The following is a 96,850-nucleotide window of genomic DNA, read 5'->3' as shown; positions in this document are numbered from 1 at the left end:
GCCACAGAGACGAGCGTATTCAGTTACGGTGAAACGCGGTAACCTCCATCCGGAGCAAGACCAAATAGGCAGGCGATGATGTTGCTCGCAGAGCCTGCGGGTAGGTTGCTTGAGTGTACGGGTAACTGTACACCTAGAGGAATGACTGTCCACGACAGAACCCGGCTTACCGGCTGGCTTCAACCGAATTTTTAATCCGTTATATAATAAGAGCCGGATACTTTAACAATCGCAATGATCCGTAAATTTCTCCGCAAAGTATTCAGCCGCAAAGCGCCTGCTTCCGAATCGAACGCAAAGCTGAAGCTGAATCTGAGTATTATTCCTTTCAAACACCACGGCATCCGGCGCAACCAAATCACTCCCTGCGCGCTTAAAACTGCCACCACCCTTCAGCAGGCCGGGTTTTCAGCTTTTATCGTCGGAGGCGCCGTACGGGATTTGCTGTTGGGATTGACACCAAAAGATTTCGATGTGGCGACCAATGCGACGCCCGAGCAGGTATACCAGCTTTTTCGCCGATCGCGCATTATCGGGCGACGTTTTCGTTTGGTTCACGTGATGTGTGGCGCTGAAACGGTGGAGGTTTCAACTTTTCGCGGGAATTCTCCCGACGAAGAGAATAATCATGCATCGATCCAGCAGACCGACCAACACGGCCGTCTTTTACACGATAATGTTTTTGGCAGTCAGGAAGAAGATGCTGTTCGCCGTGATTTCACAGTCAATGCGCTGTTCTATGACCCTGCCAAGGAAGAGATTCTTGATTACCTGAATGGCTATGAAGATATCAAAGCCAAAAAAATGCGTATTATCGGGGATCCGATACAACGCTTCCGCGAAGATCCGGTACGCATGTTACGCGCCGTCCGTCTGGCATCTAAACTGGATATGCAAATAGAAGCGGAAACCGCCAAGCCCATTGGTGATCTGGCACCTTTACTACAAAACGTTCCGCCATCCCGTCTGTTTGATGAAATGTTGAAACTGTTATTGTCGGGGTATGCGTTGGCTTGTGTGGTTGAATTACGGGCACGCGGCTTGCATCACGGTCTTCTGCCGATGTTGGATGTCATACTCGAGCAACCCTTGGGCGAACGCTTCATCACCATTGCCCTTAAGAACACCGATGCGCGGATCAGACAAGATAAGCCCGTTTCTCCCGGATTTTTGTTTGCCATACTGCTATGGCACGAAGTGCTTTCCACCTGGGATTCCCTCCAGGCTGCCGGGGAGAAACCTTTACCTGCCTTATTTAAGGCAATGGACCAGATCCTTGCAATACAACATAAGAAACTCGCGATTCCTCGCCGCTTTGATGCAATCATCCAAGAAATTTGGGCCATGCAGCCCCGCTTTGAAGCTCGTAGCGGGCGTAAGCCGTTCCGATTAATCACTCATCCGCGTTTTCGCGCGGCTTATGATTTCATGCTGCTGCGTTGTGAAAGCGGTGAACTGAACATGGAACTCGGTGAATGGTGGAAATCATTTCTATCCGCGGATAATGAAGAGCGGGAAAAATTTCTGCTCAACCAAACTTCGCCTAAAAAACGCAAGAGAAAACGCAGCCGTAAAAAATCTTCGCCCAGCCTCGCTGATTCTCCGGAGGATTCGACCCAAAATGGAGAAGGGTAATCTGTATTCCCCATGAGAAAAACACCGAGTCACGCCTTTATTGCTTTAGGCAGTAATCTAGAAGATCCGATTTCCCAGATACAGCAAGCATTTGATGAATTAAAACTGCTTCCGGGTACACACTTAATAAGCCATTCTTCGCTGTATAAAAGTGCTCCCGTTGGGCGATTGGATCAACCCGATTTTATCAACGCGGCGGCATTGATTGAAACACATCTTTCACCGCATGCGCTACTCAATGCATTACTGGAGATTGAACTCCGGCATGGGCGCGTACGCGAATCTTTGAATGCGCCGCGTACGCTGGATCTCGATATTCTGCTGTATGATAATCTGGCATGTCGTGATGAAGTGCTTACTTTACCGCATCCGCGTATGTCGCAACGTGCATTTGTCCTGAAACCACTGATGGAAATCGCTCCGGATTGTACTATTCCAGGTCATGGCCACATTGCGATACTGCTTACAGCATGCAATGAACAAAGACTGGAGCAAATCAAGGCTTGAACTAATCCGATATGCATCTGGGCGCTTCTAAAAATTCAAAGTTCTAAAAATAATTGCTATCCCTATAAAGTATGAGAATTACACAAACCACTCTGCAAAAAATGGTTGAGAACAATGAAAAATTCACTGTTCTGACCTGTTACGATGCCACTTTTGCAACTATCCTGGAAAATACAGGCATTGATGTCTTGCTGGTGGGTGATTCTTTAGGCAATGTTTTGCACGGAGAAAACACCACCTTATCGGTCACGCTGAATGACATGATTTATCATACGCGTTGTGTTGTGCGCGGCGCCAGCAAAGCATTCATCATTACCGATATGCCCTTCGGCAGCTATCAAGTTTCATCCGAACAAGCTTTCGAGAATGCTTCTAAAATTCTTGCAGCGGGTGCACACATGGTTAAAATTGAAGGGGGTCAAATCATGGCGGATACAATCCAATTTTTGACTCAACGCGGTATTCCGGTTTGCGCCCATATTGGGCTGACACCGCAATCGATTCATCAACTGGGCGGATACAAATTACAAGGTAATTCGGAGAAATCAGCCAAGCAATTGCTGGATGATGCCAAAATCCTGGAAAAATCGGGAGCAAGCCTGCTGGTAATGGAAGTCGTGCCGGCGAAACTGGCGAAAAAAATCACCCAAGCATTATCCATTCCGACAATCGGCATCGGCGCAGGCGGCGATTGCTCCGGCCAGGTTTTGGTGCTGCATGATATGCTGGGATTGGTTCAAGGTAAAAAACCCCGTTTCGTAAAAGACTTTATGGCGGATGCAAAAAGCATCCAGGAAGCGATTGCAAATTATGTCACTGCTGTCAAAACCGGCCAGTTTCCAGGTAAAGAACATGAATTTTAATAGCTAAATCCAGCGTGAATCTATTTAATGACATTACCGCGCTACGTAATAGTCTCAAAAGTGAACAATCCATTGCTTTTGTTCCGACCATGGGAAATTTACACGCCGGTCACCTGGCGCTGATCAAGCAGGCTAAACAGTTAACCGATTGTGTTGTCGTCAGTATCTTTGTCAACCGGCTGCAATTCTTGCCACATGAAGATTTCGACCGGTATCCGCGGACTTTTGACAATGATTGCAGATTACTTTCCGAACTAAATGTCAAGACTGTTTTTGCACCCAATGAAAAAATTCTTTTCCCTACACCGCAAGAATTCTTGCTAGCATTACCCCCTGTAGCAGATACTTTGGAAGGTGCATTTCGTCCGGGTTTTTTTCGCGGCGTTGCAACGATAGTACTGAAATTATTCAATATTATCCAACCGGACCTAGCTGTATTTGGCAAAAAGGATTATCAGCAATTGCATATCGTGCGTGAAATGGTAAGACAGTTGAATTTACCCGTTGAAATTGTTGCAGGTGAAACTGTCCGGGCAGCGGATGGTTTAGCTCTAAGTTCACGCAATCAATATTTGAACGAAGCGCAGCGTATGGAGGCTTGCACTCTTTATCAAACGCTCCTTCAAATCAAACAAGAAATTATTTCCGGATGCAAAGATTTTCTGATATTGCAAGAAAATGCCACCAACAAGCTTGTTCAACGTGGCTGGAAAGTTGATTACATCAGTATTCATAAACGCAGCTCTCTGCTACCCGCACAGGTTAATGATGTAGATTTGGTAATCTTGGGCGCTGCTTGGTTGGATAAAACACGATTGATCGATAATCTGGAAATATAAGATCAGCTATTTATTAAATTAAAATTGCATTGTTATTGCTTTCTAAAACCAGACAGATAAAGAATAAAAAATTATGCAATCACTGAGCACTTTCTGGTTATCTTGTCTTGATCATTTCAAAAAAGAACTCAATGCACAGCAATTTAATACCTGGATCAAACCATTACAAATTGATTCTGCATTAAATAGCGACAATGAAGTCGTTCTGATTGCTCCCAATCGATTTGTTTCGCAATGGGTGAAGGATAACTTCATCATGCACATAGAGGTGATGGCACAGGCTTATTTTGCCAAAAAAATCCAATTCCATCTGAAACTAGCCGTTCAAACCGAAGCGAAAAATAATCTGCCGGATCCAGTACCCGTGCAAGTACAGCATGAACCCAAAGCAGAACCTAAAACTGCCTACCCGCCTGGCAAAAAAAATCCCAGTAACCTGAATCCCAATTTCACGTTTGAGAATTTCGTAACCGGAAAAGCCAATCAACTGGCACGAGCCGGCGCTATACAAGTGGCGGAATCACCCGGCATTGCCTATAACCCGCTTTTTATCTACGGCGGCGTAGGCTTGGGAAAAACCCATTTAATCCAAGCAATTGGCAATTACGTGCATGAAAATGACAAGAGCGCCAAAATCCGCTATGTACACGCTGAAAAATATGTATCCGACGTCGTCAGTGCCTATCAACATAAGGCATTTGATAAGTTTAAACTGTACTACCATTCGCTGGATCTCTTACTGGTCGACGATGTGCAATTTTTTGGCGGGAAAAACCGTACCCAAGAAGAGTTTTTTTACGCATTCAATGCACTCATCGAAACGCATAAACAAGTCATCATCACCTGTGATTCCTATCCCAAAGAAATTTCCGGATTGGAAGAACGGCTGGTATCCCGTTTTGGATGGGGATTAACTGTTGCCGTAGAACCACCCGAACTGGAAATGCGTGTCGCGATTCTGTTAAAAAAAGCCGAGCTGGAAAAAATCCGCTTAGATGAAAATGTGGCATTTTTTATCGCCAAACATATCCGTTCAAACGTACGTGAGCTGGAAGGCGCATTAAAACGCATATTGGCTTTCTCACGCTTTGTTGGTCTGGAAATAACGCTGGATCTGGCCAAAGAGGCATTAAAGGATTTACTGGCTGTACAGAGCCGCCAGATATCCATTGAAAACATCCAGAAAACTGTCGCCGATTATTACAAAATCAAAGTATCCGAGATGTATTCAAAGAAACGCACACGTATCGTCGCGCGCCCTCGGCAAATGGCGATGGCAATCGCTAAAGAACTGACTTCATTGAGCTTACCGGATATCGGCGAAGCATTTGGTGGAAGAGATCATACAACGGTATTACACGGCTACCGGAAAATTAATGAATTACGTGTTTCCGACCCGGTTGTGAGCCGGGATTTTAACGCGCTGATACTCATTTTAAGAGGTTGATAACTGTCTAACAGTTTGTGCATAACTACGCATTTTAAAGAATTACTATTTTTATCCACAAACCATCCAAACACTATACAGTTTTCATACAAACGAAAAATTTATGCTATCTTGTTGATATTCATTTGATGTTAGAAACGATACAGAAGTATTGAAGACATTATCTAATTACTATTATTCTTTTATATAAATGCTTTTAATAAAAACTAACAGAGACACATTACTAAAACCGCTGCAAACCGTCACCGGAATTGTAGAGCGACGTCAGACATTACCAATCCTATCAAATGTCCTGATTCAGCAAAACGAAGAAAAGACCTCCTTTTTGACCACTGATCTCGAAATACAAATCAAAACGGTAACGACAAAGGATCTTGCAGCCAAGCTGGATTTTGCTTTGACGGTTTCTGCTAAAAAATTTCAGGATATTCTGCGTTCGCTTTCAGCCGACGCAGAAATTACATTAACCCGGAAAGACGACCACCTGCAGGTTAAATCCGGGAAAAGTGCATTTAACCTGCAAATACTCCCGGCAGAAGATTTCCCCGAAGTTGTTGAAGCGTCAGAATCCGATGCCACTATCACGCTGAAACAAAATGAATTAAAAAATCTTTTGCATCAAGTGCAGTTTGCAGTAGCACAACAAGATATCCGCTACTACCTGAACGGACTTTTATTATTGACTGAAGATAAGCAGTTAATCAGTGTCGGTACCGATGGACATCGTTTGGCCTATATCGCAGCTGCTTTGGATACGGCACAGAAAAAGCAGGAAGTCATTTTGCCGCGCAAAGCGGTGTTTGAACTATCCAAATTGCTCGAAGATAATGAAGATCCGGTAAAAATAGAATATTTTCAGAATAAAGTCCGGTTTTCCTTCTCTGATATCATTCTCACATCGAAAATCATTGACGGTAAATTTCCCGATTACAACCGGGTTATTCCATTAAACAACAATAAGTTGTTTGAAATAGATCGTTTAACCTTTCTGCAAGCGCTGCAACGGGTATCAATACTTTCCAACCAAAGCGAGAAATTCCGTGGCGTGCGCTTGATCGTCAGCAAAGATACGCTACGTATTATCTGTAAAAACAACGAACAGGAAGAAGCGGAAGAAGAGCTTGAAATTAATTACAACGAAGAATTAGTGGATATCAGCCTTAATATCACCTATCTTTTGGATTTATTGAACAATGTGAATAGCGAAACGGTACAATGTGCCTTTGAAAATTCCAATAGCAGTGTTCTGATAACAATCCCTGGAAATAAAGAATTCAAATACATCGTCATGCCGATGAGAATTTAACAACATTTCTCAGCAGGGATGACCAAAATCCTCAAAAGTTGAAACATTCTTCTTAAACTTCATAACCATAAAGCGCCAAACTGATGAGTGATCCAAACACCAATGTACCCAATGAAAATCAGAATGACTACGATTCTGAAAGCATAAAAATACTAAAAGGCCTGGATGCGGTGCGCAAACGTCCTGGCATGTATATCGGCGATACCAGCGATGGCACCGGTTTACACCACATGGTTTTTGAAGTAGTCGATAATGCGATTGATGAAGCATTGGCAGGACATTGCGATGATATAACTGTAACGCTTCACCCGGATAACTCGGTCAGTGTATTGGATAATGGACGCGGTATCCCGACCGGGATCAAACATGACGACGACCTAAAACGTTCCGCCGCAGAAATTGTAATGACCGAATTACATGCCGGCGGAAAATTCGACGACAACTCGTATAAAGTTTCCGGCGGGCTGCACGGCGTGGGCGTATCGGTGGTTAATGCTTTATCCGAATGGTTAAAGTTGACCATCCGCCGCGACGGAAAAATGAACCAAATGGAGTTTCGCCTGGGGGTTCCGGTCAAGCCGCTGGAAATCACCGGAGAAAGCGAACGCCATGGCACCGAAGTACATTTCTTGGCGAGTAAGGAAATTTTTGGAAATATCGAATACCACTACGATATTTTCGCCAAACGCTTACGCGAACTGTCTTTTCTCAACAACGGCGTAAAAATTCACTTAATCGATCAACGTACCGGCAAGGATGAGAAATTCGCTTTTACCGGCGGAATCAAAAACTTTGTTGAATACATCAATCGGAGCAAATCGGTACTGCACCCTAATATTTTTTATGCGACCGGTACGAAAGACAACATTGCGGTGGAAGTTTCGATGCAGTGGAATGACAGTTACAGCGAACAGGTATTGTGTTTCACCAATAATATTCCGCAAAAAGATGGGGGTTCCCATCTGACGGGCTTACGTGCTGCCATGACACGTACGCTTAACAACTACATGGAAAAAAATGAGCTGACCAAAAAGGCCAAGATTGAAACAGCGGGTGATGACATGCGCGAAGGCTTGTCGTGTGTTCTGTCGGTAAAACTATTTGAACCGAAATTTTCGTCGCAAACCAAAGAAAAACTGGTGTCCTCGGAAGTGCGGCCGGTGGTGGAAGAAGTTGTGGCGCAAAAACTTTCCGAGTTTTTACTGGAAAATCCGGCTGACGCTAAAACTATCTGCAATAAAGTCATAGAAGCCGCCAGAGCGCGAGAAGCGGCGCGTAAAGCCCGCGAACTAACGCGCAGAAAAGGTGTGCTCGACGGCATGGGATTACCCGGAAAACTGGCGGATTGTCAGGAAAAAGACCCCGCATTATGCGAACTTTACCTGGTCGAGGGTGATTCTGCAGGCGGTTCCGCCAAACAAGGGCGCGATCGGAAATTTCAAGCCATCATGCCGCTCAAGGGAAAAATCCTGAACGTAGAAAAAGCCCGCTTTGATAAGTTGATCTCCTCCCAGGAAATTATTTCGCTGATTACCGCGCTGGGAACCGGCATCGGCAAGGATGAATACAACCCGGACAAGCTACGCTATCACCGCATCATTATCATGACCGACGCGGACGTAGACGGCTCGCATATCCGCACTTTGCTATTGACCTTTTTTTACCGGCAAATGCCAGAATTGATTGAACGCGGCCACATTTACATTGCGCAACCGCCGCTGTACAAAATCAAACACGGCAAAAAAGAACGTTATGTCAAAGATGACCATGAATTAAAACAACACATGCTGAGTCTGGCTTTAGCCGACGCTGAGCTGTATACCGGCGAAGAAAAACCGCCTTTGACCGGCGACACACTGGAAAAAATCGCCAATGAATATATTCTGTCAGAATCGGTGATCGAGCGTATGAGTCGAATGATCGACAGTAACGTCATGCATGCACTGCTGCGCCAGCCGGATGTTAACTTAAGCAGCGAGCAAGCGGCAATAGACAGCGCAGCCCGGCTGGCATCTCGGGTAAAAGACATAGAAATCGTCGCGGAATATGATGAAATCCATGAACGGTATCGCCTGAAAATCATGCGCATGTCGCACGGCAATGTGCTGACCAGCTACCTGGATAATGATTTTGTCGAAAGCGGCGATTATGCGCAGATTCAGAAAACCTCTCAGGTATTTGAAGGCTTGCTGAGTCAGGGTGCCTACATACAACGCGGCGAACGCAAGCAAAGCGTCAGTGAATTTAAACAAGCCCTTGAGTGGATGCTGGAAGAAGCGAAAAAAGGCGTGAATGTGCAACGTTATAAAGGCCTGGGTGAAATGAATCCCATCCAATTATGGGAAACCACCATGGACCCGGAAAACCGCCGCCTGCTGCGTGCGCAGATTGAAGACAGCATATTGACCGACGAGATTTTTACTACACTGATGGGCGATGTGGTTGAACCACGGCGGGCATTTATTGAGAAGAATGCGTTGAGGGCGACGAATATTGATATTTAGATGTAAAAATATAAATTTATCTAATAAGCTACGAAACAAATTTTATAATTTGTGAGATTTTCAATTTGCTCGATAACAGTCACGAGTGCTTTTTGCCCCCTTCCACAAACTGCAAGGTTTGGAGGTATACAGACTTCACAAAGTTGCTGAGCCTTCTTGAAACTCGGCAACTTTATTTTCCCCGCGCTGATCAATTCGAAGATCCATATGAAGGAACCTTGTCAAGAGCTGCTATAGCTCTCATGAAAGACCCTAAGTTGAACGGAGGTCTACCGCAATCCGCGGTTGATCAGTTGCTAGAACACATGGATGTTACGCGAAGAGAGATGTTTATCAGTTGTTGGTTTGCTAATGAGCATGAGTCAGCTGCAATGTGGAAGTTATATCTCCAGAGTTCGGAAGGTGTCGCGATCCGCAGTGATCATGATGCACTATGTGCAGCTTTAGCAGCTTCATCACTGAAAGTAAGAACATCTATGGTTAGCTATATCGACTACGATCGTACTCCAATACCTTACGGGAATCTCTTTTTCCCTTTTGTACACAAAAGGATAAGCTTTGCACACGAAAGCGAACTTAGAGCAATCATTTGGTCGAAGGAAGACATCAATACATCGCTAATATCTCCCGAAATGGTTTCAGTATTGGTTGATGTCATACCTCAAGATCTTATCAAAGCCGTCCATGTTTCACCAACGGCCCCTGTGTGGTTTGGTAAGCTCGTTGAAAAAGTTCTCAGTCGGTATGGTTTGATGTGTCCGGTAGAGCGATCCAGTTTGTATGATCGTCCTTCTTACTAATTTAGACTAATTGAGTAAAGTCTCGATCATAATTTCAGGTGATCGAGACTTTACTCATATTAAGCCGCTACCCGTGATGCACGTTTACGCTCGTGTTCCAGCAAGAAACGCTTACGAATACGGATCGTTTTAGGCGTAATTTCTACCAGCTCATCGTCCGCGATAAATTCAATCGCGGATTCCAAGGTGAGCTGAATTGGTGGGACTAAAGTGACTGCTTCGTCGGTTCCGGATGCGCGGATATTAGTTAATTGCTTGCCTTTGATCGGGTTGACTACCAGATCATTATCACGGGTGTGTATGCCAATCACCATGCCTTCGTACAGGCGGTCGCCGGGACTGACGAACATGCGGCCGCGATCTTGCAATTTCCATAGTGCATAAGCAACGGCTTCACCTTTTTCGGCAGAAATCAGCACACCATTTCTGCGCGGTGGAATTTCCTGCCGCATTGGGGCGAATTCATCAAACACGTGACTCATCAAACCGGTACCCCGTGTCATGGTCATGAATTCGGATTGGAAGCCGATCAAGCCGCGCGCCGGGATGCGATAATCAAGACGGACACGTCCTTTGGCATCCGATACCATGTCCAGTAAATCGCCGCGGCGTGCACCTAAGGCTTCCATCACCGCGCCTTGATTGGCTTCTTCCACGTCGACCGTGAGCATTTCAAATGGCTCACATTTAACTCCGTCGATTTCACGGATCACGACATGCGGGCGGGAGACGGCCAGTTCGTAGCCTTCGCGGCGCATATTTTCCAGCAAAATAGTGAGATGCAGTTCACCGCGTCCGGAGATCAGGAATGAATCGGTTTCGTTAGTTTCTTCCAGCCGCATTGCAACATTGATGAGCAATTCTTTTTCCAGGCGTTCGCGCAATTGACGGCTGGTGACGAATTTGCCTTCCTGTCCGGCAAAAGGCGAGGTATTGACCTGAAAGGTCATGGTGAGCGTCGGCTCATCCACCATATGGATAGGTAATGCTTCGGGATTGTCGATATCGGCCAGCGTGGTACCGATGCTCAGCTCGTCTACGCCATTGATCAGTACAATATCGCCCGCTAAGGCTTCTTTCATTTGTATCCGTTCCAAACCCTGGAAACCGAGAACCTGATTGACTTTTGCTTTTTTAGGCGGCTTGTCTCCCAGTAATATCATCACTTCCTGGCCGGGTCTCAGCTTGCCGCGACGAATACGTCCGATGCCAATGCGGCCGACAAAACTGGAGTAATCCAAGGCGCTGATTTGCAATTGCAAGGGTTCTTCCGGATTGCCTTCCGGGGCGGGAACGTGTTTGATGATGGTTTCAAACAACGGGCGCATGTCCGTGCTAGGTTTTTCCAGCTCCAATGAGGCAAAGCCATTTAATGCGGAAGCATAGACGACGGGAAAATCAAGTTGTTCATCGCTGGCGCCGAGTTTATCAAACAAATCAAACGTTTGATCGACGACCCATTCAGCACGGGCACCCGGCCGGTCAATTTTGTTAATCACGACAATGGGACGCAGTCCCAGTGCAAGAGCTTTTTTGGTGACAAAACGGGTTTGCGGCATCGGACCTTCGACTGCATCAACCAGCAACAATACACCATCCACCATCGACAAAACACGCTCTACCTCGCCACCAAAATCGGCATGGCCGGGGGTGTCGACGATATTTATATGGATGCCTTCATAATCTATGGCACAATTCTTGGCCAAGATGGTAATGCCGCGTTCACGCTCGATATCGTTGGAATCCATTACGCGCTCGGAAATCTGTTGGTGTGCGGCAAAGGTGCCGGCTTGATGTAAAAGTTTGTCGACCATTGTCGTTTTGCCATGGTCAACGTGCGCGATGATGGCGATATTGCGGATAGGGCGAGACATAATAATTCCTCAAAAATAAGCTGTTAGTTGTTGCGGTGGGGGCAGCATTATAGCACTGACTGTCAATATGACCAACTTTCGATTGACGCGATCAGTGACAACAAAAAACACGGTAAAGTTCTACATTATGAGTGTGTTAGTGACTTTACTTGAGAGCCGTGGTGGATTGCCGCTTGCGATAATCGACGGCAATAGGGCTACTGTGGTGAGGACTACCCGGATTAAGTGCGGATTTGGCGTGGCAAGATTGGCTTATCAGCGTGCTTGTGAAAGTTCACAGGGCACGCTGATTGATTAAACTCGCGATTCCCCGTGAACTTGTCACGGGGTTGTTTATTTCTCCGCTCATTATTTATTCTTTGTCCTTTTCTGCGCCAGTCATCAAAAATTTAACCAGCAGCGCGAAAATAAGCGGCACTGTACTGAGTCCTGTAACCATATAATGCTCGGCGGTAAATTGATCGCCTTCATCCATGATGATGTAACCAAAAAATATTGTTACCGGAGTAATAATAGATAGCGTTATTACCAAACCAAATAATCCTTTCATCTGTTCATATCCTTTCGATAAATTGTTTTTCTGAAGTATATGCTTGTTGGCAAGGTATGCCCAGTATGTCAAAGTGCGGTGTATCACCGGTGAATTTATACGATAAGCAGGGTAAAATTGATTTTTTTCGTATTTACCGATAATAAAAATTCCTTTTCATGGTGCTAGAACCAATCCTTGTTATGACCAATTTCCCCGATAAAAAGGGCGCGGTTGCATTGGCTGAAGCGTTGATCGCCCAGCATTTGGCGGCCTGTGTGAATGTGTTGAGTCCTTGTACCTCGATTTATCGCTGGCAAGGTACAGTTGAATCGGCGGATGAAATACCCGTTTTGATCAAAACCTTGCGGCAGCATTATGACCGGGTTGAACAGTTGATCAAGATGATGCATCCTTATGAACTTCCGGAAGTGATTATGGTTCCTATCCTAAACGGATTACCTGCTTATTTGCAGTGGATCGCCAATGAAACACAACCACTCGATTAAATAATACTGAATACCGATGCGATTATTCCAATTTTTGTTACTCATAGTATGTCTGGCTAGTACGCCTATTTCTGCGCAGGAAAGCGGCTCCTTTAGCTTGTTTTCAAAATTGCAGGAACTGGGTATCAATCTGGGCCAAAGCAATCCGCAAGAACTTTTGCCACCTGATGAAGCATTCAAGATTTCGGTGGAAGTGCGCGATGGCAATACGCTGATTGCCAATTTGACGCCGGCAAAGGATTATTATCTGTATCGCGATAAGATTACATTTGAGCCGAAACAACCCGGTATGGTGATTGAGAAAGTCACTTTACCGCCCGGCAAAATGAAGGAAGACCAGACTTTTGGTCAGACAGAAGTTTATTACAGCCCCATTCAGGCCATTATCTCGTTAAAACGCGAAGATCCCGCGAGCGAGCAACTGCTGACACTGGCGGCCACTTATCAGGGGTGCAATGAGCCGGTCGGAGTGTGTTATGCACCCATTCACAAAGCCATCGATCTGACATTACCGGCTGTGAAAGCGGCGATTGGTGCTGTAGCTGAAGCGGTGAGCGGCAAGGCGGCGGCAGCCGGAATCGATGCGACTGCTGAGTTGTTTCAAATGCCATCCCGAGCACCTGCCATCGAAACCGAAGCGTACAAAATTGATCAGATGTTTCAAACCGGTGATTTCTGGCTGATCTTAACCGGATTTTTCGGCATCGGTCTGCTGCTTGCGTTTACACCTTGTGTGTTTCCGATGTTTCCGATTTTGTCGGGAATTATTGCCAATCGTGGCAAGCATGTGACCAAAGGCCATGGATTTATCTTAGCGCTGGCTTATGTGCTGGGTATGGCAATCACTTATGCCATCGCTGGTGTAGCTGCCGGGCTGTCGGGTGCGATGCTGTCCGCCGCGCTGCAAAATGCCTGGGTGTTGGGCACGTTCGCGGTGATATTTGTATTGCTGTCGTTTTCGATGTTTGGTTTTTATGAATTGCAATTGCCCGGCTCACTGCAAACCAAATTGTCTGAGGAAGCCGGACACCTGAAAGGCGGACATTTAACCGGTGTATTCGGCATGGGAGCGCTGTCTGCATTGATAGTCGGCCCGTGTGTCGCAGCGCCACTGGCGGGTGCTTTGCTGTATATCAGCCAAACCCGTGATGTGATTTTGGGTGGTTCGACTTTGTTTGTCATGGCGCTGGGTATGGGTGTTCCGTTGTTGTTACTAGGCGCTTCAGCAGGTGCGTTATTACCAAGAGCCGGAGCATGGATGGAATCGATCAAGCAATTTTTTGGTGTATTGTTGCTTGCAGTTGCTATTTGGTTGATTTCTCCCGTCATCAACGAAGTGGTTCATATGTCATTGTGGGCCGCATTGTTGATCATTTCAGCGATTTATCTGCATGCGATTGACCCATTGCCGGAAAGAGCTTCGGGTCTGAAGAAATTTCTCAAAGGTATCGGTGTCATTGCGCTGTTGGTCGGCATCGCCTTGTTGATTGGTATCTTGTCGGGCAGCCGGGATGTATTGCAGCCGCTTTCAAAAATCAGTATGACAAGCGCGGATACCATGAATATGGGAGAGGCTGTCGCTTCCAATCATGCAGCGCTACCTTTCCAACGGGTAAAAACCATTACTGAACTGAATGAGCAGATCCAGCAATCCAGGGATAAGTATATTATGGTCAGATTTCATGCGGATTGGTGCGTTTCATGTAAGGAAATGGATCGCTTTACTTTTTCCGATAGTAAAGTGCAATCCCGCCTGAAAGATGTTGTTCTGCTGGAGATCGATGTGACCGATGGCACGCCGGATGATACGGATTTACTCAAACGATTTAAATTGTTTGGACCACCGGGTATTTTGTTTATTGATCGTCAGGGAAATGACATTTCAGATATCAAAGTAATCGGTTTTTTAAATAAAAATGATTTTCTGACCGTGCTGAATGCGGTGCTGATTTAAAAAGAAAATTAACTAAAAAAGCGAATCATCTCGTGTATCGCTTCATTTAAAGGAATCATGATGGCAAAATTGAGACAATTATTAATATATTTGGCTTTGGGAGCTTTGGCAATCACCACGGGTTTTATGTTGCGAGCCCAGCTCATGGGTGGTGGTCCGCAACCTGCTCTTTCCAGTGAAGCCAGTCAACAAGGTGCAAAAGCAATTCTTACTGCCAATTTGCCGGATATTCAGGGAGAAAATCAGGCCATTTCGCAATGGCTGGGTAATGTAATCGTGGTGAATTTTTGGGCCACCTGGTGTACGCCCTGTCGCGAGGAAATTCCTGAATTTATTGCGGCGCAGGAAAAATTCCGTGATCAAGGGCTGGTTTTTGTGGGAATCGCTATTGATCAAGCGGATAAGGTAAAGGCCTATAGTGAAGAATTTGCTATCAATTATCCGGTATTGGTCGGCAGTTTTCATACTTGGGCGTTGGCTGAAGCTGCGGGTAATCGACAATCCGCTTTACCCTACACTGTGGTTATTAATCGTTCCGGTGAAATTGTTGAAACCTATTTGGGCCGTGTCCATCTGAACACACTGGAAAAATTAGTAATTCCGTTGCTAAAGGAGAGTTCGCATGTTCAGCATCAAAGCGGGCTAGTTGATGATCTTGACTTAAGGAATCTTTGATGATCAATAGCAATCTAGCCATGCTCAACATGCTCATTTATTAAGCATAAGCTGTGTTTCTTCGCCTGTTTTTGCCTTGAATCGGTTGCCTCGAGTACGTTTTTCAACAGCCTGTTAGTTTTGTGCAACGCGATCGTGCCATTTTTTAGGGATCGTTAAGCAAAAAACTCATGAATTGAGCTAGTCTCTGTCAGCGATAATCATGTAATATAACTTCTAGGAATGGAATGCTTTGTACATCTGCGTACACATGAACTACTCTGTCCTTGCAATACAACATTCTGATTTTTGCGCATACTAACTAACCAGAGAATTCAATAAATTCGTAAATTTCAGATTTATAACGTATTGAAGGTAGCTTAAAGCAAGAGCCTTTAATCAAATGTAACGAGGGGTATTTTCCGTTAATCATTTGGGAGCGCTTAATCATGACACAATTGAATAGCCGTTTCATGGCATTCTTGTTAGTTTTTCAAATGGCTCTTTTCTCGGGCTGCGCAACAGCGCCGCAGTTTGAAGGCGCCAGAGAACAATACGAAGATATTGTTATTACTACGAAAGTTCACGAAGCAATTCTTGACGAGCTTTCCCTAAGACCTTTCGATATCAACGTCAGAACTACAAAAGGAGTCGTAGAATTGAGTGGTCTGGTCAATTCCCGCGACGATATGTACAAAGCGATTGCAATTGCGCGCAGTATCAGTGGTATAAAGTTTATCAAGAATGACCTGCGAATCCAGGGAACCGGCGATTATTAATCGTCCATGTAAGTTTATCAAGTTGAATATGCTGTTGGCTGATCTTGTACTAATTATCCACTTTTTCTATGTGTTGTTTGTTGTTGCCAGCTTGCCTGTCATCTGGTTGGGTGCGTGGTTTAAGCTGGCGTTTGTCAGAAACCCTTGGTTTCGTTATCTACATCTTGCCGCCATTTTATTCGTCGTGGTTGAATCCTTGATGGGTGTCGTTTGCCCGTTAACATTATGGGAAAATACATTGCGTCAGATCGAAACAAACAGTAGTTTTATTCAGCAATGGCTGCATAAAATCATGTTTTATACTGTACCTGAAGGCTTATTCACGGTAGTTTATGTCCTCTTTGCCGGCCTGGTTGCAGCAACTTTCAAATGGGTACCGCCGGAACCTCGTAGAAATCTTCCATGATTATCTTGAAGCAAGGCGGCTGTCATTCGTTTCTTCTGAATCGGATATCAGCATTTCTTCAATGGTGGGTTCAAATACTTCTTCATCAAATGCGGTGTCGCCGTCGATTACCGGTTCCCCCAGTGCTTTTAAGTTAAAAAAATCATACCGGGATGCATCGGCCAGATGCGATAACTGAATATTTTGAATGGAGCGGAACATCGTTTCCAGCCGTCCGGGAAATTTTTTATCCCATTGCTGCATCATTTCTTTGATGGCTTGACGCTGCAGGTTTTTTTGCGATCCGCACAGATTGCAGGGAATGATCGGAAAATTTTCTGCTATGGCGTAAGCGGCCAAATCTTTTTCTTTGCAGTAAGCCAGTGGTCGGATAACGATATGTTTTCCGTCATCGCTTACCAGTTTCGGTGGCATAGCTTTAAGTTTTCCGCCATAAAACATGTTAAGAAACAAGGTTTCAAGAATATCATCCCGATGATGACCGAGTGCTATCTTGGTGGCGCCCAATTCACTGGCAACGCGATATAGCACGCCGCGACGCAAGCGCGAGCAAAGACTACAAGTTGTTTTTCCCTCTGCAATAACCCGTTTTACGACACTGTAGGTATCTTGTTCAATGATACGATAAGGCATGCCAATATCCGTCAGATAGCCCGGCAGCACTTGTTCAGGAAAACCAGGTTGCTTTTGGTCCAGATTAACTGCTATCAGCTCAAATTCTAACGGCGCGTGAGCTTGTAAATTGCGCAGAATATCCAGCATGGCATAACTATCCTTACCGCCGGACAAGCACACCATGATCCGGTCACCGGCTTCGATCATATTGAAATCAGCAATCGCTGTTCCTACTTGCCGTCTTAAGCGTTTGTGGAGCTTATTGGTGTTATATTGTTGTTTTTTTTGCATGATTTTGGCAAGTTATGAGGGAGAAAAGAATGATTTTTTGACCGATCAGCGCTACGGGTCTTTTGGCAGAATATTAGACAAATGAGATGGAACAATTTAGCATAGCTAGATTCTAAACAAGATGGATAAACAAGTTCGGGAATTATTTTTCAGGAGAATTCTATGAACAGGATTATACCATTTGTAACCTTGGTCTTGTTTTCAACCCATTGTTACTCGAGTGCAAGCTATCCCAATAATGAGGTGGGTATTGGTAAATCTGGTAATTCAAGTATGGTGTCGCGGACCATTAAGTTGACGCAGGTGGATAATCTGTTTTTACCTTCTGAAATTAAGGTCAGTGAAGGCGAAACGATCCAATTTGTTATAAAAAATGGCGGCAACAGAAAGCATGAGATGTTGATGGGTTCAATGGCAGATCTGAAGAAAGCCGCTAATATGCGGCGCATGTTTCCGGAAAAGGATCACTCTGAAGCACATTTGGTACAACTTGAACCGGGTGAGTAAAAGGAATTTATCTGGCAGTTTACCAGTGCGGGAACCATTAATTTTGCCTGCCCGTTGCCGGGTCATTTTAAGAAGATGCGTGGAATAATAATTGTGGAGAAGAAATGAAAATACGAGTAAATACCCTAATAGCTGGATCAATCATTGCTGTTGGTTTGTTGAGTGTTGTTTCACAAGCGGCTGCCACAGCGACTGTTGACGTTTATAAAAGCCCGACCTGCGGGTGTTGCGATAAATGGGTCGATCATATGCGCGAGCATGGATTTACCATAAAAACGCATGATGTTGGCAATAAAGAAATAAGAAAAAAATCAGGTATTTCTGAAACTCTGGGTTCGTGCCATACGGCTTTGATTAATGGCTATGCGATCGAGGGGCATGTGCCAGCGCCTGACATCCTGCGCTTACTCAAAGAAAAACCTAAAGCAGTTGGACTGGCTGTACCGGATATGCCGCACGGAACCCCAGGTATGGAAGGTGCTCGTAGTGATCCTTACAATGTTTTATTGATCAAAGAGCGCGACGAGGTACGCAAGGATACGACCATTTATAACCGTTATGATCCTTATGCCAAGAAAGTAGAACAGTCACAGCCAGCCAATCCCGAGCCAGAGAAGAGCGGTTCGGTCATGCGTTTAAAGTAATCGTAACTTTTAATGGCAAAGCGAAATATACTGCTGTGCGGAATAGCGGCATTGCTACTGGGCTGTGGTGATTCTGCACCACTTCGCGCTTTATCCGGGCAATCTCAGATCGATAGTCAAACGGGTTTGGTCAAACGAAATTTTGACCAAACACAGATCAAACGGGGTGAAAGTGTTTATGCCGCAAATTGCGTTGGTTGTCATGGGCTCAATGGAGAAGCGACACCGGATTGGCGCAAACCGGGTCCGGATGGAAAATATCCGCCCCCCCCATTGGACAGCACCGCGCATGCTTGGCATCATTCAACAGAAGTTTTGAAGAAAACCATACTCAAAGGGACGCCTCCTGATATTGGCTCCATGCCGGCCTGGGAAGGCAAATTGACAGAACAGCAAGTCGATGATGTGATTGTCTGGATAAAGTCTTTATGGTCAGATGAGATTTATGATATCTGGTACAAAAATTTTGAAGGCAAGTAGTAAGTTGCGGTTTGTACTCAGAACCCTGCGATAGGGATGTAATCTTAAACAAGGATATGCAATTATCGAGCATATAGACTGCTCGTAAGAACCGTCGAAGATACCCTCATACAAACTTATTCTTCCGCCTTGTTCTCCAGTGAATTAATTCGATCAAAGATTTCTTTTTTTTCATTTTCCAGTTCAGTATAGCGTGCTTTTAGGCGATCCAAATCATCTGTATACTTTTTAATCCGTTCTTCTTTTTCCTGTTTTTCCTTAACTAATTCCTCATACTTCGGGATCGGTATGCTATTCGAAGATAGGCTGGGCGGTATTGTTATTGGTAGTGGCGCATCTATTTCATTACGGCGCAATTCTTGAATCATCAGAAATTGCTGATAAGTGGATTGTGATTCTTGTTGTATGCGGGTTAATGTCTTTTCTAACTGACTTATTTCTGCTGCCGTGTCAGCCCAAGCTGGAGTGGATAGAGACAGTAATAAGAATAAAAGAACTGATCGCATAGTGATTAGAGTTTATTGGTAAAAGTTAACACCCTTGGGCTTCCAGGGCAATACTAGAGTATCTACTTCTCACCTTCAAGAATCATTCTACACGCCATTGATCCAACGAGTTAATAATTCATCATAGTTTATACTGATCATCGTGATGACTGGTAATAGTATATTTAACAGCGAGTTTGTTTTGTGCGTTAGCGCACATACTAGTTGCGCTAACCCTGTAATACTTCAACTTTGATTCTTTTGAATACTTATTGGAGAACTTTACCATGACACAACTTAATAACCGTTTTTCCACTTTTTTCTTAATTGCTCTCATGATTTTTTTATTGGGTTGCGCATCAACGTCCAAACAAGAAGGAACTGGAGAATATTTTGATGATACCGTCGTGACCACGAAGGTTAAAGCGGCAATTCTCAATGAACCTTCGCTGAAATCCGCAGAAATCAATGTCGAAACTTTCAAGGGCGTCGTTCAACTCAGCGGCTTTGTCAATTCCCAGGCTGATATCAACAAAGCAGCCGAAGTGGTTCGTAAAGTCAATGGTGTGAAGTCTATCAAGAATGATATGCGGGTTAAGTAAACTGTAGATCGTTGTATTGATTAGTCATCCCTGTAGGCAAATTCCGAACAGAATGCCCGTATATTTTTATCATCGCACTTGGATTGTTATTCGTAGCGGGCTATCCAGTTGGGAGCGGCAAGAAGAAAGATTTTCCGTGCAATATTCAAATCCTTATAGCCGCTGCGGCTGAATTACTTTCCCGTTACCACACCACACTGGTGGGAAACTCTAAAGCTTTCCTAAGTCGTGTGCGTGTGGCTTTTGATCCGATATCACTGCAAGTGAGGCATTCTTTAGCTACTTAACGAGCGATTCTTTCTAGGATATTTGTGTATGAAAAAGATCAATAATTCACATTTTTCCAACAAGACTGTTCAGCTCCTTTTCATTTCTGAAATTAATTCTACTTGGATATACCGTGCTTCAAGTGACTTTAAGTTAGTTTCCTATCCATTAACTGATTGGTTTTATCGAGAGATATGCAGTGAAGTTCCTATCCAACGCAGAGCGCATTTCTAAATGGACACCAAAGACATTCGTTTCTTCCAGTATTTACGCCAGTTGAGGGCGAATTTGTGCGCTGGCGGCATTCCGCTAACGCACTCTTTTAATGAGCCGCCGCTTCGGTCGGAATTGTTCAGCGCCGATCAAATGGAACAGCATGGCAAGCATCTCGCAGCCATGCACAAATTAACCCAGAAACGCCCGCGAGACCGATTAATGGCGCGATTGGCGGTGAATGAAGTCGTTTTGACCGGCGTCTGCGGAAAACTCACTGCGGTGGTAAAAGCAAACCAGCAGATTACGCCGGCCAGCGAATGGCTGCTCGATAACTTCTATTTGATCGAAGAACAGATCCGCACTGCCAGGCGCCACATGCCTCAGGGATATAACCAGGAGTTGCCGCGTTTGCTGAACGGCCCTTCAGCCGGTTTGCCGCGTGTGTACGATATCGCGCTAGAGATTATTTCACACGGAGATGGACGGGTAGATTCGGAAAGTCTCAGTCGTTTCCTTGCGGCCTATCAAACAGTTAGCGTGCTCAAATTAGGCGAATTGTGGGCTATTCCCATTATGCTGCGGCTGGCATTAATTGAGAATCTGCGGCGTGTTGCAGTTCGCATTGCCGCCGACAGAGTCGATTGCGACCTGGCAAGCGCATGGGCGGAGCAAATGATGGCGGTAGCGGAGAAGGATCCGAAGAGCCTGGTGTTAATGATCGCAGACATGGCACGTTCGCAACCGCCAATGTCTAATCCATTCGTATCGGAATTTACGCGCCGTCTGCAAGGACAAAGCCTTGCTTTGGCACTGCCACTAACCTGGATAGAACAAGTGCTTGCCGAATCAGGGTTGACCATCGAGCAATTGGTGCATACTGGAAACCAACTTCAGGCCGCCGACCAGGTTTCTATCAGCAACAGCATTAACAGCTTGCGTTTTCTGGGTGGTATGGATTGGCGTGAATTCGTCGAAAGCATGAGCATCGTCGAGCAAACATTGCGCGAAGATCCGAATGGTGCCTACGCCAAAATGGATTTTTCCAGCCGTGACCGTTATCGTCATGCGATTGAAAAAATTGCGAAGCGAAGTTCCCTTACTGAAGCGGAAGTCGCTCGAAGTGCGATTCAGCTCGCGCAAGCGGCCCAAACGGCGCATCCGGATAGCGACGAACGCGTAACACATGTTGGTTTCTATCTGATCGACCGAGGTTTGCTTGAGCTAGAAGCCCGGACGCAGGTACGTCCTTCTGCTGCCGAAAAAATCATGAAAATGGGATCGCAACACGCATTGAGCGTATATCTTGGCGCCATCGCTTTGCTTACGCTGCTTTTCAGCGCCGGCTTGATAACCATTGCATATACTCAGGGTGCGCCCGGTGCGTTGCTGATACTGATCGGCATGCTCGGATTGCTGGCCACCAGTCAATTGGCGCTCGCTCTGGTGAATTGGCTAGCAACTTTATTCGTGCACCCACAACCACTGCCACGCATGGATTTTTCCACCGGTATACCAGTGCAATCGCGAACGTTGGTCGTCGTGCCAACGATGCTTACACATCCGGATAGCATCGATAACCTGGTCGAAGCATTGGAAGTACGTTTTCTGGCGAATCAGGACGACAATCTGTATTTTGCCCTCTTGACCGATTTTCGTGACGCGCCCGAAGAAATCCTCGACGAGGATGCCCCACTGTTGCAACTGGCTGAGGCAGGAATCGAGGCGCTGAATGCAAAATATGGCACGGCAGGAAAAAGTATTTTTTTCCTGTTTCATCGCCCGCGCTGCTGGAATCCGCAAGAACGCATGTGGATGGGTTACGAGCGTAAACGCGGTAAGCTTGCGGACTTGAATGCATTGCTGCGCGATGAAACGCATAGTAATGCCGGCAAACGTTTCTCAAGCATCGTTGGCAATACCGCTTGCCTGGCAAACGTGAAGTACGTCATCACTCTGGATACGGATACACAACTACCGCGTGACGTCGCGCGGGAGTTAGTTGGCGCCATGGCGCATCCATTGAATCGTCCGCGCTATGACGAACAGCAGCAGCGCGTGTGTGAAGGCTACGGAATTCTTCAACCGCGCGTCAGCGTAAGCTTAGAAGGCACCAACCGCTCACATTATGCTCGATTGCATGGTGGCGAAGTCGGCATTGACCCCTATACCCACGCCATCTCCGATGTTTACCAAGACGTGTTTGGCGAAGGCTCGTTTATCGGCAAAGGTATCTATGAAGTGGATACATTCGAACGCGCATTGAGTGCACGCTTTCCCGAAAATCAGATTCTCAGCCACGATTTGCTGGAGGGATGTTATACGCGCGCTGGCTTACTGAGCGATGTAAATTTGTATGAGGATTATCCTGCACATTACAACGTGGATGTGAATCGCCGTCATCGCTGGATACGCGGTGATTGGCAATTGCTGGGTTGGCTGTTGCCAAGCATTCCCGGCCCGGGTACGCTGCGGCTAAATAACGCACTCTCGCGGTTATCACAATGGAAATTGTTCGACAACTTGCGACGCAGTCTCGTGCCTATGACCCTGACAGTACTGCTGCTGTTAGGCTGGGCCATCCTGGCATCGCCCTGGCTTTGGACTTTGGCAGTGATCAGTATTATCCTGATTCCGCCCTTGATCACCTCAATTCTGGATCTATTTAACAAACCATGTGACGTGTTGTTAAGACAGCATCTTGCCGTCGCTCTCGACACGACCACTCAGCGCTTGACGCAAGCGGCCTTTAACCTAGCCTGCCTTCCCTACGAAGCCTACTTCAGTATCGATGCGATCGTTCGCACGATCGGACGCATGTCGTTCACACGCAGACGGCTGCTCGAATGGCATCCATCAGGCGAAGTGGCGCGTAGCAGTCGCACGGATTTTTCCGCCACGTTACGTACGATGTGGATTGCGCCGCTGATTGCCATGGCCGCAACAGCTTATCTGCTGCTGTTCAAATTTGCGGCGCTCGCGGTCGCGGCACCTATCCTGATGCTATGGTTGAGTTCGCCCGCGATTGCCTGGTGGATAGGTCAGCCGATTGCGCGCCGCAAAGCTCAGTTAACGCTTGAGCAAACCATTTTCCTGCGCAAAGTGTCACGCAAAACCTGGGCGTTTTTCGAAACTTTTGTCGGCCCGGAAGATAACTGGTTGCCGCCGGATAATTATCAGGAATATCGTGGTGCCGCAGTTGCACATCGCACATCGCCGACCAATATTGGGATGGCCCTCCTGGCGAACTTAACGGCTTATGATTTCGGCTATATTCCAGCCGGACACCTCCTCAAGCGCACTGCGCATACGCTTGACACCATGCAAATACTGGAGCGCCATCGCAGTCACTTCTACAATTGGTACGATACCCAATCGCTGAAACCGCTGCATCCGGCATATATTTCGACGGTGGATAGCGGTAACCTTGCAGGCCATTTATTAACTTTGCGACCGGGACTGATCGCGCTTGCCGATGACAAAATCCTGAACACACGCTGGTGCAATGGTCTCCGCGACACGCTGGGAATTTTGGCGGACGCGATGAGAAACATTCCATCAGAACTGCTCACCCAATTACAAACAGATATCGAATCGACCTGCAACTCTCCGCCAACCACGCTGGCACTAACGTGGCAATACCTTGACCGGCTGACGAGACGCGCAGCGGAGCTTGCTGATAGCCTTGATGCTACCTCGGCAGCGTTGTTTCAAACAGGAAGTGCACAAGCATCAGCCGAAGAACGGGAACGAAAACTGCATGCGGAAACAGGGGGATACCTAAAGGCAGATGAAGATTCCACGCACCACCCCACTCTGGACCATGCCAGTGCAGTCGTCTCTGAGATTACTTCCGAGAGTGATGCAAATTGGTGGGCACATACGCTGGTCCGGCAAATCCGTTTTGTTCTTGACGAACTGACGTTTCTTGCCCCTTGGCTAGCGTTACCGGCTTCACCAAGTGGATCTGCTGAGGGCCTCGGCATCACCACAATCCCAACATTGCGGGAATTGATCAGTATCGAGGAAAAATTGCTGCCGACCATCGAACAGCGAATTCTCAGCAGCGCAGTGTCCGCAGAACGTGAATGGCTGTATGCATTTAGAGAATGCATCATACAAGCCTATCAGCACGCCAATGAAAGGATTTCAGCGATCGAACGATTAGCCCTACAAACCGCAGATCTCTCGTACATGGCATATGATTTCCTGTATGACAAGGCATCGCGCCTGCTGGCGATCGGCTACAACGTGGACGAGTTACGCCGGGATACAAGTTGCTACGATCTGTTAGCTTCGGAAGCCCGATTAATCAATTTCGTCGCAATCGCGCAGGGACAAGTGCCGCAGGAGAGCTGGTTTGCCTTGGGGCGTCTGCTTACGACCGTTGGCGGCGAACCCGTTCTCTTATCCTGGAGCGGCTCGATGTTCGAATACCTTATGCCGCTCCTGGTGATGCCGAACTTTGATAACACGTTGCTTGACCAAACCTATAAAGCGGCGGTACGGCGGCAGATTGAATATGGGCGGCAGCGCGGCGTGCCTTGGGGTATGTCAGAATCAGGGTACAATCTCGTCGATGTCCATCTTAACTACCAGTATCGGGCATTTGGTGTGCCTGGTCTGGGATTAAAGCGCGGACTCGCCGATGATTTGGTCATTGCACCCTATGCCACAGTGTTGGCGCTGATGGTGGCACCCGAAGAAGCATGCCTGAATTTGCAACAACTCACCATGGAAGGTTTAGAAGGAAAGTTTGGCTTTTATGAAGCCATTGATTACACACCATCACGTCAACGACGCGGGGAATCGGGCACCGTGGTGCGATCTTATATGGCCCATCACCAGGGGATGAGTCTGCTCTCCCTGGCCTATCTGCTGCTGGATCGCCCGATGCAGAAGCGCTTCGAGTCGGATCCACTGTTCCAGGCAACCTTGTTGCTACTCCAGGAGCGGATTCCCAGGGCGATGGCATTCTTCCCGCGCACGGCGCAATTGTCTGACATTCGACCCACTTCCTCTGCGCCGGAAGCATCGATTCGTGTTTTTAACAGCGCCAATACACCAACACCGGAAGTACAATTGTTATCCAACGGCCGCTATCATGTGATGATCACCAACTCCGGCGGCGGTTATAGCCGTTGGAAGGATCTCGCCGTTACCCGCTGGCGCGAAGACACGACTTGCGATCACTGGGGATCGTTCTGTTATTTGCGTGACGAGAGCAGCGGAGAATTTTGGTCTACCGCGTATCAGCCGACATTGAAACAGCCGCAGCATTACGAAGTGATTTTTTCCGAAGGCCGCGCCGAATTTCGCCGGCGCGATAACGATTTCGAGACCCATACTGATATTGTGGTGTCGCCGGAAGATGATATCGAACTGCGCCGCTTGCGCATCACTAACCGCGCCAGTAGCCGTCGAACCATCACGGTAACGAGTTACGCCGAAGTGGTGCTGACCGAATCCATCGCCGATGAATTGCATCCCGCTTTCAGCAAACTATTTGTGCAGACCGAGATTGACGAGAAACACCACGCCATTCTCTGTACACGTCGTCCGCGTTCACGTAACGAGCAAACACCGTGGATGTTTCACCTGATGACGGCAAACGGAACCGACATTGATGATATTTCCTACGAGACGGATCGATCACAATTCATCGGTCGTGGCCACACTACTGCCGATCCACAGGCGCTGGGCGACGACGCTTTATCCCGGAAGCTCTCCGGTAGCCAGGGTTCGGTGCTGGATCCGGTTGCCGCCATCCGCTATGCCATCACGCTTGATCCGGATCAAACGCTCACTATCGATATGATAAGCGGCATGGCGGAAACGCGGGATGCCGCAGTAGGCCTGGTGAAAAAATATCAGGACCGGCGCTTCGCGGATCGTGTCTTTGATGTTGCTTGGACACATGCGCAAGTGGTATTGCGACAGCTCAACGCTAGTGAGGCCGATGCGCAGCTCTATGGGCGTTTAGCCAATTCTGTGCTTTATACCAACGCCTTGCTACGCGCCGATGCCGAGATTTTGCTGCAGAATCGCCGCGGACAATCCGGTTTGTGGGGTTATGCCATTTCCGGCGATCTGCCGATCGTACTGTTGCAGATCAGCGATGCAAGCAATATCGAATTAGTGCGGCAATTAGTGCAGGCTCACGCGTATTGGCGTTTGAAGGGACTGGCGGTAGATTTGGTGATCTGGAACGAAGATCGTGCCGGCTACCGGCAGCTGCTCCAGGATCAGATTATCGGCTTGATTGCAGCAGGTATTGAAGCGCATGTCATTGACAGACCGGGCGGTATCTTCGTGCGACACGCGGAACAAATATCAAACGAAGATCGTATTTTGTTCCAATCGGTCGCACGTGCCATCATAGCCGACAGCCGGGGAACGCTGGCGGAACAGATTAATCACCGTAGCATAAGGAATGTACAAATGCCGCGTTTCCGGCCAAGCCGAAGCCGCCGCGCCGATCTTCCAGCCGGTAGCGTGTTGCCGCGGCGAGATCTGATTCTGCACAATGGGCTGGGCGGTTTTACCGCGGACGGACACGAATACATCATTACTACCACAGCCGTACAAGTGACACCCGCACCGTGGGTGAATGTGCTGGCGAATCCACATTTTGGTACAGTCATTTCTGAAAGCGGCCAAGGTTATACCTGGAGCGACAACGCGCATGAGTTTCGTCTTACGCCTTGGCACAACGATCCGATATCCGATGCAAGCGGCGAAGCTTTTTACCTGCGCGATGAAGAGAGCGGTCATTTCTGGTCACCCACACCACTGCCCTGCCGCGGTTTGGATGCGTATGTCAGTCGACACGGATTCGGCTACAGTGTATTTGAACATACAGAAGGCGGTATCGTTTCCGAACTGTGGGTATACGTGGCCATGGATGCAGCCGTCAAATTCTCGGTATTGAAAGTACGCAATGCATCCGGCCGGTCACGACGGCTCTCCGCGACCGGCTACGTGGAATGGGTGCTGGGCGATTTGCGGCCGAAATCGGCCATGCACGTGACGACTGAAGTGGATTCCGTGAGCGGCGCGTTGTTCGCACGCAACCCTTACAACACAGAATTCTCCGACCGGATTGCTTTCTTCGATGTCGATGAGACCAATCGCTCAATCAGTTGCGATCGCGCTGAATTCATTGGACGTAACGGCTCGCTTAAAGATCCGGCGGCGATGGCGCGCACGCGGCTTTCCGGCAAGACAGGCGCGGCACTCGATCCCTGCGCCGCGATTCAGGTTAACTTCAATTTGGCGGAAGGGCAAGAACGCGAGATTATTTTCCGCTTAGGCCAAGCCGGAAATCACGATATTGATGGCGCGCGCGCACTGATACATCGTTTCCGTGGATCGGCAGCCGCAGACACCGCACTCAAATCGGTATGGCAGTATTGGAACCATACCCTTGGCGCAATCCAGGTGGAAACTCCAGATGCATCTCTCAATGTGCTGGCCAATGGCTGGCTCGTTTATCAAACGCTTGCCTGCCGCCTGTGGGCACGTAGCGGCTATTATCAATCGGGCGGCGCCTTCGGCTTCCGCGACCAGCTGCAGGATGTAATGGCACTGGTTCACGCCGAACCGCAACGCGTGCGTGAGCAAATCATGCTATGCGCAGCGCATCAGTTTGTGGAAGGAGATGTACAGCACTGGTGGCATCCTCCATCAAATCGCGGCGTACGAACCCGTTGTTCCGACGATTATCTCTGGTTACCGCTGGCGGTGTGCCGCTATGTGCTGTGCACCGGTGATACCAGTGTGCTCGATGAATCTATTTCTTTCCTCGAGGGCCGCCCAGTCAGTCCCGAGGATGATTCTTATTATGATCTGCCCGGATACTCCGCCGAATCGGCCAGTTTGTATCAGCACTGTGTCCGCGCCATCCGCCATAGCCTAACATTTGGCGAACATGGTCTGCCGCTGATTGGTTCCGGAGACTGGAACGATGGCATGAATCTTGTGGGCTTGCACGGCAAAGGCGAAAGCGTTTGGCTCGGCTTTTTCCTATATGAAGTGTTGATGCGCTTCGCTGAGTTGGCACAGCGGCAGGGCGATGTGACATTTGCCGAACAATGCCGGACCGAGGCCGCGCAACTGCGCCAGCGTATCGAGCAAACCGCCTGGGATGGCGCATGGTACCGCCGCGCATACTTTGATGACGGCACGCCGCTGGGGTCGGCAGCTAATACCGAATGTCAGATTGATTCGATTTCGCAGAGCTGGTCGGTACTCTCCGGTGCGGGTGAGTCTATGCGTTCGCGCATGGGTATGGATGCTGTATACGCCCGTCTGGTGCAGCACGATCATGCACTGATCCAGCTCCTGGATCCGCCGTTCGACACATCGGATCTGGATCCGGGCTACATCAAAGGGTATGTTCCCGGTGTGCGCGAAAACGGCGGGCAATACACGCATGCCGCTATCTGGACCGCAATGGCATTTGCAGCTTTGGGCGACAGTCAGCGCGCTTGGGAATTATTGACCATGATTAACCCGGTGAATCATGGAAAATCCGCAGCAGGTGTAGCGATCTACAAAGTCGAGCCCTATGTCGTTGCTGCCGATGTGTATGCGGTTTCACCGCATGCCGGCCGCGGCGGGTGGAGCTGGTATACAGGCTCCGCCGGCTGGATGTACCGGCTGATTGTGGAATCCCTGCTTGGCTTGAGGCTGGAAGGGGATAAACTGCACTTCGCGCCTTGCTTGCCTGCAACCTGGCAAACATTCAAGTTGCATTACCGCTATCACGAGACTGTCTACCATATTGCCGTATCGCAAATGGAAATGGATACGAGCGATGCGATGCAAAACAATACGATGCGTGTAACGGTGGATGGCATCGAATGCCCCGATAAAATAATTCCACTGGTCGATGATCGCCTGGAGCATACGGTCGACGTGAAAATATACAAAGCGCTCGAACCAAATCCAACCATTCATACGCTGAATAAGGAACATGATGAAAGCGACGCAACAACTGCATGATCTCGGCCAAAGTGTTTGGCTTGATAATATCACCCGCGAATTGCTGACGAGCGGCAAGCTACGCCATTACATTAGTGAACTCTCAGTGACTGGTTTGACTTCCAATCCGACGATCTTTGACAAAGCGATCAAGGGCGCGGATTTCTACGATGCCGCCATCGATCAAAAAACCGCTGAGGGCAAATCGGGTGAGGCGTTATTCTTCGAGCTAGCCTTGGAGGATTTGACACAGGCTGCCGATCTGTTACGTCCAATCCACGATACCACTGGTGGAATGGACGGTTGGGTATCGTTGGAGGTGTCTCCCTTGCTCGCGGATGATACGGGTGGCACCATCAAGGCCGCAGCGATGCTTTATGAACGAGCAAAGCGCCCTAATCTTTTTATCAAGATTCCAGGCACTCGTGCAGGAATTCCCGCGATCGAGGAAAGCATCTTCGCGGGGGTGCCGGTAAATGTGACGTTGTTGTTCTCGTGCGAGCACTACATGGCAGCTGCCAAAGCCTATATGCAAGGGATCGAGCGGCGAATCGCTGCCGGTCTTGATCCAAAAATCTATTCTGTTGCATCAATTTTCGTCAGCCGCTGGGATACGGCCATCAAGGACAAAGCCCCGCAGGTGCTGCATAACCGCCTCGGTATCGCCATCGCCAAGCGTGTCTACAAATCCTACCGGGAATTGTTGGCCTCACCCCGCTGGCAAAAACTGGCCAGCGCGGGTGCACGGCCGCAACGCCTGCTCTGGGGTAGCACGGGCAGCAAAGATCCCAATGTCTCGGATACCTTATACATCGAGGCACTCGTGGCGCCGGATACCATCAACACGATGCCCGATAAGACATTGCTTGCTTTTGCCGAGCACGGCAAAGTGCAAACGACTATGCCAAGCGATGGCGGTGATGCCGAAGCGGTGCTTGCCGCTTTTGCACGGGTTAATGTGGATGATGTGGTGCTCGCAGCTAAACTCCAGCGTGAAGGCGTGCAGTCTTTTGCAGAATCCTGGAAAGATCTAATGGATTGCATTGCAGCAAAAAATGTTGCCCGCAAACACTTTCAACCCGGTTGAATTAATCCCTAGCAGTTGCAGGAGGCGCCAAACAGTTTTGCGCAGCATCGCATGAACGGACTTGTGCAAGTGTACGCCTAGTAATTTGTTATTTTTTAAAGGATAAACGGTATGCTTTTAACATTCACAATCTTTTCAACCGATGTTTATGCCGGTATCACCATGTTTAAAGGCGATGGGCTTACCTTGCTGAAAATGATGGGATACAGTGCTGCCGAGACTGGTGGCATCGATTGAATCACAGTGTGACTGCGTTCGATAGCGCACAGACAGTCGTGGTTGATAATTTCATTATAAAAATAAGGCATGAAAAGCAGACTGGATCTTTATTCGTGTGCGAAACTGTTCTACGTTGCACTTTTGTTAAGAAGAAGTTGTTCCGTTCAGATTTTTTCTGAACGGAACAACTGATCGAATCCAGAAAATTACTGGATTTATGCGGTTTATTTTCAAATGTTCTGGGAGTCTGATGTTTAGATCTGAATCAATACAGGAGAGGATTGCATGCAACTGGGGATGATTGGTCTAGGACGCATGGGAGCCAACCTAGTGCGGCGTTTGACTAAAGACGGCCACTCGTGTGTGGTCTATGACGTCAATGCGGCTGCCGTCAAGACACTAACCGGCCAGGCTATTCAACAGGCCGATTCGTTGGATGATTTTGTCACCAAACTGTCCGCTCCGCGTGTGATCTGGGTGATGGTACCTGCCGGCGTTACCGGCAAGACAATTTCAGATCTGGCAGTATTGCTTGCGGCGAACGACATCATCATCGATGGCGGAAACAGCTATTATCGCGATGATCAAGTACGTGCTAAAGCCCTCAAGACACAAGGTATTCACTATGTTGATTGTGGAACCAGCGGCGGCGTATTCGGGCTCGAGCGAGGCTACTGCTTGATGATTGGCGGCGAGGAAGACGTAGTCCGGCATCTCGATCCGATCTTTAAAAGCATCTCACCAGGCGTTGCAGCAGCAGAACGGACTTCCGGGCGCGGCGGCGAACCGGGTCCCGAAGAACAGGGTTACTTGCACTGTGGCCCGGCCGGCGCGGGTCATTTTGTGAAGATGGTTCACAACGGCATTGAATACGGCCTGATGGCCGCATACGCGGAAGGACTCAATATTCTCAAACATGCAGATGTAGGTCTTCGTGCAAGAGCACAGGATGCCGAGACCACTCCGTTGCGTGACCCGGAAGCCTATCAATACCGCATCGACATCGGCAAAGTGGCCGAAGTATGGCGTCGAGGCAGCGTGATCTCATCCTGGCTGCTCGATTTAACCGCGGCCGCGCTTGCCGGGGATTCGGAGCTTAAGCAATTTTCAGGACACGTATCGGATTCAGGTGAAGGACGCTGGACCACACTCGCCGCCATCGACGAAGGTGTACCAGCGCCAGTCATCAGTGCAGCATTATTCGGACGTTTCGAATCCCAGGGAGAGGCAGATTACGCCGATCGCATTCTCTCGGCCATGCGCAAGCAGTTTGGCGGTCATGATGAAAAGCCAAAGGATGGTACATGACATGGACAAACCCGCCAGCGGCCTAACACCATCAGGCGCACTGGTACTTTTTGGCGCAACGGGCGATCTTGCACACAAGAAAATATTTCCATCGCTCTACGCGATGGTTAAACGAGGGTCATTAAAGATTCCGATCGTAGGCGTTGGTTTTTCGGGCTGGACGCTAGCGCAACTACACGATCGCGCAATAGACGGTATAAAAAATGCTATTAAGAACGTCGATTCGAACGTCTTAAATCAATTGCTTTCGCTGTTGCGTTATGTGGACGGCGATTATAAAAACCCGGAAACATTTCAAAAACTCAAAAAAACGCTTGACGGCGCACTGCATCCGGCCTTCTATCTCGCCATTCCGCCTGCCTTCTTCTCAGCCATCATCAAAGATCTTGGCTCTTCTGGCTTGGCGGAGAATGCCCGCGTCATTGTGGAAAAGCCTTTTGGGCGTGATTTGGCCTCGGCATGCGAGCTCAACCGCGCTGCACATTTGGTTTTTCCAGAAACTTCGATCTTTCGCATTGATCACTTCCTTGGCAAAGAAGCGATTGAAAACATCCTTTATTTCCGGTTCGCAAATTCGTTCTTGGAACCGATCTGGAATCGCAATTACGTGGCGAGTGTTCAGATCACGCTTTCGGAAGATTTTGGGGTGGAAGGCAGAGGCAGTTTCTATGACGGAGTCGGCTGCCTGCGCGACGTAATTCAGAACCATCTCTTTCAAATAGTTGCGCTTCTGGCCATGGAGCCTCCAGCCGGGCGAGATTTTGAAGCCCAGCGAAGCGAAAAAGCAAAGGTATTTCAAGCGATGCATGCACTAAAACCGGAAGATCTGGTAAGAGGTCAGTTTGAAGGCTATCTTCAGGAGACTGGTGTCGCTAAGGATTCTGACACGGAGACTTATTGTGCCCTGCGGCTATTTATTGATTCGTGGCGCTGGGCAGGCGTGCCGTGGTATCTGCGTTCAGGCAAATGCTTGGCCGAAACTGCTGCAGAAATTCTGGTTCAACTTAAGGCGCCTCCGCAGAAACTGTTTGAAGATACCGGGCCGGGGGCTTGCCGGGCTAATTATTTGCGCTTCCAATTATCACCGCATCCCGCCATTGCTTTGGCCGCGCGCGTCAAGCGAGCGGGAGAGGAATATGTCGGTGACCAGAAAGAACTTTACCTTCTCAACGCACAGCCAGATGAGCAAGCGCCTTACGAGCGGCTGCTGGGTGATGCATTGGCTGGTAACGGTGCGCTTTTCACCCGGCAGGATGCAGTTGAGTCGGCTTGGGCAGTGCTTGATAATGTTCTGACGGAGCATCAGCCAGTCAGATTCTATAAGCCCGGTAGCTGGGGACCGATGGAAGCTGATGTGCTCATCACGGCCGATGGCGGATGGTATAACCCAAAGCCCGATCTTATGACTAGAGCGGTGTCATTATGAAGAAATATCGAGCCAGTATGATTGGCAATGCCAGAGTAAAAATTTATTTTCTAGGAGGATAGTATGCTAGTGACATTTACAACGGATGTGCATGCCAATATCACTATGTTTGAAGGTGACGCACTGACCATGCTCAAAATGATGGGACACAGCGCGACCGTTCCTGGCGCTATTTTGGCGGCAGACGTTCCTGCGGCATTGAGCCGCTTAACAGCCGCTATTGATGCGGAAAAAATCTCGTCGCCAGTCGAGAATGAAAATGAGGATCCGGATGAACCTATGGTGAGCATGACAAATCGAGGATTACCGTTAATTGACTTATTGACTGCTGCAGCAAAAGCAGACTGTAACGTAATGTGGAATAAATAGTGAATCATCTACAGACTTACTAAGATGAGGATATTCTGAAAAGTAGACCAAATAGAATTGGATGCGTACAAGGTGAGCAAATTTTATGTAATCTTTGTGGCGATATGCTCAATACGCGTAGGTGCTAAAAAGGGAGATTTAAATTTCCCTTTGTTACAAGCTTCGAATGAACAGTGCACATGAGGTAGAAATGAAAATAAGTCCTTTGGCAGGAAAACCCGTCGAATCATCAATGTTGATCAACGTTCCAAAACTCGTCTCCGCCTACTACACCAATACTCCTGATCCATCAGTATCTGAACAAAGAATCGCCTTCGGCACCTCTGGGCATCGTGGTTCTTCACTCAAAAGTAGCTCAGGTGATCCCGCAATTTTCGAGCAGTCGCGCGGTGCGCGAATACACTGAGCTACTCTCTACCGGCTGCCTCCGCCAATCATGCGCGAACTGCACTTCGGTGAAGTGAAAATTGAAACTGATGGCGAGCAACATGTGGTTGAGGTTCAGGTCGAGCTCTATGCCGATAAAGTTGATGATGGCATTCCAGTGCGGCAAGAAATGAAGCGCGTGCACGTCTATCGCGCGCTTGTGATGGATGCCCGCCCGGTGACAGATTATACGGCGCGAATCGTTCCGTACCACGAAGGTGCGGCGATCCTTTAGAAGATAATCATATCTTGTGGTAGCGATGACCGAATCAAAGGAAAAATAAGCAATGAAGCAAGAGACTGCAATCAACAACGTGTTTGGGGATATGAGTGATTTCCCAATTCCGTCACAAGTTTTACGAAGCCAGTTACGGAGATGTCAGTGAGTTTGCTAGAAACCGCCATGAATCGGGCTCAACACCCAGATAATCTCAATGACAAAAACGGGAAGCATGCTTCAGAACAACTGCTGGAAACGGCGCGCGCCGGTACCGAAGCTGTCCTAAAAACACTGGACTCTCGATTGGGTGGCTTGAGCCAGGGAGAAGCCGATTCGCGCTTGCAGCAGTACGGGATGAACGAAATTGCCCGAGAGAAGCATCAATCCGCCTTAATGCGTCTGTTGAGTAACATCAAGAATCCATTGCTCCTTCTACTCACCGCACTCGGTGTGACTTCCTTTCTAACCGGCGATTTGCGCGCGGCGGTGATCATTTTCATCATGGTGGTTCTGGGTGTGGTTTTGCGTTTCTACCAGGAGATGCGGGCCGATAATGCTGCTGAAAAGCTCAGAGCGATGGTCAGCAATACCGCGACTCTGGTGCGCGCAGGCAAAGAAACCGAAGCACCGCTTAAGCTGTTGGTGCCGGGTGATATCATTCGGCTGTCTGCTGGTGATATGGTCCCAGCCGATGTTCGCGTGCTTTCCGCCAAGGATTTGTTTCTGAATCAGTCTGCATTGACTGGCGAATCCTTGCCCATCGAGAAAAAAGCCACCGCCACTTCCACTGATGTTCAAAACCCGTTGGAATTGGCCAATATCTGTTTCCTGGGCTCCAATGTGGAGAGCGGCTCCGCGACCGCCGTGGTCATCCACACCGGGGATCAGACCTACTTTGGTGCACTTGCCACCAGTATCGTTGGGCAGCGTCAGTTGACGAGCTTCGACAAGGGCATCAATAAATTCACCTGGCTAATGATCTACTTCATCGCCGTGATGGTTCCGGCGGTGTTTCTGATCAACGGATTGAGCAAGCACGATTGGTTGGAAGCTTTTCTGTTTGCAATGGCCGTGGCCGTCGGACTAACCCCCGAGATGCTGCCGATGATTGTGACAGTTAATCTTTCCAAGGGCGCCCTGGCGATGGCACGCAAGAAAGTGATCATCAAACGGCTGAACGCGATCCAGAACTTCGGGGCGATGGATGTGTTGTGCACCGCAAGACCGGTACGCTCACTCAAGGCAAAATCGTGCTTGAGAAACATCTGGACGCGCACGGCGATCCCAGTGAAAAGGCGCTCGAATACGGCTATTTGAATAGTTACCATCATACCGGGTTGAAAAATCTGCTCGACGAAGCCGTTCTCACCCATGAGGAGCTCGAGGAACACCTAAAAGCCAAAGAAAAGTACCGTAAGATAGATGAAATCCCTTTTGATTTCGTGCGGCGGCGGATGTCGGTGATCGTGGAGGACACGACCGGATTAAATACGCTGATCTGCAAGGGCGCCGTGGATGAAGTGCTGAGCTTATGCACCCGGGTAGAAATCAAGGGAGAGGTGATCGAGGCTCTGCCCGAGTATGATGCCAAGCGCCGGCAGATAGCGGACGATCTGAACAGTCAGGGCTTCCGCGTCATCGCATTGGCCTATAAACAAATGCCGGGGGCAACGGATGAACCGACCTATGCGATCAAGGATGAATCGGATCTGATTCTGTTGGGCTTTCTGGCTTTCCTTGATCCGCCCAAAGCCACCGCGACGGAAGCTTTAGAGCAACTGCGCCAGCTGAACGTGGACATCAAGATCCTGACCGGCGATAACGAAATCATTACGACCTATATTTGCAAGGAAGTCGGTGTTCCGGTAGAGCATCTCTTGCTCGGCCCACAAATTGAGGGGATGAATGAAGCAGAATTGGCCGAAGCGGTCAGTGCGACCAGTATTTTTGCCCGTCTTGCCCCGGTGCACAAGGAGCGTATCATCCGCGTGCTGCAAAGCAAGGGGCACGTGGTGGGTTTTATGGGCGATGGCATTAACGACGCGCCGGCTCTGAAAGCCGCCGATGTCGGTATTTCGGTGGATAGCTCCGTGGATATCGCTAAGGAATCATCTGATATTATCTTACTGGAAAACAGCCTGCTGGTGCTGCAGCAGGGCGTGCTGGAAGGGCGGCGGGTGTTCGGCAACATTGTCAAATACATCAAGATGGCGGCCAGCTCGAGCTTCGGCAACATGTTCAGCGTTGTAGGAGCCAGTGCGTTCTTGCCTTTCCTGCCTATGCTGCCGATCCAGGTGTTGATCAACAACCTTCTCTACGATTTCTCGCAGACCACTATTCCTACCGACGAAGTGGACGCCGAATGGCTAACCAAGCCGCGTAAATGGGAGATTGATGAAATTCTGCGTTTTATTCTATGTATCGGGCCGATCAGTTCGATTTTCGATTACCTGACATTCTTCATCATGCTGTATGTGTTCAATTGCTGGAACAACCCGACCTTGTTCCACACCGGCTGGTTCATCGAATCGTTCTTCACGCAAACGTTGATCATTCACGTTATCCGCACTAATAAGATCCCGTTTTTCCAGAGCCGGGCTAGTTGGCCGCTTATTCTCACTTCGATCGTCATCGTCGCGGTGGGTGCTTGGCTAACGGTTTCCCCCCTGGCCGATACGCTCGGGTTTGTCCCACTCCCTCCTTTGTACTGGGGGTTACTGGCGATCATTTTGGTGTGCTATGTGGTGCTGACCCAGTTGGTTAAGACTTGGTTTTACCGCAGGTATGGCGATTGATGGCAGTGACGGCGAGCGGACCTTTATGACAGATCCTGTGCATATCCTGACCATCAATGGCGGCTCGTCGAGTATCAAGTTCGCGCTGTATCAAATAGGTGAACCGCTGGTGCGAATGCTGCATGGTAAGATTGATCGTATCGGCCTGCCTGACACAAGTTTGGAATTCAACGATCGAATTAGGAACCAGCGGGGTATTAGCAGCTTTGTAGCTTCCGATCCCAAATCGGCGGCTAATTCCTTGATTGACTGGTTTGGAAGGCAGCATGGTTTTGCTTCGATCAGGGCTGTCGGACACCGCGTAGTCCACGGCATGAAGCACACCGAACCAGTGATTGCAACCCAAGAATTACTGGATGAACTGCATCGCATCGTGCCGTTTGATCCAGAGCATTTGCCGCGTGAAATTGAATTGATCGAGGCGTTCCGCGAGCGTCGTCCGAAACTGCCGCAAGTGGCCTGTTTTGATACGGCGTTTCACCACACCATGCCGCGCGTGGCGAAACTGTTGCCAATTCCACGCCGATACGATGCGCAGGGTTTTCAGCGTTACGGTTTTCACGGTTTGTCTTATGCTTACCTAATGCAGGAACTTGAACGTCTGGCAGGTACGCAAGCAGCGAACGGGCGTGTCATTCTCGCGCACCTGGGCAACGGCGCGAGTCTGGCTGCGGTGCGCGATGGACGCAGCACAGACACGACGATGGGGTTGACACCCGCTGCGGGCCTGATGATGAGCACCCGTTCCGGTGACATCGACCCCGGGCTGATTTCCTTTCTGGCGCGAAGCGAGCGGATGACTGCGGAGCAATTTGATCGAATGATCAATCGCGAATCCGGGTTGCTCGGAATATCCGAAACCAGTTCCGACATGCGCGATCTGCTCGCAAGGGAAGCCGAAGATGTTCGGGCGGCTGAAGCGGTGGCGCTGTTTTGCTATCAGACGAAGAAAGGGATCGGTGCGTATGCCGCTGCGCTGGGTGGAATCGATACTCTGGTTTTCGCCGGCGGCATTGGCGAAAACGCGCCGCCGGTTCGTTTACGGATTTGCGCAGATCTCAGCTTCCTCGGTATTGAGTTGGATGAATTACGCAATGCGGAGAACGCGCAAGTGATTTCCGCGGACACCAGCCGGGTCGTGGTTCGCGTTATTCGAACCGATGAAGAATTGATGATCGCAAGATCGGTGTGTCATGTGCTCGGATTCGATACATCAATAAAGGAAATTTAAATATGAAAAAAAATACCAAGTCACTCTCTCCGGAATTGCTGCACAAGATGGATGCGTATTGGCGCGCTGCAAACTACCTGTCAGTTGGACAGATTTATCTCTTCGATAATCCCTTACTGAAGCAGCCACTCACGCTGGCGCACATTAAACCACGCCTGTTGGGTCACTGGGGCACGACACCGGGGCTAAATTTCATCTATGTGCATCTGAATCGAATCATCAAAGAACACGATCTCAGTATCATCTACATCACCGGTCCGGGGCATGGTGGACCGGGACTGGTCGCCAACACTTATCTGGAAGGCACGTATAGCGAGGTTTATCCAAATATCTCGCAAGACGAGGATGGCATGCAGCGGCTATTCAAGCAGTTCTCCTTCCCCGGAGGGATTCCCAGCCATGTTGCACCGGAGACACCCGGCTCGATTCATGAAGGTGGAGAGTTGGGTTATTCGCTGTCGCACGCTTTTGGTGCAGCATTCGATAATCCCGACCTGCTGGTCGCGTGTGTGGTCGGCGATGGTGAAGCGGAAACCGGTCCGCTCGCCACGAGCTGGCACTCGAACAAATTTCTCAATCCGGTTCACGATGGCGCGGTATTGCCCATCTTGCACTTGAACGGCTACAAGATTGCCGGGCCAACGGTGCTGGCACGCATTCCCCGCGATGAGCTGGAAGCATTGTTCCGTGGTTACGGTTATACGCCGTATTTCGTCGAAGGCGATGATCCGTTGGAAATGCACCAGCGTATGGCGGCAACACTCGACACTGTGATCGCCAACATCCAGAGCATCCAGCGCGACGCCCGCACGCATGGCTTCACGAAGCGTCCGCATTGGCCGATGATCATCCTGCGCTCGCCGAAGGGCTGGACTGGTCCGAAAGTCGTGGATGGAAAACCAACCGAGGGGACTTTTCGTTCCCACCAGGTGCCGATGGGTGACATGAGCCAGCCGGGGCATGCGAAGATTCTGGAAAAATGGCTGAAGCGTTATCGCCCACAGGAATTATTCGACGAAACCGGGAAACTCCTTGCCGAACTCGCCGAATTAGCTCCGCAAGGCATCCGTCGTATGGGCGCCAATCCGCATGCTAACGGTGGTTTGCTGTTAAGTGATTTACGCCTGCCGGATTTTCGCGACTATGCAGTGAAAGTGACGAAGCCCGGTACCGTAACCGCTGAAGCGACACGTACCCAGGGCGAATTCATCCGTGACGTTGTAAAATTGAATGCCACCAATTTCCGTGTGTTCAGTCCGGATGAGACGGCTTCGAACCGCTGGGGTGCGGTATTTGAGGTGACGAACCGTTGTTCGACGGCAGAAATTGTTCCAGGTGATGACCACGTTGCACCCGACGGCCGGATCATGGAGATGTTAAGCGAACATCAGTGCGAAGGCTGGCTGGAAGGCTATTTGCTCACCGGCCGCCACGGCTTTTTTTCCTGCTATGAAGCCTTCATTCACATCATCGATTCGATGTTCAATCAGCACGCCAAGTGGCTCAAGGTGGCGAATGAAATTCCGTGGCGGCGGCCGATTGCATCGTTGAACTACCTGCTTTCCTCTCATGTGTGGCGGCAGGATCACAACGGTTTCAGTCATCAGGATCCCGGCTTCATCGACCACGTTATCAATAAGAAAGCGGAAATCATCCGCGTCTATCTGCCGCCCGACGCAAATACGCTGTTGTCTGTCACCGATCATTGCCTGCGGAGCCGTAATTACGTGAATGTGATCGTCGCCGGTAAGCAACCTCAGCCGCAGTGGCTTGACATGGATGCAGCCATCAAACATTGCACCGCGGGCATCGGCATCTGGGAATGGGCCAGTAATGACCAGGGTGAAGAACCGGATGTCGTCATGGCGTGCGCCGGTGATGCGCCGACGATAGAAACTCTGGCTGCCGTCGAGCTGCTGTGGAAACATTTTCCCAAACTGAAAATACGGGTCATCAACGTGGTCGACTTGATGAGTCTCCAGCCGCAAAGCGAACATCCGCATGGCTTGAGCGATAAAGATTTTGATGACCTGTTCACCAAAGATAAACCCATCATTTTCGCTTATCACGGTTATCCATGGTTAATTCACCGGCTTACTTATCGCCGTACCAACCACGATAACCTGCATGTGCGTGGCTACAAGGAAGAAGGTACGACTTCGACGCCGTTTGACATGGTAGTGATGAACGATCTGGACCGTTTTCACCTCGTCGCCGATGTTATTGACCGCGTGCCGCAACTCGGTTCACGCGCGGCTTACGTCAAACAAGCGATCCGCGACAAATTGATCGAGCACAAACAATATATTAATCAATACGGCGAGGACATGCCGGAAATCCTTAATTGGAAATGGGAAGGATAATTTCACGATTATTGCAATTTTTGCAGGATAAAACGGAGCACGCGTGTAGCCGTTGCACATAGGTGAGATTCGCTTGTGATAATACTTTTCCACGGATAATCTATTCAAAATATCATGACGTATAAGGCAAGTTGGCTATTTGTCTTGATGAGTTTAACGGGATGCAAAGCAGCGTTGCCAAATTATGTCATACCGGCCTAAGCCAGTTTTGTCGCCAGCGTTGCTCAGTTTACGCCGAAAACGGTAGAAACCGAGAGCGAACGACTCAAGTTGATGTTTCGTGTGCGTGCGAGAATCGATCCCCATTTGCTGAAACAGCATATCGATCAAGTGAAGACCGGTGTGCCGGGTATGGCCTATGTAAAACTTGACTCGGCCGCCGCATGGCCAACAAACCTCGAAATCAAATTGCCAAAATGAACCAGGAGGCGTTAACAGCTCTGGTAGTACGTATAAATGGGGTTAGTTTACGTTACGGCAATACGGTAGCACTTGACAACCTGAATCTGGAAATTCCTGCAAACCGCATGGTTGGCCTGATCGGACCAGATGGTGTTGGTAAATCCAGCCTGATGGCGTTGCTGACCGGCGCACGTAAACTACAAACCGGAAAAATCGAAACGCTGGGTGGAGATATCGCCGATGCCAATCATCGCATAACAGTATGTCCGCGTATTGCTTATATGCCGCAAGGATTAGGCAAGAATCTGTATCTGACCCTATCGGTATTTGAGAATATTGATTTTTTTGGTCGTTTATTTGGGCACCAGAAAACCGAGCGACTTCGCCGTATCGACGAACTGCTGGATAGTACTGGCTTGGCGCCGTTTAAGGAGCGCCCTGCTGGCAAATTATCCGGGGGCATGAAACAGAAACTCGCTCTGTGCTGAGCGCTGATTCACGATCCCGACTTGTTGGTATTGGATGAGCCGACCACTGGCGTCGATCCGCTATCGCGCGCTTTGTTCTGGGATCTAATCGCTCGGCTACGAAACCGGCGAGAGGGAATGAGTGTACTCGTTTCCACCGCTTACATGGATGAAGCGGAGCGTTTCGACTGGCTGGTGGCAATGGATGACGGCAAAGTATCATCGCTGGAATGGTGTCTATGATTGTCATCGTACAAGGGCTGCTCGAAGTGCCGCTACAAGGCTCGTTGACTCTATTTTTGGCCAGTATGACTCTCTTTCTTTTCACCACCACATCGCTAGGTATTCTCCTGGGCACCGTGGCACGGTCGATGCCGCAACTTGGTTTACTATTGTTGATTATTTTGCTGCCCCTAGAGATGCTGTCTGGCGGACTTACTCCACGCGAAAGTATGCCTGAGCTGGTTCAGAACATCATGCTGGTGGCACCGACCACTCATTTTGTCTCGCTTTCCCAAGCCATCTTGTATCGTGGGGCTGGATTTTTCATCATTTGGCCACAATTACTTGCGCTGTTAGCGATTGGCACGGTGTTTTTCATTCTGGCTCTTGCTCGCTTTCGCAAGACCATCAGTTCGATGGCATAAATAAATTTGCTCCGCGCGTCCTGTACCTATCCCCGTGGCAAGGCTACGGAGAATCACAAGTTCAACTTGCGATTCCCAAAGTCTCTATCTATGAGCTTTTTTGGTAAAAGACCGACAACCCGACGAATCACTACTACTCAGCAATCCCATACAGCACAAAAGGTGGTTCTGACAGGAGAACTTTAAGTTTTAATGGAGGCATATCTGGTAAAGGGTATCCATCGACACTAAGAATATACAAAGGAATTTTGTTTCTCCGCAAAACCTCCAAATCCGAATAGACAAGGGTTGTACAAAATACCAAAGGTTCCAATAGCGTTGGAACTCGCGCAGTACAAGGGATGGGTTTATCTTGGTTCGGAAGTTTTGTTAAAAAAATATCGGAATTTTCTGGATATTTTTTACCAAAATACCGGATTAGTCCTATGTAGCTTTCGAGTCCGAATAAATATCCGACATTGTAATCTGGCCATAATAAATAAGCTGGTCTTTCAGGAACATATAAATAATCTCCTAATACTCGTATTTTTGAATACTCAAAGGTTCGGCGCTCAGATATTGGACGAACGAGGAGACCCAGCCTTGAATCTTGATACGGTGAAGCAGGCCCGATAGTGGCATTTCTCACCAATGAAGGAAATAGGTGTCTGTGAATTTCAGATGGCAGATAGCTAATTACCAAGTTACGGGTTTCTTGCTGTATCAGGGAATTGGGAGCAAATGCGATGACCATCAGAATACCCGATGCTATTAACAAAGGGCGAATTATTCGCTGCTTGATAAAATTTTGCAGAATCGAACTCCAGCCCTCACCACAAAGAACCAGAAGTGGCAGTACTATATCAAAACTCATACGTGTTTGAACTGCGCGCCCATTCAAACTATCAACCACCATAGGAAGTAGTGCTAATACAAGCCATGCCATTGCAAAACGAACCAAAGGATCGCGCCACATCGGCACCGCCGCGCAAGCCCCTACCCACAGCAATCCGCCGGCAATTGCAATTTTAAATAAACTCATGACTGGTGCCCCAGAAAACAATTCCTTAGTTGCAGAGGAGAAGTTCGCTAAGGTTTGCAGATTGACTAGTGGGGAAAACCACCATGCATATATCACGTAAAGGCACAACGAAACCAAGCCAGCGGCGATGATGCTTGGAACAGCATCAAACTTTTTCGACATTATTAGTGCCGCTAACAATACCGTTGAGAAAATTATTCCCGGCAAAGTTGCATCAATTCGGATGAAAAAAACCAAGAAAAGCAAACAACCCGCAAAAGCTCCGATTGCTAGAGATCGGCGCTCAACAGCTCGCACTAACATCACAGCGAACAAAGCCAAGATTACGAACGCTGGGGGTTCGCTCAGTAAGTGTCCTTGAAGTCCACGATAACTATCTGAGGCAATATAGGACAATGCCCCAACGGAGTAACCTGCCCACCAAATAGAATCGGGTTTTTTAGATCGAAATAGGACGGCCAAGCGCGAACCAAGAACTACACAAAGGGTTACACCCAGTGCCATGAAGACTCGATACAACCATTGCATTGCTACAAGCGCAGTTTCAGTTGTACCAAATAGCCGACCAACTTCACCGAGTAAAAGAACATGCCCAATGCGTGTAAAGTGCCAAAGCAAACGGTTTGGTTGAAGCGGGATATCATGAGCATGTTGACGATAGTCGGCCAACATTGGTGTCTCTGCCGCTCTTTTGGAAATGTCCACGTAGATCACTGCATCCCAGTGAGTTTCTTCGAGAGGAGCCAGATCAGAATGGAACAACAATGCAGTAAAGAATACTATAAGCAACACACAGGCAATGCGTAAAGAGAACCAAGAAAAATTGTCAAGTTCATTGGCAGTGCGCGAGTACGACTTGGAATTCAAGGCTATCCTTACTTTAGTTGTCTCGTTGTCAAAGCCGAATAGATCTTTCTCATTCGGATTTGATAATTTTTTCCTGCCGCTTAACCCTGATTACTCGATGTAAACTTCAGGATCAGCAGGCTTTTCTGTATATTTAGCGAGAAATAATGATGGGAAGGAATGATTGCTGATTTTGATTTTTCCAGGACAATGTGTTGAGCATTGTTATGTTCCAATGCCGCCATGTTAGTCAATTGGGCCTAATTCTGATTCGCACTGGGAACTGCACTAGTAATCATTCAATCCCATCAGGTAATATTTTTTATTAGAACGGGAGTATTTTCAAGATCTCGTAGTGCAATAATCCAATCTCTGAAATCATAGATACTGTCAAGCACCAGATAATAAACGTATTTTCTTCGTGACTCTTATATCAACTCAATTGAGCTACACCACTCACTTTGACTTTCTCCAGAAATCCATACCTAATTCACTTCATCACTTTGTTTTGCCAAATTTAAATCATCCGATCTATTATACCTGACTGAGCAGTTCGTCAATGACCCTGTGTGCTAAACCAGCGGCACCATCCCAGGAAGTAACCACCGGGTAGACTTGCGTGGTCGTAGCTAAATATAATTTTCCCGGAAGCAAGGTTGTAGGTGGTTTGCGCCGTTGATAACCCGTGGTATAAATCGGCTCTACGAAAGGTGACCGAAACACAAACCGGTCAATCACATCTTCATCCACAAGGTCAGGAAAAAGCCGCTTCAGCCCGACCATGTAGGCATCCAAAATCTCAGCATCACTTTGGTGAAACCTTAAGTCCGTACGATGTACATAGTTCATCAAATAAATCAAATGCATGCCAGCGGTATCGGTTTTCTCAAGCAGTGTCGTACTCTCCACAATACCCTGAAACGGAATCTCTTCATCAATCGTAGCAACCCAATAATGCTTGGTAAATCCACGGCGCAACGTGAACACGGCATTAACCACGCCTTGCATATCGATTCCGGCGTCAATTTGTTCGGCAACGCTAGCTAATTGACCATCCGCCATTGCTTTGCGTAGCGCAAAAATAGGAGTTGTTACTACAACGCGATCATACACATGAGGATTTTCCTGTGCGACATGGACTGTCGGTCGTCCGTCTTCCGTAAGATCCAATTTCTCCATGGGCGTTTGTAATCTAATTGTGCCGCCCCGTGCTTCAATTGCTTCAACCAAAGCAGCTATGATGCGTCGGTAGCCACCACGGATGTATCCTTTGCATTCCTTTTTTCCACCGCCTTTTTCACGGTTGACGCGTGTCCAAAACCAGAGAGCGGGGACTTCATGATAACGATCACCGAATTTTGCTTGCAGCATTGGCTTCCAAAAGGTTTCAAAGGCACGATGCCCAGAAATCTTACTCAACCATTCAACACAAGTTACATCGTCTAGTCCATCTGATGAACAAACACTTCCCCACAAACCGGTCAGACCAACACGTATTCTATCAACGAAGGAAAGCGGACTGAATCGTAACAGTTCGAGCGGCGTATTGAGGCCATACAGCTGTCCATCGCGCATAAACCCAAAACTAGTTTCTTTCCAATAAATCTCATCCTCGAGACCGAGCTCGCGCAAAACGCCAAGGAGGTGTCGATCACTTGGCAACATGCAATGATAAAACCGTTCAAGATATACATTCCGATACTGGAAGAAAGTTCCCAGACCGCCAAGCTGATCAGAGGCTTCGTAGACAGTTACGCGTGCACCTGCCTTGGCGAGTAAATAAGCTGAGACCAGGCCACCGATTCCGCCACCCACCACGGCAATGTTCAATGATGTGCCGATGATGCCGGATATATTAGTAGTGCCAATATCGTTAGGATTTTTTATCAAGGTCATGTTTTTCTCGCTCTGATGCTACACGCCAGGAGACCGGCAACAATCCGCGAATCAATGTAATTAAGTAACGCCACATCGTAGGCAGGATGCGCATCTTACTGGCGCCTTCTTTAAGGTCGTATCGGAGTATAAGTGGTACTTCTGAGGCGCGAGCATGCAATGCGCGCAAGTTCAGCAGTAGCTCGAACATACAAGAAAAACCATTTTCGCGTATGAAGTTGTCACCAAACTTGTCGATCAGATTACGTAGCGTCTCGGCGCGGTAAGCACGAAATCCACAGGTGTAGTCACGCACGCCTGGATAACGGATCAATGTACGAATTCCAGCGCTTGAAAGATGACTCAGGAAAATACGAAACGGTGGCACACCGATTTCCTGTGCGCCAGGTTGAAATCGAGACGCAATGACTACGTCAAAACCTGTTTCGAGGCGCTCTACCATACTTTTGATCAATCCTGGGTCTTGCGAGTTGTCTGCGTCCAATGTAATCACAACATCACTTTCTTGCGCCGAGGCCTTGAGACCTGTGCGCATTGCTGCACCAAGGCCCATGTTTTTAGGATGCTGTACCAGCTCTACCGGCATTTGTGCCGCTGCGTCACGTACAATCTGTGCAGTCCGATCACGAGAACCATCGTCGACCACAAGAATTCGATAATCGGCCCATCCATCAAGGGCAAGTTTGATTCGGCTCAACAATGGGGGAAGATCTCTTTCCTCATTGTATGCGGGTAACATTACTGTAATTTTTTTATCTAGCATTTTTCCTCAGCACATTGTCATTGTAATAGGGGGATTATCAATCGTTCGGTTCGACTTCCATTAAGTTTTTTCGAGTGGCTACAACTGCAGCGTGTTCACCAACTGAACGTACATCGAATCGATGAACCATACTATCCAGACATCGTTCAACTATGGCAATCTTCTGTTGACTACTCATCCTCATGGAGGGAAAGAATTGCAGCCGGGGCACATCTTCACCACCCAGAAAGTCAAGCGGATGTAGCAATATCGATGGCTCTACGCCGAACAGTCGGCACGTCCATAGTGCTGTATTGAAATAGGTTTGAGCCAGCACTGTGGAGAATCCGGCTAAATACATCACATAGCTCAAATGGATCGGAATGCGGATGCCCGGGAAAGTCGTTACAGGCATTTCCAGCAAAGAAGTTTCATTGAGACGCCAGCGATATGGCTTGAGTGGCCGGAGTCCGTCTTTCCAGCTGCCAAATAGACGATTCAAGCGTTCGCGTTGTTCGGCATTAAATTGTCCGGTCGCAAAATAATAGGCGCGCGCAATCGGACCAATAAAACTAGGCAATGAACTGGCATCGTAGGCATAGCCACGTCGAGCGAGCACGCGCAGCATAGTTGATGATTGACTGTAGCCTGGGCCGCGAAAACCAATTGGCTTTTGACCGGTCGCGGCTTGGATGTGCCGCTCAGCTTCTGCCAGTTCCTGCTCGAGATCATGTTCAGAGAACAGGTGCAACCAAGGATCATGGCGCAGAGAGTGATTTCCTATTTCGTGCCCAGCACTTGCAATTTGTGCTAACGCTTCGTGGTTGTATTCGAGAGCCGCATCTTGGCCAACTACAAATACCGTGATTAGCAGCTTGCGATGTGCAAGTACGTGCAGCATTCGTGGAACAACGGTAGAGAGATATGAAGGATAGGATTCCCAAGCTGGGTTACCGTGTGTCTTCAGGTAGGCCCACTCGTTATCCAAATCCAACGACAGGCTAGCCAGTGGCTTGCCATTTTGAGGAGGTTGTGTTTGATTCATCATACGCCACCCTCTCCAGCAGTTAGAAATTGTGCGACGGCCGAAGCGATCTGTTCCCCGGCATTACCTTTACCAAATGGGTTTTCCGTAGTAATCGCTGTATCAAACCATGATTTGTCTAAAAGAGTCGCCTCAAGCATCTCTTCAAGACGCTCTCCTGAGTGACCGACAAGTCGCCCAATACCACAATCAATCACTTCGGGCCGTTCAGTCGTATCACGCAGGATTAACAGTGGCTTACCCAGTGAAGGCGCCTCTTCTTGAACACCCCCGGAATCAGAGATCACTAACCATGCGCGTGAGAGTAAGTGCAGAAAATCGTCATATTTGAGCGGGTCAACGCAGTGGATTCGCTCTGCACCGGTAAATTCAGCATCAACCACGGCACGCACCGATGGATTCGGGTGTACTGGAAAAACAAGTTCAACATCTTGATGTCGTCCTACAAATCGCCGGAGCGCTTTCAGGTGTGATGACATAACCTGTCCGAAATTCTCTCGACGATGTGTCGTCAGTACAATCAAACGCTTACCTGCAAAACTGTCAAGAAATTTAGAGAATGACGACGAAGCTGGAGAGCGTGCAAGAATGTGCTGGAGTGCGTCAACAACCGGGTTTCCAGTGAGTACAATAGATTTTTTCTGGACACCTTCAGACAGTAAAATCTCAACATTCTTTGGGGTGGCGGCGAAATGGAGATCCGCCAATTGAGTAATTAGCCGACGATTCATTTCTTCTGGGAATGGGCTATGGCGATTACCAGTGCGCAGGCCTGCTTCAACGTGAGCCACGGGTATCCGTGCATAAAAAGCTGCCAATGCACCGGCAATTGCTGTTGTCGTGTCACCCTGAACTAAAACTAGATCTGGCCGTTCCGCTTGAAGCAATGGTTCTAGCGCTTCAAGCACTCGCGCCAATACGGCATTAGGCGTTTGACCAGGCATCATAACCGCTAAGTCATGATCAATGCTTATGTCAAGTTCGTGTATAAAGGGTCGCAGTAAGTCTGTATGCTGCGAGGACGAAACATTAATGCTGCGCAAAGTGTCGTGACTTCGTTCAATAGCCCATATAACCGGTGCCAGCTTAATTATCTCTGGCCGGGTTCCAAAGAGTGTCAGAATTGTTTTCACATTGTTACGATTAACTCCTGATCTTGCGGTCATAATGACTTCTCCTCTACTGGCACTGTTACGGAATCTTGCTGTATTTTTTTTCCTCTTCTATCGATTTCGGCAGACCATTTTTTTGATGCAATTCGTCTGTCAATTTTGCCGACCTTTATCCAACAAATCATACCAATAAGCATATAGGGTAAATTCAAGCAGACTGTGTAGATAACTGAGGCTGCAAAGGGAATCTGTGTTTCATGAAGTGCCATCGAAAGACCTAATGTAAAAGCTAACTGTGTCGTACCCAATTGGGCTGGAGAGGACGGTAATGTGAGGCCAATCACCAGAAGGACCCATACTGAAATTGCCATCGCGATTGTCAGTGTATAACCAGCCGAATATACACATAACCAGATTGCGCCGATAATGCAAGCCCATTGTAATACAGATAGCAAGAAGACATTGATTACTATAGCAGGATTGCTCAATGCTGAAAAACCCACAAGACCACGCTTGAGTTGACTTTTACTTAGTTCCAGAAACTTCTCTGGGAGGAGACTAATTACCAACAATCTTAAATGATATCGGACTTTCGAAGGCGTCGAAAGCACCGCAATGGTTAGCAAACCTACCCCAACCATAAATAGGGCGATAAATCCAGCGATAGCAACATACTCCGGCAACTGCGGGTCAATAATTAAAAGGACGCCGAACAGTGCCACTACCACCATAAAATCAAAAAGTCGTTCGACCCCTATCGATGCAAGGATCGCGGTCGTTGCAATGTGTGATCTCCGCCCAATCAGCACAGCCCTGACGATCTCCCCGGAATGAGCGATACTTAGATTGGCTGCAGTACCGATATAAGTTGCAGAATGTAAAGTAGAAATCCCTACGTGGGCCACTGGCCCTAAAATAACTGCCCAGCGCCAAGCCTTAATCAGCATGAATAACATCCCAGCCGGTAAAACCAGTAAAGCTGGCATCAACTCAGCAGCCCGGAGACTCTCTAACGCAGAATGCGTATCGATTTCACGCATTGAGAACCAGAAAAAGAAGGCTCCTATCACAATGCCATACATTGTCCATTTATACTTATTTTTTATTGTCATTAGGTTGTTGTATATCTGTATAGTACATAAGAATATATATTATATAGGAAATGCTATTCCGCGATTAACTGTTGAATGAAATTTCCAAAACCAAAAATAAAAGCGCTATATTTTATTTCTTGTATTCTCCAGCGAAATTATAAGAAACAATACTACTAAGTCGTTACATAATCCATTGTGTGAGACGGCGGTCATAGGCATTGGCACAATTCAACGACACATTGCAAAATAGCTTTAGACATCTGCTCCAGCAAAGGCTTCATTACATTTCTCACATTCCGAATACGGTACTCTCGAATCGATTGCGATACTATGAGACCTAGTGTAATGACTACGAGACACCTTAGATAATGAAAATAGAAAGGGAATATCCCTACAATTTATCTCTAAGGGTTCGGTTTACCGCCCCTTGGGGCGGAGAGCTGGTTGAAAACCAGCAGATTAAAGAGCGCAGGTAGCACTCCTCTGCTTGCGGTGGGGTGCTTTATTTGAAACGGAAATGACTTACAATTGTGAACCCCTTTTTAGGGGGCGCAAATAATTTTGCGTAATGACCATCTAACACAAATTTTCCCCGAGCAGTTTCCGATGATCCTGCCACCAAATCAGGCTGCCTGAGATTTATTAACCAATCTTGTCAGTAAGATAGCTGCTTTAGAATTACAAATTTTTAAACTTTGAAGTAGGAAGGAATCCAGCTTTTTTCGATAATGTAATCAGGCAAGTGATTAAAATCAAACGCTTCACCGTCTTTAATCATTTGTTTGATGTCAAATAGCTTGGTCACTTCCGGAATATCGTTAAAGAACAGGGTGTAAAATGGCTTTACTAACCATTTGGAAATTCGTATTCCGATAGGGCCTATGAAATTTCTTCGTGCCTGACATGGGCGACTTCATCTTTCATTACCCGTCGGCTCAACAGGCTTGACAGCGTTTATGCTGCGCCTGAGATTGGCAGTGGATGTGTAAACCACTTTGCGGATTCGATTGACCCCGCCGAGCGGACGATGTTCGATTACTGAGTGCCAGGGCGTGTACGAAAGATTCTCACAGAATTTGTGCTGCTCCGGCTTATCAAAGTCCTGTTTGGGGATCGTGATCGTGGCGACTTTGAAAAAAGGCGCTGCGCTCTCTTCCCATTCGTTTGTAGCCATCTCGACGCTGAGTGCTGTGCCTGCCGCTGTGCGAGTATCTCGCGTCTGAATCAGGAAATCGAAACAAGCGGCATCTGTGTCGAGATGATTCTTCATTGCTGTGCGCAGGTAATTGGGATCTTCGAGTTGATCTGATTGGGGAGTGTTGTCCAATTGCCTGCAAGGTTTTGCAGAAAATTTCATAGCGCGGCGGCTTGAGCCGGCGCCAAGCTGATAAGGCACCATCGACCAGTAGCGCGCGTAAAGCGGGCTTCTGATTTTCTTACCATTGATTTTTGCCGCAATGATTGATCCTTCGATTCCGAGCGAAAGGGGTGCGGACAATCGAGCCAGCAGATTGGAACTGCTGAGCGACTCGATCAGACTCAGATATTTCTGTGGATCGTTGATGAAGAATACAGGGTGATTGATCATCACGAAATCCTGAGTATGGCTCTCGTCGGGCAAGAGTTTTTCCCCGGGAACACCCATCAGTTTGATTGCCATGCCGCGCCCGTCACCTTCTTTATCTTCGCGTGTTGCATCACTGTCGCCGTTTGAAAAGCGAATCCAAGCCTTATAGCTCGCACCAGACTGGAAGATGCCGTGCTGATGCTCATCCTGCAGTGTCTGATTAACCTGAAAATCTGCCAGTACACAGCCATGTGCTTTAGAGTGAACATGGCGAAGCGCGGGAAGATCGTTTGCATAGCGTGACTTGATCGTTTGCTGAATACTTTCCGTGATGGCCAACGTTGTTGCTCCCTCTTTCGGCCACGGTGATTCGCCGAGTTCTGCGTCAAATTCGATGTTACTGGCTAGCACCGATTGACTGTCAGATAGTTTTGTATTCGCGATCGTGCTGTCTTGCGGGGTACTGCAAGAGGTTACAAGCACTAAGCTTGACAAAAGTATTGCAAGAATTGGCAAAGTTGGGTAGGGGACTAATGGGTGCATGATAGTGGTCTCATAGCAAAAGGAATGGGATTCAAGCCGGGCTAATAATGGTAATGTAGCCCGAGGCCGATGTATTCGACTTTCTCCCTAAAAAACTGACCAGTAGGAGAATTGCCATTGAAATATTCGGCCAACACTTGAAATTTTCTGTTGAAGGTCTGAAAATTATCGAATTGCACGCCAGCCCGGGCGGATATATCGGCGTTCCAATTGTTTTGCTCATGATTCTTGACGTCAACCGCCATAATTGGACGCATTGCTGCGCTTTCTATGCGCCATGGACTTCTAAATTCCATCCCATATTGCACTGACCAAGGCTTGATAGTCGATGGTTCTTTGTGAAAAATACCACCGCCTCCGCCATAGACTCTTACCCCATAGGGAAGCTCATAAGAAAGTTTGAGATCGATGCCTTCGTAGCTAAGGTTGACGCGTTCCAGGCTGGTTTGTGATCTCAGTAAAAATTCATCGCCAAGATGAGAGCTTTGATGATAGATACGGGCAAACGCCGATGCGTCTTTCGCGCGCATACTGGAATAGGCTGACGCAATAAAATCCGTGTTGATGAGATCTTTTGAAGAAGCACCCAGATTAAAGTCACTAAAGACGGCGGCCTGAATACCTGTTTCCCATTGCACAATGGATCGCCCGATATTAGCGCGATAAAACGGTATCGTTTCACCGAAACTAACTGAGCCATTGTTATTTCCATCAATCTCGTTGCCTACATAATTGCGATAAGCGGCTGAGAAATGAGCCCACCGTGGATCGGCGAGTAACGGCTTAAACAAATGGCCTTCTGGCAGAAAACCCGTAGCTAGCAGTGTTGAGCCTATTACAGGTGCGCTTTTTTTTGGGGTGATTTCTTTATCCGGCACGGAAGCGGTTGCGACAGATCGCTGAACGGCGTGTTCTCCCACTTCCACTCGGGTGACGCCTGGAATCTCGGAAAGTATCTGCACAACTTTGGCGCGATCTCCTGCTGATACTTTATCGGCTGGTATCGTAATAGTACCGTTACGTACAATTACTGCAGGCGCATCAATTAGGAACTGATGTTTGAGAATTCCTGCAGCGTAACCAGCGATATAGGAATCATCAGGCGTTGCAGCATTCACAATGGATGACCCAAATAGCATGAATGCGATGATTGGCAGAAGGTGCATAGTATTCCTTATTTTTTAAAAATTTAACTTGAATAACGTTTAACCACGAGGGCATTTTTTTGTCATCCATCTATTCCCCAACTGACTATTTCTTATAGGAACAGGAATTATTAATTTGCGATCATCCGGTCTAGCAGACGGTTATCAGGAAGCGGAGAAAAAAACATTTACCCAATCAAATTATTGCAGGGATCGTATATTGAGTATGTGCGACAGCGCACGGATGTTCATGGGTGTTGAGAATAATATTAAAAACATAAGAATTTCCTTTTATCCATATGTTTAATAAAGAGGTGTCCAATGAAAACAATACGAAGATTTTCAATCACTACGTTAGTTGTCGCTGTGATACTCAGCTTAAATGGTTGTGCCGGGATGTCAGCGCGGGATAGGAACACTGCGATCGGCGCTGGCGTTGGCGCTGTCGGTGGTGCTGCCCTTACCGGTGGAAGCGCTCTCGGAACGGTTGGCGGCGCAGCGGTTGGTGGCGTCGTCGGTCACGAAGTCGGCAAAGGTAAAAAGTAGCGGCAATAGCTACACGAAGCTCCACCTGAAGATTAAATTCCGCTTATCTTTCAATTGCGTGCCGTTGCAACAAAATGGGCGGGCGAGAGCTAGCTTAACCAAGCCTATGAGTCACTTACCCTTACTTTGAGAAAAGATCGCATGGCGAATCGAATTCTGATTATCACGCGCGATGCCACTGACGCCGAGTCGCTGATGATTGTGCTTGGCGAAGCAGAAGATGGCGCATTCGACACTGAATGGGTCACATGCCTCTCCGATGGACTTGAGCGGCTGCAGGTAGGTGATATCGACGCTATTCTAGTGGATTTGTTTCTGCCCGACAGTCAAGGCATTGCAACATTTGATCAGCTGTTCGCGGCCGTGCCTCAAACACCGATCTTAACGCTCCATGCGACAGATAATAAAATGCTTGCGAAGGAAACAATGCTGCGCGGCGCGCAAGGTCATCTGTCGAAAGATTACTTTAGCAACACTCTGGTACCGCACTCGCTTCGTAATATCATCCAGCGCAAGGCCATCGAGGAGTCTCTCTTCATAGAGAGAACCCGCGCTGAAATCACGCTCAACTCCATCAGCGATGCAGTCATCAGCACGGATATGGAGGGCAATATCGATTATTTAAATATTGCAGCGGAGAATATGACCGGATGGTTGAAAGAAGAAGCACGCGGGCATCCAATTCGCGAAGTGATGCGAATTAGTAATGGCAAGACTTACAACCCAGTGACAAATCCGGTCGAGGTGGTGTTGCAGCAAGACAAGCCGATGACATTGGCTGCGGATACGATTTTGATCCAGCGTGACGGAAGCGAAGTGGTGATTGAAGATTCCGCCGCACCGATCCACGATTCAAGCGGGCGGATACGTGGCGCAGTGATTGTGTTCCACGATGTCACGCCAGCGCGGGCGATAGTCGCGAAAATGGCCTATCTGGCGCAGCACGATTCGCTGACTAATTTGCCGAACCGCGCATTGCTGCATGATCGTATCACTCAAGCCATAGAGTTGGCAAAACGGCGTGGTACTAGCCTTGCCCTGCTATTTCTAGATCTGGATAATTTCAAGCACATTAATGATTCGCTCGGACATGCAACCGGCGATCAGCTCCTGCAATCCATAGCACAAGACCTGAGCACCTGTGTGCGTAGTTCCGATACGGTTAGCCGGCTGGGCGGGGACGAATTCGTGATTCTGCTGACACAGGACAAGCACGCACAAGATGCTGCCTTGACTGCTGACAAGATACTGGCTGTGCTGGCAAAGCCACACGCTATTGCTGAACATGTTCTATATGTAACGACCAGCATCGGAATCAGTGTTTATCCCGTAGATGGTCAGGACCCGGAAACATTGATCAAGAATGCGGATATCGCGATGTATCACGCGAAGGAAAGAGGCCGGAACAATTACCAGTTTTTCAAGAATGACATGAACCTCCGTGCGTTTGAGCGATTAGCCATTGAGACGCATCTCCGGTATGCGCTGACGCGCCAGGAATTCGTCTTGTATTACCAGCCCAAGGTCAACCTGGATAGCGGGAAGATCACCGGTACCGAGGCATTGTTGCGTTGGCAGCATCCGGAATGGGGTTTAGTGCTGCCGGATCGGTTTGTGCAAATTGCAGAAGATTGCGGCTTGATCGTGCCGATTGGCCGCTGGGTGTTACGTGAAGCCTGCGCGCAGGCTATGCGCTGGGAAGCAGCGGGACTGAAACTGGGATCAATCGCCGTGAATATCTCGGCGCTGGAATTTCGCTTCAAAGATTTCGTTGCGGGCGTGCAATTAATTTTGAACGAAACTGGGTTTGATCCCCGTCGCCTGCAACTGGAAATTACCGAAAGCGTGTTGATGCGCGATGTCGAATCCAGCAACCTGATACTTCAGCAACTTAAGAATATGGGGATACAGCTGGCGGTAGATGATTTTGGCACAGGCTACTCCAGTTTGAGTTATCTGCATCAATTTTCGATTGATATCCTCAAAATCGACCAATCGTTTGTGCGGGATATCAGTTGTGATAATGGAATCATCGCGAGCGCGGTCATTGCCATGGGCGCCAGCCTTAAACAATTGGTAATTGCCGAAGGTATAGAGAAACAGGATCAGTTAGCCTTTCTGAAAACACAGCATTGTGAAGAAGGGCAGGGGTATTTATTTAGCCGGCCGATTATTGCGGAGCAATTTGCACAACTGCTGGAAACGGGGCCACTGGGGCAATTCGGTAAGCAAGAAAATCAGGGAAGTAATGATGAGTACCGTAGCGCAACCATTGAGTAAAATACAACAACTGGCCGCTAAATCTGTTCAATGATGCTGATTTATCTACCGATGAGCTTTTATTGCTGGCATCCCCTGCTTCCCGATTGCCCATCTATTTTTTCCCATCGTCTCTGCCGAATGCGGCTTGCCGCAGGCGGGAAGTGCAATGATCTGTGAGGAAAATAATGAAAAATATTAATGTTATAAATGTCTTTAAAAAAACCATTTGTATTTCTCCTTTAATTTGGCAAGCAGTCAAAAGTTCGTCACATTTAGAGTAAATCGGCAATTCCAGCTTTAATAGGCTACAGCACAATGTGACTATAGACTGTGCGTTGCCGTACAAAGTATAAACGCAGCACAAACTAGACGCGGATGAGGAATGGTTCTGCCATCGTAGTTATTCTTACTGGATGCTCAATTGTAGTTTAGTCGCCCGGATCATCATACACCGCATTACCCTTCTCGCACTCTGCTCATCACAAAATGCATCGAATTGCTGTTTTGTCAGGCTGGTTGACCGATCGGTTACTACATAAGTTCAGAAAAATTTCAGCAGAAGCGATTGGTTATTTCTTTCATCAATGTGTGTCAGCGCACAGAGTAGACATGATTAAACCGGGATGATTGCCACTGTGGAGACTGCTATGGAACAGCGCGGTTCCAGCGTTACACCATTAGTAGTTTTCATTTATTCCAAATCTGGAGAGCAATATGAATGTTAATAATAAATTAAGCGTGCTAACACTGATGCTAATCGGAATTTTGTCAATCACGGGTTGCGACATGATCGAAGGCAAAGCATCCCAATCTAATACCAAAACGACGGTAGGAATGGATGCGGAAGATAGTGTCGCGACCACTGCAGTAAAGTTTGCGCTGCTTAAAGACACCGGTCTGAACAGTTTAGATATCAAAGTTGAAACACACAAAGGCGAAGTTCAGCTCAGCGGTTTTGTCGATAGCCAAACGCAACTTGACCGTGCTATCGAAATTACTAAGGGTGTTGATGGTGTAAAGGGTGTTCTGAATAAAATGAGCATCAAGTAGAAATGCAATATTAAATTATAAAAGGAGATACAAAATGAATTGGGATCAAATAGAAGGTAACTGGAAGCAACTCAAAGGTAACGTCAAGGAACAGTGGGGAAAACTCACTGACGATCATATCGATACGATTGCCGGGAAACGGGATCAGTTGGCTGGCAAGATCCAGGAATCATACGGAATTAGCAAAGAAGAGGCAGAGAAACAAATTTCCGAATGGGAAAAGAACCAAAAAAACTAAGTCATTCCTACTCTAGCAAGGCAACATGCTGTGCAATAGATAATTGATTGCTTAATCAAAGCGAATGCAAAGAAATCGTGAATCAATTAGGTATCGTCGTGATAGCAATCGGCTCTGCTTTTCAATCAATTAAATACCAGATTCTCTGGGCACAGTAACATTCTATTTATTCAATTAGTGAGGAGAAATATCATGTCTAAAAGTAAATCAATCATTTCTGTCGCAGTCGGTTCTGCTTTTGCTGCAACGCTTGGTTTTGCACCAACAGCTTCAGCTGCTGAAAATCCATTTGCGATACAAACTTTAGAAAAAGGCTATATGGTAGCTCAGGCCCATACCTATGATGAAGATAAGAAAGCAGGTGAAGGTAAAGCAGGTGAAGGCAAATGTGGTGAAGGTAAGTGCGGTGAGGGTAAATGTGGTGCTGCCATGGCGGACGCCAATAAGGACGGAAAGATCACCAAGGAAGAATGGACTAAGCACCACGATCTCATGTTTGAAAAAATGGATAGCAACAAAGATGGCGCTATCGACAAAGATGAGGTAGGAAAAAGTAAAATGAAAGGTGGTAAGAGCGGTGGCGATACATCGCATGGTGACAAAAAAGGCTATTAGGCTATTCGGTATCGGCTAAATTAAATCATCATGTATCTCGCAAGTGCAATTAAGCTCTTGGCATGAATTAACTTTCATGCCAAGAGCTTAATTTTTAATTTTGATCAAGAAATAATTGTGTATTTTTCATGAACGCTAAACATCTTACCGGTGCGGGATTAGGCTTCAGGCGAGAACTGATTCCCGAGCTTAAGAGCGCTGTTCCGGCAGCTATTTCGTTCTTTGAAATTGCCCCAGAGAATTGGATTGACATTGGCGGGCTTCCGGGGCGTGAATTGCGCAGCTTTACCGAACGCTATCCTTTTGTATGCCACGGCTTGTCTCTTTCCATAGGCAGTCCATTACCACTTGATGAAGTGCTATTACACAAAATTCGTCAATTCCTGGATCAGCATCAAGCGGTGCTTTATACCGAGCATCTTTCATACTGTTCCGATGGGGGGCATCTATATGATCTGCTTCCGATACCTTTTACCGGCGATGCCGTGAAATATGTCGCTGCACGGATCCGGCGTGTACAAGATATCCTGGAGCGCCGTATCGCCATAGAAAATGCCTCATTTTATTTGTGCGCGCCAATCAACGAAATGAATGAGATCGATTTTATCCGCGCTGTGTTAACGGAAGCTGATTGTGACCTACATCTCGATGTCAATAATGTGTACGTGAATAGCGTTAACCACGCTTATGATCCCGTCAATTTTATTCGCGCCATGCCGACCGAACGTATTGTCTATATGCACATGGCCGGACACTATCACGTAGCGGAAGATCTGATTATCGACTCTCATGGTGCGGATGTCATTGATCCGGTGTGGTCACTACTGGATGAAACTTATCATATTCATGGTGTAACACCTACATTATTGGAGCGCGATTTTAATATTCCATCGCTGAGTAAATTGACGCAAGAAGTCGAACGTATTGCACAGATGCAAACTCAGTCTATTTATACAGGTTATTCCCATGCTCATTACAATTCCTGAATTTCAACGCTTTCAACACGTTTTTACTGCGCATATTCGCAATCCAAAGGTAGACGCTCGACCGAATGGCATTGAAGCGCGGCGGATGAGGATTTACAACGAACTTGTTTACAACAATATCGAAAGCGCGCTCCTAATCTGTTTTCCAGTATTGAAAAAAGTATTAGGGAGACGGCTCTGGGCACGGTTGTTACGCGCCTTTATTGCTAAACATCGCTGTTATGCACCATTTTTTCGCCAGATACCCGACGAATTCATTCAATTCCTGCAGACAGAGTGGTCATCAACCTCAGATTACCCCAAATTCATACTGGAACTTTCACACTATGAATGGACAGAGCTGGCGCTATCCATTTCAACGGGTGCGCCTGATTGGGATAGGATTGATCGTGCCGGTGATTTATTCCAGAAACACCCGATTCTGAATCCAGTACTCGAGAGTCTGCACTATAGCTGGCCGGTGCACCGGATCGGCCCGCGTATTCGGGTAGCACCCAAAGAAACCTTTTTATTGGTATTTCGAGATAGTAACGACCAGATTCAATTTGCTGAAATTAATGCCTTTACTTCACGCTTGCTGAGTCTACTGAAAACCACGAATTATACAGGTCAAGCTGCACTCGAAACGATCATTCAAGAAAGTTGCCATCCCGTACCAGAAGTCGTGATGCAGAGCGGATTAGCTATCCTGCATGACCTGCACGCACGCGGCGTGTTGCTGGGTGTTAAATGTGACTATGAAAAAGAAGCGATTAAACCACCTATTGTCAATCAAATAGGGTAGAGCCGCTATCAATCGTGCGATTATTGAGTCGCGTTTCTATTACTTTCCAGAATCGATTCATCGGCAAGGAGTCAGTATGTTTTTCTGCAAACTCTCGCTGCAAGCTACATTGTTCCTGTACGTACTATTCAGTCAACTGTTATGGGCACAAAACGTGCCTAACGCGCAACAATTCCTGGAAAACTTCGGCATCAGCAGTGAACAGATTAGCCAACTTGATCGCGGCGAAATTGTCGCCTACGAAGTCAGTGAAACCAGCCAGAAAGAGCTGGCTATTGGTGTCGCCATGTATATGCCGGTGCAGTTAGCGCAAGTTCTCGAGTATCTGAAGCGCGGCAATCTGATAATACAGGACAGCAACATCACCGCTTCAGGGTTGATTCCGGACAATGCTGATATCAACACTTTCAGGAAATTTGCATTTGGCGAAAAACAGCTTGATGAAGCCAAAGCCTTTTTGAAAGCAGAACCCGGCAACAAATTTAACTTATCGAAACAGGAAATCGAAGCGTTGCAGGCGTTACTGCCCAAACCGGATGATATCGATAAGAAAATACTGCTAACAACCGCTTCGCAAAAGTATCGAGAAATCCTGTTACAGCGCTGGAAAGACTATCGCAAAAGCGGCTTGGCAGGGATCTCTGCCTATAGTCGCGACGGCAGCAATGCCGACCCGGCCACGGAATTGCGCACAGACGCAACTAATAGCAAAACCTGGGCACATTATTTTCCGCAACTGCAAAAGGGCTGGCTGAATTACCCTGTGGGTTTGCCCAAGTCTGCAACCGAGCAGTTCTTCTGGATGAACCGCATCGTCGAGGATAGGCCCACTGCAATCTTGAGTCATCGGGTCATCGCCGCGGGCGCTGAGGGCGGCATCATTCTGCACAGACAGTTTTACGTGGGTCATTCCTATAACTCCAGTCATGTTGTAGCAGGCGGCATACCCTATAAAGACGGCACGCTGATGTTTTATTCCACCCGCAGCTCTACCGACCAGGTTGACGGCATTGGCAGCAGTTTGAAACATGCAATCGGTCGTGAGCAAATGAAAAAGGTAATGATCAATAACTTGCGGCAGTTGAACAAAAGTTTGCAGAAAAAATCGGGTAAGTGAGTAGGGGAATCAAATACGCTTCGCTTTCCAAGCCAATGTTTTATTCCCTGATGAAGGAGCGACCAGAGTTCTGGATGGGAGAATTACTCGGATTCTTTGTTGTAGCAGGAGATTATCTTGTAGCAAAAAAAGCCTGCTCAGTATAACTGAGCAGGCTTTTTAACACATACCTATGCTATGACGCTTTGTGCCTATTGTCTAGCGGCTGTGTTTGCGATGATGATTTCAACGCGACGGTTTTGCTGACGTCCGGAAGCGGATTCATTATCGCTAATGGCAAAGTTTTCACCTTTCCCGTATGCCGCAAGGCGGTTAGAAGCGACACCCTGGCTGACCAGATAGGTCATTACCGAATTGGCGCGCCGTTGCGACAAGCCTAAATTATAGTCTTCGCTGCCAACATTATCAGTATGACCTTCTATCATCACCGTGCGATCCGGATACTGGTTCAGAAACGCCGCGAGTTTGCCAAGATGACCGGCCGCTCCACCCTTGAGAGTCGCTTTGCCGGTATCAAACAGCAGATCGCCGAGCGTTACGACCAGACCGCGATCGGTGGCTTTGGCATTCAACTCTGCAATCTGTCTTTGCAGATCTGCAGCCTGTTGCAGCGCTATCTCAGTATCCATGTTGGCTAAATTCGCTTCTCTTCGCGCAGCAGTTGCATCGCTGTGCGCTCTGTCGGCTTCGCGTGTGCGCGAATCAAGGCGCGCGTTATCGCGTTGTTCGCTCAACATTTTACGTTGATCTTCAGACAAACGGCTATGTGCCTGGTACGTGGCAATATCGATCTTGCGATCAGCCATAAATACCAGATGCTTGCCGAGTCCTACATCTTCTTGCGGTACTTCTGCAGCACGCACGGCAAGTTCAGCTTCCTGAATCGCAACCGGTGCGCGGCTGGCCAGTTGCGGATCAGATTGTAGTTGTATCAGCTTGCTCCGAGCCATGTCGGCACCTTCCGGTTTTATGGGCGTCGAGCATGCGGCAAAAATAACGGGAGTGAGCGTGATGGCGATCAATTTTTTAAATCGATAGATTGGTGTGTTCATTGTTTATCTCCCGTATTGCGTTGCATTTCCTGCTTCATGACGTCGGTACTTTTCAGCATTTCATCGTTAATTGCCTTGGCCTTGGTTGCTTCAGCCTTGGCTAAAGCTAATTCGGCATCAACACGGGACTGTTCGGCGAGTTGCTGGGCCAATATCATTTTCTCCTGCTGAACGGCAGCGCGAGCCGCGGCAAGTTTTGTCCGCGCTTCATGCAGTTCAGCGGATGCATAGTCCACGGCGCGCGCTTGATCGGCACTGTTAATGGCCATTTCTGCAGCTGCTAGTTCTTGGTTTGGGGGCTGCGGAACTGTCGCACAAGCAACGAGCGAGAACAGAATCGCAACGGCGGTTATAAGCTGCAACGGTGATCTGTGCGTGCCCATTACTTTCATTATTGTAAGTCTATGAGTCATGTTTGATTCTCCTAAATGGAATTTTCGGCGTAGCGTTCAACCTTGTGATCATTATCATCAGACTCAGTGAGCAATTCTGTGCGTTATCGTACATAGCCCTTATTTCCTAGTTAGATTATTCCAGAGATCAAACAAAGAAGATGCAAAATTGGAGGCTGAGAGGAAAATAGAATTAAGGAAACAATCTGGCGTAGTGATCGTTCAGTAAGCTGTAACACTCGCAAGACACCGCCTCGAGTTTCTTTCGATCAAGGATATTGATGTCACCACGGATATAACTGATGAGTTTTTGCTGTTGCAGCTTGCCCGCAGCGATGGTGATGCTACTTCTGCGTACCCCGAGCATGTCGGCGAGGTATTCTTGCGTGAGATGGAAATGATCAGCATGTGCGCGGTCGTGCGTCATCAGCAACCAACGTGCCAGCCGCGGTTCAATCTCATGAAAATGGGTACAGGCAGCGGTTTGCGACAATTGCATCACCAATACATACAGATAACTGTTGAGTGTGGATAGCATGCTGGGACTGTTGCGCAACTCGAGCTGAAATTGTGCGGCTGTCATCCGTAGCGCACTACCGGAACCTTGCACCACTGCCTTCAGTGGCGCATCAGCGATTCCCAGCGCGAGTGTTGCGCCGAGCATACCTTCATTGCCGATCAATCCTACTTCCAGAGGTTGATGATCTTCCATTGATATCACCAGGGAGATGAAGCCGGCAAGAGGAAAGTATACATGCTGGATGGGCTGATCCAGTTCACACAGGATATCGCCGAAAACCAGATTTACGGATTCGCAATGCTGTAGAAACCGGTTTCGTTCCTCACGTGACAAACATCTAATCAGGTGATTGGTCACTTGTACTGGTATTACAACTGACATTTTTAATTATCCTTTACCACGAAAAACCCGCAGAGTAGTACGAGAAAGGTACAAAACCATCCAAAGGATGTAACTTAAACGATAGTCACACAATTTTCTGTGCGCTACGACACATAAAATGTGCAGAAATACTTGTATTTATCTGATTGATATAATGTGTTCCGTAATTATGGTGATTTTGTCCGTAAGTTATTGAGTCTAGCGCGGGGAAGAATCGGGCAACAAGCGATCAGTTTCTCGTTTGACTACGGCGTAACATTCGCAACTTAGCTGCTCCAGTCTGGGCCGATCCAATACCGTGATATGCCCGCGGTTGTATTCGATCACGCCGAGTTTTTGCAACTTGCCGGCCGCATCGGTGACGCCCTCGCGGCGCACGCCCAGCATGTTGGCGATCAGCTCCTGGGTCATCGTCAATTGATTGTCCGGTAAACGATCCAGCGAAAGCAGCAGCCAGCGGCACAGTTGCTGTTCTATCGAATGGTGACGATTGCACACCGCTGTCTGGGCCATTTGTGTAATCAAGGCCTGTGTATAGCGCAGCATGAGGAGTAAAAAACCAGTGTGGCGATTGAATTCTTCCTTGAGCCGCGATCCCAGCAGCCGGTAGGCATGACCGGCGCTTTGTACGACTCCCCGGCTCGGTGTGCTTTCACCCCCCATAAATAAAGCAATGCCGATAAGGCCATCGTTACCTACCACAGAAATTTCCGCTGATGCGCCGCTTTCCATCACGTAAAGCAGCGATACGATAGAGTCGGTCGGAAAATAGACATGGCGCAAAGTATCCCCGGATTCATACAAAACCTTACCAAGCGGCAGTGACACCAGTTCAAGATCTGGAAACAAACGGCTCTGAACTTCGGCTGGCAAGGCAGCCAAAAGATGATTCTGCTGTGGAGCGGTTAGAGACGGCTGAGGTGGGGTGAGCATAGAAGCTTCCATTCTGAGTAAGTACTCTAGAATAACCCAAATCAGTTTTCTTTGTTCGCCATCACGCATATACACCCAGGCTCTTCGCCCATGACCGTTTCAAGCTAACAGCAAAGGTTGCAAGCGCTTAATACAAAGATCAAAAAAGATAGTTTCTGTGCGCTATCGCACAGACCCTTCCCGGTTTAATGTATTTAATCCTGTCATAACCAGATTTCAGGGTTTATGAGAACAAAGTATCGCAGATACATCGTGACGAGCGACCCAAAAGTACAGCAATCGAGGCACGCAATACGGATTCATTAGCAAAACTTCGTTTTCTCAAATTCTCTATCAACTCATCACCGGAGACATACTATGTTAGAAACTATTGCGTTAGTGTTAATCATTCTGTGGATACTTGGGCTTGTTTCGTCGACCACGATGGGTGGATTTATTCACTTGCTCCTGGTCATAGCGCTTATTGTGATATTGCTCCGGGTCATTCAAGGCCGAGGGTAATCTTCCGGCTTGATTCCTTCCGGTTCGTTTTCAGAAACAATTTCGACATTACTTTGCGGAGAAAACAAAATGGATTTAACAAGAATATTAGCCACCCTATTGATCATTGCAGGTGCCTTGGGTCTTGCGTATGGCGGTTTTAGCTATACCGAGGAGACTCATCAAGCCAATGTCGGAGCACTCCATTTGCCGGTCGATGAAAAACAATCTGTCAATATCCCTGTCTGGGCAGGTGTGAGCGCCATTCTAGCTGGTGAATTACTTTTGGTTATTGGCAGAAGGAGTTAATACTCCTAAACCGGTCTGTACGATACCGCACAGACGATTCTTGATGCAAGTAATAGAATCTGCGTAGCAGTTAGCAGGCCGTTGAAAAACTATCTGCGTTGCCGCTGCGGTGTTAAAAACAGACTCAAAATGCTCATTTATTAAGCATAAACTGCGCTTTTTCGCCTGTTTTGCCTTGCAACGGCTGCCTCGAATACGTTTTTCAACGGCCTGTTAGATAATGTGCGATTAGCGGCAATGGCGTGACGAATATAACTCAAACGAAAAAATGGAGAACTGAAAATGAAACCTTATTACCTTCTTATACTAATAATCGGTGCAACGCTTCTTACGTTACCTGCCTGTGATAACAAGCAAACGGGCAGCGAAAAGGTGATGAATAAAGTTGATGACGCATTGGATCGCCGTCCTGGCGAGAAAATTCGTGATGCAGCCGAAGATGTGGGTCATGAACTGGATGATGCCGGCAAAGCAATTAAAGAAAGCGCTAAAGATGCTGGCAGGTAGTATGCCTACGTGCCATGAAGCTTGAAAGCCGGTTTTAAATTGATTAACCAAGGAGATAATATTATGAGCACGAAAAAAGCATACCAACAAAAGATAGAGGCTGAGGTGGAGTTGGCACAGGCCAAATTGGACGAGTTAAGAGCCGAAGCAAAAAGTTCTGCAGCGGATGTACGAATTAAATATGAGAATTGTGCTGAAGAGCTTGAGCAAAAAATTAATGCCACGAAGACTAAGTTGCAAGAACTGAACAAAGCGAACGAGGATGCGTGGGAACATCTGAAGGACAACGCGGAGAGTACTTGGAATACACTCAGTAGCGCTGTTCAAGATACGGCCGCCAAATTGAAAGCGCAGTTTAAAGATTGAAATTCATCACCTTTTAGACCGTTTCACGCTAATGCACACACGGATTAGCGTGGATTATCGAAAGATAGAAGAAAGACCCTATTCGTAAATTTGGGTCCGCGCGGCGAAAAATCGCGCGCAATTGCCATTTGTAAGCATTATTGTTTGATCCATCAAATAAATCCCCAATAGGCCGTAGGTTGAGCCGTGCACACATTGCGGTACTCCGCTGAAAACCGGCAAGTACACACGCAAGGAATACTATGGGCATTAACCAAAGAAAAGCAAAGATGAGTATGGAAAAACATATTCTGCAATTCATCCAGCTTGCCGTAATCGTTCTCGTTTTCATTAGCTGCTACCTGGTTATCCATCCGTTCATTCCTGCGATCGTGTTCGCAATGGTGGTGTGCATTTCGACTTGGCCGCTTTATCTGTGCTTGCGCAAGGCGTTATGGGGAAAACCTGCGTTGGCGTCATTACTAATGGTAATGCTGCTGATTATGTTGGTAATTATCCCATCAGCGCTGCTTGCTGTCAGTTTGGCGGACAATGTGACTGCCACTTTCGACACAGTCAAAGTATTTCTGGAACACGGTCCGATTGAGCCGCCGGTATGGCTTAAAGAGCTTCCTCTGTTCGGTGAGCGACTCAATAGTTATTGGCAAGGCCTTGCTTCCGGCGGGAAGGAAGCGGTGATGCTATTCAAAGAGCTGCTCGAGCCGGTCAGAAATTTTCTTCTTAACTTGGGCAATGTAATTGGTCAAAGCCTGCTGCAGATGGTGTTCGCCGCATTCATTGGTTTCTTTTTCTACCGCGATGGCGAAGCCCTGATACAGGCGCTGCGAAATGGGATGGCGAAGCTGCTTGCCGGTAGTCTCGGTGCAGAGCCTCTGACAATGATCCATCAGACCGTGACCGGAGTTGTGCATGGCATTTTCGGCGCGGCATTAGCGCAGGCCATTGCCGCCACCATCGGTTTTTTCATTGCCGGAGTGCCGGGCGCTTTTCTGCTGGGCGCCGCCACTTTCTTTCTAGCCATGATTCCAATGGGGCCAACCTTGATATGGGGCGGTGCCAGCGTTTGGTTTCTCTATCAGGAATCCTACGGCTGGGCAATTTTCATGGTGTTGTGGGGCGTATTGGTGATCAGCAGCATCGACAACGTTGTCAGGCCCTATCTCATTAGCCGCGGCAGTAGTTTGTCCTTTCTGCTGACTTTTCTGGGTGTGACTGGCGGTATCGTCGCCTATGGTTTTATCGGAATTTTCATCGGTCCCCCGATCCTGGCGGTGGGCGTTATGCTGACTCAACTATGGACGGCACATCCTGCGACGGGGATAGAAAATCCCCCCGAGGTACGCAATTGAGAGCAATTATCCGCTCGATCTGCATCTTTTGTGCGGCACCGTACATACGACAGCCGATTCGTACTGTAATGTGCAGTATGTGTGGCGATGTGTTTTGTATGACACGATCGGGCCGGGCTTTAGACTCCCCCTGATTCGTAACCGCGGTACGTTCGTGAAAATCTTACACATTGCTGCACCACTACTCGATCGGCAACGTATTGGGTTAACAAATCAGTAGTCCTAATTCTGCAAAGGAGATTCAAATGGGTAAATATTTTCTAGGGTGGCTGCTCGGGATACCGGCAATCGTATTGGTCATCATTTATCTGCTTAACAACTAAGAGCAACGCTGAACGTATCGATTGAATCGATGGCAGTGTTGGAAATTTAGCACGTCATATTGCTTGAAGGTATTCTGTTGAGAGTGCAACATTTGAACAGAATTGGCAAAAAAACTATTCGATCGATTTCTTGTTATTTAGTTAAAAAATTATCGAATCAATTTGTTTAAACGGAGAACAACCATGGCAACAACAGATGAATTTAGTAAAGAGATGGAACAGTTAAAAAAGGATTTGACCAGTCTTCGGACAGATATTGGATCGTTGATGACTTCAGTGAAGGATATGGCAGGTAAGCACGGTGATAAAGTTGTCGATCTGGCTCAGGATACGGAAAAACAGGTACGTGACCAGACTAAAGCGGCCGGAGAAAGTGTGGAGAAGTATATCGAAGAACGCCCGCTTACCAGCGCACTTGTCGCTTTCGGCAGCGGTTTCGTGATCGGTATGCTACTGAGTAATAAACGTTAAACGGCTGACATAAGTGTTGCCCAAATTGCTTGCAGAGATCGTCGCTGCGGAACAGGCCAAACTATGGCGAAGCTCGGTCAAATTAGCCATCATGATGTCGCTGTTGGGATTGGCTGTGATGGCCGTGGTAGTTGGCATGGTTTTTATGCTTTATGGCTTGTACTTATCGTTAGCGGAAACATTTCCACCTTGGCAAGCCGGTGTGATTGTGGGGGGTGTCGTGGTGTTCTTTGCGGCAATCTTGTTATTGGTTATTGCACAGCAAAGCCGGGCAGTGCCGCTCAAAAGCAACAATCTCCCAGAGCAGACTGCCGATGATCCGACCGCTCAGTTGGGAGCCGTGATCGGCGATATTGTTGCTAAATCCAATGTTAAGAGTAGTGATTTTGTGCTGACGGCATTAATCGCTGGAATAGTGCTCGGCGCTAGTCCGAGTCTCCGGCAACGGATACTCACCACGTTGTCAGACATAACGAAATCAACCGATAAATAACTCAGTGAGGTATTTATCGAATATGCCTATGCCTTATTTTGCATCGAGACTAATTCCATGGAACCCGCATTGCTGTTTAATTCGATCAATTTATCGGATTTCTAGATAGATGCCTCGATTACTCAACAAGCCGATCCATATTTTTGGCGTAGGCGGTATTGGCACAGCGCTTGGATGGGCTTTGGCCCAGGGCGGTTATTCCGTGATCCTAATTGACAATCATTCCAGCAAAATCGCACACGGTAGAGAAAACGGCATAACGGTGGTTGGACCGGGAACGCAACAGATACCCATCGTGGCTTTTGATGATTGGGTTCCGCCGGATGAGGGTTTTATTCTGCTTTGCACCAAAACTTATGATAATCCAGCAGTACTTGCTCTTTTGCCGGACGATGCATTCTTAGTACCGATTCAGAATGGTTTTGATCCGGAACTGGAGCAACGCGATCATGCGTGCGAGGGTATTGCTTCTTTTGTATCGGAATGCCAACGCGATCGTCCCGTAACACGAATCACGCGACCGGGTAGCCTGCATATCGGGGCACGCCGATCAATCACTGCCGATGAACAGGCTGAAATAATATCACTGGCTAGTGCACTGGGAAAAGCTAAGTTGTTTCCTGTCGAACTTGTTCCGGATATCCGGCCTTATAAAGCAACCAAGCTGATGTACAATGCGGCCATCTCACCACTGGCGGCGATGGCGGGCGTGGATAATGGGGAGTTACTGACTGGTCAACTGGCTAAGGCGCTCTTTTTTGCACTGCTTCTTGAAAATTATGCGATTCTCCAACATGCGAAAATTCCGCTTGCACGTATCGGACCCTTTCATCCCGATACAGTATCCCTGATTCTGCGCACACCTTGGCTACCGGCGCTGATGGCTATGTTTTTTCGTCCATCGTTACGCGGGACGTATTGCTCCATGGCTCCCGATATTCACGCCGAACATCCTCGCACAGAAATCGATGCCTATACCGGTCATCTTATTCGACTTGCTGGGAAGTTTTCCTGTCCTTTGAACCGCGCCACATTTGCGCTTATTCAGAAAATAACCTCTGAAGGTTTGAAACCCCAATATCAACATTTGCAGGATTTGGCAGACAATTTGCCAGAAGGTGTTTTATCTTGATCCTGGTCACTGGCGGCGCTGGTTTCCTTGGTTCGCATCTAGTGACGCAGTTACTGGATATGAACGAGTCTGTTCGTGTGCTGGAACGGCCAAGCGCTTCAGTCGACCATTTGCCACTGGATAGAATTGAGCTGGTGAGGGCTGACATTCGGGATGAGCCATCTGTCCGGAAAGCCACACAAGATTGCGAGTATGTCTATCACCTTGCTGCCGATCCTAACCTTTGGTGCCGTGACCGCCGGGAATTCGATAAGATTAACCATCTCGGCACCGTCCATGTCATGCGGGCTGCCCTTGCCAGTGGCGCTAAGCGGATATTGTATACCAGTACTGAGAGCATCTTGTCCTCCCATAATCCGGAGGAACGTTTCGTTGAGAAACTTCGCCTCAAAGCAAGTGATATGGTGGGCCCATACTGCTTGAGCAAGTTTCACGCAGAGAAAGAAGTTTTCCGTATGGTTAAGGAAGAAGGCGCGCCCATTATTGTAGTTAGTCCTACCTTGCCCATAGGTCCCGGGGATCGATTACAGACACCGCCTACTCGCTTGTCGTTAGCTTTTTGTAGAGGTGAGCTTCCTGGGTATTTGGAATGTAATTTCAATCTCATTGATGCGAGAGATGTGGCGACGGGCATGATTCTGGCGATGAAGAAGGGAAGAACAGGAATTCGTTATCTCCTGGGAGGAGAAAATCTTCGTCTTTCGGATTGGTTGAATATTCTGAGTGAGGAAACAAAACAACCTTTACCGCGTTGGAAAGTTCCTTATTCACTTGCTTTGCTTGTGGCCTGGTTCAGTGAACTGTGGGCAGACCATGTGAGTGGAAAAATTCCGATCGCTACGATAACTGGGGTACGTCTAACCCGTCGTAATATGTTTTTTGATTCCTCAGCAAGCTCGAAAGAACTTGGATTGCATCCTCGTCCGGTACGTGAGGCCGCGCGGGATGCCATAATATGGTACCGGGCGCAGGGTTGGCTCTAGGTTGCAATTAAAAATGCTGTTGCATTTTTCCATCTGACTATGATGGTTCACTGGGGCCGACATCACAATATGTAGTATCTCCCAGACGCTGGGTATAATTATTAAGAATTCGTGTTCCTTCTGCAGGTTTGATACGCCCCGCGTTTATCTGCTGGCGAATAAATTCCGACATGCGCCGACCCAGGTCATTGGGAAAATATTGCACTTGGCTCAGCATTTCCTTGACACTAATTCCCTTCAGCAATTCTTCTATCCAGAAACCGTTCGTTTCTTCTGCTTTCGCATAGACGTGCACCTCATCCACGCGTCCGAATAGATTGTGCGCGTCCCCCAGTATCTCCTGATAAGCGCCGACGAGAAAAATACCCAGAAAGTAGGATTCATCCTGACGAAAATCATGCAGGGGCATAAAGTCACTGATGCCGGACGATGACACATACTGACTTACCTTGCCATCCGAATCACAAGTCAGATCCACCAACTGACCGCGCCGCACAGGTTTTTCTTGCAATCGATGCAGGGGCATCACCGGGAAAATCTGTCCGATGGCCCAGTGGTCGATAATGGAATGAAAAACTGAGAAATCTCCCAGATACATGTCCGTGAGCTGCTTTTCCAGCTCCATCTGCTCGGCCGAGACCGGGGTCGACTCAGTCGCCGTTAACTTGTGCAGCACTTCACGGCAAATACTCCAGTACAAACTGTCCGATTGCGCCATATGTTCAACAGACAGGTAACCCAATCGTGCCATCTGCTCGGTTTCCCGGCGGATTTCCTGTGCATCGTGATAGCATTCCAGCAATACACTGCTTTTCTCTGCAGATTGTGCATCGCTGTATACCGTCGCCATGCGTAGCACTGTGGCAGGCAGATGAGCCGGAAAATCAGACATCGGCGGACTATCCGGCCTATGCACACCCAACACAGGAACCACCAGCACGGAATGATGCGCAACGAGGGCGCGGCCACTTTCTGACAAGAGATTCGGCATCGGTACCTGTCGCTCATCACAGATTTCTTTGACCGTATACACCACCACATTGGCATATTCACGCAGTCCGTAATTAATGGATAATTCCGGATTGTCATAGTCACCCCCGTAACTCACCCCGAGTCCGCCACCGACATCCAGATATTTAATCTGCAGGCCTCGCAACATCAAATCCGCATAAATCTGCATGATTTCTTTGACTGCACTCCGCAGCACCTGAATATCAGCAATTTGACTGCCCAGATGGAAATGCAACAATTCCAGTTGCCCGGCCATTTCCCGGTTTTCCAGTGTTTGTATCAGTTTTACCAGCTCCGGAATAGTCAATCCAAACTTGGAACTGGCCCCGCCGGACTCAAACCAACGCCCCGATCCCTTCGTGTTCAGTTTCAAACGCACCCCTAACCGCGGTTTCATCTGGCGCGCTTCGGCCAGATTCATCAGCTGCTCAAACTCCGAATATTTTTCAATAATCGGCACCACTTGCTGTCCAAGCTGTTGTGCATTTAACATGAGGGTCAGCATGGTGCAGTCCTTAACACCATTGCAAAGCAACAGTGTCTCATCGGCAATCAGTGGCAGCACGGCCAACAATTCGGCTTTGGAGCCACATTCCAGTCCAATATTAAATTCTTTGCCGGCTTCCAGGATTTCCGCCACCACCTCCTGCAACTGATTAACTTTAATCGGATAAATACTGCGATAGGTTCCTTCGTAGCCGCTGTCCTGAATCGCCATCTGAAACTTTTGATTCAGGCGTCGCACGCGCGAACTGATCACATCCTGAAAACGAATCAGCATGGGCAGAGAAGCGCCTTCAGAGCGAGCCGCGCGAATCACATCCATGACATCTATCTGCAGTGCCTGGCCTTCGATAGGGCAAACCGAGACATGACCCCGCTCATTCACCGAATAAAAGCCATCTGCCCACTTTTCCATAGCATACAGTGCCTGCGAATCGGAGTAGGACCAGTCAGGTTGTGTTATTGCAGCACTTATCATCGGGATTTCGCTGTGCGTGACTTTCTTGCGGTGCGTGATTTTCTATATGCCGATTTTTTGGCAAGATGCTATCTTAGGCTTTTGACTGAGGCAAGCTAGTGGGGGGTTGGATGATTTTGTAAATTCAGCCTCATTGGACTGATAACCAAAGCCAACGTATCACCAGAAAACCTAATAAACCAATAAAAGCCACTAGACCAAATACTAAAAGACCTAAAATCCCAACAAATAAACGACTATGAATTACAGTTTCTTCCGGTTGGTTAAGGTAATCATTTAGTAATTGTACATTCCGTTGATTGGCCTTCCAGACGATATCTGATACATCTCCAATAACAGGAATAATGCCCAGAATGGCATCAAATCCAATATTGAATGCCATTTTCAGAAGAATAGACTTGGGAACACCCATCTGAGCTGCTTGTGTCAGGATATGACTTGAGATTACTGCGCCTAGTGCATCTCCGAATCCGGGGATCAATCCAATTAGGCCATCCACGCCAAAACGAATCTGTGTGCCTGGAATACGAAAGTAGCTATCCATTAACCATGCAAGCCGATTTAATTTGTCTTGTTTAGTTTGTGCTTTATCCATACTTTATCTCTTTCGGATTTAATTGCTTGCCATCTTGTGTGTCTAGGTTCTGCCACTATTATGCTGTTTGCCGCTTAATTCATAAGCGATTTGCAAAACTTCGAAATGACATTATGTTTATATATTGGCAACCAATAGGCTTAGTGTCGGTGCGCTATCGCACTTAGCTGTCAAATAATCCCCATTTCGAAAAGTACTGCACATATTCCTATTCAGCTTATGCGTGGTTCAAACTCAATCAGTTGACATCTCTGACTTAATCCGCCATTCGTGCGGTATCACACAGACATAATAGCATCGTGGCTATATGCTTAAACAAGTCGGGTACATTATGGCCTGATTTGTTTAATAATTATCAAGGAGTTAATATGAATAAATTCAATATCAGTTCGATCTTGGTAGCGCTTGGTCTTGCATTGAGCGGAAGTGCTATTGCGCAAAATATATCTAAAGATGAGCACGAGGCAGCGGAAAAACAAGTCGCCGCCGAGTATAAGTCGGATAAAGCCCAATGCGAATCACTGACTGGCAATGCGGGAGACATCTGCATGGCCCAAGCGAAGGGAAAAGAAAAAGTCGCAAAAGCAGAGCTTGAAGCCAAATTCAAGCCTTCCAAAGAAGCTGCCTATAAAGTAAGTGTTGCCAAAGCAGAAGCGAATTACGAGGTGTCCAAAGAAAAATGTGATGACATAGCAGGCAATGAGAAGGACGTGTGCGAAAAAGCCGCGAAAGCCATATTAGAGCAAGCCAAAGCTGAAGCTAAAGCGAAGCAGCACCATTGAGAAGCTAGAATCAATCAAGCGACAAGTTTAGTTAGAACTGCTCCAACGTGTCTGTGAAGCGGTAATAAAAGGCGGGACTCCCATTAAATTTAAAGATGGCAGTCCCGCCGTTTTTTTGCTGTCTAATTCGATATTTTCTAGTGATTCCTTATGTTTTTATTAGGATTATCTAACCCCTGCTCCGTGCCGGATTGTTTATTTTGTTATGTGTACTAGCGTACATACCTGCATAGAATTTGCCTATATCGTTACTAAACCGTAACGATGCACTAGAAGTTTAGTGTAACAATCCGGTTAATTGTCGAAGTGATTTACTAGGAGATCGTAATGAGCAAACATCAAGTCAAGATCGAGAAAACCTTCGGCAAAACCCAAGCTAACTTTGGCTTAAAAAATGACTACAAGAAAGCGCATTAACTTGATTTTTAACAGGAGATAAACATGAGCTACGAAGATCGCGATACCTACGGTATGTACAAAAACAATAACGAAAGTGGACCCGGACCTGCTCTTATGGGGGCAGACACTCTCATTGGAAATGATGTCCAAAATCATAAAGGGGAAGATTTGGGTGAAATCAAAGAAATTATGTTAGACACGAAAAGCGGGAAAGTATGCTACGCCGTGCTGTCCTTCGGTGGCTTCTTAACGATAGGGGAAAAACTTTTTGCAGTGCCGTGGGATGCGTTGGCACTCGATACGGAGCACAAGTGTTTCGTATTAAATGAAGAGAAAGACCGACTCAAAGCGGCGCCAGGATTCGATAAGGACAATTGGCCCGATATGGCCGACGAAACTTGGGCAAAAAATATCCATTCTTATTATGGGACAGAATCAAACACACATTAAACACGCGTTTAACTGTTCGGATTATTTCCCTCTCCTAGCTGTTTTAGTTCGCGTGGATTAGCCCTCTTAGTTTTTAAGAGGGCTTTTTATTTCCCCGGATTTTTATCCGGCGGGATAGCTTATCCGAATCGCGACAGTAATTTTTCCTTCTCCTATCGGTATTTTCTTGGCCCTTATCATGGCGGTGAGCATGACCCTCGTGCAGTTTTAGCCAGTAGTAGCGGCTGCGGAAACAGAAGAATTTTCTGCAAAATAAACAGCAAAATCTGATCTGCAGAGTGGGTACCAATGAATTGCTTCTCACCGAGACCAATTTACCATTTGATCGAAGCATGCACGCTTGAGCAATTATCCGTACTCATCCGCATCCTTTGTGTGTCACCGTACATACCGCAGACAATTGGTGCGGTATTGTGTGGCTGCGTGGTAGTGTGATTTACATTTACTACGGGGCCGAGTTTTAGTCCACAACAATTATCGAATTTATTCGTTCACAAGGAGAACAAACCATGGCATCAGCTGATGATTTTAGCAAAGAGATGGATCAACTAAGAAAGGAATTCACCACCCTTCGGAATGAACTTGGATCGCTGATGACGTCAGTGAAGGATCAGGCAGGCAAGCAAGGTGAGAAGTTTGCCGACTTGGCTCAAGACACTGGAAAAGCTGTACGCAATCAAACTAAGGCAGCCGGAGAAAGTATCAAAGAACGGCCGCTTACCAGTGCGCTTGTTGCCTTCAGCAGTGGTTTTGTGATCGGTATGCTACTCAGTAATAAACGTTAAACGATCGACATAAATGCTGCCCAAATTGCTTGCAGAGGCCGGTCCGGCTAGCTACCTTGTCAGGCAGGAGTGATTGTGGGTGGCGCGCGGAAGGGGGTTTTTACCGCAAAAATGGTTATGCGGAGGCAAGGCAGCGACTGCTAACCGCGTAATCAGACCCGATGAAGCTATCGATAAAGGATTCAAAGGGGGTAGAAGCCCGATTTATCAGGCTGCCTGAGAGTTACAAATTTTTAAACTTTACAGTAGGAAGGAATCCAGCTTTTTTCTATGATGTAATCAGGCAAGTGATTAAAATCAAACGCTTCGCCATCTTTAATCATCTGTTTGACGTCAAATAGTTTAGCCACTTCCGGGATATCGTTAAAGAACAAGGTGTAAAACGGTTTTACTAGCCATTTGGAGATTCGTATCCCGATAGGGCCAATAAAGTTTCTTCGTTGCCCGACATGGGCGACTTCATCAATGGTAATTTCATCGAGCAGTTCTTTTAACCGCTTTTGTACTTCTGGTTCATCGACCAATAATTCGTCGATCAGACGATTGAGGTGACAATAGTAAGTAACGCCCATCAATTCCGTCACAAAAGCGGGCGAATCCATTAGAAATCCTGGAAATTTAGGAAATTGTTCGTAGATTTTTTCTTTAATCGGACTTAACGGTACCCACTCGACTTTATCCAAACCGCAAGTACGCAGCATCTCATCGAACAAACGGACATGGCAAAATTCTTCCGCCAAATGGACGCGGCTGATTTTGTCTTCAACCGAATGCGAATTGGCCATATTGGGTACCACATCCCAGGCGCCTTTAATCCCAACCCACTCATGGCGAGCGAATTTATACATCCCCGTCAACATCAGCGTCATGTTATCCAAAGTCTTGGGATCATCTTGCATCGCAACATAATTGCGATAGAAAGCTTCGGGATTGACGAGCGGTGTGCGTAACTGAACGGGATTATCTTGGAAGAACTGGAACTTGGCGCGCTTTTTTACTAAATCTTTGTCATCTTCTAGCAACTCACCATTGTGATGCTGAGTAAAGAGCCAATAATTTTCAAAATTCTTAGTGCGTTCGTGTTTGGATGCGGATGTGAAAATAGAGCGAAATTTTGGTACTTGCATTGGCGAGATCTCCCGGCTGATATTTTTTCCCAATTGAGATGGATGAATGTGTTGCCGCAATAGGTTGCTGCTATTTGCTTGCTTACATACAGTGAGGAAATAGGCACACACTAGGCTGGTTCTGTGTATTAAAGCACAGAACGCCTATGTGCGATACCGCTCCTACTTTCAGAAACTTCTGAATAACTGTCATTTCGAGCACAGTGAGAAATCTATACGGTTTGATTGCCAAAGATTCCTTAATACGATGCTTTTTTCTGCGAGCGCTATATTCGGCCCAGCAGCAACAGAATGACCAAGATCAGCACCACTGTTCCAAGGATGCCACTGGGCGCATAACCCCATTCCCTGCTGTGCGGCCACGTTGGAATCGCACCAAGCAGCATCAGAATCAGAATGATTAATAGTATTGTTCCTACAGACATTTTAGTTCTCCTTCCTAACGATTAGTCGTAACAGCGTAATTTCCGGGAGAAATCCTGTAATGCGCTGATGTCGCTCTCCTCGGCGCGCCGACACCAGTTTTCCAGTTGTTTTACCAGTTGCTCCTTGGAGGTCGTGGAACTGCTCCACAAAGCGGCCAGATCTTGTCGCATTGCGTAGATTGTGCTTAATTTCTGACTGGAATGGAGCGCCTGGTCCAAGGCCGCTTGTTCTCTTTCCGCTATCTTTCCGACATCATTTTGCAACCAATGCCTGACGGCTTCGAGAGCCTGGGCATCTTGCAGACCGGGAATAGCTTGAGCGCGCAGGTTGCGAATCTCAGTGATTGTGGGCTGCTTCAGATATTTGGCAAACTTGGCCAGCACATCGAAGCGGTGGGTGATCACAGCCTGCAAAGTGCCTTCGTCGCAGGGCGTCTTGGGTAGATTAAAGCGAACGATAGGCGCCACCTTGCATACCTTGGCCAAGCCCAGCATTTCCAGAATACGAATGTACATCCAGCCGATATCAAATTCCCACCATTTGTTGGATAACTTGGCGGAAGTTACGTAGGCATGGTGATTGTTGTGCAGTTCCTCCCCACCGATCAGAATGCCCCACGGCAGAATGTTCGTGGAAGTGTCATTCGGCGCGAAATTGCGATAACCGTAATAGTGCCCCACGCCATTGATGACACCTGCAGCGAAGAGTGGAATCCACAGCATCTGCACGCCCCATACGATGAACCCGACCGGACCGAATAGAACCAGATCAATCACCAGCATGATGACGATACCCAGCACCGGATGCGGCGAGTATACATGGCGTTCGACCCAGTCATCGGGAGTGCCATGACCGTATTTATCGAGCGTTGCGGTATTTTTAGCTTCGATACAATAAAGCTTAGTGCCTTCGAACAACACTTTGCTGATGCCATGAATCTGCGGGCTGTGCGGATCTTCCGCGGTCTCGCACTTGGCATGGTGCTTACGATGAATCGCCACCCATTCTTTGGTGACCATTCCGGTGGTAAGCCATAGCCAGAAGCGGAAACAGTGGCTCACAATGGGATGCAGTGTCAGTGCATGGTGCGACTGATGCCGGTGGAGAAAAATCGTCACGGAAGCGATGGTCATGTGTGTCATGATCAACGTAACCAACACATAGCCCCACCATGGCAGTTCAAATAAGCCAAGTTGCATAAATTGTTGCATAAATAATTAGATCCTTCATTGAAATGAATCCAGGCAAAACGCTGATGGATTAATCAGCCGTAGCAGCTATCACCGAGTCATGCCGCTTAAAGCAGATTAAAAAATACGCCAAATCCGCTGTCATTTCTGTGCGCTATCACACAGACCGATTTCCATGTATTATGGAAGCGATGCATTAGTCTAGATATATCAGTCAATTACTTGGTTTTTCCTATACAAGGAGTCAGACAATGCCTGCAACACACACACCTGTTTCCCATAGCTTCCACGTCCTAAGCCAGAACGATCTGCTGGCCACCCTGCCTGCGGATGAATTGGAACGGCTCCATCACCATCTGGAACTGGTGCCGCTTCCGCTCGGCGAAGTGATATACGAGTCTGGCGGCAAATTGAGTCATCTTTATTTCCCCACTACCGCGATCATATCCCTGCTGTACGTCACGGAGGATGGCGCATCGGCCGAAATCTCGATAGTCGGCAATGAGGGAATAATCGGGGTGGCCGTCTTTATGGGCGGAGATACCATGCCGAATATGGCTGTGGTGCAGAGCGCGGGCTATGCTTACCGGCTGAAAGCGCAACTGCTGCAGCAGGAATTCAATAACTCCCTACCCATGCGGCATCTACTGCTACGGTATACCCAGGCGCTCCTCACGCAAATGGCGCAAACAGCGGTATGCAATCGGCATCATTCAATAGAACAGCAACTCTGCCGCTGGCTGCTGTTAAGTTTCGACCGATTGCCCTCAGACGAGTTGATCATGACGCAAGAATTGATCAGCAATATGCTCGGCGTTCGCCGCGAAGGCATCACTGATGCGGCCCGTAAATTACAAAGCGCCGGCTTGATTGAGTACCACCGCGGCCACATTACGCTGCTGGATCGGCAGGGACTGGAGGATAATGTCTGCGAATGCTACAGTGTGGTCAAAAAGGAATACGATCGTTTGCTGCCCGACCGGATCGCAACGTAATCAGTTTTTCAAGCTGATTGTGTCAAAGGCTACCCTGCCGCAGTTCTACAAATCGCCCGGTCATACTTTCTTGATTACCCCATCTTCCAGCTCCACAACCCGATCCGCAATATCCAGAATGCGGTAGTCATGCGTAACCAGAAGAATCGTGGTTTGTGATTCTTTGGCTAATCGTTTCAGGAGACTGACCGCTTCGTAACCGCTTTGTTTATCCAGCGAGGCGGTCGGTTCATCGGCCAGGATGATTTTTGGTTGCCCGACCAGGGCCCTGGCTATGGAAACACGTTGCAGTTGCCCGCCTGAAAGTTGCCCGGGTTTGTACTCAAGCCGGTCACCCAGTCCCACGGCGATCAGCATTTCCGCGGAGCGGTCGCGTCTTTGCTGTTCTGTCAGCGTATTACCCATTTCTAACGTCATACTGACGTTTTGCAGCGCAGTGAGTGATTTAAGCAAATTATGTTGTTGAAAAATGTAGCCGATCTGTTGCCGGACTTTGACTTTAACCGGCTCACTGCTATTGATAAATTGCTGATCAAGCACTCTCACGCTGCCGTGGAAAGCTTGGCGTAAACCGCCGATAATGGTCAAAAAAGTCGTTTTACCCGAACCGGAGGGTCCGGTGATGAGTACGATCTCACCTTTTTGGATTGAAAGGGTAATGTCTTTCAGTACCGGTTGCGTTAAAGCACCGCTCCCAAAGCTAAAATCCAGATGTTCGACATCAATGACCGTTGACATCAGGTGCCCATCAGAACATATCAGCCGGATTAGCATCTTTCAACTTACGGATTGCCAGTAGCCCGGCCATGACGCACATCGAAAGAATAAACATAAACACCGTGATGATTTTGCTCAAGAGCATCGGCATCGGCATATACATTTGCGATTCAGCCAAATGGTAGAGCCCCACAGAAAGCAGATAGCCAGGAATAAACCCGAGGACTGCCAAAAAGAAAGCCGAGGCAAACACCAGGCGAATAAAATAACTGTGTTCATAGCCCATGGCTTTCAGCGTGGCGAATTCATTGCGGTGATTGGCGATGTCGGTAAACAAAATCTGATAGACAATCACTAAGCCGACCACCCATCCCATGACCGTGCCAAATCCAAAAATAAACCCAATCGGGGCCGTATTCGCCCAATAATCCTTCTCATATTTCAGCAACTCTTCATAGGTAAAAATATTGATGAACTCGTTCAACTGGCTCTTAAGCTCCGCTTCGACCTGTTTGGCCGATGCGCCAGGATGGAGTTTGATGACACCCATATCGATATCGCTGTGATGTCTTCTGGGAAAAATACGCATGAAATTCAGATCGCTGGTGATGACATTGCCATCGGCGGCAAACGACACCCCCATACGGAATAACCCGACGATGTTAACCTTGTAATCATTAATTTCGGTCACATTTTGGTCTGCTTCGAGCAATTGGCGAACGGGGCCGAATTCCGGGCGGGAGTATTCATCAAACAGTACCGTATCCTTGAGCCGCAAATCGATCTGCTTACTTTTAATTTCATCGATATTGAAAATCTGCGAATCCGGATCAAAACCATAAACCATCAAGGTTCGTTTAACCTGAGTTTGGATATTCTTAAAAGGCGCTAACCCGAGATACAGCGGATAAACTTCCGCAACCGCCGGGTTTCCCAAAGCACGCATCAGTTCGCTACGTTTAAATTGAACCGGCCGCCACATGGCTTCGCTTTGCTTGTGCATTAGAAATAAATCGCCACTCAATTTTACCGGCGCAGAGGCGGCGCTGGCATACAATGAATCCTTGAAGCCCAACTGCATGAATACCAATACGCAAGCAAACAATACCCCGCAAATCGCAGCTACCAGCTTGCTTCGATCAAAGATGAGCTGGCGCCAGGCCAGGCGTGCGGGAAAGTAAAACCAGGCCAGCTTATTCAAGGCGTAATCCGCACCTTAACCTGCCGGAAAATCTGGTGCTGCAAGTCTGCAACGGCGTCCGGTTCAAGGGTCAGGCGCACCTCGATGATGCGATTATCCCGGTCTGCCAAGGGATCGGTGTCATTCAAATCGTTTTTCCGCACCAGAAATCCCAATTCTCTGACCTGCGCACGATAGCTCCGTTTGAAACCGGTTGCCGTGATACACCCAGTTTGTCCTATTTTGACTTGAGGCAATTCCGATTCGTAAACTTCCGCCACGACATCCAGTTGCGACAAATCGGCGATTTGCAACAGCCCATTGTCGCCAATCCGTTCCCCCTGGCGAGTGAAGATTTTTACGACCGTTCCGGTGATCGGCGCAGTGATCAGCGTGTTGTCCAACACGGCCTCCGCAATTTTCTGTTCGGCTTGTGCGCGGGCGATCTCAGCCGACAAACGTTTCAGATCCGCGAGGGATTGCTCATACGCCAATCGTTTCGTATCCGCCAGAGAAATACTGACCGCACCCGGTTCAAGCGATTGATGGCGCAGATGTTCTTGCTTGTTAAACGTGAGCGCAATCTGCTCAACAGCTCGCTGCGCTTCCAGCACCTTAATGCGCGTTCCGGCTGCTTGCACTTCTGCTTTTCTTTTGACATGATCCGAAAGTACCGCCAGCTTCTCACCGGCTTGGACAGAATCGGCTTCCTGAAAAAACAGTTGTTCCACACGCGCCCCTTCAGGCCCCGCATTATGCGACACTTTGATTACCCGGGAACGCGGTTCAATGCGGCCCAGCGCACCGATTCCCTGCTTGGTATCCAATCGGCACTGCGTCTCGGCGAATACGCTGGAACACGCAAGCAGGAATACTAGGATAAGGAAAAGTGCAACACTGGTTTTGGTATCCATCAATCAGTTCTCAAGAAGCAAAAAAATGTGGCGCGTGAATTCTTAGAAGCCTATCGGCTATGGAAAAGACAGTGCATTATTTTGTTCACTTGCAAATGCGCGGTATTTACTGGAGTCAGTTGTCGAGCTCGAAACAGGAAAAGGCGTTGCGCACAAATTGATTGAATCAATCAGCACTTCCTGAGTATGTGAATCCCTGTTTTATCTAAGAAAAACAAATCAAAATCGATGCTATGGATTTAGCCTATGATTAGAAATACCGCTCAATTGCTTCATGCAATACATCCATTCTAACCGGTTTGGTCAAGTACTGGATAAAACCAGCTTGCAGCCCGCGGTCGATATCGATGGACATGGCATCTGCGGAGAGGGCGATCACCGGAATATCGCGAGTTATGGGGTCGGTTTTGAGCGCTTCCAGCACCGCATAGCCATCCATGCCGGGTAAGTGAATATCCAGCAGGATAACTTGCGGTTTATAACGCCGCGCGAGCTCCAAGCCGGACTCACCGTGGGTGGCGGAGATCAGTTTCAAATGCGGTTGATGCCGGAGCATGGCTTCGACCAGACGCAGGTTTGCGGCATTGTCTTCGATATACAGCACCGTTTGTTGCGGTTTGCCGGTATTAATCGCTTTATCTTGTGATATCGGATTTTCAGTGTTTTCGGCTTCTGCCGTAAGCGGCAATTCAATCCAGAACGTCGAGCCTTCGCCGAGCGTACTGTTAAATCCAACGTGCCCACCCATCAGCTCAGTCAGTTGTTTGGATAGCGCGAGTCCGATGCCAGTCCCTTCCACCGCAGTGAATTCAGCACCCAGACGTTCAAAAGGTTTGAAGAGGTATGCCTGCTTTTCCGGCGGAATGCCCGGACCGGTATCGGTTACACAAAGCCGGAGAAAACCATTATTCTGATCATGACAGGAAATTTTGATGTATCCGCCGCTCAGGTTGTATTTGGCTGCGTTGGACAGCAGATTGACCAGGATTTGCCTCAGCCGGGTTGGGTCGGCCAATACGGTCTCGCCAGTAGGGCACTGATTGATTAGATGAAGCAGTCTTGCGGTAATGAGCGGTTGGGTAATTTCTGTTGCGGTGTTGATGGCAGCCGCCAAGTTGACGGGTTGTGATACGACCACCATTTTCCCGGATTCGATACGAGCCAAATCCAATAACTCGTTGATGAGTTCCAGCAGATAATCACCAGCACGATGGATTTCTTGTACGTATGCTAGCTGACGGGGCTGGAGGTTTTCATATTCGAGTAGCTGGGAAAAACCAAGAATTGCATTCATTGGTGTTCTCAGTTCATGACTCATACGTGATAAAAACGCACTTTTGGCACGATTGGCGCGCTCAGCTTCGTCGCGAGCTGCCGTCATTTCTGCGGTGCGTTGTTTGACACGAGATTCGAGTTGCTCATTGAGTATTTTAAGATTTTCTTCAGCTTGCTTAAGATCGGTGATATCGGTGATAGAACCGACCATACGCACTGGCTTTCCATTAGCATCTCGAACTGCTTCGCCGCGCGATAATACCCACCGGTAACTACCATTCTTGTGACGCAAACGCATTTCAACACGGTACTGCGCATGCTTCTCAAAATGGTTGGTTATGGCTTGAACGACTGAAGTTTTGTCGTCTGGGTGAATCAGTTCAAAAAAAATAGAGTCGATGTTTGGCAGCTCATCAGCTTGATAGCCGACGATTTCCTTCCAGCGCGGTGAGAGATAATCCTCGTGCGTGATGGGATTCCAATCCCAGATTCCGTCATTGGTTGCATTCAAGACAAGGCGCATGCGTTCTTCACTGTGACGCAAATCTTCTTCAATCTGCTTGCGCTCGGTGATATCCGTGCCAACACTGATCATGAATTCTACTTTGCCCTGGTTATCACGTAACACCGTGTTGGACCATTCGATCAATCGATAATCGCCAGACTTTGTGCGCCAACGGTTGGTGTATTGGTTGAGTGCGGTTTGCGGGTTGTTTACGTGGGCTACAAAGGCTGCCGTATGGATGGCATCGGAATCTTCCGCGGGCAAAAAAATATCCCAGGGAAATTTACCTTCCACTTCGGCGAAGGTGAAGCCGCTTAATTTCTCACAAGCGGTGTTAAATCGATAGATGCCTCCCGCATGATCCAATACAATTACCAGTGCGCCAACATTTTCAATGATGGCATTGAGAAAATCCGGGTCGCGCATTGCTTTTTTGTTCATTTCCACACCGATCATTCATATATTGAGAGCAGAAAGCAAAATTTTACCCAGCGTATCTGTTAACAATCAAAAGAGCAATATTCTAAAGGGTGTTGTCTTCAGACAACACCAAGTTTTGCTTTGTACACAGAGAATTTTGGATATGTATTAATATTTTAGAATAAAACAGTGCTATTCTGTTTTGCAATTAAAAGCTAAGAATGTTTGTTTACGGGTTCATCTCCAGCCAATTTTTCCGGGTTTTTCCTTTTCAACGATGGAAGCCTACTCCTAGTGAATGACATTAAAGAAATCACCGAAATTTTACTAAAATTCCGTAATGAACGGGATTGGGCGCAATTTCACAACGCCAAGGATCTCGCGCTGGCGCTGAATATTGAGGCGGGTGAGCTGCTCGAAGCTTTTCTGTGGAAATCTTCTGAACAAGCGGACATCGGCAAGGTAAAAGAGGAGCTTGCCGATGTGTTTGCGTTTGCTTTTCTGCTTGCTGAAAAATACGATCTGGATGTGAAACAGATTGTGCTGGAAAAGATGGAACAGAATGCGCAAAAGTATCCAGTGGAAAAATCCCGAGGAGTTGCCAAGAAATATACCGAGTTGTAAGGATACTGTGTAGAAACTATTCCCGGCTACCGGACGGCCAACCGCCATAAGGTGGTGAGTTCCGCGTTGCGGGCAGCGTGGAGCGGGTCGCTGGTATCCGAGACACGCGGATGGTGCGGTTTGATATTTGCTTGACTCAATACTTTCAAGCCTGCTACCTCAATCATTTCGAGCAATTCCGCGCGTGTTCGCAATCCTAGCTGTTCGGCAAAATCAGACAAAATCAACCAGCCTTCACCGCCGGGTGCCAGATGGCACTTAAGGCCGTGCAAAAATCCACGCAACATACGGCCTTCCGGGTCAAATATTGCGTGTTCCAGCGGTGAGCTGGGCCGGGCCGGAATCCACGGCGGGTTGCATACGATCAGTGCGGCTTGCCCTTCGGGAAAGAGGTCTGCCTGCACCACATCAACCTGGCCGACTAAACCCAGACGCGTCAAATTTTCGCGCGCGCAGTCCAATGCACGTAAATCCTGATCCGTAGCGATGACGCGCTGGATGCCCCTGCGTGCCAGAATGGCAGCCAGCACACCGGTACCGGTACCGATATCGAATGCGAGCGATTGTGCTGCGGCCAGTTTGGGTAACGGTGCTGCCGCGATCAATTCCACGTACTCGCTGCGAATCGGTGCGAAAACACCATAATGCGGATGAATGCGCGCATGCAATGCGGGAATCTCTATGCCTTTTTTACGCCATTCGTAGGCACCGATCAGCCCCTGTAATTCGCGCAGCGAAGCGATGTAATCTTCAGTGCGTGGCCCATACGCTTCCAGACACGCCGAACGCACATCGGGCGCGCGGCGTAATGGAATACTATGATCGGCATTGAAAGGAATCAGCAACTGACCCAGGGTGCGAGCGCGTTGTGATTGCGCCTGGCGGTGCAGATGAAAGGTTTCAGCGGGAGCTAGCGCGGTTTTTTGGCTTTTACGTTCCGTCCGCTTTTTGTCTATGCGCCGTGCCAGAGCTTGCAGCAATTGACGCGCATTCTGAAAATCACCCCGCCACAGCAATCCGGTGCCTTCACAGGCGAGACGGTAAGCCGTATCGGCCGTCATGCGGTCATCGATGACTTGTACGCGCTTGGGCGGCGGCAGATTTTTTTCCGAACACCAGCGTGTTGATTTATCTTCGTCCGCTTCATTCCAGTGAATGACGGGATCATCACGCATTGTGAGAATTGTGGCAGGATAATAGGACTACGGAATAGAGGGATAAATGCATGGGAAGTATGAGAAATTTATTGATTATAGTTGAGATTTTAAGTTCAACCCATATTATACTCTTCATAAGTTTAAGTTCTGGATTTATGGCAACACCCTTCATCCGCTTACCTTGATTGTCATGCGATTACCGCAATGACAGACCGTTAACCCTCCTGGAGTTTTATGTCTTTCTCTACTTTCGGCTTGTCCGATGAAATTATCCGTGCCGTCACTGAACGCGGCTACACGGTTCCTACCCCCATTCAAACACAAGCCATTCCAGCCGTATTGGCCGGTGGCGATTTATTGGCCGGTGCACAAACCGGCACCGGTAAAACCGCCGGTTTTACCTTGCCTATTTTGCATCGTCTTTCCGACAAAAGTGTTAAAGGACCATCCAGCGGGCGGCCACCGATACGCGCGCTGATTCTTGTGCCGACGCGTGAACTCGCCGCGCAGGTGGAAGAGAGCGTGCGTGATTATGGCAAGTACCTGAAACTCAGCTCGATGATTATGATCGGCGGTGTGAATATCAATCCGCAAATCACCCGCCTGAAAAGCCGTGTGGATATTTTGGTTGCGACGCCAGGGCGGTTACTCGATCATGTGCAACAAAAAACGCTGAGCCTGGCGCACATTGAGATTCTCGTGCTGGACGAAGCCGATCGCATGCTGGACATGGGGTTTATCCGCGATATTAAAAAAATTCTCGCGTTACTGCCGAAGCAGCGGCAGAATTTATTATTCTCGGCTACTTTCTCGGATGAAATCCAGGCATTGGCGGACAATTTACTTAACAAGCCGGTAATGATTGAGGTGGCGCGCCGTAATGCGACTGCTGACAAGGTGACGCATGTGGTGCATCCAGTGGATCGTGAGCGCAAAAAAGAGCTGCTGGCGCATTTGATTAAGCAACACCGCTGGTCACAGGTATTGGTGTTTACTCGCACCAAACATGGCGCCAATAAGCTGGCTGAGTTTTTGTTGGCAAATAGCATTCCTGCACTGGCCATCCACGGCAATAAAAGTCAGTCGGCGCGCACGCAGGCACTGGCAAAATTCAAGGCAGGTGATCTGCAAGTGCTGGTGGCAACCGATATTGCCGCACGCGGTATTGATATCAGTGAGCTGCCGCATGTTGTTAACTTTGAACTGCCCAATGTGGCTGAGGACTATGTTCACCGCATTGGCCGCACAGGTCGTGCCGGTTCAGAAGGGGATGCGGTATCGCTGGTTTGTGTCGATGAAAATAAACTGCTGACAGCGATCGAGAAACTCATTAAGCGCGAAATACCCAGTCAGGTAATTGCCGGTTTTGAACCGGATCCGCGCATTAAAGCTGAACCGATAAAAAATGGCCGTGGCGGCGAACCCCGTGGTGCAACCCATTCACGCAATCCACCAAAAAACCAGACCAACAACAAAAAGCCGGCCACAAAGAAACCTGCTGGCGCTGGCTTTGCGCGCCCAGCAACGCATCACTTTGCTGAGCCACGCCGTGCTGGAGGGCGGGGACGTTAACAGCCTGTTAACACGGTATCCAGAAGTGGCAGGAGAGCCAGGGCTTACGAATTCATTGTGCAATAGCCGGTGCGAGTGGAATCCCGCGTAGTCTGAAGCCGGGCTTCAAGCCGCGTTTTTCGAACCAGCCCTGATTCATTTCCAGTGCGTAGCGCACTGGTTTGGCGGCACAGTGTGACTTCTCAGTCTCAGGCTGCATGTCCTTAAGATTTACGATGCTGCCGTCATCGGCGATGAAGGCGATCGTCAGTGGCAGCAGCGTGTTGCGCATCCAGAAGCAGCGTATCTGAGGATTGTCGTATATGAACAGCATGCCCTCGTTGGCGCCCATAGTCCGGCGGTACATTAATCCCATGCTTTGCTCGTCCATGGTTTGAGCCACTTCGGCTTGGATGACATACATGCCCGCCGTTAACTCGACTACCGGCAAGCGTGATTGCGGGCCGTTCTGGGCCATCACGCTGACGGCAGTCAATAGACCCAGAAGCGCCATTATGAATCGTTGCAGTAGCGCTTTTGTTTGGCCATAGCTCATAGTTTGTTTCGATGTTTCGCGCCTAACAGGCCGTTGAAAAACTATCTGCGTTGCCGCTGCGGTGTTAAAAACAGACTCAGAATGCTCATTTATTAAGTATAAACTGCGCTTTTTCGCCTGTTTTTGCCTTGCATCGGCTGCCTCGAAAACGTTTTTCAACGGCCGGCTAATTAAAAAGAAACTCATTTTCATTGTTTACTCCTGATCGCTGCCTTTTGGAGGGGTCGCCTGATCTTCTTTCTGCGGCGTAGCGGTTTTTGCTTCAACTGGTTTGGATTCAGCGCCCGGATGTTTGATGCGGTGCCCAATCTTACCCATCACGACGAAGAACAGCGGAACAAAAAAGATGGCCAGGAATGTAGCTGCGAGCATGCCGCCAAATACCCCGGTGCCGATGGAATGCCGGCTGGCAGCACCGGCTCCGGAGGCAATAACCAGCGGAAACACGCCCAGAATAAAAGCCAAGGATGTCATGATGATCGGCCGGAAGCGCAGCCGTGCTGCTTCCAGTGCTGCATCGGTGAGCGATACGCCTGCGGCATACCGTTGATTGGCAAACTCGACGATCAGAATCGCATTTTTAGCGGCCAGCCCGATCAAAGTGACCAATCCGATCTGGAAATAAATATCATTGCTCAAATCCAGCGTCCAGATTGCCAGCAGTGCTCCGAGTATCCCGAAAGGAATCGCAAGAATTACAGCAAATGGAATCAGCCAGCTTTCGTATAAGGCTGCCAGCACCAGAAACACCATCAGAATAGCAAACGAAAACACCATGATCGATTGCCCCCCGGCTTTGCGTTCCTGGAGCGATATGCCGCTCCAGTCGAGGGTATACCCGCGTGGCGTCAGTATTTCGTCCGCTACTTGTTCCAACGCGGCCAGCGCTTGTCCGGAACTATATCCAGGCGCAGCGCCACCGAGTACCATCGCGGAATTAAAGCCATTGAAGTGCGTGACCGGATCGGGGCCGCTGTTAAATTCCGTGGTGACGACGGAATCCAGCGGGATCATTGTTGATATGCCGCCGTTTTGCGCGCGCACAAAGATTTTGCTGATATCGCCTGGATTTGACCGGTATTCTGCCATCGCTTCGGTTTGCACACGGTAAATGCGGCCGAATTTGACGAAATCGTTGATGTACAGATTGCCGAAATACGCCTGCATGGTGTCGAAAACTTCTGAAATCGGAACACCCAAGGCTTTAGCGCGTTCGCGGTCTACCGTGGCAAATAGCCGCGGCGCGCTGACGCGGAAATTGGTACTGGCCACGGCAATCGCCGGATGCTCCATTGCCTTGGCGGTAAATTCCTGCGCCACTGTGGCGAATGCTGAAAAATCACCGCCGCTGGGATCTTGTACTTGGACCGAGAAACCGCCGGTAGCACCCAGCCCTTCAATCGATGGTGCATTAAACGCCAGAATTAACGCTTCCGGAATTTTGGCGAATTCCTGGTAAGCCGCGCCGATGATGGCTTGAATTTGATCTTCCGGTTTGGTGCGCGTATCCCAGTGATGCAATGGCACGAACATAGTCGCTTGATTGGCGCCACGCGTGCCAAAAACAAAATTCTGACCAGCCAGCGTATCGGTGGAATGCACGGCAGGATTTGCTTGGAAATAACTTTCGATGCGGTCGAGCACTTCCTTGGTGCGCGTCATCGACGCACCATCCGGCAATTGCACCACGGTGATGAAATAACCTTGGTCCTCTTCCGGGAGGAAACTTTCCGGTACGATTTTGAACAATCCAATAATGGCAACAAGCAGTAGCAAGAAGAGCGTCAGCGCAATCGCCGAACGTTTCATGAGGGTGACAACCGTGTCGGCATAGCGGGTCTGCACCCAATCAAATGAGCGGTTAAACAGCTTCCAGAATCCCTTTGGCTCTTCATGACCCGGTTTAAGCACCAAAGCGCACAACGCCGGACTCAGGGTCAGCGCGACAAATCCGGATATCGCCACCGACAATGCGATGGTAATGGCAAACTGTTTGTACAATTCGCCGGTAATGCCGCCCAAAAAAGCCACCGGAACGAATACCGCAGCCAGCACCAGCACGATCGCAATTACCGGTCCGGAGACTTCGTCCATGGCCTTCTTCGCCGCGTCTCTCGGTGCAAGCCCGCCTTTGTTAATATGCCGTTCGACATTTTCCACCACCACGATGGCATCGTCGACGACGATACCGATTGCCAGCACCATGCCGAATAAGGTCAAGGTGTTGATAGAGAATCCCAACACTTCCAAACCGGCCAGCGTGCCGATCAGCGAAACTGGGACGGCGATGGCGGGAATCAACGTGGCACGCCAGCTTTGCAAAAATACGAAAACTACCAGAATCACCAGCAGCGTTGCTTCAGCCAGCGTCCTCAACACCTCTTTGATCGAAACTTCAACAAACGTAGTGGTATCGTAGGGAATATTGTGCGACACACCGGCTGGAAATTGCTTTGCCAATTGATCCATTTCCGCGCGCACGCTTCGCACCGTATCGAGCGCATTCGCGCCGGGCGCCAGAAACGTCAGCAAAAACGTATTCGGTTTGCTATTCCAACGGCCTTCCAGATCGTACGACTGCGCACCCAATTCAATACGCGCGACATCCTGCAACCGTATCATCGAGCCATCGGGAAAAGCGCGTACGATAATGTCTTCGAATTCTTTGACTTCGCTCATACGGCCGCGGGTAATCACTGGAATCGTCAATTCGGTGCCGTTCGGTGTCGGTTCTCGACCGATTCTTCCTGCTGGGAAATCTCGATTTTGCTCGCGCACGACCGCGACAATATCAGTCGGTGTCAGATTCAATTGCGCCATGCGCACGGGATCTAGAATCAGGCGCATCGAATAGTTTTGTCCACCGAAAATCATGGCATCGCCAACTCCCGGCAAGCGCTTGATATTATCGAGCACGCGCAGCAACGTGTAGTTCGAGAGATACACATCGTCATGCTTGGGATCGGTGGAACTCAGCGCTACCACAGCCAGCAAACTGGGCGAAGTTTTTTTCACGGTAACGCCTTGACGTATCACTTCGCTGGGCAGTTGCGGTTCGGCCAGGCGTTGCCGGTTTTGTGTCTGTACTTGCGCAATATCGATATCGGTACCGATCTCGAACGTCAGCCGCAGCATCATGTGGCCATCGTTGGTGCTGACCGACTCGTAATACAGCAGATTGTCGATGCCGGGCAATTGTACTTCGATTGGGCGTGCCACCGCTTCCGCGACGACTTCCGCGCTCGCGCCCGGATAGTCGGCGTCGATTTGCACCATCGGCGGTGTAATTTGCGGAAATTGCGCGATTGGTAGTTTCTGTAATGCGACCAAACCCAGAACGACAATGATGATCGACAGCACCGACGCGAAAATAGGCCGGTCAATAAAAAAATGCGAATTCATGGCGCAATCTGCCCGCTGGATACCTCGGAAGGCGCAGAAGTTACCGCCGCAGGAGTTTTGCTGGCTGGATATGGAATCGTCTGTACTTTAACGCCCGGCATGATGCGGAAGAATCCTTCCGCTACCACGCGATCTCCGGGCTGTAAGCCACTTTCGATTAGCCATTCTTTGCCACGCCACGCGCTTGCCAGCACCGGGCGCATTTCCACCTGCTCTTCGGCATCGATGACAAACACAAATGAACCGGCCGGTCCTTGCTGCACTGCGCGTTGCGGGATTAAAACGGCATTGTGACGAACATAGCCTTTGACGCGAACTTTGACGAATTGACCGGGATACAGGTAAGCATGCCCCGGTGCAAGATTACCTTCCGGATGCGGAAACTTAAATCGTCCCTGCAAGGTACCGGTTTGCGGCCGTATTGTGGCTTCGGCGAAATCCAATATCCCTTCGTGGGGATACACGCTGCCATCGGAAAACGTCAGCACGCCGCGCAATTGAAAAATATCCGGGCTTTCCACGGTTTGTTCCGTCAATTCGCGGCGGCGGCGGAGCAGATAGCTTTCCGGTACATTGACGCTGACATACAGCGGATCAAGCTGCGCGATGGTCGTCAATAGCGTCTCCTGCGCGGAGACCAAGCGGCCTTCGTAAAATTGGCTGCGGCCGATCCGGCCATTGACCGGTGCAGTAATCAGCGTATTGTCCCAATCGAATTTGGTTTTGATCAAATCGCTTTGTGCGGCTTCCAACGCTGCTTTGGTTGCCCGAACTTCGGCCTCAGCATCGTCGACATTTTTCTTACTGACCGCCTGTTTTTCCAGTAACGGTTTGATACGCGCTAAGTCTTGCTGGGCCTGCTGCAAACGTGCCTGCGTTTGAGCCACTTTCGCCTTATTACTTTGAAAGGCAGCTTTAAATGGAACAGGATCAATCAGATACAATCGATCGTTCTTTTTTACATTGCGCCCTTCGGTAAAATACACCTGCTTGATAATTCCGCTGATCTGCGGGCGAATTTCTACTGGGCGGAAAGCTTCTGTTTGCCCGATAAATTCAGGCTCGTCGGCGATGGTTTGTGTACTTACGGTAACCACTTCCACTTGCGGTAGCGGCATTGGTGCGGTTTCCGGCGGTTGAGCCGAGCAAGCACTGAGCAGAATCAGCAATAATCCAGCCAGCAGAAAAGCGAGCGCGGAACAAGTTTTAACGATCGGGAATAGGACACGAAGCATAATGATTGGCATGATTATTGTTGGTTATTCGGGTTGGATTTGAGCACTCTTTACAGCACCCATCCGCCACCCAACGCTTTGTACAGTTGCACGATCGATACCAGATGCAAGCGATATGTCGCCATCAATGACGACTCCGCCTCGAATAGGGTGCGATTTGCCAATAATACATCGACATAGCTGGTGATGCCATTCTGAAAGCGCAGATTCGCCAGCTGCAATGCGGAGCGCAGCGCTTCAACTTGTTCCTGTTGCGCTTTGCGCTGGGTATTCGCGGTTTGCACTGCGATCAAGGCATCTTCAACTTCCTTGAAAGCGACTAGAATGGTTTGTTCGTATTGTGCTAACGCCTGGCGCGCCTGCGCTTCTGCCGCGCGTTGCTCAAAACCGAGGCTTTGCGCATTCAGCAATGGCCCGGCCAAACCGAGACCGCTGGCACCAAACTGACTATTGGAGAGTAGCAAGTTGGACAATGCCGGACTGGCCACGCCGAGAAAGCCGGTAATCGAAAGCCGCGGGAAGCGTGCGGCTTTGGCTACACCAATGCGCGCTGTTGCGGCTGCGAGTGCTTGTTCGGAGCGCAATATATCCGGACGCCGCTGTATCAACTCCGACGGCAAACCGGCGGGCACTTCCGGCGGCATCTGTTGCTCGGCCAATGAATGACCGCGTGCAACCGGTGCCGGATTTCTGCCGAGCAACACACTCAGTTCATTTTCCTTTTGCCGTAGTTGCCGCTCCAGTCCGGCAACTTGCCTCACGGCATTGGCACGAGCGGCATTGATCTGATCGAATTCGATACGGGAAATAATGCCCGCATCCAATTGCGCTTGTAACAGATCAAGCGATTTCTGCCACGAAACCAGCATTTGCTGTGCAATCTCATATTGCCTATCCAGCTGTAGCAAATCAAAATAAGCCTGCGCGACGGCACTGACCAAGGTCAAAATCACGGCATGCCGGTTTTCCTGCTGCGCCAGCAACTCGGCACGCGCCGCCTCGTTGGAGCGGCGGATTTTGCCCCAAATATCCAGCTCCCAATTCAAAGTCGCCTGGCCATAATAATTAAATGGCGTCGGAAACCCGGGAAAGCGGAACCCACCCATCCTTCCGAAAGCCGGTGCATTGGCATCGAATCCCAAATTCGGAATAAAATCCATACGTGCCGCACCCAACCGCGCCTCAAATTCCTCGACACTGGCCACCGCCTGTTTGAGATCCTTATTTTCCTTCAAAGCCTGCTGGATTAACTGTTGCAATGTTTCATCTTGCAGCAATTCCCACCAAGGCAGATTGGCGACCGATTCCCCTTCCATTTGGGACATGCGAAATTTCTCAGCAGTATCGACTTGCGGGCGCAAATAGTCAGGCCCCATGGCGCAAGCCGTTAGCAGCAAACCGGGGAGCAACAATAATATTCGAAGCCAGTGGCGATCACATTTCATTTGAGTAGGGGAAATAGCCGTGTTGTTCCCATCGAACAGGAATGGGGTGAGAATCCCACACATCGCGTATTGATGTCAAACACACCGGCAAAATGCGAGGGATGCCCTCATGGTGTTTGAATTTGGACGGGATGATAGGGAAGTGGATACGCTCGCAATTTCGCGTATGTTATAACAAGCCACTGAATTGCTGTCATTTCGAACAGAACGAGAAATCTATACTGTTGAATCTAGAAGATTCCTCACTGTGTTCGGAATGACAAAGTTGAATTATTCAGGATTTCCTTAAGTCCGACAGACTAGGTTTCAATACTCAGCACACGGCGAATCTCATCCGTCTTGAATCCCAGCGCCATCGGGCGGCGCACATGCGGCAAGGTAATCACGTCATACAACTCATCAATCACGCCTTCCATGCGTATCCAATGCACGATATCGCCGGTACGCAAATCGATGATTTGCACCCCGCAACGCGCTTCGGCATTGCGTGATTTAAGATTATCATCCAGTGCCAGTCCGCTAAAGGTTTTATTATGACGTGGTTTGGACAAGCCTATTAAGGCAAAATGTCCGTGAAAGCTTAAACCACGCATATAACCCGGGCAGAAGCACACCGATTCAAAGCGCCCTGTTGCAAGATCAACGTAGCCAAAATCTCCTGTTCCGGAATTGAGCAGCCACAATTTATCATTGTACCAACGCGGCGAATGCGGCATCGACAGCCCAGTACACACAATATCATTGCGAATGACATCAATGACAAGACCCCCGTTAGTCCGATGCTCACGCCAACCATCGGCAACATCGGATTGACCGACCGCGGTCACATACCCCGGCTGACCGTCCTTCATCGCCAAGCCGTTTAAGTGGCAGCGGTCTTCTGCCGCCAGTTTGCTGATAAACGGAGGTTGCCACAGCGGTTTGAAGCTATGCGTTTCACTCAGTGTTGCCAAACACCCAAATAAGGTATTCACGAACACCAAACGACCATCCCGATCCACCGCCATGTCATGAATATCCAGATCACCGGTGGTATAACCCACTTGCGGCACATATAACCGGTCAAAACCATCCTGTTGCTGTCCCGGCTCAAATACATTCTCAAAGCGCCAAACCTGATACAGGCTGCTCATATACAAACCATTCGGAGTAGCGCACAACCCCATGCACCGGTTAAAACTGCGTTCGAATACTGAAAGTCCGTTATCCGGCTTGAGCCCGATAAAATACAATTTGCCAACCTGATAGGTTGTCAATGCAATACTCAGCTGCTGCTCAGCCAACCAAGACAACAACTGACGGGAAGAACTGATTTCGAGTGTAGGCTTAACCTCTGTTTCGCTAGAATCCATTTAATATCCTGTTTTAATTCTCTTCCGGGTTTAATTCCTCGCTGCTTACGGCGAGGTGCTTTATTCAAATGCTTCGATCAATTCGTTTAACAGGCCGTTGAAAATTATCTGCGTTGCCGCTACGGTGTTAAAAACAGGCTCAAAATGCTCATTTATTATGCGCTTTTTCGCCTGTTTTTACCTTGCATCGACTGCCTAAAGAACGTTTCTCAACGGCCTATTAGAGGCGCCCTTTATTACAATCAAACCGCCACAAAATCCACCGTCAAGTTCTGCCCGACCAGCAACACAGCATCATCCTGCGTATACACGTGATAATAACCATCCCCACGGTTGCCGCCGTCGATCCAGCCGCTATCTTCCACAATGATGTGGCCTCCGGCATTACCATTGACTTTCAGGGTATTGGTGGTAGTCGACAGATTGCGCAAATCGGCTGCCGTGAGCGTCAGCGTATTGTGGTCGCCCTGGCTGTATAAGGAGATGATTTCGATATCTTTGATGCGATCGCCGGAATCCGCCAGGTTTAGATTCAGGCCGGTACCGGCCAGATGCAGCACATCAACGCCTGCGCCGCCATCGACCGAGGCGAAACTCAGATCAGCGACTTGAATCTTGTCATTGCCCGTCCCGCCCTCAAAGCTATCCGCGCCGCCCCGGCCGATCAGTTTGTCGTTGCCGTCACCGGCCTTAAAATGCTCCGCCGCTGTCGTGCCTGTGAGAATATCATCCCTGGGTGTGCCTAGAATTTCAGGCAGCCCACTGCCAAAATCACTGCGGCCAAAGATGATGTAACTGGAGCCGGATGAATGGCCATTCG

General features: G+C 48.4%; 85 protein-coding genes, 1 other RNA gene and 3 pseudogenes. 57 read left to right on the top strand and 32 right to left on the bottom strand.

All coding sequences use genetic code 11. The annotated features are described in order from the left end of the window. The 9 genes from rnpB to K2P83_RS00630 form a co-directional block, all read left to right on the top strand. Positions 1 to 185: RNase P RNA component class A (rnpB, locus tag K2P83_RS00670), an RNA gene on the top strand; the annotation flags it as partial. 49 nt (positions 186 to 234) lie between these two features. Then, positions 235 to 1,635 (top strand): polynucleotide adenylyltransferase PcnB, encoded by a 1,401-nt coding sequence (pcnB, locus tag K2P83_RS00665; RefSeq protein ID WP_292925948.1) that lies wholly within the window; start codon positions 235 to 237, stop codon positions 1,633 to 1,635. A 12-nt stretch (positions 1,636 to 1,647) separates the two neighbouring features. Then, complete coding sequence (folK, locus tag K2P83_RS00660; protein ID WP_292925946.1) at positions 1,648 to 2,142, top strand: 2-amino-4-hydroxy-6-hydroxymethyldihydropteridine diphosphokinase; 495 nt, start codon at positions 1,648 to 1,650, stop codon at positions 2,140 to 2,142. Positions 2,143 to 2,213: 71 nt separating this feature from the next. Beyond that, the gene (gene panB / locus K2P83_RS00655; protein WP_292925944.1) at positions 2,214 to 3,005 is read left to right on the top strand and encodes a 3-methyl-2-oxobutanoate hydroxymethyltransferase; all 792 of its coding nucleotides are present in this window, start codon (positions 2,214 to 2,216) and stop codon (positions 3,003 to 3,005) included. Positions 3,006 to 3,019: 14 nt separating this feature from the next. Continuing rightward, positions 3,020 to 3,844: a pantoate--beta-alanine ligase gene (gene panC / locus K2P83_RS00650; protein WP_292925942.1), complete on the top strand. Its 825-nt coding sequence runs from the start codon at positions 3,020 to 3,022 to the stop codon at positions 3,842 to 3,844. A 73-nt stretch (positions 3,845 to 3,917) separates the two neighbouring features. Beyond that, a complete protein-coding gene (gene dnaA / locus K2P83_RS00645; RefSeq protein ID WP_292925941.1) occupies positions 3,918 to 5,291 on the top strand; it encodes a chromosomal replication initiator protein DnaA in 1,374 nt (457 codons plus the stop codon). A gap of 190 nt (positions 5,292 to 5,481) precedes the next feature. Beyond that, a complete protein-coding gene (dnaN, locus tag K2P83_RS00640; RefSeq protein ID WP_292925940.1) occupies positions 5,482 to 6,597 on the top strand; it encodes a DNA polymerase III subunit beta in 1,116 nt (371 codons plus the stop codon). 83 nt (positions 6,598 to 6,680) lie between these two features. Next, a complete protein-coding gene (gene gyrB / locus K2P83_RS00635; protein ID WP_292925938.1) occupies positions 6,681 to 9,101 on the top strand; it encodes a DNA topoisomerase (ATP-hydrolyzing) subunit B in 2,421 nt (806 codons plus the stop codon). Between the two features lie 242 nt (positions 9,102 to 9,343). After that, entirely contained in the window at positions 9,344 to 9,901 is a 558-nt protein-coding gene (locus K2P83_RS00630) for a hypothetical protein (protein ID WP_292925937.1), read from the top strand. A 59-nt stretch (positions 9,902 to 9,960) separates the two neighbouring features. On the opposite strand, the gene typA is transcribed toward K2P83_RS00630, so the two are convergent. After that, on the bottom strand, positions 9,961 to 11,775 hold the full coding sequence (gene typA / locus K2P83_RS00625) for a translational GTPase TypA (RefSeq protein ID WP_292925936.1): 1,815 nt from the start codon (positions 11,773 to 11,775) through the stop codon (positions 9,961 to 9,963). A 67-nt stretch (positions 11,776 to 11,842) separates the two neighbouring features. Between typA and K2P83_RS00620 the strand changes: the two genes are divergently transcribed. Beyond that, complete coding sequence (locus K2P83_RS00620; protein ID WP_292925934.1) at positions 11,843 to 12,073, top strand: hypothetical protein; 231 nt, start codon at positions 11,843 to 11,845, stop codon at positions 12,071 to 12,073. A 54-nt stretch (positions 12,074 to 12,127) separates the two neighbouring features. Here K2P83_RS00620 and K2P83_RS00615 read toward each other — a convergent pair whose 3' ends face one another. After that, the gene (locus K2P83_RS00615; RefSeq protein WP_292925933.1) at positions 12,128 to 12,325 is read right to left on the bottom strand and encodes a hypothetical protein; all 198 of its coding nucleotides are present in this window, start codon (positions 12,323 to 12,325) and stop codon (positions 12,128 to 12,130) included. A 182-nt stretch (positions 12,326 to 12,507) separates the two neighbouring features. On the opposite strand from K2P83_RS00615, the gene cutA reads away from it, so the two are divergent. From cutA to K2P83_RS00590, 5 genes are all read left to right on the top strand, one after another. Next, entirely contained in the window at positions 12,508 to 12,813 is a 306-nt protein-coding gene (gene cutA, locus K2P83_RS00610) for a divalent-cation tolerance protein CutA (RefSeq protein ID WP_292925932.1), read from the top strand. A gap of 16 nt (positions 12,814 to 12,829) precedes the next feature. Continuing rightward, positions 12,830 to 14,767, top strand: coding sequence for a protein-disulfide reductase DsbD (dsbD, locus tag K2P83_RS00605; protein ID WP_292925931.1), 1,938 nt, complete (start codon positions 12,830 to 12,832; stop codon positions 14,765 to 14,767). Positions 14,768 to 14,827: 60 nt separating this feature from the next. Next, positions 14,828 to 15,442 carry a TlpA disulfide reductase family protein gene (locus K2P83_RS00600; RefSeq protein WP_292925930.1) on the top strand — a complete coding sequence of 205 codons (615 nt, stop codon included), beginning with the start codon at positions 14,828 to 14,830 and terminating at the stop codon, positions 15,440 to 15,442. 428 nt (positions 15,443 to 15,870) lie between these two features. Further along, on the top strand, positions 15,871 to 16,200 hold the full coding sequence (locus K2P83_RS00595) for a BON domain-containing protein (protein ID WP_292925929.1): 330 nt from the start codon (positions 15,871 to 15,873) through the stop codon (positions 16,198 to 16,200). Further along, the gene (locus K2P83_RS00590; RefSeq protein WP_292925928.1) at positions 16,166 to 16,606 is read left to right on the top strand and encodes a DUF2784 domain-containing protein; all 441 of its coding nucleotides are present in this window, start codon (positions 16,166 to 16,168) and stop codon (positions 16,604 to 16,606) included. Before K2P83_RS00595 ends, K2P83_RS00590 begins: the two co-directional genes overlap by 35 nt. Here K2P83_RS00590 and ttcA read toward each other — a convergent pair whose 3' ends face one another. Then, the gene (gene ttcA, locus K2P83_RS00585) at positions 16,607 to 17,512 is read right to left on the bottom strand and encodes a tRNA 2-thiocytidine(32) synthetase TtcA (protein ID WP_292925926.1); all 906 of its coding nucleotides are present in this window, start codon (positions 17,510 to 17,512) and stop codon (positions 16,607 to 16,609) included. 162 nt (positions 17,513 to 17,674) lie between these two features. Here ttcA and K2P83_RS00580 point away from each other — a divergent pair, with 162 nt between their 5' ends. The 3 genes from K2P83_RS00580 (at position 17,675) to K2P83_RS00570 (ending at position 19,143) form a co-directional block, all read left to right on the top strand. Further along, positions 17,675 to 18,019, top strand: coding sequence for a hypothetical protein (locus tag K2P83_RS00580; protein ID WP_292925925.1), 345 nt, complete (start codon positions 17,675 to 17,677; stop codon positions 18,017 to 18,019). Positions 18,020 to 18,123: 104 nt separating this feature from the next. After that, on the top strand, positions 18,124 to 18,663 hold the full coding sequence (locus K2P83_RS00575) for a DUF411 domain-containing protein (protein WP_292925923.1): 540 nt from the start codon (positions 18,124 to 18,126) through the stop codon (positions 18,661 to 18,663). Positions 18,664 to 18,675: 12 nt separating this feature from the next. Then, positions 18,676 to 19,143 carry a c-type cytochrome gene (locus tag K2P83_RS00570; RefSeq protein ID WP_292925922.1) on the top strand — a complete coding sequence of 156 codons (468 nt, stop codon included), beginning with the start codon at positions 18,676 to 18,678 and terminating at the stop codon, positions 19,141 to 19,143. A 116-nt stretch (positions 19,144 to 19,259) separates the two neighbouring features. On the opposite strand, the gene K2P83_RS00565 is transcribed toward K2P83_RS00570, so the two are convergent. After that, positions 19,260 to 19,649, bottom strand: a complete 390-nt coding sequence (locus K2P83_RS00565; RefSeq protein ID WP_292925921.1) for a hypothetical protein — start codon at positions 19,647 to 19,649, stop codon at positions 19,260 to 19,262. A gap of 266 nt (positions 19,650 to 19,915) precedes the next feature. On the opposite strand from K2P83_RS00565, the gene K2P83_RS00560 reads away from it, so the two are divergent. From K2P83_RS00560 to K2P83_RS00485, 16 genes and pseudogenes are all read left to right on the top strand, one after another. Beyond that, the gene (locus K2P83_RS00560; protein ID WP_292925920.1) at positions 19,916 to 20,230 is read left to right on the top strand and encodes a BON domain-containing protein; all 315 of its coding nucleotides are present in this window, start codon (positions 19,916 to 19,918) and stop codon (positions 20,228 to 20,230) included. 501 nt (positions 20,231 to 20,731) lie between these two features. Continuing rightward, on the top strand, positions 20,732 to 29,716 hold the full coding sequence (locus K2P83_RS00555) for a glycoside hydrolase family 94 protein (RefSeq protein ID WP_292925918.1): 8,985 nt from the start codon (positions 20,732 to 20,734) through the stop codon (positions 29,714 to 29,716). Continuing rightward, on the top strand, positions 29,688 to 30,782 hold the full coding sequence (gene tal / locus K2P83_RS00550; protein WP_292925917.1) for a transaldolase: 1,095 nt from the start codon (positions 29,688 to 29,690) through the stop codon (positions 30,780 to 30,782). The genes K2P83_RS00555 and tal overlap by 29 nt, the downstream gene beginning before the upstream one ends. Positions 30,783 to 30,893: 111 nt before the next feature. After that, positions 30,894 to 31,019: a DUF1840 family protein gene (locus K2P83_RS00545; RefSeq protein WP_292925916.1), complete on the top strand. Its 126-nt coding sequence runs from the start codon at positions 30,894 to 30,896 to the stop codon at positions 31,017 to 31,019. 267 nt (positions 31,020 to 31,286) lie between these two features. Then, positions 31,287 to 32,309, top strand: coding sequence for a phosphogluconate dehydrogenase (NAD(+)-dependent, decarboxylating) (gene gnd, locus K2P83_RS00540; protein ID WP_292925914.1), 1,023 nt, complete (start codon positions 31,287 to 31,289; stop codon positions 32,307 to 32,309). Next, complete coding sequence (zwf, locus tag K2P83_RS00535) at positions 32,281 to 33,735, top strand: glucose-6-phosphate dehydrogenase (RefSeq protein WP_363279250.1); 1,455 nt, start codon at positions 32,281 to 32,283, stop codon at positions 33,733 to 33,735. Before gnd ends, zwf begins: the two co-directional genes overlap by 29 nt. Before the next feature lie 63 nt (positions 33,736 to 33,798). Then, entirely contained in the window at positions 33,799 to 34,104 is a 306-nt protein-coding gene (locus K2P83_RS00530; protein ID WP_292925912.1) for a DUF1840 domain-containing protein, read from the top strand. Between the two features lie 190 nt (positions 34,105 to 34,294). Next, a complete protein-coding gene (locus tag K2P83_RS00525; RefSeq protein WP_292925910.1) occupies positions 34,295 to 34,510 on the top strand; it encodes a hypothetical protein in 216 nt (71 codons plus the stop codon). A gap of 30 nt (positions 34,511 to 34,540) precedes the next feature. Beyond that, positions 34,541 to 34,765, top strand: coding sequence for a hypothetical protein (locus K2P83_RS00520; RefSeq protein WP_292925908.1), 225 nt, complete (start codon positions 34,541 to 34,543; stop codon positions 34,763 to 34,765). A 147-nt stretch (positions 34,766 to 34,912) separates the two neighbouring features. Beyond that, positions 34,913 to 36,067: an HAD-IC family P-type ATPase gene (locus K2P83_RS00515; RefSeq protein WP_292925907.1), complete on the top strand. Its 1,155-nt coding sequence runs from the start codon at positions 34,913 to 34,915 to the stop codon at positions 36,065 to 36,067. After that, complete coding sequence (mgtA, locus tag K2P83_RS00510) at positions 35,962 to 37,545, top strand: magnesium-translocating P-type ATPase (RefSeq protein ID WP_292925905.1); 1,584 nt, start codon at positions 35,962 to 35,964, stop codon at positions 37,543 to 37,545. The genes K2P83_RS00515 and mgtA overlap by 106 nt, the downstream gene beginning before the upstream one ends. 25 nt (positions 37,546 to 37,570) lie before the next feature. Continuing rightward, on the top strand, positions 37,571 to 38,776 hold the full coding sequence (locus tag K2P83_RS00505) for an acetate/propionate family kinase (RefSeq protein WP_292925904.1): 1,206 nt from the start codon (positions 37,571 to 37,573) through the stop codon (positions 38,774 to 38,776). A 2-nt stretch (positions 38,777 to 38,778) separates the two neighbouring features. Further along, positions 38,779 to 41,139, top strand: a complete 2,361-nt coding sequence (locus K2P83_RS00500; protein ID WP_292925903.1) for a phosphoketolase family protein — start codon at positions 38,779 to 38,781, stop codon at positions 41,137 to 41,139. 171 nt (positions 41,140 to 41,310) lie between these two features. Beyond that, positions 41,311 to 41,559: pseudogene (locus tag K2P83_RS00495) on the top strand (glycoside hydrolase family 43); the annotation flags it as partial. After that, positions 41,556 to 42,227: pseudogene (locus K2P83_RS00490) on the top strand (ATP-binding cassette domain-containing protein); the annotation flags it as partial. The pseudogenes K2P83_RS00495 and K2P83_RS00490, both read left to right, overlap by 4 nt. A gap of 20 nt (positions 42,228 to 42,247) precedes the next feature. Further along, a complete protein-coding gene (locus tag K2P83_RS00485) occupies positions 42,248 to 42,655 on the top strand; it encodes an ABC transporter permease (RefSeq protein ID WP_292925902.1) in 408 nt (135 codons plus the stop codon). Positions 42,656 to 42,788: 133 nt separating this feature from the next. On the opposite strand, the gene K2P83_RS00480 is transcribed toward K2P83_RS00485, so the two are convergent. From K2P83_RS00480 to K2P83_RS00445, 8 genes are all read right to left on the bottom strand, one after another. Then, positions 42,789 to 44,543, bottom strand: a complete 1,755-nt coding sequence (locus K2P83_RS00480; protein WP_292925900.1) for a hypothetical protein — start codon at positions 44,541 to 44,543, stop codon at positions 42,789 to 42,791. 513 nt (positions 44,544 to 45,056) lie between these two features. Next, positions 45,057 to 46,418 carry an FAD-dependent oxidoreductase gene (locus K2P83_RS00475; RefSeq protein ID WP_292925899.1) on the bottom strand — a complete coding sequence of 454 codons (1,362 nt, stop codon included), beginning with the start codon at positions 46,416 to 46,418 and terminating at the stop codon, positions 45,057 to 45,059. After that, complete coding sequence (locus tag K2P83_RS00470) at positions 46,396 to 47,181, bottom strand: glycosyltransferase family 2 protein (protein WP_292925898.1); 786 nt, start codon at positions 47,179 to 47,181, stop codon at positions 46,396 to 46,398. The genes K2P83_RS00475 and K2P83_RS00470 overlap by 23 nt, the downstream gene beginning before the upstream one ends. Before the next feature lie 37 nt (positions 47,182 to 47,218). Further along, positions 47,219 to 48,208: a polysaccharide deacetylase family protein gene (locus K2P83_RS00465; RefSeq protein ID WP_292925896.1), complete on the bottom strand. Its 990-nt coding sequence runs from the start codon at positions 48,206 to 48,208 to the stop codon at positions 47,219 to 47,221. Further along, the gene (gene wecB, locus K2P83_RS00460; RefSeq protein WP_292925895.1) at positions 48,205 to 49,371 is read right to left on the bottom strand and encodes a UDP-N-acetylglucosamine 2-epimerase (non-hydrolyzing); all 1,167 of its coding nucleotides are present in this window, start codon (positions 49,369 to 49,371) and stop codon (positions 48,205 to 48,207) included. The genes K2P83_RS00465 and wecB overlap by 4 nt, the downstream gene beginning before the upstream one ends. Next, positions 49,368 to 50,429, bottom strand: coding sequence for a lysylphosphatidylglycerol synthase transmembrane domain-containing protein (locus K2P83_RS00455; RefSeq protein WP_292925894.1), 1,062 nt, complete (start codon positions 50,427 to 50,429; stop codon positions 49,368 to 49,370). The genes wecB and K2P83_RS00455 overlap by 4 nt, the downstream gene beginning before the upstream one ends. An 895-nt stretch (positions 50,430 to 51,324) precedes the next feature. Beyond that, a complete protein-coding gene (locus K2P83_RS00450; protein WP_292925893.1) occupies positions 51,325 to 52,521 on the bottom strand; it encodes a catalase family protein in 1,197 nt (398 codons plus the stop codon). A 41-nt stretch (positions 52,522 to 52,562) separates the two neighbouring features. Beyond that, positions 52,563 to 53,687 carry a DUF1207 domain-containing protein gene (locus K2P83_RS00445; RefSeq protein WP_292925892.1) on the bottom strand — a complete coding sequence of 375 codons (1,125 nt, stop codon included), beginning with the start codon at positions 53,685 to 53,687 and terminating at the stop codon, positions 52,563 to 52,565. 300 nt (positions 53,688 to 53,987) lie between these two features. Here K2P83_RS00445 and K2P83_RS00440 point away from each other — a divergent pair, with 300 nt between their 5' ends. The 8 genes from K2P83_RS00440 to K2P83_RS00405 all read left to right on the top strand — a co-directional run bounded on the left by K2P83_RS00440 (position 53,988) and on the right by K2P83_RS00405 (position 61,264). After that, the gene (locus K2P83_RS00440) at positions 53,988 to 54,212 is read left to right on the top strand and encodes a glycine zipper 2TM domain-containing protein (RefSeq protein WP_292925891.1); all 225 of its coding nucleotides are present in this window, start codon (positions 53,988 to 53,990) and stop codon (positions 54,210 to 54,212) included. Positions 54,213 to 54,353: 141 nt separating this feature from the next. Next, complete coding sequence (locus tag K2P83_RS00435) at positions 54,354 to 56,492, top strand: EAL domain-containing protein (RefSeq protein ID WP_292925890.1); 2,139 nt, start codon at positions 54,354 to 54,356, stop codon at positions 56,490 to 56,492. Between the two features lie 696 nt (positions 56,493 to 57,188). Further along, positions 57,189 to 57,524, top strand: a complete 336-nt coding sequence (locus K2P83_RS00430; protein ID WP_292925889.1) for a BON domain-containing protein — start codon at positions 57,189 to 57,191, stop codon at positions 57,522 to 57,524. Between the two features lie 34 nt (positions 57,525 to 57,558). Continuing rightward, positions 57,559 to 57,762, top strand: a complete 204-nt coding sequence (locus K2P83_RS00425) for a CsbD family protein (RefSeq protein WP_292925888.1) — start codon at positions 57,559 to 57,561, stop codon at positions 57,760 to 57,762. A gap of 192 nt (positions 57,763 to 57,954) precedes the next feature. Continuing rightward, the gene (locus K2P83_RS00420; protein ID WP_292925887.1) at positions 57,955 to 58,377 is read left to right on the top strand and encodes a hypothetical protein; all 423 of its coding nucleotides are present in this window, start codon (positions 57,955 to 57,957) and stop codon (positions 58,375 to 58,377) included. Positions 58,378 to 58,505: 128 nt separating this feature from the next. Beyond that, the gene (locus tag K2P83_RS00415) at positions 58,506 to 59,363 is read left to right on the top strand and encodes a DUF692 domain-containing protein (RefSeq protein WP_292925886.1); all 858 of its coding nucleotides are present in this window, start codon (positions 58,506 to 58,508) and stop codon (positions 59,361 to 59,363) included. Continuing rightward, positions 59,344 to 60,147, top strand: coding sequence for a putative DNA-binding domain-containing protein (locus K2P83_RS00410; RefSeq protein ID WP_292925885.1), 804 nt, complete (start codon positions 59,344 to 59,346; stop codon positions 60,145 to 60,147). Before K2P83_RS00415 ends, K2P83_RS00410 begins: the two co-directional genes overlap by 20 nt. A gap of 76 nt (positions 60,148 to 60,223) precedes the next feature. Further along, complete coding sequence (locus K2P83_RS00405) at positions 60,224 to 61,264, top strand: hypothetical protein (protein ID WP_292925884.1); 1,041 nt, start codon at positions 60,224 to 60,226, stop codon at positions 61,262 to 61,264. Between the two features lie 191 nt (positions 61,265 to 61,455). Here the strand turns inward: K2P83_RS00405 and K2P83_RS00400 are convergent, their stop codons facing one another. The 4 genes from K2P83_RS00400 to K2P83_RS00385 all read right to left on the bottom strand — a co-directional run bounded on the left by K2P83_RS00400 (position 61,456) and on the right by K2P83_RS00385 (position 64,542). Next, the gene (locus tag K2P83_RS00400) at positions 61,456 to 62,316 is read right to left on the bottom strand and encodes an OmpA family protein (protein WP_292925883.1); all 861 of its coding nucleotides are present in this window, start codon (positions 62,314 to 62,316) and stop codon (positions 61,456 to 61,458) included. Continuing rightward, entirely contained in the window at positions 62,313 to 62,729 is a 417-nt protein-coding gene (locus tag K2P83_RS00395; protein WP_292925882.1) for a DUF4398 domain-containing protein, read from the bottom strand. Before K2P83_RS00395 ends, K2P83_RS00400 begins: the two co-directional genes overlap by 4 nt. A gap of 172 nt (positions 62,730 to 62,901) precedes the next feature. Beyond that, on the bottom strand, positions 62,902 to 63,609 hold the full coding sequence (locus tag K2P83_RS00390) for a Crp/Fnr family transcriptional regulator (RefSeq protein ID WP_292925881.1): 708 nt from the start codon (positions 63,607 to 63,609) through the stop codon (positions 62,902 to 62,904). Between the two features lie 198 nt (positions 63,610 to 63,807). Further along, on the bottom strand, positions 63,808 to 64,542 hold the full coding sequence (locus tag K2P83_RS00385; RefSeq protein WP_292925880.1) for a Crp/Fnr family transcriptional regulator: 735 nt from the start codon (positions 64,540 to 64,542) through the stop codon (positions 63,808 to 63,810). Between the two features lie 357 nt (positions 64,543 to 64,899). Between K2P83_RS00385 and K2P83_RS00380 the strand changes: the two genes are divergently transcribed. The 9 genes from K2P83_RS00380 (at position 64,900) to K2P83_RS00340 (ending at position 70,955) form a co-directional block, all read left to right on the top strand. Beyond that, positions 64,900 to 65,043: a lmo0937 family membrane protein gene (locus K2P83_RS00380; protein WP_292925879.1), complete on the top strand. Its 144-nt coding sequence runs from the start codon at positions 64,900 to 64,902 to the stop codon at positions 65,041 to 65,043. Between the two features lie 69 nt (positions 65,044 to 65,112). Further along, positions 65,113 to 65,331, top strand: coding sequence for a hypothetical protein (locus K2P83_RS00375; protein ID WP_292925878.1), 219 nt, complete (start codon positions 65,113 to 65,115; stop codon positions 65,329 to 65,331). Positions 65,332 to 65,613: 282 nt separating this feature from the next. Beyond that, positions 65,614 to 65,838: a hypothetical protein gene (locus K2P83_RS00370; protein WP_292925876.1), complete on the top strand. Its 225-nt coding sequence runs from the start codon at positions 65,614 to 65,616 to the stop codon at positions 65,836 to 65,838. Positions 65,839 to 65,901: 63 nt separating this feature from the next. Continuing rightward, positions 65,902 to 66,204, top strand: coding sequence for a hypothetical protein (locus K2P83_RS00365; protein WP_292925875.1), 303 nt, complete (start codon positions 65,902 to 65,904; stop codon positions 66,202 to 66,204). A 275-nt stretch (positions 66,205 to 66,479) separates the two neighbouring features. Further along, on the top strand, positions 66,480 to 67,553 hold the full coding sequence (locus K2P83_RS00360) for an AI-2E family transporter (protein WP_292925874.1): 1,074 nt from the start codon (positions 66,480 to 66,482) through the stop codon (positions 67,551 to 67,553). Between the two features lie 506 nt (positions 67,554 to 68,059). After that, positions 68,060 to 68,347: a DUF883 domain-containing protein gene (locus K2P83_RS00355; protein ID WP_292925873.1), complete on the top strand. Its 288-nt coding sequence runs from the start codon at positions 68,060 to 68,062 to the stop codon at positions 68,345 to 68,347. 13 nt (positions 68,348 to 68,360) lie between these two features. Further along, a complete protein-coding gene (locus K2P83_RS00350) occupies positions 68,361 to 68,840 on the top strand; it encodes a phage holin family protein (protein ID WP_292925872.1) in 480 nt (159 codons plus the stop codon). A gap of 109 nt (positions 68,841 to 68,949) precedes the next feature. Continuing rightward, on the top strand, positions 68,950 to 69,972 hold the full coding sequence (locus K2P83_RS00345; RefSeq protein WP_292925871.1) for a ketopantoate reductase C-terminal domain-containing protein: 1,023 nt from the start codon (positions 68,950 to 68,952) through the stop codon (positions 69,970 to 69,972). Further along, positions 69,969 to 70,955 carry an NAD-dependent epimerase/dehydratase family protein gene (locus K2P83_RS00340; protein ID WP_292925870.1) on the top strand — a complete coding sequence of 329 codons (987 nt, stop codon included), beginning with the start codon at positions 69,969 to 69,971 and terminating at the stop codon, positions 70,953 to 70,955. Before K2P83_RS00345 ends, K2P83_RS00340 begins: the two co-directional genes overlap by 4 nt. Before the next feature lie 37 nt (positions 70,956 to 70,992). Here the strand turns inward: K2P83_RS00340 and speA are convergent, their stop codons facing one another. Together speA and K2P83_RS00330 are read right to left on the bottom strand one after the other, a co-directional pair. After that, positions 70,993 to 72,948 carry a biosynthetic arginine decarboxylase gene (speA, locus tag K2P83_RS00335; RefSeq protein ID WP_292925869.1) on the bottom strand — a complete coding sequence of 652 codons (1,956 nt, stop codon included), beginning with the start codon at positions 72,946 to 72,948 and terminating at the stop codon, positions 70,993 to 70,995. A gap of 130 nt (positions 72,949 to 73,078) precedes the next feature. Further along, a complete protein-coding gene (locus K2P83_RS00330; protein ID WP_292925868.1) occupies positions 73,079 to 73,543 on the bottom strand; it encodes a DUF4112 domain-containing protein in 465 nt (154 codons plus the stop codon). Between the two features lie 368 nt (positions 73,544 to 73,911). Here K2P83_RS00330 and K2P83_RS00325 point away from each other — a divergent pair, with 368 nt between their 5' ends. From K2P83_RS00325 to K2P83_RS00315, 3 genes are all read left to right on the top strand, one after another. Beyond that, positions 73,912 to 74,325: a hypothetical protein gene (locus K2P83_RS00325; protein ID WP_292925867.1), complete on the top strand. Its 414-nt coding sequence runs from the start codon at positions 73,912 to 73,914 to the stop codon at positions 74,323 to 74,325. A 441-nt stretch (positions 74,326 to 74,766) separates the two neighbouring features. Continuing rightward, entirely contained in the window at positions 74,767 to 75,174 is a 408-nt protein-coding gene (locus tag K2P83_RS00320) for a PRC-barrel domain-containing protein (protein ID WP_292925866.1), read from the top strand. Between the two features lie 509 nt (positions 75,175 to 75,683). Beyond that, a complete protein-coding gene (locus K2P83_RS00315) occupies positions 75,684 to 75,959 on the top strand; it encodes a DUF883 domain-containing protein (RefSeq protein WP_292925865.1) in 276 nt (91 codons plus the stop codon). A gap of 233 nt (positions 75,960 to 76,192) precedes the next feature. Here K2P83_RS00315 and K2P83_RS00310 read toward each other — a convergent pair whose 3' ends face one another. The 3 genes from K2P83_RS00310 to K2P83_RS00300 all read right to left on the bottom strand — a co-directional run bounded on the left by K2P83_RS00310 (position 76,193) and on the right by K2P83_RS00300 (position 78,723). Continuing rightward, complete coding sequence (locus K2P83_RS00310) at positions 76,193 to 77,086, bottom strand: hypothetical protein (RefSeq protein WP_292925864.1); 894 nt, start codon at positions 77,084 to 77,086, stop codon at positions 76,193 to 76,195. A gap of 266 nt (positions 77,087 to 77,352) precedes the next feature. Continuing rightward, positions 77,353 to 77,511, bottom strand: coding sequence for a DUF3309 family protein (locus K2P83_RS00305; protein WP_292925862.1), 159 nt, complete (start codon positions 77,509 to 77,511; stop codon positions 77,353 to 77,355). 21 nt (positions 77,512 to 77,532) lie between these two features. Continuing rightward, complete coding sequence (locus tag K2P83_RS00300; RefSeq protein ID WP_292925861.1) at positions 77,533 to 78,723, bottom strand: fatty acid desaturase; 1,191 nt, start codon at positions 78,721 to 78,723, stop codon at positions 77,533 to 77,535. 230 nt (positions 78,724 to 78,953) lie between these two features. Here K2P83_RS00300 and K2P83_RS00295 point away from each other — a divergent pair, with 230 nt between their 5' ends. Further along, the gene (locus K2P83_RS00295) at positions 78,954 to 79,697 is read left to right on the top strand and encodes a Crp/Fnr family transcriptional regulator (RefSeq protein WP_292925859.1); all 744 of its coding nucleotides are present in this window, start codon (positions 78,954 to 78,956) and stop codon (positions 79,695 to 79,697) included. A 60-nt stretch (positions 79,698 to 79,757) separates the two neighbouring features. On the opposite strand, the gene K2P83_RS00290 is transcribed toward K2P83_RS00295, so the two are convergent. From K2P83_RS00290 to K2P83_RS00275, 4 genes are all read right to left on the bottom strand, one after another. Then, positions 79,758 to 80,435, bottom strand: a complete 678-nt coding sequence (locus K2P83_RS00290; protein ID WP_292925858.1) for an ATP-binding cassette domain-containing protein — start codon at positions 80,433 to 80,435, stop codon at positions 79,758 to 79,760. Positions 80,436 to 80,445: 10 nt separating this feature from the next. Beyond that, a complete protein-coding gene (gene devC / locus K2P83_RS00285; protein WP_292925856.1) occupies positions 80,446 to 81,615 on the bottom strand; it encodes an ABC transporter permease DevC in 1,170 nt (389 codons plus the stop codon). Beyond that, entirely contained in the window at positions 81,612 to 82,508 is an 897-nt protein-coding gene (locus tag K2P83_RS00280) for an efflux RND transporter periplasmic adaptor subunit (RefSeq protein ID WP_292925855.1), read from the bottom strand. Before K2P83_RS00280 ends, devC begins: the two co-directional genes overlap by 4 nt. Before the next feature lie 250 nt (positions 82,509 to 82,758). Next, on the bottom strand, positions 82,759 to 84,729 hold the full coding sequence (locus tag K2P83_RS00275; protein WP_292925854.1) for a PAS domain-containing hybrid sensor histidine kinase/response regulator: 1,971 nt from the start codon (positions 84,727 to 84,729) through the stop codon (positions 82,759 to 82,761). Positions 84,730 to 85,002: 273 nt separating this feature from the next. On the opposite strand from K2P83_RS00275, the gene K2P83_RS00270 reads away from it, so the two are divergent. Then, the gene (locus K2P83_RS00270; RefSeq protein ID WP_292925852.1) at positions 85,003 to 85,332 is read left to right on the top strand and encodes a nucleotide pyrophosphohydrolase; all 330 of its coding nucleotides are present in this window, start codon (positions 85,003 to 85,005) and stop codon (positions 85,330 to 85,332) included. A 26-nt stretch (positions 85,333 to 85,358) separates the two neighbouring features. Here the strand turns inward: K2P83_RS00270 and K2P83_RS00265 are convergent, their stop codons facing one another. Then, a complete protein-coding gene (locus K2P83_RS00265) occupies positions 85,359 to 86,507 on the bottom strand; it encodes a class I SAM-dependent methyltransferase (protein ID WP_292925851.1) in 1,149 nt (382 codons plus the stop codon). A 216-nt stretch (positions 86,508 to 86,723) separates the two neighbouring features. Between K2P83_RS00265 and K2P83_RS00260 the strand changes: the two genes are divergently transcribed. Beyond that, complete coding sequence (locus K2P83_RS00260; protein WP_292925850.1) at positions 86,724 to 88,061, top strand: DEAD/DEAH box helicase; 1,338 nt, start codon at positions 86,724 to 86,726, stop codon at positions 88,059 to 88,061. 52 nt (positions 88,062 to 88,113) lie between these two features. Here K2P83_RS00260 and K2P83_RS00255 read toward each other — a convergent pair whose 3' ends face one another. The 6 genes and pseudogenes from K2P83_RS00255 to K2P83_RS00230 form a co-directional block, all read right to left on the bottom strand. Continuing rightward, positions 88,114 to 88,782 (bottom strand): DUF192 domain-containing protein, encoded by a 669-nt coding sequence (locus tag K2P83_RS00255; RefSeq protein WP_292925849.1) that lies wholly within the window; start codon positions 88,780 to 88,782, stop codon positions 88,114 to 88,116. Between the two features lie 9 nt (positions 88,783 to 88,791). Beyond that, positions 88,792 to 91,998: a multidrug efflux RND transporter permease subunit gene (locus K2P83_RS00250; RefSeq protein ID WP_292925847.1), complete on the bottom strand. Its 3,207-nt coding sequence runs from the start codon at positions 91,996 to 91,998 to the stop codon at positions 88,792 to 88,794. Beyond that, entirely contained in the window at positions 91,995 to 93,245 is a 1,251-nt protein-coding gene (locus K2P83_RS00245) for an efflux RND transporter periplasmic adaptor subunit (protein WP_292925846.1), read from the bottom strand. The genes K2P83_RS00250 and K2P83_RS00245 overlap by 4 nt, the downstream gene beginning before the upstream one ends. A 38-nt stretch (positions 93,246 to 93,283) precedes the next feature. Continuing rightward, complete coding sequence (locus K2P83_RS00240; RefSeq protein WP_292925845.1) at positions 93,284 to 94,741, bottom strand: efflux transporter outer membrane subunit; 1,458 nt, start codon at positions 94,739 to 94,741, stop codon at positions 93,284 to 93,286. A gap of 236 nt (positions 94,742 to 94,977) precedes the next feature. After that, positions 94,978 to 96,030 carry a TIGR03032 family protein gene (locus tag K2P83_RS00235; RefSeq protein WP_292925844.1) on the bottom strand — a complete coding sequence of 351 codons (1,053 nt, stop codon included), beginning with the start codon at positions 96,028 to 96,030 and terminating at the stop codon, positions 94,978 to 94,980. 242 nt (positions 96,031 to 96,272) lie between these two features. Then, positions 96,273 to 96,850, bottom strand: a pseudogene (locus K2P83_RS00230) (hypothetical protein); the annotation flags it as partial.

Source organism: Nitrosomonas sp. (assembly GCF_019752415.1).
Taxonomy (GTDB): domain Bacteria; phylum Pseudomonadota; class Gammaproteobacteria; order Burkholderiales; family Nitrosomonadaceae; genus Nitrosomonas.
Note: the sequence above shows the minus strand (reverse complement) of the source record. Positions and strands in the feature narration are given on the sequence as shown.

Coding starts and splice junctions, on each gene's coding strand:
- K2P83_RS00440 (WP_292925891.1), top strand. CDS start 53,988: ATGAAAACAATACGAAGATTTTCAATCACTACGTTAGTTGTCGCTGTG.
- K2P83_RS00565 (WP_292925921.1), bottom strand. CDS start 19,649: ATGCGATCAGTTCTTTTATTCTTATTACTGTCTCTATCCACTCCAGCT.
- dnaN (WP_292925940.1), top strand. CDS start 5,482: ATGCTTTTAATAAAAACTAACAGAGACACATTACTAAAACCGCTGCAA.
- K2P83_RS00600 (WP_292925930.1), top strand. CDS start 14,828: ATGGCAAAATTGAGACAATTATTAATATATTTGGCTTTGGGAGCTTTG.
- panB (WP_292925944.1), top strand. CDS start 2,214: ATGAGAATTACACAAACCACTCTGCAAAAAATGGTTGAGAACAATGAA.
- dsbD (WP_292925931.1), top strand. CDS start 12,830: ATGCGATTATTCCAATTTTTGTTACTCATAGTATGTCTGGCTAGTACG.
- K2P83_RS00590 (WP_292925928.1), top strand. CDS start 16,166: ATGACCTGCGAATCCAGGGAACCGGCGATTATTAATCGTCCATGTAAG.
- K2P83_RS00240 (WP_292925845.1), bottom strand. CDS start 94,741: ATGTGTGGGATTCTCACCCCATTCCTGTTCGATGGGAACAACACGGCT.
- K2P83_RS00465 (WP_292925896.1), bottom strand. CDS start 48,208: ATGATGAATCAAACACAACCTCCTCAAAATGGCAAGCCACTGGCTAGC.
- K2P83_RS00370 (WP_292925876.1), top strand. CDS start 65,614: ATGAAACCTTATTACCTTCTTATACTAATAATCGGTGCAACGCTTCTT.
- K2P83_RS00595 (WP_292925929.1), top strand. CDS start 15,871: ATGACACAATTGAATAGCCGTTTCATGGCATTCTTGTTAGTTTTTCAA.
- K2P83_RS00445 (WP_292925892.1), bottom strand. CDS start 53,687: ATGCACCTTCTGCCAATCATCGCATTCATGCTATTTGGGTCATCCATT.
- K2P83_RS00250 (WP_292925847.1), bottom strand. CDS start 91,998: ATGAATTCGCATTTTTTTATTGACCGGCCTATTTTCGCGTCGGTGCTG.
- K2P83_RS00505 (WP_292925904.1), top strand. CDS start 37,571: ATGACAGATCCTGTGCATATCCTGACCATCAATGGCGGCTCGTCGAGT.
- K2P83_RS00255 (WP_292925849.1), bottom strand. CDS start 88,782: ATGAGTTTCTTTTTAATTAGCCGGCCGTTGAAAAACGTTTTCGAGGCA.
- K2P83_RS00320 (WP_292925866.1), top strand. CDS start 74,767: ATGAGCTACGAAGATCGCGATACCTACGGTATGTACAAAAACAATAAC.
- K2P83_RS00620 (WP_292925934.1), top strand. CDS start 11,843: ATGACCAACTTTCGATTGACGCGATCAGTGACAACAAAAAACACGGTA.
- K2P83_RS00475 (WP_292925899.1), bottom strand. CDS start 46,418: ATGACCTTGATAAAAAATCCTAACGATATTGGCACTACTAATATATCC.
- wecB (WP_292925895.1), bottom strand. CDS start 49,371: ATGACCGCAAGATCAGGAGTTAATCGTAACAATGTGAAAACAATTCTG.
- K2P83_RS00545 (WP_292925916.1), top strand. CDS start 30,894: ATGCTTTTAACATTCACAATCTTTTCAACCGATGTTTATGCCGGTATC.
- K2P83_RS00280 (WP_292925855.1), bottom strand. CDS start 82,508: ATGGATACCAAAACCAGTGTTGCACTTTTCCTTATCCTAGTATTCCTG.
- K2P83_RS00300 (WP_292925861.1), bottom strand. CDS start 78,723: ATGCAACAATTTATGCAACTTGGCTTATTTGAACTGCCATGGTGGGGC.
- K2P83_RS00435 (WP_292925890.1), top strand. CDS start 54,354: ATGGCGAATCGAATTCTGATTATCACGCGCGATGCCACTGACGCCGAG.
- cutA (WP_292925932.1), top strand. CDS start 12,508: ATGACCAATTTCCCCGATAAAAAGGGCGCGGTTGCATTGGCTGAAGCG.
- K2P83_RS00315 (WP_292925865.1), top strand. CDS start 75,684: ATGGCATCAGCTGATGATTTTAGCAAAGAGATGGATCAACTAAGAAAG.
- tal (WP_292925917.1), top strand. CDS start 29,688: ATGATGAAAGCGACGCAACAACTGCATGATCTCGGCCAAAGTGTTTGG.
- K2P83_RS00560 (WP_292925920.1), top strand. CDS start 19,916: ATGACACAACTTAATAACCGTTTTTCCACTTTTTTCTTAATTGCTCTC.
- K2P83_RS00295 (WP_292925859.1), top strand. CDS start 78,954: ATGCCTGCAACACACACACCTGTTTCCCATAGCTTCCACGTCCTAAGC.
- gnd (WP_292925914.1), top strand. CDS start 31,287: ATGCAACTGGGGATGATTGGTCTAGGACGCATGGGAGCCAACCTAGTG.
- K2P83_RS00290 (WP_292925858.1), bottom strand. CDS start 80,435: ATGTCAACGGTCATTGATGTCGAACATCTGGATTTTAGCTTTGGGAGC.
- pcnB (WP_292925948.1), top strand. CDS start 235: ATGATCCGTAAATTTCTCCGCAAAGTATTCAGCCGCAAAGCGCCTGCT.
- K2P83_RS00275 (WP_292925854.1), bottom strand. CDS start 84,729: ATGAACAAAAAAGCAATGCGCGACCCGGATTTTCTCAATGCCATCATT.
- K2P83_RS00555 (WP_292925918.1), top strand. CDS start 20,732: ATGGACACCAAAGACATTCGTTTCTTCCAGTATTTACGCCAGTTGAGG.
- K2P83_RS00450 (WP_292925893.1), bottom strand. CDS start 52,521: ATGCACCCATTAGTCCCCTACCCAACTTTGCCAATTCTTGCAATACTT.
- dnaA (WP_292925941.1), top strand. CDS start 3,918: ATGCAATCACTGAGCACTTTCTGGTTATCTTGTCTTGATCATTTCAAA.
- K2P83_RS00485 (WP_292925902.1), top strand. CDS start 42,248: ATGATTGTCATCGTACAAGGGCTGCTCGAAGTGCCGCTACAAGGCTCG.
- K2P83_RS00520 (WP_292925908.1), top strand. CDS start 34,541: ATGCGCGAACTGCACTTCGGTGAAGTGAAAATTGAAACTGATGGCGAG.
- K2P83_RS00260 (WP_292925850.1), top strand. CDS start 86,724: ATGTCTTTCTCTACTTTCGGCTTGTCCGATGAAATTATCCGTGCCGTC.
- K2P83_RS00385 (WP_292925880.1), bottom strand. CDS start 64,542: ATGCTCACCCCACCTCAGCCGTCTCTAACCGCTCCACAGCAGAATCAT.
- K2P83_RS00570 (WP_292925922.1), top strand. CDS start 18,676: ATGGCAAAGCGAAATATACTGCTGTGCGGAATAGCGGCATTGCTACTG.
- K2P83_RS00325 (WP_292925867.1), top strand. CDS start 73,912: ATGAATAAATTCAATATCAGTTCGATCTTGGTAGCGCTTGGTCTTGCA.
- K2P83_RS00455 (WP_292925894.1), bottom strand. CDS start 50,429: ATGACAATAAAAAATAAGTATAAATGGACAATGTATGGCATTGTGATA.
- K2P83_RS00390 (WP_292925881.1), bottom strand. CDS start 63,609: ATGTCAGTTGTAATACCAGTACAAGTGACCAATCACCTGATTAGATGT.
- K2P83_RS00345 (WP_292925871.1), top strand. CDS start 68,950: ATGCCTCGATTACTCAACAAGCCGATCCATATTTTTGGCGTAGGCGGT.
- K2P83_RS00410 (WP_292925885.1), top strand. CDS start 59,344: ATGCTCATTACAATTCCTGAATTTCAACGCTTTCAACACGTTTTTACT.
- K2P83_RS00525 (WP_292925910.1), top strand. CDS start 34,295: ATGAAAATAAGTCCTTTGGCAGGAAAACCCGTCGAATCATCAATGTTG.
- K2P83_RS00420 (WP_292925887.1), top strand. CDS start 57,955: ATGTCTAAAAGTAAATCAATCATTTCTGTCGCAGTCGGTTCTGCTTTT.
- gyrB (WP_292925938.1), top strand. CDS start 6,681: ATGAGTGATCCAAACACCAATGTACCCAATGAAAATCAGAATGACTAC.
- K2P83_RS00425 (WP_292925888.1), top strand. CDS start 57,559: ATGAATTGGGATCAAATAGAAGGTAACTGGAAGCAACTCAAAGGTAAC.
- K2P83_RS00630 (WP_292925937.1), top strand. CDS start 9,344: ATGAAAGACCCTAAGTTGAACGGAGGTCTACCGCAATCCGCGGTTGAT.
- K2P83_RS00330 (WP_292925868.1), bottom strand. CDS start 73,543: ATGGATAAAGCACAAACTAAACAAGACAAATTAAATCGGCTTGCATGG.
- K2P83_RS00395 (WP_292925882.1), bottom strand. CDS start 62,729: ATGACTCATAGACTTACAATAATGAAAGTAATGGGCACGCACAGATCA.
- K2P83_RS00235 (WP_292925844.1), bottom strand. CDS start 96,030: ATGGATTCTAGCGAAACAGAGGTTAAGCCTACACTCGAAATCAGTTCT.
- K2P83_RS00375 (WP_292925878.1), top strand. CDS start 65,113: ATGGATTTAACAAGAATATTAGCCACCCTATTGATCATTGCAGGTGCC.
- K2P83_RS00580 (WP_292925925.1), top strand. CDS start 17,675: ATGAACAGGATTATACCATTTGTAACCTTGGTCTTGTTTTCAACCCAT.
- K2P83_RS00355 (WP_292925873.1), top strand. CDS start 68,060: ATGGCAACAACAGATGAATTTAGTAAAGAGATGGAACAGTTAAAAAAG.
- K2P83_RS00430 (WP_292925889.1), top strand. CDS start 57,189: ATGAATGTTAATAATAAATTAAGCGTGCTAACACTGATGCTAATCGGA.
- folK (WP_292925946.1), top strand. CDS start 1,648: ATGAGAAAAACACCGAGTCACGCCTTTATTGCTTTAGGCAGTAATCTA.
- K2P83_RS00530 (WP_292925912.1), top strand. CDS start 33,799: ATGCTAGTGACATTTACAACGGATGTGCATGCCAATATCACTATGTTT.
- typA (WP_292925936.1), bottom strand. CDS start 11,775: ATGTCTCGCCCTATCCGCAATATCGCCATCATCGCGCACGTTGACCAT.
- K2P83_RS00615 (WP_292925933.1), bottom strand. CDS start 12,325: ATGAAAGGATTATTTGGTTTGGTAATAACGCTATCTATTATTACTCCG.
- K2P83_RS00415 (WP_292925886.1), top strand. CDS start 58,506: ATGAACGCTAAACATCTTACCGGTGCGGGATTAGGCTTCAGGCGAGAA.
- K2P83_RS00360 (WP_292925874.1), top strand. CDS start 66,480: ATGGAAAAACATATTCTGCAATTCATCCAGCTTGCCGTAATCGTTCTC.
- zwf (WP_363279250.1), top strand. CDS start 32,281: ATGATGAAAAGCCAAAGGATGGTACATGACATGGACAAACCCGCCAGC.
- K2P83_RS00310 (WP_292925864.1), bottom strand. CDS start 77,086: ATGCAAGTACCAAAATTTCGCTCTATTTTCACATCCGCATCCAAACAC.
- K2P83_RS00305 (WP_292925862.1), bottom strand. CDS start 77,511: ATGTCTGTAGGAACAATACTATTAATCATTCTGATTCTGATGCTGCTT.
- K2P83_RS00405 (WP_292925884.1), top strand. CDS start 60,224: ATGTTTTTCTGCAAACTCTCGCTGCAAGCTACATTGTTCCTGTACGTA.
- ttcA (WP_292925926.1), bottom strand. CDS start 17,512: ATGCAAAAAAAACAACAATATAACACCAATAAGCTCCACAAACGCTTA.
- K2P83_RS00575 (WP_292925923.1), top strand. CDS start 18,124: ATGAAAATACGAGTAAATACCCTAATAGCTGGATCAATCATTGCTGTT.
- K2P83_RS00365 (WP_292925875.1), top strand. CDS start 65,902: ATGAGCACGAAAAAAGCATACCAACAAAAGATAGAGGCTGAGGTGGAG.
- K2P83_RS00380 (WP_292925879.1), top strand. CDS start 64,900: ATGTTAGAAACTATTGCGTTAGTGTTAATCATTCTGTGGATACTTGGG.
- K2P83_RS00470 (WP_292925898.1), bottom strand. CDS start 47,181: ATGCTAGATAAAAAAATTACAGTAATGTTACCCGCATACAATGAGGAA.
- speA (WP_292925869.1), bottom strand. CDS start 72,948: ATGATAAGTGCTGCAATAACACAACCTGACTGGTCCTACTCCGATTCG.
- K2P83_RS00265 (WP_292925851.1), bottom strand. CDS start 86,507: ATGCGTGATGATCCCGTCATTCACTGGAATGAAGCGGACGAAGATAAA.
- K2P83_RS00500 (WP_292925903.1), top strand. CDS start 38,779: ATGAAAAAAAATACCAAGTCACTCTCTCCGGAATTGCTGCACAAGATG.
- K2P83_RS00245 (WP_292925846.1), bottom strand. CDS start 93,245: ATGCCAATCATTATGCTTCGTGTCCTATTCCCGATCGTTAAAACTTGT.
- K2P83_RS00400 (WP_292925883.1), bottom strand. CDS start 62,316: ATGAACACACCAATCTATCGATTTAAAAAATTGATCGCCATCACGCTC.